Origin of the sequence: Pseudomonas sp. ADAK7, assembly GCF_012935675.1 — a bacterium.
Classification (GTDB): Bacteria; Pseudomonadota; Gammaproteobacteria; order Pseudomonadales; family Pseudomonadaceae; genus Aquipseudomonas.
This window is the reverse complement of sequence record NZ_CP052861.1, coordinates 56,900-168,593: the sequence shown is the minus strand read 5'-3', so window position 1 is coordinate 168,593 and position 111,694 is coordinate 56,900. Positions and strand designations below refer to the sequence as shown.

111 protein-coding genes, 1 tRNA gene and 6 pseudogenes (2 of these 118 cut by a window edge) are annotated in these 111,694 nt (G+C 58.6%); 50 read left to right on the top strand and 68 right to left on the bottom strand.

Translation table 11 applies throughout. The annotated features are described in order from the left end of the window. Positions 1-4,176, bottom strand: the beginning of a protein-coding gene (locus HKK53_RS00915) for a peroxidase family protein (RefSeq protein ID WP_169368888.1). The gene continues 6,867 nt to the left of window position 1, outside the view; 4,176 of the gene's 11,043 nt are visible here — the first part of the coding sequence; the start codon lies at positions 4,174-4,176; the stop codon falls past the left edge of the window. A 692-nt stretch (positions 4,177-4,868) separates the two neighbouring features. Between HKK53_RS00915 and HKK53_RS00910 the strand changes: the two genes are divergently transcribed. From HKK53_RS00910 to aqpZ, 4 genes are all read left to right on the top strand, one after another. Next, positions 4,869-6,605 carry a type I secretion system permease/ATPase gene (locus HKK53_RS00910; protein WP_169368887.1) on the top strand — a complete coding sequence of 579 codons (1,737 nt, stop codon included), beginning with the start codon at positions 4,869-4,871 and terminating at the stop codon, positions 6,603-6,605. Between the two features lie 6 nt (positions 6,606-6,611). Further along, positions 6,612-7,952, top strand: coding sequence for an HlyD family type I secretion periplasmic adaptor subunit (locus HKK53_RS00905; RefSeq protein ID WP_169368886.1), 1,341 nt, complete (start codon positions 6,612-6,614; stop codon positions 7,950-7,952). Position 7,953: 1 nt separating this feature from the next. Beyond that, positions 7,954-9,282 (top strand): TolC family outer membrane protein, encoded by a 1,329-nt coding sequence (locus HKK53_RS00900; RefSeq protein WP_169368885.1) that lies wholly within the window; start codon positions 7,954-7,956, stop codon positions 9,280-9,282. A gap of 416 nt (positions 9,283-9,698) precedes the next feature. Further along, the gene (gene aqpZ, locus HKK53_RS00895) at positions 9,699-10,397 is read left to right on the top strand and encodes an aquaporin Z (RefSeq protein ID WP_169368884.1); all 699 of its coding nucleotides are present in this window, start codon (positions 9,699-9,701) and stop codon (positions 10,395-10,397) included. A gap of 122 nt (positions 10,398-10,519) precedes the next feature. Here aqpZ and HKK53_RS00890 read toward each other — a convergent pair whose 3' ends face one another. Then, positions 10,520-11,524 (bottom strand): hypothetical protein, encoded by a 1,005-nt coding sequence (locus HKK53_RS00890; RefSeq protein ID WP_169368883.1) that lies wholly within the window; start codon positions 11,522-11,524, stop codon positions 10,520-10,522. Positions 11,525-11,656: 132 nt separating this feature from the next. Continuing rightward, positions 11,657-12,583, bottom strand: coding sequence for a Gfo/Idh/MocA family protein (locus tag HKK53_RS00885; RefSeq protein WP_169368882.1), 927 nt, complete (start codon positions 12,581-12,583; stop codon positions 11,657-11,659). 148 nt (positions 12,584-12,731) lie between these two features. Here HKK53_RS00885 and HKK53_RS00880 point away from each other — a divergent pair, with 148 nt between their 5' ends. Together HKK53_RS00880 and proP are read left to right on the top strand one after the other, a co-directional pair. Continuing rightward, positions 12,732-13,643 (top strand): bestrophin family protein, encoded by a 912-nt coding sequence (locus HKK53_RS00880; protein WP_169368881.1) that lies wholly within the window; start codon positions 12,732-12,734, stop codon positions 13,641-13,643. Between the two features lie 108 nt (positions 13,644-13,751). Next, a complete protein-coding gene (proP, locus tag HKK53_RS00875; protein WP_169368880.1) occupies positions 13,752-15,254 on the top strand; it encodes a glycine betaine/L-proline transporter ProP in 1,503 nt (500 codons plus the stop codon). Between the two features lie 15 nt (positions 15,255-15,269). On the opposite strand, the gene HKK53_RS00870 is transcribed toward proP, so the two are convergent. Beyond that, the gene (locus HKK53_RS00870) at positions 15,270-18,173 is read right to left on the bottom strand and encodes a sensor domain-containing phosphodiesterase (RefSeq protein WP_169368879.1); all 2,904 of its coding nucleotides are present in this window, start codon (positions 18,171-18,173) and stop codon (positions 15,270-15,272) included. Positions 18,174-18,419: 246 nt separating this feature from the next. Here HKK53_RS00870 and HKK53_RS00865 point away from each other — a divergent pair, with 246 nt between their 5' ends. Next, complete coding sequence (locus HKK53_RS00865; protein WP_169368878.1) at positions 18,420-19,118, top strand: tRNA (adenine(22)-N(1))-methyltransferase; 699 nt, start codon at positions 18,420-18,422, stop codon at positions 19,116-19,118. Positions 19,119-19,130: 12 nt separating this feature from the next. Here the strand turns inward: HKK53_RS00865 and HKK53_RS00860 are convergent, their stop codons facing one another. Beyond that, positions 19,131-20,003 carry a DNA/RNA non-specific endonuclease gene (locus HKK53_RS00860; RefSeq protein ID WP_169368877.1) on the bottom strand — a complete coding sequence of 291 codons (873 nt, stop codon included), beginning with the start codon at positions 20,001-20,003 and terminating at the stop codon, positions 19,131-19,133. A 274-nt stretch (positions 20,004-20,277) separates the two neighbouring features. On the opposite strand from HKK53_RS00860, the gene HKK53_RS00855 reads away from it, so the two are divergent. The 3 genes and pseudogenes from HKK53_RS00855 (at position 20,278) to HKK53_RS00850 (ending at position 24,454) form a co-directional block, all read left to right on the top strand. Further along, positions 20,278-22,776 (top strand): hypothetical protein, encoded by a 2,499-nt coding sequence (locus HKK53_RS00855; RefSeq protein ID WP_169368876.1) that lies wholly within the window; start codon positions 20,278-20,280, stop codon positions 22,774-22,776. Positions 22,777-22,888: 112 nt separating this feature from the next. Then, positions 22,889-23,161, top strand: a pseudogene (locus HKK53_RS32910) (PAS domain-containing protein); the annotation flags it as partial. Positions 23,162-23,362: 201 nt separating this feature from the next. Beyond that, entirely contained in the window at positions 23,363-24,454 is a 1,092-nt protein-coding gene (locus HKK53_RS00850) for a methyl-accepting chemotaxis protein (RefSeq protein WP_442962301.1), read from the top strand. A 51-nt stretch (positions 24,455-24,505) separates the two neighbouring features. Here HKK53_RS00850 and HKK53_RS00845 read toward each other — a convergent pair whose 3' ends face one another. Beyond that, positions 24,506-24,901 (bottom strand): RidA family protein, encoded by a 396-nt coding sequence (locus HKK53_RS00845; RefSeq protein WP_169368874.1) that lies wholly within the window; start codon positions 24,899-24,901, stop codon positions 24,506-24,508. 18 nt (positions 24,902-24,919) lie between these two features. Further along, the gene (locus tag HKK53_RS00840) at positions 24,920-25,933 is read right to left on the bottom strand and encodes a GlxA family transcriptional regulator (RefSeq protein ID WP_178117474.1); all 1,014 of its coding nucleotides are present in this window, start codon (positions 25,931-25,933) and stop codon (positions 24,920-24,922) included. 131 nt (positions 25,934-26,064) lie between these two features. On the opposite strand from HKK53_RS00840, the gene HKK53_RS00835 reads away from it, so the two are divergent. Then, complete coding sequence (locus HKK53_RS00835) at positions 26,065-26,385, top strand: isochorismate lyase (RefSeq protein WP_169368872.1); 321 nt, start codon at positions 26,065-26,067, stop codon at positions 26,383-26,385. A 120-nt stretch (positions 26,386-26,505) separates the two neighbouring features. Here HKK53_RS00835 and HKK53_RS00830 read toward each other — a convergent pair whose 3' ends face one another. After that, positions 26,506-27,909 (bottom strand): MFS transporter, encoded by a 1,404-nt coding sequence (locus HKK53_RS00830; protein ID WP_169368871.1) that lies wholly within the window; start codon positions 27,907-27,909, stop codon positions 26,506-26,508. Positions 27,910-28,604: 695 nt separating this feature from the next. Here HKK53_RS00830 and HKK53_RS00825 point away from each other — a divergent pair. Then, entirely contained in the window at positions 28,605-28,856 is a 252-nt protein-coding gene (locus HKK53_RS00825) for a DUF6555 family protein (protein WP_169368870.1), read from the top strand. Between the two features lie 18 nt (positions 28,857-28,874). Here the strand turns inward: HKK53_RS00825 and HKK53_RS00820 are convergent, their stop codons facing one another. The 3 genes from HKK53_RS00820 to HKK53_RS00810 all read right to left on the bottom strand — a co-directional run bounded on the left by HKK53_RS00820 (position 28,875) and on the right by HKK53_RS00810 (position 30,923). Beyond that, positions 28,875-29,804: a ZIP family metal transporter gene (locus HKK53_RS00820; RefSeq protein ID WP_169368869.1), complete on the bottom strand. Its 930-nt coding sequence runs from the start codon at positions 29,802-29,804 to the stop codon at positions 28,875-28,877. An 8-nt stretch (positions 29,805-29,812) separates the two neighbouring features. Continuing rightward, the gene (locus HKK53_RS00815) at positions 29,813-29,974 is read right to left on the bottom strand and encodes a hypothetical protein (RefSeq protein ID WP_169368868.1); all 162 of its coding nucleotides are present in this window, start codon (positions 29,972-29,974) and stop codon (positions 29,813-29,815) included. Between the two features lie 64 nt (positions 29,975-30,038). Beyond that, positions 30,039-30,923, bottom strand: coding sequence for a manganese catalase family protein (locus tag HKK53_RS00810; protein ID WP_169368867.1), 885 nt, complete (start codon positions 30,921-30,923; stop codon positions 30,039-30,041). A 384-nt stretch (positions 30,924-31,307) separates the two neighbouring features. Here HKK53_RS00810 and HKK53_RS00805 point away from each other — a divergent pair, with 384 nt between their 5' ends. Beyond that, positions 31,308-31,556, top strand: a complete 249-nt coding sequence (locus tag HKK53_RS00805) for a hypothetical protein (protein WP_169374150.1) — start codon at positions 31,308-31,310, stop codon at positions 31,554-31,556. Between the two features lie 153 nt (positions 31,557-31,709). Here the strand turns inward: HKK53_RS00805 and HKK53_RS00800 are convergent, their stop codons facing one another. Then, positions 31,710-31,967, bottom strand: coding sequence for a hypothetical protein (locus HKK53_RS00800; protein WP_169368866.1), 258 nt, complete (start codon positions 31,965-31,967; stop codon positions 31,710-31,712). A gap of 128 nt (positions 31,968-32,095) precedes the next feature. Next, entirely contained in the window at positions 32,096-32,590 is a 495-nt protein-coding gene (locus tag HKK53_RS00795; protein WP_169368865.1) for a hypothetical protein, read from the bottom strand. Positions 32,591-32,711: 121 nt separating this feature from the next. On the opposite strand from HKK53_RS00795, the gene HKK53_RS00790 reads away from it, so the two are divergent. Further along, a complete protein-coding gene (locus HKK53_RS00790; protein WP_169368864.1) occupies positions 32,712-33,614 on the top strand; it encodes an AraC family transcriptional regulator in 903 nt (300 codons plus the stop codon). Between the two features lie 42 nt (positions 33,615-33,656). On the opposite strand, the gene HKK53_RS00785 is transcribed toward HKK53_RS00790, so the two are convergent. The 8 genes from HKK53_RS00785 to HKK53_RS00750 form a co-directional block, all read right to left on the bottom strand. After that, entirely contained in the window at positions 33,657-35,057 is a 1,401-nt protein-coding gene (locus HKK53_RS00785; RefSeq protein ID WP_169368863.1) for an XAC2610-related protein, read from the bottom strand. Between the two features lie 88 nt (positions 35,058-35,145). Continuing rightward, entirely contained in the window at positions 35,146-35,736 is a 591-nt protein-coding gene (locus HKK53_RS00780) for a hypothetical protein (protein ID WP_169368862.1), read from the bottom strand. 134 nt (positions 35,737-35,870) lie between these two features. Continuing rightward, positions 35,871-36,170: a hypothetical protein gene (locus HKK53_RS00775; RefSeq protein WP_169368861.1), complete on the bottom strand. Its 300-nt coding sequence runs from the start codon at positions 36,168-36,170 to the stop codon at positions 35,871-35,873. A gap of 121 nt (positions 36,171-36,291) precedes the next feature. Beyond that, entirely contained in the window at positions 36,292-37,290 is a 999-nt protein-coding gene (locus HKK53_RS00770) for a bile acid:sodium symporter family protein (RefSeq protein ID WP_169368860.1), read from the bottom strand. A 105-nt stretch (positions 37,291-37,395) separates the two neighbouring features. Continuing rightward, positions 37,396-37,671, bottom strand: coding sequence for a hypothetical protein (locus HKK53_RS00765; protein ID WP_169368859.1), 276 nt, complete (start codon positions 37,669-37,671; stop codon positions 37,396-37,398). 22 nt (positions 37,672-37,693) lie between these two features. Next, positions 37,694-38,629 carry a methyltransferase gene (locus tag HKK53_RS00760; protein WP_169368858.1) on the bottom strand — a complete coding sequence of 312 codons (936 nt, stop codon included), beginning with the start codon at positions 38,627-38,629 and terminating at the stop codon, positions 37,694-37,696. Further along, complete coding sequence (locus HKK53_RS00755; protein ID WP_169368857.1) at positions 38,626-40,041, bottom strand: iron-containing redox enzyme family protein; 1,416 nt, start codon at positions 40,039-40,041, stop codon at positions 38,626-38,628. Before HKK53_RS00755 ends, HKK53_RS00760 begins: the two co-directional genes overlap by 4 nt. 133 nt (positions 40,042-40,174) lie before the next feature. Next, positions 40,175-40,576 carry a DUF1801 domain-containing protein gene (locus HKK53_RS00750; protein ID WP_169368856.1) on the bottom strand — a complete coding sequence of 134 codons (402 nt, stop codon included), beginning with the start codon at positions 40,574-40,576 and terminating at the stop codon, positions 40,175-40,177. Positions 40,577-40,734: 158 nt separating this feature from the next. Between HKK53_RS00750 and HKK53_RS00745 the strand changes: the two genes are divergently transcribed. Further along, positions 40,735-41,397: a glutathione S-transferase family protein gene (locus tag HKK53_RS00745; RefSeq protein WP_169368855.1), complete on the top strand. Its 663-nt coding sequence runs from the start codon at positions 40,735-40,737 to the stop codon at positions 41,395-41,397. Positions 41,398-41,597: 200 nt separating this feature from the next. Here the strand turns inward: HKK53_RS00745 and HKK53_RS00740 are convergent, their stop codons facing one another. Then, positions 41,598-41,987 (bottom strand): c-type cytochrome, encoded by a 390-nt coding sequence (locus HKK53_RS00740; RefSeq protein WP_169368854.1) that lies wholly within the window; start codon positions 41,985-41,987, stop codon positions 41,598-41,600. A gap of 60 nt (positions 41,988-42,047) precedes the next feature. Next, a complete protein-coding gene (locus tag HKK53_RS00735; RefSeq protein ID WP_442962300.1) occupies positions 42,048-42,374 on the bottom strand; it encodes a hypothetical protein in 327 nt (108 codons plus the stop codon). 157 nt (positions 42,375-42,531) lie between these two features. Between HKK53_RS00735 and HKK53_RS00730 the strand changes: the two genes are divergently transcribed. Further along, positions 42,532-43,467 carry a SphA family protein gene (locus HKK53_RS00730; protein WP_169368852.1) on the top strand — a complete coding sequence of 312 codons (936 nt, stop codon included), beginning with the start codon at positions 42,532-42,534 and terminating at the stop codon, positions 43,465-43,467. Here HKK53_RS00730 and HKK53_RS00725 read toward each other — a convergent pair whose 3' ends face one another. Both HKK53_RS00725 and HKK53_RS00720 read right to left on the bottom strand, forming a co-directional pair. Beyond that, the gene (locus HKK53_RS00725) at positions 43,468-44,556 is read right to left on the bottom strand and encodes a polyamine ABC transporter substrate-binding protein (protein ID WP_169368851.1); all 1,089 of its coding nucleotides are present in this window, start codon (positions 44,554-44,556) and stop codon (positions 43,468-43,470) included. 50 nt (positions 44,557-44,606) lie between these two features. Then, positions 44,607-45,908 carry an NAD(P)/FAD-dependent oxidoreductase gene (locus HKK53_RS00720; RefSeq protein WP_169368850.1) on the bottom strand — a complete coding sequence of 434 codons (1,302 nt, stop codon included), beginning with the start codon at positions 45,906-45,908 and terminating at the stop codon, positions 44,607-44,609. A gap of 156 nt (positions 45,909-46,064) precedes the next feature. Here HKK53_RS00720 and HKK53_RS00715 point away from each other — a divergent pair, with 156 nt between their 5' ends. After that, a complete protein-coding gene (locus tag HKK53_RS00715; protein ID WP_169368849.1) occupies positions 46,065-46,949 on the top strand; it encodes a LysR substrate-binding domain-containing protein in 885 nt (294 codons plus the stop codon). 79 nt (positions 46,950-47,028) lie between these two features. Here HKK53_RS00715 and HKK53_RS00710 read toward each other — a convergent pair whose 3' ends face one another. From HKK53_RS00710 to HKK53_RS00690, 5 genes are all read right to left on the bottom strand, one after another. Further along, on the bottom strand, positions 47,029-47,535 hold the full coding sequence (locus HKK53_RS00710; RefSeq protein WP_178117435.1) for a GNAT family N-acetyltransferase: 507 nt from the start codon (positions 47,533-47,535) through the stop codon (positions 47,029-47,031). Positions 47,536-47,691: 156 nt separating this feature from the next. Continuing rightward, positions 47,692-48,825: an aminotransferase class V-fold PLP-dependent enzyme gene (locus HKK53_RS00705; protein ID WP_169368848.1), complete on the bottom strand. Its 1,134-nt coding sequence runs from the start codon at positions 48,823-48,825 to the stop codon at positions 47,692-47,694. Positions 48,826-49,218: 393 nt separating this feature from the next. Continuing rightward, a complete protein-coding gene (locus tag HKK53_RS00700) occupies positions 49,219-49,704 on the bottom strand; it encodes a DUF6130 family protein (protein ID WP_169374148.1) in 486 nt (161 codons plus the stop codon). A 224-nt stretch (positions 49,705-49,928) separates the two neighbouring features. Next, the gene (locus tag HKK53_RS00695; RefSeq protein ID WP_169368847.1) at positions 49,929-50,549 is read right to left on the bottom strand and encodes an NADPH-dependent F420 reductase; all 621 of its coding nucleotides are present in this window, start codon (positions 50,547-50,549) and stop codon (positions 49,929-49,931) included. Between the two features lie 76 nt (positions 50,550-50,625). Next, the gene (locus HKK53_RS00690; protein ID WP_169368846.1) at positions 50,626-51,564 is read right to left on the bottom strand and encodes an SDR family oxidoreductase; all 939 of its coding nucleotides are present in this window, start codon (positions 51,562-51,564) and stop codon (positions 50,626-50,628) included. A gap of 272 nt (positions 51,565-51,836) precedes the next feature. Here HKK53_RS00690 and HKK53_RS00685 point away from each other — a divergent pair, with 272 nt between their 5' ends. Then, entirely contained in the window at positions 51,837-52,289 is a 453-nt protein-coding gene (locus HKK53_RS00685) for a winged helix-turn-helix transcriptional regulator (protein ID WP_169368845.1), read from the top strand. 59 nt (positions 52,290-52,348) lie between these two features. On the opposite strand, the gene HKK53_RS00680 is transcribed toward HKK53_RS00685, so the two are convergent. The 3 genes from HKK53_RS00680 to HKK53_RS00670 form a co-directional block, all read right to left on the bottom strand. Next, complete coding sequence (locus tag HKK53_RS00680) at positions 52,349-52,762, bottom strand: nuclear transport factor 2 family protein (RefSeq protein WP_169368844.1); 414 nt, start codon at positions 52,760-52,762, stop codon at positions 52,349-52,351. 72 nt (positions 52,763-52,834) lie between these two features. After that, on the bottom strand, positions 52,835-53,434 hold the full coding sequence (locus HKK53_RS00675) for an NADPH-dependent F420 reductase (protein WP_169368843.1): 600 nt from the start codon (positions 53,432-53,434) through the stop codon (positions 52,835-52,837). A 70-nt stretch (positions 53,435-53,504) separates the two neighbouring features. Further along, entirely contained in the window at positions 53,505-54,239 is a 735-nt protein-coding gene (locus HKK53_RS00670) for an SDR family NAD(P)-dependent oxidoreductase (protein WP_169368842.1), read from the bottom strand. 111 nt (positions 54,240-54,350) lie between these two features. Here HKK53_RS00670 and HKK53_RS00665 point away from each other — a divergent pair, with 111 nt between their 5' ends. Both HKK53_RS00665 and HKK53_RS00660 read left to right on the top strand, forming a co-directional pair. Beyond that, the gene (locus HKK53_RS00665) at positions 54,351-54,713 is read left to right on the top strand and encodes a winged helix-turn-helix transcriptional regulator (RefSeq protein WP_169368841.1); all 363 of its coding nucleotides are present in this window, start codon (positions 54,351-54,353) and stop codon (positions 54,711-54,713) included. Between the two features lie 85 nt (positions 54,714-54,798). Then, positions 54,799-55,947: a M50 family metallopeptidase gene (locus HKK53_RS00660; protein WP_237150653.1), complete on the top strand. Its 1,149-nt coding sequence runs from the start codon at positions 54,799-54,801 to the stop codon at positions 55,945-55,947. A 95-nt stretch (positions 55,948-56,042) separates the two neighbouring features. Here the strand turns inward: HKK53_RS00660 and HKK53_RS00655 are convergent, their stop codons facing one another. Beyond that, the gene (locus HKK53_RS00655) at positions 56,043-56,366 is read right to left on the bottom strand and encodes a hypothetical protein (RefSeq protein ID WP_169368840.1); all 324 of its coding nucleotides are present in this window, start codon (positions 56,364-56,366) and stop codon (positions 56,043-56,045) included. A gap of 492 nt (positions 56,367-56,858) precedes the next feature. Here HKK53_RS00655 and HKK53_RS00650 point away from each other — a divergent pair, with 492 nt between their 5' ends. Together HKK53_RS00650 and HKK53_RS00645 are read left to right on the top strand one after the other, a co-directional pair. Then, positions 56,859-57,497, top strand: a complete 639-nt coding sequence (locus HKK53_RS00650; RefSeq protein WP_169368839.1) for a shikimate kinase — start codon at positions 56,859-56,861, stop codon at positions 57,495-57,497. Between the two features lie 331 nt (positions 57,498-57,828). Beyond that, positions 57,829-58,542 carry a hypothetical protein gene (locus tag HKK53_RS00645; protein ID WP_169368838.1) on the top strand — a complete coding sequence of 238 codons (714 nt, stop codon included), beginning with the start codon at positions 57,829-57,831 and terminating at the stop codon, positions 58,540-58,542. A gap of 145 nt (positions 58,543-58,687) precedes the next feature. Here HKK53_RS00645 and HKK53_RS32455 read toward each other — a convergent pair whose 3' ends face one another. After that, positions 58,688-59,065 (bottom strand): hypothetical protein, encoded by a 378-nt coding sequence (locus HKK53_RS32455; RefSeq protein WP_149662273.1) that lies wholly within the window; start codon positions 59,063-59,065, stop codon positions 58,688-58,690. A 259-nt stretch (positions 59,066-59,324) separates the two neighbouring features. Continuing rightward, positions 59,325-60,101 (bottom strand): hypothetical protein, encoded by a 777-nt coding sequence (locus HKK53_RS00635; RefSeq protein ID WP_169368837.1) that lies wholly within the window; start codon positions 60,099-60,101, stop codon positions 59,325-59,327. Between the two features lie 268 nt (positions 60,102-60,369). On the opposite strand from HKK53_RS00635, the gene HKK53_RS00630 reads away from it, so the two are divergent. Next, positions 60,370-60,867, top strand: coding sequence for an HIT family protein (locus HKK53_RS00630; RefSeq protein ID WP_169368836.1), 498 nt, complete (start codon positions 60,370-60,372; stop codon positions 60,865-60,867). A gap of 320 nt (positions 60,868-61,187) precedes the next feature. Continuing rightward, positions 61,188-61,584: pseudogene (locus HKK53_RS00625) on the top strand (IS21 family transposase); the annotation flags it as partial. On the opposite strand, the gene HKK53_RS00620 reads toward HKK53_RS00625, so the two are convergent. Further along, positions 61,544-62,689 (bottom strand): asparaginase, encoded by a 1,146-nt coding sequence (locus HKK53_RS00620; protein ID WP_237150651.1) that lies wholly within the window; start codon positions 62,687-62,689, stop codon positions 61,544-61,546. The pseudogene HKK53_RS00625 and the gene HKK53_RS00620 sit on opposite strands and share 41 nt — an antisense overlap. A gap of 499 nt (positions 62,690-63,188) precedes the next feature. On the opposite strand from HKK53_RS00620, the pseudogene HKK53_RS00615 reads away from it, so the two are divergent. The 5 genes and pseudogenes from HKK53_RS00615 to HKK53_RS00595 form a co-directional block, all read left to right on the top strand. Next, positions 63,189-63,314, top strand: a pseudogene (locus tag HKK53_RS00615) (helix-turn-helix domain-containing protein); the annotation flags it as partial. A 52-nt stretch (positions 63,315-63,366) separates the two neighbouring features. Further along, on the top strand, positions 63,367-63,972 hold the full coding sequence (locus HKK53_RS00610; RefSeq protein WP_237150822.1) for a DUF1963 domain-containing protein: 606 nt from the start codon (positions 63,367-63,369) through the stop codon (positions 63,970-63,972). Positions 63,973-64,018: 46 nt separating this feature from the next. Beyond that, the gene (locus HKK53_RS00605; protein ID WP_169368834.1) at positions 64,019-64,387 is read left to right on the top strand and encodes a hypothetical protein; all 369 of its coding nucleotides are present in this window, start codon (positions 64,019-64,021) and stop codon (positions 64,385-64,387) included. 239 nt (positions 64,388-64,626) lie between these two features. After that, positions 64,627-65,196, top strand: coding sequence for a DJ-1/PfpI family protein (locus tag HKK53_RS00600; protein ID WP_169374144.1), 570 nt, complete (start codon positions 64,627-64,629; stop codon positions 65,194-65,196). A gap of 134 nt (positions 65,197-65,330) precedes the next feature. Beyond that, positions 65,331-65,570 carry a hypothetical protein gene (locus HKK53_RS00595; protein ID WP_237267155.1) on the top strand — a complete coding sequence of 80 codons (240 nt, stop codon included), beginning with the start codon at positions 65,331-65,333 and terminating at the stop codon, positions 65,568-65,570. Between the two features lie 120 nt (positions 65,571-65,690). Here the strand turns inward: HKK53_RS00595 and HKK53_RS00590 are convergent, their stop codons facing one another. From HKK53_RS00590 to HKK53_RS00565, 6 genes are all read right to left on the bottom strand, one after another. After that, positions 65,691-67,013: a purine-cytosine permease family protein gene (locus HKK53_RS00590; RefSeq protein WP_169368832.1), complete on the bottom strand. Its 1,323-nt coding sequence runs from the start codon at positions 67,011-67,013 to the stop codon at positions 65,691-65,693. A 111-nt stretch (positions 67,014-67,124) separates the two neighbouring features. Then, on the bottom strand, positions 67,125-68,099 hold the full coding sequence (locus HKK53_RS00585) for a biotin-dependent carboxyltransferase family protein (protein ID WP_169368831.1): 975 nt from the start codon (positions 68,097-68,099) through the stop codon (positions 67,125-67,127). Next, positions 68,096-68,968 (bottom strand): 5-oxoprolinase subunit B family protein, encoded by an 873-nt coding sequence (locus tag HKK53_RS00580; protein ID WP_169368830.1) that lies wholly within the window; start codon positions 68,966-68,968, stop codon positions 68,096-68,098. The genes HKK53_RS00585 and HKK53_RS00580 overlap by 4 nt, the downstream gene beginning before the upstream one ends. Continuing rightward, a complete protein-coding gene (locus HKK53_RS00575) occupies positions 68,965-70,338 on the bottom strand; it encodes an acetyl-CoA carboxylase biotin carboxylase subunit (protein ID WP_169368829.1) in 1,374 nt (457 codons plus the stop codon). The genes HKK53_RS00580 and HKK53_RS00575 overlap by 4 nt, the downstream gene beginning before the upstream one ends. Positions 70,339-70,348: 10 nt before the next feature. After that, positions 70,349-70,594, bottom strand: a complete 246-nt coding sequence (locus HKK53_RS00570; RefSeq protein ID WP_095079351.1) for an acetyl-CoA carboxylase — start codon at positions 70,592-70,594, stop codon at positions 70,349-70,351. Between the two features lie 92 nt (positions 70,595-70,686). Next, on the bottom strand, positions 70,687-71,445 hold the full coding sequence (locus HKK53_RS00565) for a 5-oxoprolinase subunit PxpA (protein ID WP_169368828.1): 759 nt from the start codon (positions 71,443-71,445) through the stop codon (positions 70,687-70,689). Between the two features lie 125 nt (positions 71,446-71,570). Between HKK53_RS00565 and HKK53_RS00560 the strand changes: the two genes are divergently transcribed. After that, on the top strand, positions 71,571-72,488 hold the full coding sequence (locus HKK53_RS00560; protein ID WP_149659802.1) for a LysR family transcriptional regulator: 918 nt from the start codon (positions 71,571-71,573) through the stop codon (positions 72,486-72,488). A 38-nt stretch (positions 72,489-72,526) separates the two neighbouring features. Here the strand turns inward: HKK53_RS00560 and HKK53_RS00555 are convergent, their stop codons facing one another. Together HKK53_RS00555 and HKK53_RS00550 are read right to left on the bottom strand one after the other, a co-directional pair. Next, entirely contained in the window at positions 72,527-73,498 is a 972-nt protein-coding gene (locus tag HKK53_RS00555; RefSeq protein WP_169368827.1) for a saccharopine dehydrogenase family protein, read from the bottom strand. A gap of 123 nt (positions 73,499-73,621) precedes the next feature. Then, positions 73,622-74,371 (bottom strand): glucose 1-dehydrogenase, encoded by a 750-nt coding sequence (locus HKK53_RS00550; RefSeq protein ID WP_169368826.1) that lies wholly within the window; start codon positions 74,369-74,371, stop codon positions 73,622-73,624. A gap of 155 nt (positions 74,372-74,526) precedes the next feature. On the opposite strand from HKK53_RS00550, the gene HKK53_RS00545 reads away from it, so the two are divergent. Continuing rightward, a complete protein-coding gene (locus HKK53_RS00545; protein ID WP_169374143.1) occupies positions 74,527-75,378 on the top strand; it encodes an AraC family transcriptional regulator in 852 nt (283 codons plus the stop codon). A gap of 263 nt (positions 75,379-75,641) precedes the next feature. On the opposite strand, the gene HKK53_RS00540 is transcribed toward HKK53_RS00545, so the two are convergent. The 5 genes from HKK53_RS00540 to HKK53_RS00520 form a co-directional block, all read right to left on the bottom strand. Next, positions 75,642-75,716 (bottom strand) — tRNA-Gln (locus tag HKK53_RS00540). 87 nt (positions 75,717-75,803) lie between these two features. Then, entirely contained in the window at positions 75,804-76,916 is a 1,113-nt protein-coding gene (locus HKK53_RS00535) for an agmatine deiminase family protein (RefSeq protein WP_169368825.1), read from the bottom strand. A gap of 14 nt (positions 76,917-76,930) precedes the next feature. After that, positions 76,931-78,028 carry an extracellular solute-binding protein gene (locus HKK53_RS00530; RefSeq protein ID WP_169368824.1) on the bottom strand — a complete coding sequence of 366 codons (1,098 nt, stop codon included), beginning with the start codon at positions 78,026-78,028 and terminating at the stop codon, positions 76,931-76,933. A 2-nt stretch (positions 78,029-78,030) separates the two neighbouring features. Further along, positions 78,031-78,939 carry an N-carbamoylputrescine amidase gene (gene aguB, locus HKK53_RS00525; RefSeq protein ID WP_169368823.1) on the bottom strand — a complete coding sequence of 303 codons (909 nt, stop codon included), beginning with the start codon at positions 78,937-78,939 and terminating at the stop codon, positions 78,031-78,033. 4 nt (positions 78,940-78,943) lie between these two features. Continuing rightward, complete coding sequence (locus tag HKK53_RS00520; protein ID WP_169368822.1) at positions 78,944-79,987, bottom strand: agmatine deiminase family protein; 1,044 nt, start codon at positions 79,985-79,987, stop codon at positions 78,944-78,946. Positions 79,988-80,121: 134 nt separating this feature from the next. Here HKK53_RS00520 and HKK53_RS00515 point away from each other — a divergent pair, with 134 nt between their 5' ends. Next, the gene (locus HKK53_RS00515; protein WP_169368821.1) at positions 80,122-80,976 is read left to right on the top strand and encodes a LysR substrate-binding domain-containing protein; all 855 of its coding nucleotides are present in this window, start codon (positions 80,122-80,124) and stop codon (positions 80,974-80,976) included. A 146-nt stretch (positions 80,977-81,122) separates the two neighbouring features. After that, positions 81,123-81,395 (top strand): DUF2790 domain-containing protein, encoded by a 273-nt coding sequence (locus HKK53_RS00510; RefSeq protein WP_169368820.1) that lies wholly within the window; start codon positions 81,123-81,125, stop codon positions 81,393-81,395. Between the two features lie 48 nt (positions 81,396-81,443). Here HKK53_RS00510 and HKK53_RS00505 read toward each other — a convergent pair whose 3' ends face one another. The 5 genes from HKK53_RS00505 to HKK53_RS00485 all read right to left on the bottom strand — a co-directional run bounded on the left by HKK53_RS00505 (position 81,444) and on the right by HKK53_RS00485 (position 87,557). Beyond that, positions 81,444-82,376: a LysR family transcriptional regulator gene (locus HKK53_RS00505; protein WP_169368819.1), complete on the bottom strand. Its 933-nt coding sequence runs from the start codon at positions 82,374-82,376 to the stop codon at positions 81,444-81,446. Between the two features lie 141 nt (positions 82,377-82,517). Then, positions 82,518-83,468 (bottom strand): aldo/keto reductase, encoded by a 951-nt coding sequence (locus HKK53_RS00500; protein ID WP_169368818.1) that lies wholly within the window; start codon positions 83,466-83,468, stop codon positions 82,518-82,520. 31 nt (positions 83,469-83,499) lie between these two features. Continuing rightward, a complete protein-coding gene (locus HKK53_RS00495) occupies positions 83,500-84,954 on the bottom strand; it encodes an efflux transporter outer membrane subunit (protein WP_169368817.1) in 1,455 nt (484 codons plus the stop codon). Between the two features lie 20 nt (positions 84,955-84,974). Then, entirely contained in the window at positions 84,975-86,429 is a 1,455-nt protein-coding gene (locus HKK53_RS00490; RefSeq protein ID WP_169368816.1) for a DHA2 family efflux MFS transporter permease subunit, read from the bottom strand. A gap of 6 nt (positions 86,430-86,435) precedes the next feature. Continuing rightward, entirely contained in the window at positions 86,436-87,557 is a 1,122-nt protein-coding gene (locus tag HKK53_RS00485; RefSeq protein ID WP_169368815.1) for an HlyD family secretion protein, read from the bottom strand. Positions 87,558-87,782: 225 nt separating this feature from the next. Here HKK53_RS00485 and HKK53_RS00480 point away from each other — a divergent pair, with 225 nt between their 5' ends. Genes HKK53_RS00480 through HKK53_RS00470 form a run of 3 tightly spaced genes read left to right on the top strand, consistent with a single transcriptional unit; the run spans position 87,783 to position 89,447 of the window. After that, complete coding sequence (locus HKK53_RS00480; protein WP_169368814.1) at positions 87,783-88,406, top strand: TetR/AcrR family transcriptional regulator; 624 nt, start codon at positions 87,783-87,785, stop codon at positions 88,404-88,406. Between the two features lie 6 nt (positions 88,407-88,412). Beyond that, positions 88,413-88,937, top strand: coding sequence for a G/U mismatch-specific DNA glycosylase (gene mug, locus HKK53_RS00475; RefSeq protein WP_169374142.1), 525 nt, complete (start codon positions 88,413-88,415; stop codon positions 88,935-88,937). Between the two features lie 39 nt (positions 88,938-88,976). After that, the gene (locus HKK53_RS00470; protein WP_169368813.1) at positions 88,977-89,447 is read left to right on the top strand and encodes a hypothetical protein; all 471 of its coding nucleotides are present in this window, start codon (positions 88,977-88,979) and stop codon (positions 89,445-89,447) included. Here HKK53_RS00470 and HKK53_RS00465 read toward each other — a convergent pair whose 3' ends face one another. After that, positions 89,448-90,383, bottom strand: coding sequence for a Ppx/GppA family phosphatase (locus HKK53_RS00465; RefSeq protein WP_169368812.1), 936 nt, complete (start codon positions 90,381-90,383; stop codon positions 89,448-89,450). It lies immediately after the preceding gene. Between the two features lie 214 nt (positions 90,384-90,597). Between HKK53_RS00465 and ppk2 the strand changes: the two genes are divergently transcribed. Beyond that, a complete protein-coding gene (gene ppk2 / locus HKK53_RS00460) occupies positions 90,598-91,491 on the top strand; it encodes a polyphosphate kinase 2 (protein WP_429515947.1) in 894 nt (297 codons plus the stop codon). A gap of 99 nt (positions 91,492-91,590) precedes the next feature. Here ppk2 and map read toward each other — a convergent pair whose 3' ends face one another. Continuing rightward, positions 91,591-92,391, bottom strand: a complete 801-nt coding sequence (map, locus tag HKK53_RS00455; RefSeq protein ID WP_429527740.1) for a type I methionyl aminopeptidase — start codon at positions 92,389-92,391, stop codon at positions 91,591-91,593. After that, positions 92,388-92,639: a ParD-like family protein gene (locus tag HKK53_RS00450; protein WP_169368810.1), complete on the bottom strand. Its 252-nt coding sequence runs from the start codon at positions 92,637-92,639 to the stop codon at positions 92,388-92,390. The genes map and HKK53_RS00450 overlap by 4 nt, the downstream gene beginning before the upstream one ends. Positions 92,640-93,233: 594 nt before the next feature. Between HKK53_RS00450 and HKK53_RS00445 the strand changes: the two genes are divergently transcribed. The 3 genes and pseudogenes from HKK53_RS00445 to HKK53_RS00435 all read left to right on the top strand — a co-directional run bounded on the left by HKK53_RS00445 (position 93,234) and on the right by HKK53_RS00435 (position 95,431). Further along, a complete protein-coding gene (locus tag HKK53_RS00445; RefSeq protein ID WP_169374140.1) occupies positions 93,234-93,785 on the top strand; it encodes a phage head morphogenesis protein in 552 nt (183 codons plus the stop codon). A 250-nt stretch (positions 93,786-94,035) separates the two neighbouring features. Continuing rightward, a pseudogene (locus HKK53_RS00440) lies at positions 94,036-94,512 on the top strand (phage virion morphogenesis protein). 166 nt (positions 94,513-94,678) lie between these two features. Next, positions 94,679-95,431, top strand: a complete 753-nt coding sequence (locus HKK53_RS00435; RefSeq protein ID WP_169368809.1) for a hypothetical protein — start codon at positions 94,679-94,681, stop codon at positions 95,429-95,431. Between the two features lie 69 nt (positions 95,432-95,500). Here the strand turns inward: HKK53_RS00435 and HKK53_RS00430 are convergent, their stop codons facing one another. Beyond that, a complete protein-coding gene (locus HKK53_RS00430; protein WP_169368808.1) occupies positions 95,501-96,265 on the bottom strand; it encodes a HEPN domain-containing protein in 765 nt (254 codons plus the stop codon). Between the two features lie 19 nt (positions 96,266-96,284). Here HKK53_RS00430 and HKK53_RS00425 point away from each other — a divergent pair. Then, positions 96,285-96,394: pseudogene (locus HKK53_RS00425) on the top strand. Between the two features lie 289 nt (positions 96,395-96,683). Here the strand turns inward: HKK53_RS00425 and HKK53_RS00420 are convergent. Next, a complete protein-coding gene (locus HKK53_RS00420) occupies positions 96,684-97,991 on the bottom strand; it encodes an RES family NAD+ phosphorylase (protein WP_237150648.1) in 1,308 nt (435 codons plus the stop codon). Positions 97,992-98,201: 210 nt separating this feature from the next. Between HKK53_RS00420 and HKK53_RS00415 the strand changes: the two genes are divergently transcribed. From HKK53_RS00415 to HKK53_RS00405, 3 genes are all read left to right on the top strand, one after another. Further along, on the top strand, positions 98,202-99,398 hold the full coding sequence (locus tag HKK53_RS00415) for an S-type pyocin domain-containing protein (protein WP_169368807.1): 1,197 nt from the start codon (positions 98,202-98,204) through the stop codon (positions 99,396-99,398). A gap of 10 nt (positions 99,399-99,408) precedes the next feature. Then, the gene (locus tag HKK53_RS00410) at positions 99,409-99,765 is read left to right on the top strand and encodes a DUF6572 domain-containing protein (protein WP_169368806.1); all 357 of its coding nucleotides are present in this window, start codon (positions 99,409-99,411) and stop codon (positions 99,763-99,765) included. 410 nt (positions 99,766-100,175) lie between these two features. Then, positions 100,176-100,544 (top strand): DUF6124 family protein, encoded by a 369-nt coding sequence (locus HKK53_RS00405; RefSeq protein ID WP_169368805.1) that lies wholly within the window; start codon positions 100,176-100,178, stop codon positions 100,542-100,544. Between the two features lie 175 nt (positions 100,545-100,719). Here the strand turns inward: HKK53_RS00405 and HKK53_RS00400 are convergent, their stop codons facing one another. The 5 genes and pseudogenes from HKK53_RS00400 to ptrR all read right to left on the bottom strand — a co-directional run bounded on the left by HKK53_RS00400 (position 100,720) and on the right by ptrR (position 104,383). Further along, positions 100,720-101,553, bottom strand: coding sequence for a hypothetical protein (locus HKK53_RS00400; protein WP_169368804.1), 834 nt, complete (start codon positions 101,551-101,553; stop codon positions 100,720-100,722). A gap of 14 nt (positions 101,554-101,567) precedes the next feature. Then, the gene (locus HKK53_RS00395) at positions 101,568-102,227 is read right to left on the bottom strand and encodes a hypothetical protein (RefSeq protein WP_169368803.1); all 660 of its coding nucleotides are present in this window, start codon (positions 102,225-102,227) and stop codon (positions 101,568-101,570) included. 370 nt (positions 102,228-102,597) lie between these two features. After that, positions 102,598-102,930 (bottom strand): annotated as a pseudogene (locus tag HKK53_RS00390) (LysR family transcriptional regulator); the annotation flags it as partial. 140 nt (positions 102,931-103,070) lie between these two features. Next, on the bottom strand, positions 103,071-103,406 hold the full coding sequence (locus HKK53_RS00385; protein WP_133839841.1) for a hypothetical protein: 336 nt from the start codon (positions 103,404-103,406) through the stop codon (positions 103,071-103,073). Between the two features lie 98 nt (positions 103,407-103,504). After that, a complete protein-coding gene (ptrR, locus tag HKK53_RS00380) occupies positions 103,505-104,383 on the bottom strand; it encodes a putrescine utilization regulator PtrR (RefSeq protein ID WP_169368802.1) in 879 nt (292 codons plus the stop codon). Positions 104,384-104,483: 100 nt separating this feature from the next. On the opposite strand from ptrR, the gene HKK53_RS00375 reads away from it, so the two are divergent. Then, complete coding sequence (locus HKK53_RS00375) at positions 104,484-105,875, top strand: aldehyde dehydrogenase family protein (RefSeq protein ID WP_169368801.1); 1,392 nt, start codon at positions 104,484-104,486, stop codon at positions 105,873-105,875. 152 nt (positions 105,876-106,027) lie between these two features. Continuing rightward, a complete protein-coding gene (locus HKK53_RS00370) occupies positions 106,028-106,573 on the top strand; it encodes a hypothetical protein (RefSeq protein ID WP_169368800.1) in 546 nt (181 codons plus the stop codon). A gap of 37 nt (positions 106,574-106,610) precedes the next feature. Here the strand turns inward: HKK53_RS00370 and HKK53_RS00365 are convergent, their stop codons facing one another. Both HKK53_RS00365 and HKK53_RS00360 read right to left on the bottom strand, forming a co-directional pair. Continuing rightward, on the bottom strand, positions 106,611-107,246 hold the full coding sequence (locus HKK53_RS00365) for a hypothetical protein (protein WP_169368799.1): 636 nt from the start codon (positions 107,244-107,246) through the stop codon (positions 106,611-106,613). A gap of 159 nt (positions 107,247-107,405) precedes the next feature. Continuing rightward, positions 107,406-108,314, bottom strand: coding sequence for a bifunctional helix-turn-helix transcriptional regulator/GNAT family N-acetyltransferase (locus HKK53_RS00360; protein WP_169374138.1), 909 nt, complete (start codon positions 108,312-108,314; stop codon positions 107,406-107,408). A 238-nt stretch (positions 108,315-108,552) separates the two neighbouring features. On the opposite strand from HKK53_RS00360, the gene HKK53_RS00355 reads away from it, so the two are divergent. Next, complete coding sequence (locus HKK53_RS00355; RefSeq protein ID WP_169368798.1) at positions 108,553-108,858, top strand: panthothenate synthetase; 306 nt, start codon at positions 108,553-108,555, stop codon at positions 108,856-108,858. Here HKK53_RS00355 and HKK53_RS00350 read toward each other — a convergent pair whose 3' ends face one another. Then, the gene (locus HKK53_RS00350) at positions 108,859-110,271 is read right to left on the bottom strand and encodes an MFS transporter (protein WP_169368797.1); all 1,413 of its coding nucleotides are present in this window, start codon (positions 110,269-110,271) and stop codon (positions 108,859-108,861) included. It lies immediately after the preceding gene. A gap of 118 nt (positions 110,272-110,389) precedes the next feature. Here HKK53_RS00350 and HKK53_RS00345 point away from each other — a divergent pair, with 118 nt between their 5' ends. The 3 genes from HKK53_RS00345 to kdpA all read left to right on the top strand — a co-directional run. Beyond that, a complete protein-coding gene (locus HKK53_RS00345; RefSeq protein ID WP_169368796.1) occupies positions 110,390-111,295 on the top strand; it encodes a LysR family transcriptional regulator in 906 nt (301 codons plus the stop codon). 200 nt (positions 111,296-111,495) lie between these two features. Then, positions 111,496-111,588: a K(+)-transporting ATPase subunit F gene (gene kdpF / locus HKK53_RS00340; protein WP_103316005.1), complete on the top strand. Its 93-nt coding sequence runs from the start codon at positions 111,496-111,498 to the stop codon at positions 111,586-111,588. Next, positions 111,585-111,694, top strand: the beginning of a protein-coding gene (gene kdpA / locus HKK53_RS00335) for a potassium-transporting ATPase subunit KdpA (protein WP_169368795.1). The gene runs 1,663 nt beyond the window's last position; only the first 110 of its 1,773 coding nucleotides appear in the window; it begins with the start codon at positions 111,585-111,587; its stop codon lies off the right edge, out of view. Before kdpF ends, kdpA begins: the two co-directional genes overlap by 4 nt.

Sequence of the window (111,694 nt, the reverse complement as noted above, 5' to 3'; positions counted from 1 at the left end):
CTGCGGGTTACCCGCTGCGATGTTGTTGGAGTCGCGCACTCCGGCCATGCTCACCGTCAATGTGTCGCCCACGGTGATCGCGCCGCCGTTTCCATCCGCGATGGTCGGTCTGCCCAACGGTTGTGCGTTCAGATCCGGCACCAGTACTTGCTGGGTATCGGCGAATTGCAGGCGTTCGATATGCAGCAAGGTATCGGTGCCGTCGCGCCCCACTTCGGTATCGGTCACTGTCCAGACATCGTCCGCCACATTGGCCGTGCCGCGGGTGTCACGCGTCACTACATACTCAGACTGAAGGCCGGAGAAAATGGCAGTGTCGAAAGCCGCCCCGCCTGTCGAAGTGCCGGGCAGGATTTCCCGCACCGCCTTGAGCTGACCTGGGTTATAGGTGCCGTCCATCATGAACGGGATCATGTCGACCATGCTGTCGAAGGTGGCGATTTCAGGGCCGGTATGGTTGACGTCGTTGGGGCCATACACCGCAATTCTGACGTTGATCCATTTGTCGCCATCGATCAGATCATCGCCACCGCGACCCTCGATCAAGTCACTGCCATTGCCACCGAGGATGATGTTGCCCGTGGCAAAGCCAGTGGTCGGCAAGCCCGCATCGGCCAGAAACTGCTCCAGTCCGCGGATCAACGCCACATTGGTCAGTGCACTGCCCGTGGTGCCGCCGTGGTTGATGATAGTGTCCGCATCAACATTATCGCCCATGAGCACATCGGCGAATTTCGAACCGGACAAGCCTTCGACCTCGGCGAAACGGTCGAGAATCGAGGCCGGCGAGGCGCCGACCGGATTGAACACCCCGGTGTTCTGGTTTGGCGCGTTGCCGTGTGGCTGCGCCAGCTCGGCCATGGTCAGGTCAACGGTCACGCCGACCCTGTCATTTTTGTAGGTCACCCAGTCGAAACCGGACATGCCGTCCATATTGTCCTGGGCATCGCTGCCGACAAAGATGTCATCACCCCCCTCGCCGATCATTTCGTCGAAGCCACCACCGCCGACAAAGATATCGTTGCCGATCGTATCGTCATTGAGCAACGGCGCAGCGTTATCGCCAGGCGCACCGTCCTGAGTGCCCTTCTCGATCCAGTCATCACCTTCGTTGCCGGTAGCTGGCAGGTTGGTCTTGGCACCGAGGATGAAATCGTCACCCTGACCGCCGAAGGTGGTGCTGATGTCTTCGGTGGTGATGATGAAGTCCTGGCCATCGCCCCCCAGGATCAGGTTGCCTCCAACCAGCATGCTACCGGCGATGATCACATCGTTACCGGCATTACCTTCCAGACGGTTGTCGCCAAACGAGTCGGTGATGATGTCATCGCCCGCGCCGCCCAGTACCGCATCGTTGCCGGCGCCGCCTTCGAGGCGATCATTGCCGCCGTCGCCGTACAGGGTGTCATCGCCATCACCGGAAACGAGAATGTCATTACCAGCGGTACCGCCCAGGACGACATGGTCTTCACCGGTGTATTGCAGATAATTACTGTCCCCACCCACGGTGTTGGGGTTGTCGCGGATCACCAGCGGCACGATTTCCACGCCGTTGATCGTGAGGCCGCCCGTTGGATCGGCGCTGCCGTCCGCGCCAAGGTTAGTGAACTGATTGGCCTGATTCACTTCGAGGGTGAACGTCGGCGTCAGGAACACGGTGTTCGACAGGTGGGTGACATCGGTGTTGAGCATCATCAGCTTGGCAAAGGAGTTGTTCTCCAACTCGGTGCCGAAGTTCAGGCCCGCGGTACGCGACAGGTAGTAGAAACGGTCGCCGTCCTGCAACGCCTCCATCTGGGTTTCAAACACGAAGTTGAACGTCGAGCCGAGCATGCCGCCGAATGGCATTTTCTGCTCGGCGAGGCCACCGACCCAGAAGTCGATGTCGTCGAGACCCGTGATCGTCACACCCGTCACGTCGTCGGCAGTCCCCAGCAGCCCATCCTTACCGGCCAGCGTTACGTTGGCATAGGCACCGGTGCTGTTGAGGAAGTCCAGGCGATCAGCCGGTGAACCCGCACCGCCGAATACCAGCGCCAAGGCTGCAGCGCGTTTGTCTGCCAGGGTGGTCGCCGCCGTAATCGTGTCATGCGTGCCATAGGCCGCGATGAAGTTGACCAACGACTCGGGGTGCTTGAGGTGGTCCGCAAAGTCAGCCCAACTGATGTACGGCGTGAGTTGGCTGTCGCCGGTTGATGCGTACATCTCACGGCGCGCTTCATTCAACGTGGGGATGCCAGTGTCGCGACCACGCGCCAGGTTCAGGGCCGGCAAATCGAGCGGCAAACCGAGCAGATTGCTGCGCAACGCTTCGGTGACAAACTCGTCGATCTCGTTGCCGAGTTGGCGGGTCACACCGCGAATGATCGCCCCTGCCGCTTCGTCCGCCGTCGCCCCGCTGCCGACAAACGCCAGCGGGTTGAGGAAGGCCGCGATCAGACCCAGTTGCGAGTCCGGGTTGTTCGGGTCAGTGAGGAGCGGATTGAATTCGGGGTCGAAGCGATCGACGGTCTCGGTCAACATCGAGTGACCGAAGCGGTACACCACGTGGGCGAACTCGGCGAGGATGGCCGGGTTGATCGAGGTGTCATACCCGTTAGGGGCAAGGAATGCGTCGACCTGCGGCTGAATGGTCCGCGCAAACTCCTCGAACACCAGGTGCTGGTATTGCATCTCGGTGCCGAACTTGGCGGCCTGGAACAGGCGTTCGCCGTCCCACACCAACGCCGCGATCCCGGCGGGTGTAGTCGGTATCGCGGCCACGTCGTCCACCAGCCACTCGTTGAGGAAGGCCAGATCGCCGGCGGCAAGGAGGGTGTCCTTGGTTTGCTGGACCAGGCGGTTGTGTTCAGAGTGGAACACATGGTGCACGGTGGTCAGGCCGATGTTCTCGTTCACCCGGCCGTCGCCGGCAATGAAGTGAGCGTCGAGCAGTTCGTTGTCGTAGGTCAGGTTGTTGCCGCCTGCGCCAACCGGCTGAGCATTGCCGATATCGGCGTCAGCATCCGCCTGCAGAACCCCGCCGACGACTACCGGCGCGGCATTGTGGGCGATGTCGTCGAGGAAGCCATGCCCGGCGCTCATGGCGTTGGCCAGGCTGATCGGAGCATCCCGGTTGCCTTCGACCAGTTGCGTGACGTCATCCGCTGTCCCGGCGATCCCGTCAGCACCGTTACTGACGCGCATCACCACCTGTGGCATGCCGCTCGCCCCCCGGATGAAGTTGCCATACGCATCGGTTGCCAGCAGCGGCACGCTGTGCACATCGGCGTCGGTCAGGTTGATACCGAGAATGTCACGGGCCTGGGCCTTGACCACTGCCCAGGTCGCCATGCCGCCATTTGTGCCGTCACCATCATCGGCCGTGCCGAACTTGCCATCGCCGCCGAGATCGCGGTTGGTAATCAAGCGCCCCGTTGCAACAGGGTCACCGGCCGCGTTGAGGACATACTCGCGCAGGAACACCTGATGCGAGGGGTGCGAGCTGTAAGTCTGGCTTTGGTCCACGAACGGCGAGGTGGTGTTGGGCTGGCCATCATCGGCAGTGCCGAGTATTCCGTCCGCGCCGGGGGTATGCACAGCACGTGACAGCACCATGAAGTTGGTCGGGCTGCCCGGCACGAACAACGGATCATCCGGCTGCAGCGGAACAAACACAAAGTCGGTACTGCTCTTGGTGACCAGGTCGAGGCCGTGGTCGAAGAACTGGCCGAAGAAGGTCATCCACGAGTTGAAGCCGGCGGTCAGACCGGCATCCGCCGACACGTTGGGGATGAAGAACACTTCCTTGTCGTCGGCCGTGCCGAACACGCCATCCAGACCGGGGCTGATCACCGGGTCTGCACCGCCGTTCGCCGCGACTGCGGCCGGGTTGTTGGCGGTCTGGTCGACAATCAGGTTACTGATAATCCGTGGCTGCGGGTCGACCACCGTCCCTGACGCGGCATAGGCCGCTCGATACTGGGCATCAAGCAGGCGCAGGAAGGAATTGTCCGCGGCGCCAAACTCGCTTTGCCCGGCGACCAGGTTGTTGTCGCTGCCATCGACGGTGCGCAGGCCGAAGGGCACCTGACTGTTGGGGAGCAAATCACTGAGGCTGGCGCCGTCGGCATGCGCTTCTGCGATGAAGATTTGCTTGAGGATGAATTCCAGGTCCGACTTGTTGAAATTGGCCATTGCGGTGTCCTCGATCTAATTGGGAGAAAGGCACGGGACGATGAAACCCTCCCACGCCCAGTCAGGTGCTGGCTTGCGCAGTTCGTTGGTTCGGTTGTTTGGCGAGAGCAGGCGTGGGTGAGGCAAAGCCGTCCCCTGCGCCCGGAAATGCGCGCCTGGAATTCGCGAAATGAAAGGTCGCTAAGCGATTAGGCAGAGCGATTCCGGGCCGCTGGTGGGCCATGGAATCGGGAAGTCGTAGCGAACCTCCTGAACAGCTCCGTCACGGTGCTACAGAACGAAATAATCGACATGCCATGCTCCTTCAGGACCACCGTGCCTTGCACTTTCGAAGCGATGGCAGGCTTCAGACGGGCGCCCTTGCACATGACTAAAGTTGCATAGCCAAGCGCTGTCAATATTACGACGTAAAAAAGATTATTGTCATTTGAGATGCCAACTTACTGTTCTTTAAGGAGATATATAAATTCAGCTGAACTACTAGAGCGAAATGTTATTTCAAGCTGTATCGCTAGAGAGACAAACGCCACCTACGCTGCTGCATGTGAACATAAAAACTTATGGAACTTTTCCAAGAACGCTATTACTTGTGTCCACGATAAGCATTCGCAACTACATCTATGGTTTGCCATAACATTTGCTGCTGCTTTTTTGCCGCAGCACAACCGGCTTTTTCGGTGAGGGACTATCAAATGCACAAGCTCTCGAGCACCCGATCCGAACTGGCTGACGCGATTTTTCGCCTGCGCCGCAGTTTTTATTCGCTGGCAGGGTTCAGTGGCGTCATCAACGTCATGATGTTGACGCCAGCCGTCTATATGCTGCAGGTCTATGATCGGGCGTTGGTCAGTCGCAACGTCACAACGTTGACGATGTTGACCATTCTGGTGATAGGCCTGTTCTTGCTGATGGCCACGCTGGAAATGTTCCGCACCCGCGTGATGATCCGGGTCGGCAACTGCCTCGACATGGACCTCAATCGCCGCATTTTCACCGCAGCGTTCGAGCGCAATCTGAGCCGCGCCGGTGGTAATCCGGCCCAGGCCCTGCAGGATCTCGCGCAGGTGCGACAGTTCCTCACCGGCAATGGCCTGTTCGCTTTCTTTGATGCGCCATGGACGCCGATCTACCTGCTGGTCGCCTATCTGATCCATCCGCTGCTCGGACTGATCACGCTGATCGGCTCGCTGATTCTGGTGGGCCTGGCTTATCTCACCGAGAAGGCCACACAAAAGCCGCTGGCCGAAGCCAATCAGGCCGCCCTCTCCTCCGCCAGCTACGCCAACAACAACCTGCGCAATGCCGAGGTCATCGAGGCCATGGGCATGCTGCCGTCGATCGGCAAGCGCTGGTACCAAAGCCATTTGCGCATACTGGAAATGCAGACCCTGGCCTCTGACCGTGCCGCCCTGATCAGCAGTACCGGGCGCTTCGTGCGTATCACGTTGCAATCGCTGATCCTCGGCGCCGGCGCGCTGCTGGCGATCGAAGGCAAGATCACCCCCGGGATGATGATTGCTTGCTCGATCCTCACTGGCCGTGCGCTGGGCCCGGTGGAACAAGTCATCGCATCGTGGAAGCAACTGCTGGGCTGCCGTTCGGCCTGGGGCCGGTTGAACGAGATGCTGAACGACTATCCGCGCCGGCCACCGAGCATGTCGCTGCAGCGGCCGCTGGGCATGTTGGCGGTGGAGAATGTGTATGCCGGTGCCCCCGGTACCGGCAACACGATTCTGCGCGGGGTGAGCTTCAACCTTTCCCCCGGAGAAAGCCTTGGCATCATCGGTCCATCCGCCTCGGGCAAATCCACCCTCGCCCGCCTGTTGGTTGGCGTCTGGCCGGCACAGGCCGGCAAGGTACGCCTGGACGGCGCGGACATATTCACCTGGAACAAGGGCGAACTGGGCCCCTGGCTCGGTTACCTGCCGCAGGATGTGGAACTGTTCGAGGGCACCATCGCCGACAACATTGCGCGCTTTGGCGAAGTGGACAGCGACGCGGTCATCCGCGCCGCCAGGACTACAGGCGTGCACGAGATGATCCTGCGTTTGGCACAGGGTTATGAGACCCGTCTGGGCACCGATGGCAGCCCGCTTTCCGGAGGCCAGAAGCAACGCATCGCCTTGGCCCGCGCGCTGTATGGAGAACCCAACCTGATTGTGCTGGATGAGCCGAACGCCAACCTCGACGACGTCGGTGAAAAGGCCTTGGTCGATGCGCTCGCCCAACTCAAAAATCGCGGCGCCACCGTCATTCTGATTTCCCACCGTCCCAATGTGCTGTGCGCCGTCGATAAGGTGCTGATGCTGCGCGACGGCGGTGTGCAGATGCTCGGCACTCGCGACGAAGTATTCGCAGCGCTGCGCAAGGCCAGTGTGATGCCGGCAGGCGCGTCAACTCCGCTGGCCTCCGTCAAAGCACGGGAGTAAACGATCATGCAAATGAGCCAACACACCGACATGATTCTCACCGATACCAGGAACGTAGTGGATCTGGACGTCGGCAAACCCGTGCGCTGGGGCATGTTGCTGATGCTCGCCGGCTTCGGTGGTTTCCTCCTGTGGTCCTGGCTGGCGCCGCTGGATGCCGGCGTGGTAGCGACAGGCACGGTAAAAGTCACCAGCAATCGCAAAGCCGTGCAGCATTTGAGCGGCGGCACCGTGGAGGCCATTCTTGTTCGCGAAGGCGATGCAGTGAAAAAAGGCCAGGAGGTGGTCCGCCTCGACTCGTTGCGTGCCGCTGCCGAACAGGGCGCGGTCAGCGCCCAGTACATCGTCAGCAAGACGGTGGAAAACCGCCTGGAAGCGGAACGTGATGGCCGCGATGTAGTGAACTACGATCCCGAATTGCTCAAGCGCTTCGGGAATGACTACCGCCTCGTGGCCGCCATGGATCTGCAACAACGCCTGCTGGACACCCGGCGTGCAGGCCTCGCTGGCGAAATCAGCATCTTGCAGGAAAACCTCGCGGCGTCGGCGGTGCAGTTCAAGGGACTGCAGCAGGTGTATGGCGCCCGCGCCTCGCAGATCAACTTCCTCGACCAGGAACTGAAAGGCACCCGCATGCTGGCGGCCGAAGGTTATGTCCCCCGCAACCGTCTGCTTGAACTGGAACGCAGCAATGCCGACCTCTCCGCCGGCCAGGCCGAGAACCTCAACAACATCGCTCGCGTGCGTAGCCAGACCACCGAAATCAAGCTGCGCATCCTGCAGCGCCAGCACGATTACTTGAAGGAAGTCGAATCGCAGCTCACCGACACCGCCAAGGAAAACACCACTTTGGCCGACCGCTTGCGCGCGCTGGACTATGAAGTGGCCCACACGGTGATTCGATCGCCCATCGATGGCATGGTCCAGTCCCTGAGCATCGCCACCATCGGCGGGATCATTCAACCCGGCTTCAAGATCATGGAAATCGTTCCGGACAACGAACCGCTGCAGGTCGACGCAATGATTCCCGTGCAGGCCATCGACAAGATGGTCCCGGGCCTGGCCGTGGACATCGCCTTCCCGGCCTTCAACCATGCCCGGACGCCCAATATTCCTGGCCGCGTGAAGACCGTCTCCGCCGACCGCCTGCTCGATGAGGAAAGCAAACAACCGTTCTATCTGGCGCAGGTAGAAGTCACGCCCGATGGCATGAGCCTGCTTGGCAGCAATCACATTCGTCCGGGTATGCCCGCCAGCGTCACCATCAAGACGGGTGAGCGCAACATGCTGAGCTATCTTCTCAAACCAATGCTTGAGCGTGTCGACAGCTCCTTCAAGGAACAATGAAATGGACCGTCATTGCCTGTGCTTCTGCCTGCTGGCGCTGTCCGTCCCGGCCAGTGCCATGGACCTCAAACAAGCCTGGGATCTGTTGCAGTACCAAGGCCCTGTCTATCGCGCCGCGGTGCATGAAAAGGAGGCCGGCGTGGAAAACCGCGCCATCGGCATGGCCGGCCTGCTACCGCAAATCAATGCCTCGGCCTACGACAACAAGGTCAATGGCACCCAGCGCCAGAGTGGCGTCGAAAGGGATCTCGACTACACCTCCAAGGGCGCTAACGTGCGCCTGCGCCAGCCGCTGTTCAACAAACAGAAGATGTCCGAGTACCGCCAAGGCAAGCAGCGTGCCGACTACAGCGTCGCGGTGTTCGATGCCAAGAGTCAGGACGCCGCGGTGCGCCTGGCTGAAAGCTATTTCGACGTGCTCCTGGCCAGCGAAACCATCGTCCTCGCCAAATCCAAACTGAGCGCCTTCGACGAGCAGCTCGCTTCGGCGAAACGGCGCATGGAGTTGGGAGCCGGCACCGTCACTGACATCGACGAGTCGGCCGCTCGCTACGACCTCGCCGCAGTTGAGCTGATCGAAGCGCAGGACAACCTGGTCAATGCGCGCCGCAAGCTTGAGGAATACATCGGCGAAACCCCCGAATCGCTGACCACCTTGCGTCCAGGCTTCGATACGCCACCGCTGCTACCGAGCAACCTGCAGGACTGGTTGGTCAAAGCCCAGAGCGACAGCCCGCTGATCCATGCGCGCCGTCATAGCAGCGACCTCGCCGAAGAAGAAGTGAAGCGCGCCAAGGCCGGCCACTGGCCAACACTGGATTTCGTCGCCGGTTATACCGCGGGCGAGAGCCAATCAATCTCCGAGCTGAATCAACGCAACCGCTACGGCTCAATCGGGCTGGAAGTAAACTTTCCGCTGTACAACGGTGGCGGCACCAGCGCGTTGACACGCCAGGCGAGCGCCAATAGCTATAAGGCCTTGGATGAGCTCGACGCCACGCGCCAGGAAGTCATCTCCGGCACCACCCGTGAGTATCGGGGCGTAGAGAGCGGCGCCACACGTATTCACGCGCTGGAAAGGGCAGTGGAGTCCAACGAACGCTCACTGACTTCGACACGCAAAGGCTTCAAAGAAGGCGGCACCAGCACCAACTCGGACGTGCTCAATGCCGAAGAGCTGCTCTTCGTAGCACGCCACGATCTGGTCGAGGCCAAGTTGCGCTACTTGATGTCGCGTCTGCGCCTGGCCTCTTCAGTGGGCAGTCTGGGCGACGACGATATCGACCACATCAACAACTACCTCGGCCCGGAACTGTTGGTCACCAACTGACGCTCGCCTGCACGGCACTTTTACAAGGTGGTCGGCAAAACCCGGGCACACCACGGCGCTCCCTTCGCCTGCCTCTGAGGAAATGCGCTCAGCCAAAAGGATGGGGCGTATCGACAAGGAGCCCGGCCAAGTGCCGGGTTTTTTCGTTCCATCGACATGCTTTTCACAAAACGCTCACAGAACGGAGCGCAGATTGAACGGACAAAAGGATTTGACCCCATACAAAGAGTCCGCCATGCGCGGACTTTTTGTTGTCAGATAAGGGGACGCGAAGAAAATAGACCGGTCCCCTTTTCCTCATCTTCAGCGAAACCAGAGCCTGAGAAATTTCAGAGTGATGCTTGAGAAATGTCCTACATCAGTAACGGACATGTCTCGTTAGTGTTTTCTCTCCAATCTCAATAAGGCACTGTCTTATGTCTCTGTTCAAACGTTCGGCTACTGAGTTGTTAGGTACGTTCTGGCTAGTATTTGGTGGCTGCGGCAGTGCGGTTTTGGCCGCGACGTTTCCTGATGCAGGAATTGGTTTTCTGGGCGTTTCCCTCGCGTTTGGCTTGACGGTACTGACCATGGCTTTCGCCATCGGCCACATTTCCGGCTGTCATCTCAACCCCGCGGTTTCGGTCGGACTGGTAGTGGGTGGACGATTTCCGGCCAAAGAATTACCTGCTTATATCCTCGCCCAAGTGTTGGGCGGGATTATTGCAGCAGGCCTGCTGTACTTCATCGCCAGTGGCAAACCCGGTTTCGAACTGGCCAGTGGCCTCGCGTCCAATGGCTACGGCGAACACTCGCCAGGCGGCTACTCGATGGCGGCGGGGTTTGTCACCGAGTTGGTGCTGACCGCGATGTTCATCCTGATCATCCTCGGCGCCACCGACAAACGCGCCCCTGCCGCTCTGGCACCGATTGCCATCGGCCTGGGGCTGACCTTGATCCACCTGATCTCTATCCCCGTCACTAACACCTCGGTCAATCCGGCACGCAGTACAGGCCCGGCGCTGATTGTGGGTGGTTGGGCGATTCAGCAACTGTGGCTATTTTGGTTGGCGCCGATCTTGGGCGCAGTCATCGGTGGCGTGACCTATCGCTGGCTGGGTAAAGATTCCCGCTAACCTGCGTGCCCTGCGCGATGATCATCCTTGTCGATAGGGCGAGGTGATCTTCTCGTCTTCCGCATGGGCAATAAGGGACGGATGTATTTTGAAGAAAATAGATCTGTCCCCTTTTCCCGCCCTTATCCCGCTTCGTTCAGGACGGCTTCAAGCGCACTTTCCAAATCCGATAACGCGACTGTTTTTCCGCTGCCCCAACGAGCAACGCGCCCATCACAGTCGACAACGACGCGCACGCCCTGCCCCATCCGGTCTCCCGGGAATTTACGTAGTGTGAGTTCTACCGTCGTCGGGTTGAGCCAAGTGGATTGATCCGCTGACCAACAAGCGTCCGAGAATCGCAAAATACAGATCCCCTGCCGGGTATCGATAATGCGTGGCGGGTATACCCAAAGGGAGTGACGTGCCTCCCAAGGCGTCACCTCAACACAATAGTGATCGTCAGGTGAGCGTGATTGAATTTCGCTTTCGTTCATTGGCTGTCTGGGACTACGCGAGGTTACGTACAGGTCGAATGCCCCGACTTGGGCCGTCATCAGCGCGGCGTCCCTGTAGTAGTGAACGTGATTTCGATAAGCCACGAACGCATCCGACTGCGGACCGTCAGCAAATAACGAAGCCAGCGCCGCGCTTTGCATCAGCCAGTAAATATCCGGCGAGAGTTCTTGGGCTTTGGAGTAGCTGAGGTCAATCGCTTTTGCAAGCAGGTCCCTGGCCAAACGCTGCCCGGCCTCGCGCAACGCTTCGTTGGCCACTGGCGTATCGAGCGGCTCTACTTGCGCAATGTAGGCCCGATAGCGACTGGCCAACTGGCCGGTGGACGGCCCTAATGGAGGACAGGCGGGAGGTGGAAGATCAAGGGGCTTGAGCGCTTCAAATGTCGGCATCCACGCCAGGTTTTGTTCCACGCGAGAAGGTACTTGATGGTCATCTTGCGCCATTGAAGTGTCGGCCTCCCGAAGCGAATCCCACCCAAAGTACGCCTTGATGCGTTGCACAAACTTCATCACCCAATCATCCCTGAAAATAGCCTGATCGCCGCTCGGGGCGACTGACTGTTCATATAAAAAGCCGTAACGCGACCTGTAGCAGCTGGCGAAGCCTGCGTTCGGCTGCGAAGCAGTCATTAAATCAGGCTACGCGGTGTATCAGGATGACCGCGGATTCAGGTTTTACGACTGCTTCGCAGCCGAACGCAGGCTTCGCCAGCTGCTACTAAGTGGGGTTTTCGCCTGAGCCCTGTTAACTGACCAGCATCCTTAATCGTAGAACGCCTCAACCAACGCCCGACTCCCCACAAAGAAACTATCCGCCACCAGCCGTAACGGCTGAAGGTCCAGATCACTGGCCTTATCGCTAATCAACTGCTGAAAATGCCGATAAACCGCCGCGTACTCACCTTCCTCCGATACCGCCTGGCGCACGCCGTCGATGCTCAACAGCGCGCCACCGTTGTCCAGGCGCAGGACGCCTTCGGTGCAGCGAATTTCGATGCTCCAGAGTTCGTCATGCCCGTGGTCGAAATCGAACTCGGCGCGGACGTCGAGGTGGCGTGCGTCGGACATTTTGATCGACGCGGCAATCGGCGACTGGCAGTTGCTGGGGACGCGCAGTTCGGCGGATTCGACAAACAGCGGAAACGGCAGCAAATGGGTGGCAATCGACAAGGCATTGATGCCGGGATCGAACACGCCGAGGCCGCCGGGTTGCCAGATCCAGGCCTGGCCGGGGTGCCATTTGCGCACGTCTTCCTTCCAGTCGATCTGCACGCTTTGCAGGGTGCGGCTGGTCAGCCAGTCACGGGCCGCCTCGATGCCGGGGGCGTAGCGTGAATGCCAGGCGAACAAGCCGCTGACGCCTTGCGCCGCGACCTGATCCACCAGCGCCATCGCCTCGCCCAAGGTGGCGCACGGCGGTTTTTCGACCAACACGTGTTTGCCAGCGGCCAGTGCTTGTTGCACCAGGGCGAAGCGTCCTTGGGGCGGCGTGCAAAACGCAATCGCATCGACGGGCGGGCCGTTTTCCAGCAACTCACCCAGGGACTTGAAGTTCTCAACCCCGGCGCAGGGCTGCCCTTGGGTGGCGACAGACACCAACTGGAACGCAGGGTTGGCGTGGATAGCGGGAACGTGTTGATCCTGGGCAATCTTGCCGTAGCCCACCAGACCGAGACGGATCGGTTGCATCAATGACTCCTGGTTATTTTTCTTATCTTGGGAAGCGCGCAGGTTACACCGCTCGGATCATTGATCGCAGCCCCCCAGCGAACCTTTACCCGACAATCACCGTCCGAGTTAGAGCATTAATGCCCACCACTCGCCGCGAGGTCGCCGCTTGAAAGCCGCCATCATCAAAAAATACCGCCTGATCATCAAGACCATGGGCTATGTCGGCTGGGCCCTGTTCTGGTTGTTGCTCTGGGACATCGCCGTCACCGTGGACTTCATGCTGATTCTCAACAGCAAAATCACTTTGCCGCTGATGCCGCTGACGTTGCTCGGCTCGGCGTTGGTGGTGTTGATCAGCTTTCGCAACAGCAGTGCCTACAATCGCTGGTGGGAAGCGCGCACCTTGTGGGGAGCGATGGTCAATAACTCCCGCAGCTTTGCGCGGCAAGTCCTGACATTGCTGGATGACCCGGGTAATGAGGTCAATCCGATGAAATCAACCCTGCTGCGTCGCCACGTGGCGTATGTGAATTGCCTGGCGGCGCATCTTCGGGGCCAGCCGTGCCCGCCCGAGGTGCAGGCGTTTATTCCCGCCGGGGAGTTCGCGCGCAGCGGCTCTACCAATAACTTTGCCAACGATATCCTCAACGGTTCCGCGGCGCTGCTGGCTCAGGAATACAAGGCCGGGCACCTGGACAGCATTCGCCTTTCGCGGCTGGAGACGACCCTGGTCGATCTGTCCAACAGCCAGGGCGGCATGGAGCGGATTGCCAATACGCCGCTGCCCTACCCTTACGTGTATTTCCCACGACTGTTTATTTCGCTGTTCTGCCTGATTGTGCCGGTGGGGCTGGTCGAGTCCCTGGGCTGGTTCACTCCGCTGGCCTCGACGGTGGTGGGCTTCATGCTGCTGGCCATCGAACGCATCGGCACCGATCTGCAAAGCCCGTTCCGCGACAGCGAGCACCAGATCCAGATGGAAGCCTTGTGCGAAACCATCGAGAAAAACCTGCACTCCATGCAACGGGATTCGCTGGGTGGCGATCGCCTCGACTACCCCAGCACAGTGGTGATTTAACAAAAAAGCGGCAAGTGGTGAATTATTCCGTGTCTTCATGTATCTGAACCAAGAGCACGTGCCATTAAGACAATGGCATCGACAGCCATCAGGGACAGAGTAATTCGCATGAAATCAAGCAAGAAAACCGTCAATCCCATCGGATTGGACGACATCATCATTGTCGACGACGCCAAGATGCGTAAGGCGATCACCGCCGCCGCACTGGGCAATGCCATGGAATGGTTCGACTTCGGCGTTTACGGCTTCGTCGCCTATGTGCTGGGCAAGGTGTTCTTCCCCGGCGCCTCGCCCAGCGTACAGATGATCGCCGCACTGGCGACCTTCTCGGTACCGTTCCTGATCCGTCCTCTGGGTGGCCTGTTCTTCGGCGCCTTGGGCGACAAATATGGCCGACAGAAAGTCCTGGCGGCCACCATCGTCATCATGTCCCTGAGCACCTTCGCCATCGGGCTGATTCCGTCCTATGACACGATCGGCATCTGGGCGCCGATCCTGCTGTTGCTGGCGAAGATGGCCCAAGGCTTCTCGGTGGGCGGCGAATACACCGGCGCCTCGATCTTCGTCGCCGAGTATGCCCCGGACCGCAAGCGCGGCTTCCTCGGCAGTTGGCTGGACTTCGGCTCCATCGCCGGGTTTGTCCTCGGCGCCGGCCTGGTGGTGTTGATTTCCGCGGTGATCGGCGAAGAGCAGTTCGAAGCGTGGGGCTGGCGCCTGCCGTTCTTCCTCGCCCTGCCCCTGGGCATGATCGGCCTGTACTTGCGTAACGCACTCGAAGAGACCCCGGCCTTCCAGCAACATGTCGAGAAACTCGAACAGGGCGACCGCGAAGGCCTGGCGCGCGGCCCGAAAGTGTCGTTCAGAGAAGTCGCGACCAAGCACTGGCGCAGCCTGATGACCTGCATCGGCGTGGTGGCGGTGACCAACGTCACCTACTACATGCTGCTCACCTATATGCCGAGCTACCTCGCGCACAACCTGCACTACAGCGAAAACCATGGGGTGCTGATCATCATCGCGATCATGGTCGGCATGTTGTTCGTGCAGCCCCTGATCGGCTTTTTGAGCGACAAAATTGGCCGCCGGCCCTTCATCCTGTTCGGCAGTATCGCGCTGTTCTGCCTGGCCATTCCGGCCTTTATGCTGATCAACAGCGGCAAGCTCGGGCTGATTTTCTCCGGGCTGCTGATCATTGCCGTGGTGCTCAACTTCTTCATCGGCGTGATGGCCTCGACCCTGCCGGCGATGTTCCCCACGCACATCCGCTACAGCGCGTTGGCCAGTGCCTTCAACGTCTCGGTGCTGATCGCGGGCCTGACCCCGACCCTGGTGGCCTGGCTGGTGGAAAGCACCAACAACCTGTACATGCCGGCGTACTACCTGATGGTGATCGCCATCGTCGGCCTGGTGACGGGCATCACCATGAAAGAAACCGCCAACATGCCCTTGCGCGGCGCGGCCCCGGCAGCCTCCGACCTTGAGGAAGCGAAAGAACTGCTGCAAGAGCATGAAGACAATATCGAACAGAAAATCGAAGACATCGACGCGCAAATCGCCGAATTGGAAGCCAAGCGCAAAAACCTGGTGCAACAGCACCCACGCATCGACTGACGGGGCGATCGCTCGTCAGCCCTGACAACCGATCAGCTCACTCGCCAACAACGCCTTCAACCCCATCGGTTTGGCAAAGTAATAACCCTGGGCCTGCCCCGCGCCCATTTCGCGCAGCAGGTCCAGGGTCGCTTCATCCTCGACACCTTCCGCTACCACACTCAGGTCCAGTGATTCGGCCATGCGCACAATCGCCCGGACGATTGCGCGGCTGCGCGGGCTGCTGGTCAGTTCGAGGATGAACGACTTGTCGATTTTCAAGCCGCTGAAACGGTATTGATGCACGTAGCTCAGGGACGAAAAACCGGCACCGAAGTCATCGAGCACCACCGACATGCCGTTGTCGGCCAACTGCTGCATGGTCAGCCGGGCAATCGCCGGTTCGGCCACCAGCGCGCCTTCGGTCAATTCCAGGCAGATCCGCGACGGCGCGACGCCGTGCCGCGCCAACAGCGCCAGCACATCACTGGCGAAGTCCGGGCGGGTCATGCTGTAGCTGGAGCAATTGACGTGTACCGGCGGCCAATTCGCGTGCTCGGGTTGGGCGAGGATCAGGGCGACGCTGGTGAGCATGTACAGGTCCAGGCGACCGATTAGGCGCAAGCCCTCGACATCCGGCAGAAACTCGCCCGGCGCGATCACCCGGCCGCCCGGCTGGTGCCAGCGGATCAGCGCTTCCAGGGCCAACAGCTCGCCGGTTTCGACGCTGACAATCGGCTGGAAATACGGCAGCAGTTCGTCGGTACGCTTGAGCGCGTTGCGCAACGCCCCTTCGCGCTCGACCTGGTCCGAGACTTCCCGGCGCACTTCCTGGTTGAACACCGCGTAGCTGTCGCGCCCAGCACTCTTGACCCGGTACATCGCCGCATCGGCGTCGCGCAGCAAATCGGCCGGCTCGTGATGGAACTGGCTGTCGGCGCTGACAATGCCGATGCTGCAGGACGAAAAAACCTGGTGGCCATTGATCACAAACGGCAGGTCGAACGCCACGAGGATTCGTTCGGCGATGTCGATCACCACCTCCAGCGGCGCTTCGGGCGCGAGTACGGAAAACTCATCGCCGCCCAGGCGCGCGAGCATGTCGGTGTCGCGCAGGCAACCGCGCAGACGCTGGGCGGCCTGCATCAGCAGCAGGTCGCCGAAATGGTGGCCGAGGCTGTCGTTGACCATTTTGAAACGGTCGAGGTCGATGAACATCACCGCCAAATGCCCGCCGTCGCTGCCGAACTGCGACCAGGCCAGGTTGAGGCGTTGTTGCAGGTAGGTGCGGTTCGGCAGCCCGGTCAGTGCATCGTGGGAGTTTTCGTGTTGCAGCTTGGCATTGGCGTGATCGAGTTCGCGGGTGCGGTTCTGCACCCGGGCTTCGAGCTTGAGGTTGGCGGCGTGGATCGCTTCGGCGGCGGTGCGGCGCGACAACGCGGTGTCGATGTGCCGCGACACGAACGTCAGCAGTTCCTGATCCCGCAGGGTGTAGCGCACGTTCGAGGTGTAGCTTTGCACCGCCAGCACGCCGCGCACCACATCGCCATCGAACAGCGGAATGCCGAGCCAGGAATAGGCTTGGTAATACACATCGGCGACTTCGATTTCACCTTCCGCGGTCAATCGTTCGGCTTCATCGACGTCAATCAGACATGCCCGGCGCTGACGGATGACGTACTCGGTCAGGCCCCGGCTCCCCCGCCGTGCCACCGGGCGAACCGTCTGCCGCTCATCGACGTAATACGGAAAGGTCACTTCATTGATCCCATCGTCGAACAGCGCGATGTAGAAGTTCTGCGCGAACAGCAAATCACCGACGATGCCATGCAAGGTTTGAAACAGCTCAGCCATGTCGCCGGGCTGGCTCGACAGTTCGGCAATCTGGAACAGCGCGCTCTGCAGATGTTCGGCGCGCTCGCGGTCGGCCACTTCCTGACGCAAGGCGTCGTTGAGCTCCGACAGCTCCAGGGTACGCCGCATTACCGTTTCTTCCAGATCGGCGCGGTGCAGGATCCGGTCCAAGGCCATGGCCACGTGGCGGGCCACTACCAGGAACAGCGCGCGGTCTTCAGCGCTGTAGATCCGGGACACGTCGTAGACTTGCATCGCCAGCATGCCAAACACGTCATCCGAGGCGTTTTTCAACGGCGCGCCCATCCAGAACTCCGGACAGTCGCCCACGCAGTAGAAACGGCCCTCGGCCTCCGCCGCGTGAATGCCGGCGGCGTCGATCAGCAACGGCTGGCCCGTGGTCAAGACCTGGGCGGTCAACGACAAGTGCGCAGGGTCGAGGTATTCGTAGTTTTCGGATTCCAGGGCTTCGACATCGATGATGTCGACGTAATACGGGTACTCCATCTTGCCGGTGTGCGGGTCATACAACGCGAGGTAGAAGTTCTCGGCGTCGATCAGGCTGGCCAGCAATTGGTGAACCCCGACCAGAAACACGGCGCGGTCGCGGGTCGAACTGGCCAGGTAAGTGATTTCATACAGTACGCGCTGCGTAATCTGCGCACGGGCCAGGGTATCGGTTTGGACTTGAATGCCCAGGCGCTGGGCGAACTCGGCGAGCGCCGGTTCAGCGGCATCAAAGACTGGCGCGAGCAGCCAACCGAGCACACTTTCGCCTCGACCGGTCGGCCAGCGGTGCAGCTGGCGACTCAGGCAAAAGGCTTCAAACTCGTCATTGGCCACGCTGGACGGCCACTGCGCCTGCGGATCGCCCTGCCCGACCAGATGCATTTGTTCGCCGGCGCGATACACCACCCACGCGGTGGTATGAGCCCAGCCGCGCGCCGAGTCCAGCAAGTGTTCTATGGTGTCCCCGTTGCCAGCGTAGGCCATGCCGACGGTTTCCAGGCTTCCTTTCAATTGGGATGCGATAACGCCGCAATCGTTCGATTGCGTTGTGGCGTCGGTCAATGGGCGAAAACTCATCAGCGCTTCCTGAGCCAGAAACTGGCAATACTTATTTATTATTCTGCTAGCACTGCGCCAGTGACCTTCCCGTTTAAAGCTTATAGCGGTTTTTTTCAATCGCTTTTTCGCTTTAGTGCCAACCACGGCACGGACTTGAGCCAGGGTTCTGCTCGCGGGAATTTGACATGCACGGCATTGCTCGCCAGAGTCGCGCCCCCGATCCGGCCAAAGGTGCCGGGGGTTCGTGGTGAAAAGGGGTTGCAGTTGAACGAACAGACATTGTCCATGCGCCTGGAGCGCGTGGCGGTACATGTGCCCACCGGCGCGCGCCTGGCCGACATCGGCTCGGATCACGGCTACCTGCCGGTGGCGTTGATGCGCCGTGGCGCCATCGTGGCGGCGGTGGCTGGCGAGGTGGCGTTGACGCCGTTCCGCTCCGCTGAACGCACCGTGCGCGAGAATGGCCTGGAGCAGCACATCACCGTGCGCCTGGCCAGTGGCCTGGCAGCGATCGAGCCCGGCGACGGGATCACCGCGATCAGCATCTGCGGCATGGGCGGCGAGACCATCCGCGACATCCTCGACCACGGCAAGGCGCACCTGAGCGGCCAGGAACGCCTGATCCTGCAACCCAACGGCGGCGAGCAGCCACTGCGCCAATGGCTGATGGACAATGGCTACCGCATCCTCTGCGAGGAATTGCTGCGGGAGAACCGCTTTTACTACGAAATCATCGTTGCCGAGCGCGCCGGGCCTGTGGCCTACAGCGCTGAGGAACTGTACTTCGGCCCACTGCAGATGCAGGCACGCAGCCCGGAATTCCTGGCCAAGTGGCAGCGCATACTGCGAGAGAAGCAAAAAACGCTAAACAACTTCGCTCGGGCGCGGCAGGCCGTGCCCGAAGAGAAGCTGCAAGAGATCGCCCGGCAAGCCCGGTGGATCACCGAGCTGCTCGGGGCGTAGTTCATCAGGCTATCAAGAGCGCCCGACGGAACCGCTCACCGGTAGATTCCCCAGCAATTTGAGCCCGGTGCTTTTCACAAACGTGTCGTAGTCCATCGGTTTCTGGATGCGGGTTTCAGCGTTGGGCAAAACGTAGGCCCAGGCACGCTGGGACGAGGTGTCGTAAACCAGCTTGAACAGGCGGGTCGGCACCCAGACCTTGTTGGCGCCGATGGTACCGTGGCCGGCGTCAAACAGCGGGCCGGTGAAGACAAACACATTGCCATTGGCGCGCTTGGCAAACTTCCTCACATCAGCCTCGACCTTGCTCCAGATCTTGCGGTTGTTGTTGGGGTCTTGCGGCACCATGTTCGACAGCGCAAAGGACTGGGCCATGGCATTCGGACTCGGTGCATCGGCCGCCGGCGATTGATGGCCACGGTCCACGGCCGGATGTTGGCTGCGGTAATCGCTCAACTCTGCGCGCCCACTCTTGGGGATGCGTGGGTCCGGGTAAAACTGATTGGTGCGTTCCTCGCCTTTGGCGTCCTTCAGTTGCGCGGCATTCAGGCGCTCGACCACTAACAGCGGCGTGCGGCTGGTTTGCGAGTACAGCACCGCGAAGTTGTCGGAACACAGGGCCATCGGTTTCATGTTGGCAGGCACGGTGGCGGTGCTGATCGGTTTCGCGGCCGGGAACAGTTCTGCGCAGCCGTCAAACGAGGGCTGTTTCTGTTTGTTTGAATAGAGGTCCAGGGCCGCGTTCTGGTTGATCGAGCCCGAGTGGGATGTTTGTGCGTGATGCTGGGTTTGCGGCTTGAGAAGATCCAGCAGACTGCGCGCTTCGGTGCCGGTGGAGAGCAAAACAAGGGCCGACAGCCCAACTGCAATTTTGCGTAGGTGCATGCTTTAATTCTTCGAATGGGATTGAGGGACAAACACAAGGCGAGTTCCGTTGACGGAACCAGGTGGAGGCGGTTGCAGATTATAGTGCGGCGAGCATGCGTTCACTTTCCTTGATCAAAATACCGATGCGCAGTACGACCGCTGACGGTCGCGGGGGATTTTATGGACCGTGATAACTCACTTTAGTGCTGGGCGTTTTACATTCTATCTGCGCGCTCCATCGTCTTAACGACACCAAGCAGCCCTTTGAAATCGCCCATCTGTTATCGAGGTAATGGTGCCCCACTCTTCCGATCAATCTGCTGACGAAAAAAGCCTGCCGCGATTATTGCTCGATCTGCTTTGGCAAATCGCCGCGCTGCTGATCCCGATTTTCCTGGTGACGGTCATCCCGTTGCTGTGGGCGCTCGGTGTCGTGCTGGCGTGTGCTGGCTTGATGTGGCTGGCGTCGTGGGCGGGTTGGCTACGCACCGGTCGAGGGCTTGCCCGGTTCATGACCTCTGCCGCCATCGGCCTGGGATTTAACCTGGGTCGGGCATTGCCGGCGTACTGGGACATTGCGGGGGCCGCGGTGACGATGTTTGCCGGGCTGGCTTGCGTCAGTCATCTGGAGCGACGACTTGGCCTGGTCGATCCAACGAAGGCGAAGGCCAAGTCGTCACCGCTAGCGTCGGGCCAGTCTTCCGGCGGCGCCAGTGCCTGGGGTGGCGACGAACCCCGACAAACACCCGAGGGCGAGCCTATCCGCGTGTTCAACTACAGTGAAATCGCCATGGGCGGGCCCGTCCTGTGCGATTACCTGTTCCCCGATGGCGTGCTGCTCCAGGGCCTTGGGTCGTCGGCGCGTTTCTCCAATGACGGGCGTTATTTCGCCGCACCTTTGCCCTCGCGCCAAGCCTGGGGGCTGGTGATTCTGGATCGGCAGCTGCGTCAGCTCTACCAATGTTCGTGCGATGAATTCTGGGAACTGGATGCCTTTAACGACGGCACCCTGACTGGGCGTTACAGCCCTTTGGTCGACAACGGCGCGCGGCAGATCAGCCTGGAGCAACTGCTGGCGACGGCTGAGCAGATCAGCCTGGTGCCCGTTGCCGACCTGTGGCTTGAACCGGGCGTCTGGCAACAAAACCTTGCGCGTAAATCGCTGCAGCATACGTCCCCCGATGGCCGGCAACGTCTGGACGGACGTGTGGCGCTGCCCGCCAGCCTGCGCGAATTGCCGCAGCCTTGCGATCCGCTGAGAAACCCGGAATACCGTGTGAGCATCAACGGTGAGTCCACGTCGCTGTTGATCATGGCCGACACCGCCATCATCTGGCATCCCGATAGCCGCTCGTTCGCCTGCCGGGCACGGATGACGGATGAACAGTCCCTCGACTACTGGCTCTGGCACGTGGACCGAGGCTGGCAAGCACTGCCTTGCCCGTGGATACCCGCTGACAGCGAGCCTTCCCTCGGTTGGAGCGAGCCGCTGGAATTGGATGACCACTGCCTGCGGTTATCGTCCTACTTCGACTACCCGCAGCCTGATCACGGTCGTTATGGCTACGGCTTGTACAGCATTCACAGCGACTGTGAGACTCAGGTGGGCCATGCGCCGAATGGTCGGATGCAGGTCGCTGAGCGGCAACTGACTCGCGTGCAATTGGCCGTGCCGCTGGCGGGTGATGGACAGCGTGGCGCGACGAAGGTCGAGTCCGCGCCCTTGCACGGTAAAACCCGGGCCCAATTCAGCTGGCAGCAAGACAACAGCCTGGGCCTCGGCGGTTATACCTGTCGGATTGGTGACTGGGATTTGCCGGGGATTTGGCAACTCGATCATCGGGTTTCAGACATTGGGCGCTACATCGCCTTGATCCCGTTCACCCTGCCGCCCGCCACCGCCGGTCATGTGGTGGTGGCCGACGCCCAGGAACGCCAGTTGCTGAACAGCCCGGCGCTGATGGTCGCCCGGATGCTGGACTTCCGTGGACCGACACTCAGCGTGGCGGTGATTCGCGGTCGCCTCGATCAGGATCGGCAAAGCACGCCATTGCAGCGCTTTGACCAATCGCCACCCGCAGCGGACGATGCCGCAGTCTTTTGCCAACATCGACCGGACTCGCGACTTTACTATGAGTGGTGCGAGCTGAATGTCACCCCGCAAGGCCTGACCGCCCTCCCCGACTGGCGCCTGGTGAACCAGCCACAGTCTGCCACCGCCGATGGCAACTTCATCCAGCCCGCCCCGATGGACAAAGATGCCGCTTGGCTGTTTGGCAGTGAAACCGAATACGCCGACAGTTGGCTGCGCGCCCAGAGCCCACGCCTGGGCGGGCATTTGCTGACGGCGTCCGGTTGCGCCATCAGCCATCTCGCGCCCTCGATGATCTGGTCCGAATACGCCCGTTATCTGGCCCTGACTCGCCTGCACACCGACGCCGACGACGACCACGGCGGCCGCTTGGAATGGCAGATTTTGCTGCTGGATGTCCAGCAGCGAACCTTGAGGCAATCATCGCAGCGGCTGCACAATCGACCACAGTTTGAAAGTTTTAAAGCGGATGTCTTGAAGGTGCGGCTGTTCCAGCGTGACTGGGAAGCCGTGGATGACCGCGACCGCGGCTCGATCAACGTAATGAAGTTGAGCGAACTGCTGGCACTCCCCGCCGAGGTCTTGTGCCCGTACGAGGGACTGTGGCTGACGGAAGATCAACTGGCGGAGGCTGACGCGTGGCATGCCTTGGACGCGTCGGCGTTGAGTGATTGGCGCCAGGCAGGTTCCAGCCAATGAAATGGCAAGCGTCATGTTATTTCCGACGCGCAGCAGGTCCTTTGCGCAATACCCGTTAACCTTTCACTGATTGCAGCCGATGCCTCTACCTTAGGGCATAGGAGCAATACAGATGAGAAACAACCAACCGGTTACGCAGCGCGAGGTTGCCCTTGGACCTCAACAAAAACTCATCTCAACAACGGATGCACGCGGCGTCATCACGTACTGCAATGACGCCTTCGTCGAGATCAGCGGTTTCAACAAAACGGACCTGATCGGTGCGCCACAAAACATCGTTCGTCACCCCGACGTTCCTTCCGCGATATTTGCCCATATGTGGGCCGCGCTGAAGCAAGGCAAGCCGTGGATGGGCATCGTCAAGAACCGCACGAAGAATGGCGACCACTACTGGGTCAACGCCTACGTCACGCCCGTGTTCGAAGGTAGCCAGGTCATTGGCTTCGAATCGGTCAGGGTCAAGCCGACGGCCGAGCAGATCCGCCGCGCCGAAGTGCTCTACAAACGGATCAACCTCGGCAAGTCAGCCGTCCCTGCCAGTGATCAATGGCAACCCGCCCTGCTCGCCTGGCTACCGGTGTTGACCATGGGCCTGGTGGGCGCGCTGGGTGGAGTGTACCTCGGCATGACGGAGGCGATCACGCTGGCGGTCGGGGTTTCGGTGCCGCTCGGGCTATGGGTGTCGAGTCGACAAAACCGTGGGGCGTTGCATCTGCTGGCGATGGCTGAAGCCTCCACCTCCGATGCGGTGCTGGCGAAAATGTACAGCGATGAACGCGGCCCCCAGGCACGTCTCGAAACGGCGTTTGTCAGCCAGGCGTCGCGGCTCAAGACCTGCCTCACCCGGCTGCAAGATACCGCTGAGCAACTGACCAGCCTGGCCGGCAGATCCGACGGCTTGGCCGCTGACAGCGCTCGCGGGCTTGACCGTCAACGGGTCGAGACCGAGCAGGTGTCGACAGCGGTCAATCAGATGGCTGCCACCACGCAAGAAGTCGCCAGTCATGTGCAACGCACCGCCGACGCGACCCAAGAGGCGAATGTGCTGACCGGACGTGGCCGTGACGTGGCCCGGGACACCCGCGAAGCCATTCAGCGTCTTTCCGTGGTAGTCGGTGAAACAGGCGTGACGGTCGCGCAACTGGCCAAGGACAGCAATGAAATCGGCACGGTGGTCGACGTGATCAAAGGCATCGCCGATCAGACCAACCTGCTGGCGCTGAACGCCGCCATTGAAGCCGCGCGTGCGGGTGACATGGGTCGAGGCTTCGCCGTCGTCGCCGATGAAGTGCGTCAGTTGGCACAGCGCACGACGGAGTCCACGGCGCAGATTCACAGCCTGATTTCCAAGCTGCAGGTCTCGTCCAACAATGCGGTAAAGACCATGGAGAACGGTCATCGACAGGCCGAAGAAGGCGTGGCGTGGGTGCTTGAGGCCGACAAGGCATTGGTCGGTATCAGTGAAGCCGTGGCGAACATCACGGACATGACCACCCAGATCGCCGCCGCGACTGAAGAGCAAACGGCAGTGGCCGAGGAAATCAGCCGCAACATCACCACCATCGCGACGCTGGCGGATCAAACCTCTGAGCAAGCCAGGCATTCGGCCGAGTTGAGCAAGGAACTGACCCAGACGGCTAAAACCCAGTATTCACTGGTTGAGCGGTTTAACCGATAACGCGCAGAACCTGTGAGAGTGAGCCTGCTCGCTCCCACAGCGGTATGTGGGCTATCGGCGCTGGACTGCCGTGCACTTTATCTCCACCAACAACCCCGGGTGAGCCAACTCGCTGACACCGATGCACGTCCAGGCGCATAGCCCCTTGGGGAACAGGCGGTTTTTCACTTCCCGAAACACTGCCATGTGCTTGGACATATCAACGTGATAGGTGGTCATGTCGACCACGTCTTCGAAAGTGCAGCCCCCCGCCTCCAGCACCTGCCGGAGGTTTCCCCACGCACTGATGAACTGCTGCTCCGGATCCTCGATGACTTGCATTTCAGGCGACCGGCCCACCTGACCGGCACAGTAAAGTGTGTCGCCGACCTTCACCGCGGGGGCATAACCGGCGCGTTCGACGATGGGCCGCATGGCGTCAGGAATAATGATTTCACGATCCGGCATCACTGGTTCTCCGAGGGTTTATTTGACCAGCCGCTTTTCCTTGGAGGGCCGGTAGCCGAAATACGAGCTGTAGCATTTGCTGAAATGACTCGGCGACACAAAGCCGCAGGCCACCAGCACGTCGACTTGGGACAGTTCGGTGTGTTGCAGCAAGCGCCGCGCTTCGGTGATGCGCAATTCCATGTAATAGCGTTGCGGCGTGGTGCCCAGTTGTTCCTTGAACAGCCGCTCGAGCTGGCGTCGTGAACGGCCGGCGTACACCGCCAGTTGCTCCAGCTCCAGCGGTTCTTCCAGGTTGGCATCCATCAGCTTCACCACCTCGCGCAACGGCGCGCTGACGCAGATGTTTTCCGTCGGTTTGATCCGTCGGTAGCGCGACTCCTCGAACGCCAGGATGTCCTCGATGCCTTCGACCAGGGCTTTGTCGTGCAAGCCTTTGATCCAGTCCAGCGCCATGTGGAAGGCGCCGGAAGGACTGGACGCGGTGAGCCGGTCGCGATCAATCACAAAAGGCTCGCTGGTGACCTGGGCGGCTTTGGCGATTTCCGCGAGTGCCGGGCGATGTTCCGGGTGAATGGCGCAACGGTAGCCGTCAAGCAAACCCGCAGCGCCGAGGAACCATGCGCCATTCCACAGCCCGGCCAGGCTGACGCCATGGTCTGCCGCGGTTTTCAGCAAGTGGATCAGCTCATCGTTGGCTTTGAGTTCTGTGCGGTAGCCGCCGCAGATGACCAGCAGGTCCAGGTCCTGAATCGCAGCAACGTCGAACCGGGCATCCGGCCGAATGACCAGGCCCAGATCGCTGACAACCTCGCCCTCGCTCAAGCCGAATGTGCGGGACGCGAACAACTTCGGTCGCAGCAGGTTCGCGGTGATGATCGTATCCAGCGCCTGGGTAAACGCCGGCAGCGAGAAATGCTCAAGCAGCAAAAAACCGGCGCGAACCGATTGGCTGGTCTCGCTGGGTTGCTCATTCAGATAGCGAAGGTTTTTCCCCTTCATGCCTCCGCTGAATTGGCGTCGTTCGATCAAAGTCTGGGCCACTCGATGTTGTTAGCGAACAGGTGCGTTGATGAAGCACCATGCTAACCTCCAGCCGCAGAAAAAGCCCTTCCCTCTTCGTCATTATGCGACTGATCAGTTCAGTAAAAGGAGTTGGCGACATGGACGTTATCAATCAGATGCAACCCGCCGAGTGTGCAGACATGGTGGACATCCGGCGCGAAATCGATGCCCTCGATCAGGCCGTTATCAAGTTGTTGGGCAGGCGTTTCAACTATGTGTTGGCAGCGTCGAAGTTCAAGACATCCGCGACTTCAGTGCGTGCCCCGGAGCGATTCAAAGCCATGCTGGAAACACGTCGGGAATGGGCCGCTGCCGAAGGCCTGAGCCCGGATGCCATTGAAAAGATGTACAGCGATTTGGTGAACCACTTCATTGCCGAAGAAATGAAGCATTGGGCGGTGCATCAATCGGGGACGTGATTCTGCCGCCAAAAGCACCTGTAGGAGCAAGGCTTGCCCGCGATGAACGAAGACGCGATGTGCCAGGTCTGACGCCATCGCGAGCAAGCTTTGCTCCTACAGGGGGTGGCGGGTTTGCGTTTACAGATCAGTGATTTCCTTGTGGCGTGGCACCAGCATTTTCATCACGCTCCACGCCACCAGATAGGCCAGCGCACAGATGGCGAACATGATCATGTAGCCGGTGTGAATATCGTTGATCGATTTGTAGTAGTCGAACACCCAACCGCCGATCTTGGTCATCACAACGCCCCCCAAACCACCGGCCATGCCGCCAATGCCGACCACCGACGCCACGGTCTTTTTCGGGAACATGTCGGACACGGTCGTGAAGATATTGCACGACCACGCCTGGTGCGCCGACGCGCCAATACCAATCAAAATGACCGGCACCCAGAAGCTGATGTAGCCCAATGGCTGCGCCAGCAGCACCAACAGCGGGAACAACGCGATCACCAGCATGGCTTTCATGCGACCGTCATACGGCTTGTCGCCGCGGGCCATGAAGTAGCTCGGGAACCAGCCGCCGCCGATGCTGCCGACCATGGTCATGCTGTACAGCACGGCCAGCGGCAACACGATGGCCTGGCCTTTCATGCCGTATTGCGCGGACAGGTAAGTCGGCAGCCAGAACAGGAAGAACCACCACACACCGTCGGTCATGAACTTGCCGAAGGCAAACGCCCAGGTCTGGCGGTAGGTCAGCAACTTGAACCACGAGACCTTTTTAGCGACCTCGCCTGCCACCGGCGTGGCGATGACTTCAACGGTTTCATCGCTGCGGATGTAGGCCAGTTCCTCAGGCGACAGACGTTTTTGCTTCTCCGGTTTTTCGTACAAGGCAATCCATACCGCCACCCAAACGAAGCCCAACATACCGATCACGATGAACGCCGCTTCCCAGCCCCAGAGGCCGGCAATCAGCGGTACGCAGATGGGTGCCAGGATCGCACCGACGTTGGCGCCGGAGTTGAAAATGCCGGTGGCGAAGGAGCGCTCTTTCTTCGGAAAGTATTCAGCGGTGGCCTTGATCGCGATCGGGAAGTTACCCGCTTCACCGACCGCCAGCACCGCGCGGGACAGCATGAAGCCGGCGATCGAAACCGGGATCACGGCCAAGCCGAACGCGGTACTAACTGCCGCGATCCCCTCGCCCATCGGCACCGAAAACGCGTGCATGATTGCGCCGGTCGACCAGATGCCAATCGCCACCACATAGGCGGTCTTGGTGCCGATCTTGTCGACGAAGCGACCGGCAAACAACATGGAAATCGCATACACGAACTGGAAGACCGAGGCGATGTTGGCGTAGTCGGTGTTGCTCCAGCCAAATTGAGTCGACAAGTCCGGCGCCAACAGGCTGAGCACCTGGCGGTCGAGGTAATTGACGGTGGTAGCGAAAAACAACAGCGCGCAGATCGTCCAGCGGTATTTGCCTACGGCTTGGCCAACACGTTGCGCATTGATGGGCTCGTTCAGATTCATAGCATCACTTTATTATTGGATTAGGGTGATGAGCTCTCGCCGCCATGACGAGAGTGGACGTTCTCCATGCCCGGCGGCAGGAGTTGGACCGGTAGCGAGGCGCTATGAGGCGTTTAAAAGGGCCGACTGGGCATGAAAGCAGGCAGCCGAGATCGAGCCACTGGAAGTGGCGTTCGGAGACGCGAGTACGCAGGTTGGATTCATGATGGGGCCGACACTCATTTTTTATTTTTAGGGTTCAACAGCCGAGCTATCGTCTGTCGTCGTACAACTGTGCCTTTTATATCGAGCCCGATACCCGGCTGTCAATCTGAAAGATGGCCGTTCGTCATGACACGGTCCGTTCATTCCGATCCGGATTTGTATTGAATACGAAGGCTACAGGCGAGATCAGCGGGGTTGTTTCATGGGCGAGAGGCCGAAGGAAGGTGAAATATCGTTGTACGACAACGTGAGCAGAACCCACTGCCTGCGATAGTCCTCGGTGGATCGTGGATTGGCGCGAGGCTTCAGATGGATGAAGGGTCTATCCACCGGTCATTGTCATTGAACTCTCGCGCTATGGACACCGTCCAGCGCGCCCTGAAACCCGCAATCTTCCCTTCAGAAATCAATAAGTAACAACGACCAAAAATGCTTTGAATTTTTTTCTGACGCCACCACTCCTTTATCTATGAGCATATGGAGGGGGCCTCATGAAGACCGGACTTTACATCATCGAATACAAGCTTCACGGACAGACGAAGTCATTCATCATCCGCGCGCAGACCATGAGTAATGCCCAGGCCTGGCATTGGGCGAGTTGTGATGCGGGGATCGCGCAGATACCGAAACCCGGACGGCCGCCGCTCAAGGTCGTGTCCAAGCCCCTGGCAGAAAAATACGGGCTGACCGAGGTCAAGTGGCGGGAATCGGCGACGTTGAACTGGACGGAGGTGTCGACGTGACGCCGGCGTTGGTGCTGTCTACCCCAGCGCCGTGTCGAGGAACATCATCACGCCGAAACCCAGCATCAACCCCAAGGTCGCGGGCGTCTCGTGGCCGTTGCGATGGGTCTCCGGGATGACTTCATGGGAGACCACAAAGATCATCGCGCCGGCTGCCAGCCCCAACGCCACGGGGTAACCCAAGGCGAAACTGGTGGAGATGCCCAGGCCGATGATCGCGCCCAAGGGTTCCATCAGACCCGAACCGACCGCGATCAACGCGGCGCGCACTGTCGAGATACCGGTCACTCGCAGCGCCAATGCCACGGCCAGTCCCTCGGGGATGTCCTGGATGGCAATGGCGGAGGTCAGGGGCAAGCCCACCTTCATGTCGCCGTTGGCGAAGCTCACACCAATGGCCATGCCTTCGGGCAAGTTGTGCAGCGTAATCGCCAGCACGAACAGCCAGACGCGATTGATCCGCTGCGCCTGCGGACCTTTGCGTCCACTCTTCTGGTGTTCATGGGGCACAAAGCGATCCAGCCCTATCATCAGTGCCACGCCCAACATCAACCCCAGGACCACCACGCAAGCCGCGAGCAGCTTGTTGCCGCAAATCTCCTGCGCCGCCGCAATGCCGGGAAGGATCAGCGAGAAGGAGCTGGCGGCGAGCATCATGCCGGCGGCGAAGCCGAGCATGATGTCTTGCGTGCGCGCGGCGATGTCACGCAACAGCACCGCCACCACCGCACCCAGTGCAGTTGCGGCGAAGCCCGAGAGACCGCCGATGAAGGCGTAATGCAGGTTGATACGGTTGGCCCCGGTGAATGCGCTGTAGCCACTGATCAGCAACAGAACGGCAACCCCCACCAGGGTGGCCCAGAACAGAATACTCAGCCAGCCACCGCGCCGGCCAGCGTCAAACCAGGCCTGCCAAGACCCCCGGACCGGCGAAGAATGATGCGACATAAGAACCCCTACTTGCCATTGCGATGCTTGTTCATTGCTCTCGGTGCGGCGGCGTAAATCTGTCTCGAAAATCGCGAAGCTTCCCGTTCGAACGCCAGTGCGGTGGCACTGAACAGACGGGAAAATCCTTCGGCGGAATCGACAGAAGAAATGCTTGTTTCACGGTTCATTGGGTTCACCTCAACACTTGGTCCACATAAAAAACCGCACGCCCGGAAGGCGTGCAGTGATCTGTCAGGCATCGGCTCGCGCCTGCATCCCCGCGCCCAAATCAGCGCCGGTCACCGGGTCGCTGTCGGGGTCGGACATCGTGCGTACCTTCATGTCCAGCAGCAGCTCTTCTTCCTCAGCGCTCAACTGGACACTGGCGCTGCCATCCCCTCCATCCACCGCGGGCATCGGCTCTTCCACGTACTCCCACTCCTCGCCCTGGTTCCACGGCCCCCGCGTACTGCCTTCGCCCTGGGACAGGTTGAAGTAAACGTTGGTGAACTCCGGCATCCCTGGCAGCTTGCCCTGGGGGAAATTCGGCTGGATCGCGTGCAAGGCTTTTTCGAACGAGAGTTGATGAGCGATTTCCCGGGTCATGAGAAACCCCAGCGCCTCTTTCACACCCGGATCGTCGGTGACGTTCATCAGGCGTTCGTAGACGATTTTTGCCCGGGCTTCGGCGGCGATGTTGGAGCGAAAATCCGCCGTCGGCTCGCCGATGGTATCGACGTAAGCCGCCGACCACGGTACTCCGGCAGAATTGGTCAACGGCGCGCCGGCACCGTAGAGCAGGCTGGTGATGTGCGAGTCATTACCCGCGCCATTGATCGCGCGATACAGTTCGCCCTCTTCTTCCACACCTTCAGCCATACGGCCCTTGGCGCCTTTGTTGAGCATCACGATGATGGAACCGACGATCTCCAGGTGACTGAGTTCTTCGGTGGCGATGTCCATCAGCAGATCCTTTCTTCCCGGATCATCCTCGGCCAGCGCTTGGGTGAAGTACCTGGACGCCGCGGCCAGTTCGCCCTGAGCGCCGCCGAATTGTTCCAGTAGAAGGTTGGCCAGCCCAGGGTTGGGTTGGGCTACGCGCACGGTGTATTGAAGTCGCTTGTTGTGTAGGAACATGACGAATCTCCTCAGGCCTATAAAGCGCCGATACTCATCCGGTGAATGACCGAATGCGGCGCCCACAGTCATCTGAAGGCGATGCGTTGGCGAAAATTTTAAAAAAGATCCGAGCCCCGCGACAGGCGGTTTTTGGCCGTGCAAATTACCCGTTTTTTCGCCAGTCGTCGGCGGCTGTGCAAACGCTTCAAACTTTTATCGGGTGGGTGAATTCAACCGCTGTCACGGCCATTTCCTGGCGCTCGGGGCGAGGGATCAGTGACCGCGATGCTATCGCTGCACCTCCCAAAGCCCATCTCGGCGCAGCAAAAAAATTTGAACCGCTTTTGGGCACGCTCGCCTAATGAACAGCGTGTGGAGAATCCCACAGGCATATTCCTAGAGGTGGTCAACGTGGCTAAAGACGAAAAGAAAAGCAAAGGCGAGTCTTCCAAAGCCAGTAAGGATTTGAAAGACAAAAAGGCATCACCGGCCAAGAAATCAGCGGCGGCATCGGCGCTTTCGAAATCTCCCGACAAGAAAGACAAAAAGAAAGAGGTTGAACCCAAGAAATCTGCCAAAAAAGCTGACAGCAAGCCTGAAAAGGCCAAGAAATCAGAGAAGGCAGATAAGCCGGCGAAAAAGAAAAAGTGACAGCGGCTATTGGCTAGGGCTTTACGCCCTAGCTTCCTTACGCCTTCGACGCTCTCCTCCTCGGCAAAGAGCTTCCTCTGCAAGCTTCCCTACAGCAAAAAGCCCGGCTGATAAGGCCGGGCTGTTGTCGAGTACTGCGGTAAAACCCTGCATTCAAACGGCACGGCGTTCGAGCAGACGGTCTGCACCACTTTCAGCAACCTGGTTGCCTTTCAGATGATCCGAACCATCAGCAGCAACGGCGTCACTGAACAATGGGTCGGTTTCGTTGGCGGCAACAGCGTCGCTAAACAGCGGGTCGGTTTCAGTCGCGGCAACAGCATCGCTGAACAGCGGGTCGGTTTCAGTGGCGGCGAAAGCATTCAGTGCGAAGATCGAGAACGCGATGCCGAGGAAGGTTTGGCGTTTCATGAGGGTGTGCTCCGGGGTGCAGTGGGTGGGAATGGAGCCGATCTTACGCCGCGGTTTTGATAAGAGAACTTCATTGAGTCAATGGTTGCTATTGATAGAGTTAATGATGTCGCCAAACCAGGTCATCCCTATGCCTGTCGAGCCAGGCGCGCGCCGTCTTTTCGCAGCGCGAACACCTGAGCCGCCACGCCAACAACGAGCGCAAGGGCGATAAAACCCAGCGCACCTTTGAGCAATGGTGAATTCGGATCAGTGACGATGGGGTGGCCATCGGGGACTCGACGCAACGTCTCCGAGACGGTCGGGACCATCAGCAAGAACGCCGTCAAGCTCAGCAGGATGGTTTCCAGGTACACCCCTGCCCGGCCCAGCCAGGCAACGAAGCCTACCCCGTAACCAGCGAGCAACAGCACGATCGTGAGCGCACCGATCACCGGGCTGATCGGTTGATGGGCCACCAGAAACACCGTCAAGCCGCCGATCAGCATCGAAACGAAATAAGCCAGGCCGGCCCGCGACCGTGGCACGATGCGCCCGTGCTTGATGAACATATAGGCGGCCAGGGGAATGGCAGGCAAGCTTCCAAGGGTGTGTACCCAGCCAAGGGCAGAGATACCGAACATTCGACTATTCCTTTGTGATTGGATGATGCACATCACGCGGCAAACCCAGTGCGTTGCCGATCAACCGCGTGGAAGCGTTATGATTCGGGGTTCAGACTATTGAAGACGTGGCCGGACTGACATGACGGATCGACTCGAAGACTTGACCATTCGTCCAGAGCTGCAGCTGGAGGGGCTGGCCACAGGGGATCTGCTCTCGCAGGTATTGGCGCAGATTCGTCTGACCGGGGATCGCGTCTACTCCACCACTCAGGCCGTGGGTCAACGTCTGGAACTGGATGAAAAAAGCTCGCACATCTGCGTCCTGCAAACGGGGCAGCTGCACATCGAAGGCGCTGACGGACAGGTCCAGACGATCGAACAGGGCGACATCCTGCTGCTGCCCCACGATCCGTCATCGTTGACCATCACCGCTTCCCAGGGACCTGCGTCGCTGGTCATCTGTCGATTCTGGTTCGATGCCAGCAGCTTCCAGGCCATGCTGTTCGCATTGCCGTGGCTGATCCATATCAAGCAAGCCGAAGCCGCAGAATGGGCAGAAGGCATCCTGCATTTCATGCTCCTGGAGGCCAATGACACGCAGCCTGGCGGCGCGTTGATGATTTCGCGCCTCATTGACCTCACCGTCATTCGCATCTTGCGAACCTGGGTTCAGCACGGCATGGCCTCAGGCTGGCTAGGGGGCTTGTCTGACGAGCGTATCGCTCGAACCCTCAGGGCCATCCATGAAAAGCCCGGGCAACAATGGCGCATCGATGCACTCGCGACGATCGCCGGCATGTCACGGTCAAGCTTCTGTGATCGGTTCAGCGCGCTGGTGGGACGCTCACCGTTGCGTTACCAGAATGAATGGCGACTGACCCTGGCAAAAACGATGCTGGCCAAGCACAACAGCCGCATCAGCGAGGTGGGGTTTGCGATTGGCTACGAGTCCGAGGCATCTTTCAGTCGCGCCTACAAGGCGTATTTCGGCCGCTCGCCACGGGACGACAACAGCCAGGGCGGTGCGCAAGAGCACGTTTGAATGCAGGCAGCGGTCCTTTTATTGATCTGCCAAAGCTTTCGCTCAAGGTTGCTTGCGATACATCCCCGTCAACATGTCCTGGGAATCCGGCGCGGCGTTGTAGTTGATGACCGCGAAGTTTTTCAGCAGTTGTATGTGATACGGGCCGTGTAATTTGGACGCTTGCGGCTCACGGACAATGATCAGGTTTTCGGCTTCCATCGGCACGATGTGATGCTCGGTCGCAATGTCTTTCAAGGTCTCGGCGTCTTTCAGTGTCACGGTGAATTCCGCCACTTCTCTGCCCTGGGCATCGCGGTCGGGCAGGATTTTCAAGTCCAGGTCGCCATCGCGCCCCAGAAAGTCCCGGCGCATCTGGTAGTGGCCGTTGCGCTGGTTACGCTCGACTTCGCTGAGTTTGGCGTATTCCGGCTCGCGCTGTTCATAGTGAAGCTGGATCGCCAGTTCGCGGTCGTCGCCCTTGGCGCCGCTGACCCAGGTGCCGGTGTAGTTGAAGGGTTTGACCCTTTCCTGAGTGAGGCGCCAGATGCCTGTCTGACGACCATCGTCGGCGTATTCGTGAAGGCCGAAGTTGTCGTCGCTGGAGTCTTCCCGAGCCCCCACCAGTTTGATCGGCGCACCGTTGCCGCCCTTGGTGTAGCGCACTTCGCCAATGATCACTGCGCCCTGCTCCTGGTACCAGAGTTCGACCGGAATCTTGCCGTTGAGGGTCCCGGCGAGCATCTGTGGATCGTCGTTGATCGGGCCTTCCACGCTGGGTTGTTCGTGCCACTGGCCGTCTACCCAGTCGCCGGTGGTGCGCAGCATGTAGCCGCGAGGCATGCTGGAGTTTTCACCAAACTCGGTCGCCGGCACGTCTTCCTGGGTGTATGTAGAAAGCTGCGCCAGCTCGCCGTCGCGCATTTTCCATTTAGTAAAGCGCATCCAGCAGCAGCCGCGGTCGGTTTGCGTATGCAGAATGCCATCCTGCGGAGTGACCGAGAACATCCCGCCGCTGACGCCCTTCGCCATGTCGGTCAACGCACGGTTAAGGACCCACTGGTTTTGCTGCGGGCCTTGCAGGTAGATGTCGAACTGCGCCTGGTAGTCCATTTCGGGATGGGTGCCGTTGCGAATCGCCAGATCCTGATGACCATCGAAGTCGAAGTCAGCGAAGTACAACAAGCCCCCATTGCCGAGCAGCTCGGGATCGGCTTTGCCGTCGCGTTCCCTGGGCACGTTGCCGGCCTGGGTCTGCAATTGCTGCAGGGTTTGGAGGGTGTTTTTGTCGCGCACCGTGATGAGCGCTGGCATCAGTTGACGCGGTTCTGCCGGCGGCTCGGGGAACAGCACGTCGACCAGGTATTTCCCAGTCGGATCGTTGACCGCAAACGACAGCGGTTCGGCCACGGCCGGGGCCACCAGGGCCATGGAGAAGAGCACACCACTGACGAGCGAACGCATACAACGCTTCCTTGCGGTAAATTCGGGGCCGCCGTGCAGCGGCAAACGGGGGGGTTATCGAGAAAGTGGCCAGCCTTGAACGGGCAGTTCACTCATCAGCATTACAGTCGACATCGCCTGTACCCATATGATCGAAGCCGGTCAACATCAGCGAAGTCAGCCCGTTGGACGGGTCACCCTGGACACGGGCGTCCATGATGTTTTCCGGCAAGGCCCCCTGCTCCGCTTCGGATAACAAGTAGGCTTCGGTGCGCGGCAACTTGAATGCGTTGCGCACCGCGACCTCGTCGAGGGTGCCCTTGAGCACGATCGTGACCTGTTGCAACTCCCCATGCTCCCAGCTCAATTGCACTTGCGTCGCGAGCGGATGAACCCTGGCAGCCAGGTGGGCGGGAAAGTCGGGGCCTTCTTCGTAGGCGGCGGCGTTGGTGCACGGATCGCCCTGGTTTTCGTAGCCCTTCAAGGCGCAGTTGAAGCGCTTGTCCCGATGGCCCAGCGTCTTCTCCATGTAGCAACCAAACGCGCTTGACGACATGCGTGGCCATGCCAATACGTCGACGCTGGCTGGCGGCAGGTCCGCAGCCAAGGCTTGATGTGCACAGGTGAACAAAACGATGAAGGCGCACAGCGGACGTAATGGCCACTGGAATACGGAGGAATTGAGCGAAGGAATAACCACGTTATTGCACCCTGCCTTTTTTGAAGTAAGGGCCGTGATAAAGAAGTAAACGCGGCTACTTCGGACTTTCTTTAAGTAACCGGGCGGCGCCTACTGGGGAAGTAGAGGCCGCGCATCAGGTCTACGCTGTGCGCTTAGTGCACATTCAGCAACGCGAAGATAGCAATCAATGCCCACAACACCGACACATATTGCATAGGCACAAAAAACAAAGTGTTCTTCTTGCGAAAGACGACTTCGCCACCGGTGGCTGGATCAATGTAGGTTTTGCCCGGCTGGTTGTTCAGCTTGTGGCCGACGAAGGCATTGACGGCCGCGCCTACCAGTAGGCCGATCCCCAGCCCGAACCCGCCGAAGATCCCTGCAAAAGGAATCATGCAAATCAACGGGATAATGATCGAAAGAACGCCCCATCCTTGCCAAATAATAAACATCACTCGTCCCTGATTAATTTTTGAGGCGCGCAATCTAACAACAAACAGGGAGCGCAGCAACAAATTGAAACAGGTTGTCGGCAACTTGATGAATCATCTTTGAGCAATACAGGCCGAACCCTCAAGGGTCCACCTGCCCCATCATTTCAGCGACCGTTTCCTGGCGATTGGCATAGCGCTGCGCCAACACTGCACACACCATCAACTGAATCTGGTGAAACAGCATCAGCGGCAAAATCAACACGCCCAAGGTGCTACCGGCGAACAACACCTGGGCCATCGGCACGCCGGTCGCCAGGCTTTTCTTCGAACCGCAGAAGAGAATGGTGATGCGGTCTTCCTGATTGAAACCGAAGACTTTCCCAAGCACGGTGGCTGCGACCAGTACCAACCCCAGGACGACGCAGCAAGCCACCACCAGCCCGGCCAGTTCCCACAGCGGAATCTGGTGCCAGATGCCTTCATTCACGGCCTCGCTGAACGCACCGTAGACCACCAGCAGGATCGAGCCCTGATCCACGAATTTCAGCCAACTCTTGTTGCGCGCCACCCAGTTGCCGACCCAGCGCCGAGCGATCTGCCCGGCCACGAACGGCAGCAACAGTTGCACGCTGATTTTCAGGATCGCATCGAGGGTCGAGCCGCCATCGCCGTGCACATTGAGCAGCAACGTCACCAGCAACGGCGTGAGGAAGATCCCGAACAGGCTCGACGCCGCCGCACTGCAAATCGCCGCCGGCACGTTGCCCCGCGCCAGCGAGGTGAAGGCAATCGCCGACTGGACGGTGGCGGGCAGCGCGCAGAGGTAGAGCATGCCCATGTACAGGTCTTTGCCGATCAGCGGCGACAGCACCGGTTTGAGCGCCAGCCCAATCAAGGGGAACAGGACAAAGGTCAGGCTGAAGATCAGCAAATGCAGGCGCCAGTGGCCGGCGCCGGCGATGATCGATTCACGGGAGAGTTTGGCGCCATGCAGGAAAAACAGCAGGCCGATGGCGAGGTTGGTCAACCAGCCAAAGCCGACCGCGACCTGGCCGCTGGCGGGCAGGAAACTGGCGAGAATGACCACGCTGACCAGGGTCAGGGTGAAGTTGTCGGGCAAGAAACGGGGACGGGTCATCTTCAGGTATCCGGGCGCCAGGAACAGTGTCGCCACTCTAACGCGCTGACTAATGACCGGCTAACGCCAACAAGCCAGGAGATGTCGGCAAAAGGACATAAAAGCTTACATTAATCGCACAGGGCTCAGCCTTGGGTGGTAATCCCCTCCGGCCACTGCCCGCAGATAGGCCTCATCCGCCTCGACCCGCAAGTCGCGCCACTCTTCCCAATTCACAATGCCTTGGCGATCCATTTCATCCGCCTGGCGCAGCAGTTCTTCGTGATAGGCATCCGGACATTCCATGCGCAGCGAGCAGTCGTCGAGTGCACGGTGCCAGGCGTCCAGGGCACAGAGCCGTTGTTCTTGCGCCGGGGTCAGCAGGTTTTTGCATGAGTTCATGACGGTATCCCCCAAAAAGGAACTACACCGGTAAGCGTCGCGTGACGATCAGTTCTACGGCTGCGATTCGTTCAACATGTTCGTAACCCGTTTCCAGCAACTCTTCGCCGAAGACGTCCGGATCAAGTTCCCGGTAATGCCAGTCCAGCGCGGCACTATCCAGCGTCTCTTTCACAGCGGCGAGAAACGGGTCCTGGCCATCCACGATGGCGACGCCGGTATACAGCACCAGCGACCCGCCCATGGACAAACGCTCAATCGATTCGCGGACGATCCGCACGGACAGGTCGGCGCCCAGCGCATCACCGCCATGTCGATAGGCACGTTGCCGGGAATCCTTCATGTACGGTGGGTTGGCGACGATCAGGTCGAAGCGCCCTTCTACATCGTTAAGCACATTGCTGGCGTGGCAAGCCACGTTATTCAAGCCTGCCAACTCGGCGTTGATCCGGGTGAAGTCGAGCGCTTTGGGATTGATATCAACCGCCAGGACTTCAGCCTGGGGATGCGCTCGAGCGATGAGCATCGCGCCGGCGCCGGTGCCACAGCCGATGTCGACGGCGCGCTGGATGGCGCAACTGGTCGAGCGCAAATGCCGTTCGATCGTTAGCGCAAAACGATAGGTATCGGGGCCGAAGAACACCGAATCTTCCTGGGTGGTCGGAAAGGCGGAATGCACCAGCAACAGGTTATCCAGGGTCGACCATCTGACCGTGCTTTTGAGGCGCTCACCGTCGCGTTGCACCAGGCCACACTCGATCAATGGATGCTCATCAATCGGCAGCAGGCCACGCTCGAATGACCGGTTCCAGCCAAACGCATCACGCAGTGTTTTGCCGATACCGTTACCCGCCCGCTCGTTGACCCGTTGATGAGTGACAGGCGTTGGCGTCACGAACGTGTAGCCGCTTTCGCGCAGCCGATGGCCCAGTTGCAGCAGTTCGGACTGTCGTTTCATGCCTGCTGCCCCTTGATGTTTTCGCTCATCGTTTTGACGAACTCCCGGGTGGCATAGAGCCCGGCCGGCGTCGCGTGCATGGCCGGACACATGAAATCCTTGAGCAACGCCATCTTTTCACTGGGCGCACAGTGCTTGAGATCGCGGATCAACCCTTGCAGGTCCGGGTCGGTTTGCACGACTGGAGACTGCCTATCCAGTGTCCCGGCGGCCTTGCTCCTGAACTGGAATCGGAAGGCGTTGGTCGCGCGTTCTTCGACGACCCGGTCACCGGCAATCCAGTCCCACAGCAGCTGTTTTTCGTAGCCCGAAAACACCCCGAACATCGGCGCGCCAGCGCCATCGATCAAGGTCCAGAAGCGACTGTTGACCGGGTCTTCATCGCGCTTGATCCAGCCTTTTTTCAGCAAAGCGTCGAGAAACGCCGGGATCTGATCCGGCGTGCCCAGCCACTCATTGATGGTCCGGCCTTCGAGGCGGCAATAGTCGGAATGCATGTGCTGGCCGAACGATCTTTTGCGTTCGAGCATGGCGATGACTTCCTGCTCCAGGTCGAAAGACTGGATGACTGCCGTCGAGCCAATCCCCAGTTCATTCAGCTTGTAGCCTTGCACGACACGCCGATAAAACTCATCACGTTCCGCCCCCATCGGCATCAGCGACAGCACGCTCTGGGCCGCCTTGCGCGCATGACCGGTGCTGGCGTTATCGATGGTCACGTGCAAGGTGAAATAGTGCGGATCAATGCCCAGCTCATTCAACTCGAACGAGGTGATCAGTAAGTGCAACGGCAGCTGTTCGTAGCCCAGGTTGTAGCCGATCACTTCAGGCAGAAACGCCGCGCCATGCTGCCCCAGCGCCAACTGGATCGCGCCCTGCACGTAGTAATCATCCGCCAGCGAATAGCCGGGGTCGCAGTCCACATCGGCGATCAGTTTTTTATACAGCGCTACATGATTGAGCGCAGGTTCGCCGTCGCCTAACTCTTCCAGGTATGTGCGAATCAACCCATGAAACCGATAATCCGCCCAATGCGGTAGCAAGCCGTAGAGCCAGGCGCCATCCACCAGTTTGGTCGGCGCGACATGCTGCAGGAAATACAGCGCATGGCTGCGGCTGCTGAAAAATCGCCGGGGGCCACCGGCATGTCGCTCTTGCAGGTACGTCGAATACTGCTCGGCCACCTTCGCCACACCCTGCTCGATCCAGCCTTCAAGTTGCTCCGGTGTGGCCGGCACCTCACAGTGTGCGTGGTCGGCGCGGGCCAGTTCTCGCTGCAGAAAATCGGTAACGTCGACCTGGCGTAATTTCTCGCTCGGTTGCATCAAGGCGTCATAGACGGTTTTAGCCTGACCGTCGGCTGCCGCCGGATGACCTATTGGCGTTCCTGTAAGGGTCTGAAGGGCTGTCATAGGTCCACCTGGCAGTGTCAAAACATAAGGAATCCCGGCATTTCGCCGCTCTAATTCTTACGATTCACCTCGCTTCGGAACATTCATTTAATTTCACGGCTGTCCGGTGGACGGCCATATTTCCCTTTTTTGCTCACTTCACCGGTTTCGAGGTATTGAGCTTCACCGCCTCGCGTATCAGCGCTTTCAACGCGGTTTCGTTGATCTTTTCGCCCTCGTGAATATCGATGGCCCGCCGGGTGTTGCCTTCAAGGCTGGCGTTGAACAGGCCTGAAGGATCGTCCAGCGAAGCGCCCTTGGCGAAGGTCATTTTCACCACGGACTTGTAGGTCTCGCCGGTGCAGATAATGCCGGCGTGGGACCACACCGGAACGCCCCGCCACTTCACTTCCTCGACCACGTCGGGGTCGGCCTTGTGGATGAGCGCGCGGACCTGCGCCAGGGTCTTGCCCCGCCAATCGCCCAGTTCCTGGATTTTCGCGTCGATCTGCGAAGAGGCCGCGCCGCCCTCCTCTGCGTCCGTTTCCTGTTTCATGGTGATCGTCTCTCGTGGTGATTGCCGACGGATGAGTATTGCTGACGAACGATTTTTTCCAGGCATCACGACCGCTGGGCCTGTCGCCTCGCGCATCCCCGAACCTCAACCGATAATTGCAACGTCGTGCGCTGCACACGTTCATCGAGGACTGAAAGATGCCGCTGACTCTTTACTACCACCCTCTCTCGTCGTACTGCCACAAAGTACTGACGGCGCTGTACGAAAATGGCGTCGAGTTCGAGAAGAGGATCGTTGACCTGACAAACGAGGCCGACCGGGCGGAGCTTCAGGCGCTGTGGCCGATCGGAAAATTTCCAGTCATCCATGATCACGCTCACGAGCAGGATGTGCCGGAATCCACGATCATCATCGAGTACGTGGACCGGTTCTATCCCGGCACGTATCGCCTGGTACCTGACGATTGGGAGACCGCGCTGGAGGTGCGTTTGTGGGACCGGTTTTTCGATAACTATGTGCAGGGGCCGATGCAGCGGATCGTGGCTGATCGCCTGTTCTCGGCGCACGGCGATTTGACCCAGGAGCGCGCCCTGCTGACGACGGCGTATCAGATGCTGGAGCGGCGGATGGCTTCGCGGATCTGGGTCGCCAGCGAAGCGTTCAGCCTGGCCGATTGCGCGGCGGTCCCGGCGCTGTTCTATGCCAGTACACTGGTGCCGTTTCCCAATGACTTCGGGCACTTGAGTGCCTATTTTGAACGGCTGATGCAAAGGCCATCGGTGCAGCGCGTCATTGATGAAGCCAAGCCGTATTTTCAGTTTTATCCGTTTGCGGAGGCGATTGCGTTGCGGTTTCGTTGATGCCGTACGCGATCTGTGGCCTGTGTTCGGCTCTGTAGCCGCTGGCGAAGCCTGCGTCCGGCTGCGAAGCAGTCGTAAAACCTGAGCACGCGGTCCTTCTGATGTACCGCATCGTCTGGATTTGCGACGGCTTCGCCGCCGAACGCTGCCTCGCACTGCTCGGCAGCTGCTACAAGGGATGTGTTTTGCCGCAGTCCGGATCACTGCGGCTGAAAGGTCTCGAGATAAGCCAGCAGGTTTTCGATCTTTTCCTGATCGCTGATACCCCAGAAGATCATACGAGTGCCGGCCACCACGCTTTTGGGGTCTTCGATGTACTTGGCCAGGGTTTCGCGAGTCCAGACCACGCCGGAGGATTTCATCGCCTCTGAATACTGATAGCCCTCGGTGCTGCCAGCGGTGCGGCCGATCACACCGTTGAGCACCGGGCCAAAACCCGGTCGTGCCGATTCGCCGACTTGATGGCAGCCGCCACAGGTGCGGACGAACAGTTTCCCGCCCGCCTCGGCATCGCCGGCCGCGTGAGCCGCGGTGCCGAACAATCCTGTGGTGAGCAATAAAGCGATAGTCAGTACGCCAGCGTGGTTCATGGAGCGGCTCTCGAAAAAACGAGCGGCTATTTCATCACGACCAGCGCCCGGACCGAAGCCTCATTTACGCGCCAATTTGTATCGCACGCAGTCCTCATAAAAGCTCTTGCGGATCGCTTCCGGCCTGAACCGCGACTTGCTGTCGTAGGTTTGCTCGGTAATACCCATGGCCATCATGTGCATCCACGGCTTGTTGAACTTGTAGACCTGGACTTTCTGGCGTGCGGCATACAGCGAAACGCCTTGCAGTTTCAGCTCCTGAGCCCTGGCCGCCGTCCCCGCGCCCCAGCTGCACATATACCGATCATTGGGCTTCAGCTCTTTGGCCTCGACCGAGACGGCAACGCTCGCCAGGGCCAGCGAGATCACTAGATTGCGCAATTGAATGTCACCTAACCATCTGAAAGTGCGGCGATTCTGGCGATTAGTCGAGGGTTTGGGGGCCAGCAAATTGCCTTATCTGCGAAAGCCATATCCGCACCCTCGCCTACACTTGCTTCCCGTGCATGGATTACTCCAATAGCGGTCGACAAACGAGGCCCCGATGACAAAAACAAAAACACTGACTGGGCTGATGGCCTTGTTGCCGGCGATCACCGTGCAAGCGGATGACGGCGGCATCAGTTTCTGGCTGCCCGGCCAATTCGGGGCGCTGGCGGCGGCGCCGACCGAGCCGGGTTGGAGCATGCCGCTGATTTACTACCATGTCAGCGCCAGCGAGGGCGGGAGCAAGCCATTTCCACGGGGCGGCCGGACCACCGTGGGGCTGGATGCGAAAGCCGATCTGCTGTTCGCCAGCCCCACTTACACGTTTGCCGAACCGTTGCTGGGCGCTCAAGCGGCGGTGTCGATAGTCGCCGCGGTGGGACGGTCCGAGGCCAGTGTCGACACCACGTTGACCGGCCCACGTGGCCGGACCTTTTCCGGGGGCACGGACGACAGCCTCAAGGGTGGCAGCGATGTCTATCTGTTGGGCACGTTGAAGTGGAACCACGGGGTGCACAATTTCATGGCGTACAGCATGGGCAACCTGCCCGTCGGTGCCTATGACCCGGATCGACTGGTCAACACCGGGCTGGGCCATGCCTCGATGGATGCGGGCGGCGGCTACACCTATTTCGATAAGACCAACGAGTTTTCCGCCGTGGCGGGCATGACCTACAACTGGGAAAACACCGATATCGACTATAAAAACGGCATCGACGCCCACCTGGACTTGAGCGCTTCGCACTTCATCAACAGCCAGACGCACCTGGGCGTGGTCGGCTACGTTTACCACCAGGTCACGGGGGACAGCGGCAGCGGTGCGACCCAGGGCGATTTCAAATCCAAAGTCAGCGCGGTTGGGCCGCAGGCCGGGCATTTCTTCAAAGTCGGCAAAGAACTGTGGTACGCCAACCTCAAGGGTTACTACGAGTTTGATGCCGAAAATCGCGCCGAGGGCTGGAACACCTGGGTGACGCTGGTCGTGCCCTTGTAATCAGGTGTTGGTCTTCAGTTTGTTCCACAGACGCGTGGTCAACCGGGCAATGGCCGGCGGCAGGTCCTCAACGGTGAACAGTTTTTCCAGGACCGTTTTCGGCGGGTAGATCGCCGGGTCCTGCTTCACGTCCGGGCTGACAAATTCGTCCGCCGCCAGGTTGGCGTTGGCGTAATGCACGCTGCTGCTGATGTTGGCAATCACCTTGGGCTCAAGCAGGTAGTTCATGTAGTTGTAGCCATTCTTCTCGTGGGGCGCGCTCTTGGGCATGACCACCATGTCCATCCACAGGGTCGAGCCTTCGTCCGGGATCGAATAGGCGATGTCGATGCCATTCTTGGCTTCCTTGGCACTGGCGGCGGCTTGTACGATGTCGCCGTTGAAACCAATCACCGCGCAGATGTTGCCGTTGGCCAGGTCGCTGACGTATTTGGAGGTGTGGAAGTACTGCACGTACGGCCGGATCTTCAGCAGCGCCTGCTCGGCCTTGGCGTAATCCGCCGGCTCGTGGCTGTGGTGCGGCAGGCCCAGGTAGTTGAGGGTGATCGGCAAAATCTGCGTCGGGTTATCGATGATTGCCACGCCGCACTGGCTCAGCTTTTTGATGTTGTTCTCATCAAAAAACAGGCGCCAGGAATGGGTGACGTCGGTGGTGCCGAAAATCGCCTTGATCTTCTCGACGTTGTAGCCGATACCCGCCGTGCCCCACATGTAGGGATAGCCGTACTGGTTGCCCGGGTCGTTGACCTCGAGTTTTTTCATCAGTGCCGGGTCGAGGTTTTTCCAGTTCGGCAGTTGGCTCTTGTCCAGTTTCTGGATCGCCCCGGCCTTGATCAACCGCGACATGAAATGGTTCGACGGACTGACCACGTCGTAACCGGTGTTGCCGGTCATCAACTTCGATTCCAGCACTTCATTGCTGTCGTGGATGTCGTAAGTCGCCTTGATCCCGGTGACCTTGGTGAAACTGGGCAAGGTGTCCTCGGCGATGTAGCCGCTCCAGTTGGAAATGTTGACCTGTTCGTCGGCGTACGTGACGGCCGAAAACGTTGTGAGCAAGACCGTCAGGGAAACAGGGTTAAAGCGCATGTTCGATCACCTGAGTTGAAGAATTTTTGTTGTTTGGGATGCCCGGTTTTCTAGATTTCTGTTCTGGCCCTGACCGCCTCCACACGCATGCGAAGCATGGCACCGATATCGAGAAAGGGTTTGGGCGGCAGCCAGCCGGGCTGGGCCCGTTGCATCACCGAGGCCAACATCGGCGAGTCGCTGCCCGAGGCCAGTTCGGCGAGCAACCGGCCCCAAAGCGTGCCGCGCGCCACGCCGGAACCGTTGCAACCGGCCACGGCAAATACGCCCTCCTCAACCTTGGCGAAAAACGGTTGCCCGGAGCGCGAGGCGCTCAAATGACCGGTCCAGGTGAAGCGAATGTCCTGCTCGGTCAGCCACGGAAAGCGCCGTTGCAAACCCAGCACATGGTGTTTTCTGCGCAGCAGCAGATCGCTGTTGGATAAATCCTTGGCGCGGTATTCGGCGGTGTTGCGGATCATCACGCGACGGTCCGGGGTCAACCGCACCGTGGCGCCGAGGGGTCGGGTGGACAGCACGCCCCAGGGCTCGACGTTGCCCATCGCCTGAAACTCTTGCTCGGTCAACGGCCGCGTCAGGCTGGCGCTGAGTTCCATGGAAAACGTGCCGCTGTCGGCGATTCCCGAGCGTGGGATGAAGGCATTCAGGCACACCAGCACCTGCTGCGCCTCAACGCTGCCCTCGGCTCCCTGGGCGCGAACCTGTCCTTTGGCCAGACGTTCGAGGCCGGTGATGTCGGTGTTTTCGTAGAGCGTCACATTCGGCGGCAGCGCTTCCAGCAAGCCCTTCACGTATTTGGCCGGTTGCAGCAAGGCGTTGCCGTTGCCACACCAGATCGCGGCCTGGTAATGACCGATTCCGAGTTTTTGCTTCAGCTGTTCGCCTTCCAGAAACTGCGCCGAGGCACCCACCGCATGCAGCGTTTGCAGCTTGGCCTCGACGTGGGTCAGCTTGGCGGGATCGCTGACGGCGAAGAAATAGCCGGCATCGCGCAAATCGCACTCGATGCCATGCAGGGCAATGCGCTGGCGGACTTCCGCACTGGCGGCGCGGGAGATCGCGGTATCCACCTCATAACCAGCGAATCCCGAATGCCCCGCCAGCTCATCGGTGCTCGGGTGTTCATGGGCCACGACGAATCCGGAATTGCGCGCCGAAGCACCCTGCGCCGCCCGCTGCCGATCGACAATCACAATGCGCGCCTGAGGGTGCATTTCGGCGAGTGAATGAGCGGCGCACAGCCCGGTGATGCCGGCACCGATAATCAGCCAATCGGCTTTTTGCCTTCCGCTCAGGCGATCACGCACCGGGGCGTTACCCGCTTGCGCAATCCAGCCACAACTATTTTCCATGCCTCACCTCATTGACGGTCGTTCGGCGCGCCGTACTCAACGCTTCATGCAGCAAGCGCATGAGGTGTTTGAGATAACGGCAGCCAGAGCTAGAATCTATAAGGTCTGTAGCGACACAACCAACGTTATAAAATCATCTGAGTATTCTTAAAACGCATGGATAAAATCCGCCACGTTCCTTCTCTTCAGGGCCTGCAGGCCCTGGTCGAGGTCGCTGATTCGGGCAGCTTTACGCAAGCGGCGCACACGCTGTGCCTGACCCAAAGTGCGGTGAGTCGAAAAATCCAGCAGTTGGAATCTCACTTCGGCGTATCGCTGTTCATCAGGAGCAGCCGTAGCCTGCAACTGACCGTCGAGGGCGAACAGGTGCTGGCCAGTGCGCGCAACATTCTCGAGCAGCTGAAAACCCTTGAGGATCGGCTTTCCCCACAAAAGCGCCCCTTCCGCATCCGCATGCATGTGTCGCTGGCGGTGCGCTGGTTGCTGCCGAAACTGAGCGACTTCTACTTGCGTCACCCGGACGTTTCCCTGTCGATCGAAACCGTGGCCACGGAAATCGTCGAACCGGCCGCCGACAGCGACGCCTACATCCTCTATCTGCCCGAGCCGTCAAACGATCCCGCCAGCCTGACCCTGTTCGAGGAATCGCTGGTGCCGGTGTGCGCGCCGGGGTTCGGCCCACTGGACTCGATGGATGATCTTGTGCGCTTTGCGCTGCTGCACCGTTCGGCGGACAAGCAAGCCTGGATCGACTGGCTGGCAGCCAATGGCGGCAAGTCGCTGGAGGATTACCGGCACATCCCCTTCAACCTCGATGAGCTGGCGCTCGATGCAGCGGCGCGAGGCTTGGGCGTGGCGATGACGGACCTGACCCTGGCCCAGGAATCGCTTGATCGCGGGGTGCTGGTGGTGCCGTTTGGTCAGCCATTGAAGACCCAGGGAATTTACTCACTGTGCCCACAGCCGTCGGCGGCGAGCCATCCGGCGTGCGGGGTGATCATGCAGTGGTTTGCGGAGCAGGCGCAGCGGGAGACGGAGTGAATTAGTCCCGTATTTTGGTGACTATCGCCCGCCCCTTTTCTCCTCATGCTTTGATAGGGCACACCAACCGCCAGCCCGATCAATGCACACTTGATATAGGTATTCGGACGTGTGGTGTCCAGAACATGGTCTGCACGCTGATATGCGGATGACTTTCCAACGGTTCCCATTCATCCATGAACGCGAACCCTTGCTTCAGGTAGAAGTTCGCGGCCCTGGCATTGTCCGGCGAGACGTCGAGGTAGACGCGCTCATGACCTTTTTCCATCGCCAGGCTTTTCACCGCCTCGACCAACCGAGCGGCTACGCCAGAACCGCGTGCGGCGGGTTCAACCCACATGCCGATCAGGTTGAAGCGATTCGCTTGACTGACCCCGGCGCCAATCATGCCCACCGGTTGATCGTTCTGGATGGCCAGCCAGAATTGCGTGCCGGCAGACGAGGCGCGTTCTTTCCATTGCTCGTCGGTGTAGTTGGCCGCCGTTTGGTAACTCACGCCGAACGCTGTCGGCGCGTCCAACAGCGCGGCGAGGCGGATGTGCTTCAAGAGCGGCCAGTCTTTTGTTTCCGTTAGACGAATGTTCATGACGGCTTTACGCTCTAGCTTCCTCACGCGGTGTTGCCTTCAATGTCGACACCGGCAGCAATTAATGGGTAACGCAGCACCATAGGCCGGCAGTGCCCAGGGCAGGATGCCCCTGAAATTCACAAATTCGGTATGTGCTGCGGGCAAGATGAGCGTTTAGTTAACCATCACCTCGTCCAGTGCCTGCTCGAGGGTGCTGACCGTGCGCTCGATATTGTGCAGCTTTTCGAGTCCGAACAGACCAATGCGGAAGGTCTGGAAGTCGGCCGGCTCGTCGCACTGCAACGGCACTCCGGCGGCGATCTGTAGGCCGTGTTCGGCAAATTTCTTGCCGCTCTTGATGTCGGCATCATCGGTGTAGCTCACCACTACGCCAGGTGCCTGAAAACCGGCTGCGGCCACGCTTTTGATGCCTTTGCCGCTCAACATTGCGCGCACCCGATCGCCCAGAGCCTGTTGTTCGCCGCAGACCTTGTCGAAACCGTAGGCTTGCGTCTCTTTCATCACTTCGTTGAATCGCGCGAGGGAGTCGCTGGGCATGGTTGCATGGTAGGCATGTCCGCCCTGTTCGTAGGCCTGCATGACCTGCAGCCACTTTTTCAGGTCGCAGGCGAAGCTGCTGCTTTGCGTCTGTTCGATGCGTTCGAGGGCCAAAGAACTGAGCATCACCAGGGCGCAGCAAGGGGAGGCGCTCCAGCCTTTCTGCGGTGCGCTGATCAGCAGGTCGACTGCGCATTTGTGCATATCAACCCATAGCGTGCCTGAGGCGATGCAGTCCAGCACGAACAGGCCTCCCACCGCATGCACGGCGTCGCCGACAGCCCGCAGGTACTCGTCGGGCAGGATAATCCCTGATGAGGTTTCAACGTGGGGGGCGAAGACAATCTGCGGCTTCTGCGCCGCAATGGCTGCCAGCACTTCGTCCAGAGGGGGTGGGGCGTAGGCAGCCTGGTGACCAGTCTCGACCGGTCGGGCTTTCAGCACCGTAGTGGCCGCCGGGATGTTGCCCATCTCAAGGATCTGGCTCCAGCGATAACTGAACCAGCCGTTGCGTATCACCAGGCATTGCTGGTTGGTGGCAAACTGTCGCGCCACCGCTTCCATGCCGAACGTGCCACTGCCCGGGACCACCGCAACCGCCTGGGCGTTGTAGACCTGCTTCAGGGTCCTGGAAATGTTCTTCATCACGCCTTGAAATGACTGCGACATGTGGTTGAGCGAGCGGTCGGTGTAGACCACTGAGTATTCGACCAGCCCCTCGGGATCGATATTGGGATATAGCTTTGACATGGCGTGACTCCTTTGGCAGAGATCTCAGTGGTATCGACCCTGCCCTAAGCCTTGGCAAATGACAAGATTGCTCAGGATGAATTGCGACTTCTGTTGAGCGGCTGGCATCATCAAGGTCGATGGGACTGCTCCCAGTTCAGACTGTTGCGACACTTGTGGCACTGCGTGAATGACATCCACAACCATTTTTTCAGCGCTGCTCACCCCATGAATTCTTTCAGCCAAACCCGTCCGAGTCGCACTTTTTCCTGGATGGTAAATGACCACCTCTGGCCGATGGCCGTCATTGACTAAGCCGAAGTACTTTAGGTACGGGACCGAGCGACGTGTGTTGCAGTGATTCGCCCCTTTTTTTCAGACATTCCGGGACAGTTAGTTATGGAGACTCCACGGTCATGGTTTTACCGCGTGCCCCTCTTCCATGTGAGGGACGTTCGGTGATTTCTTCTCAGGCACGATAAAACTCACTGTCGTGCTGGTGAGGATCTTGTGAGTCGGGTCCGCCACTTCCAGAAGAACCTTGTGCGTACCGGGCGTCAGCCCAACCAGGATAATCGGGTCTTCACTGGTATGCGCCCACGTTCCTTTCCAGTCATCGACGGTCACGTGGAGATGGCCGAGACGCGGAGACACGTCACCCGCCGTTTTGCCAAATACCGGCATGATCCTGGCGTGCTCTGTCCGATATTGAATGATGACAACCCCGCGGGCGAGTGGCTCGGCAAGCGGTGGATAGGCAATGAGTTTTGGCGGCGTCTCAGATTCCAAGGGGAGTATTGCCGGTGGCTGATCGGGATCTGCTTCTCCTTGACCGACTGCAGCGATGCAAAAAAAGCCTCCCAAGGCAAAGACAAACAGATTTCTGAGAACGAGGGACATGGCGTTTTTCTCCCGCGTGATGTTATTCAAGGCTAGATCAACTGGCTCTTCTTCACCGCAATCCACCAGCAAAATCACGGTAAGACTCATAGGCGCGCCCGTCGTCATCGGCAACAGCCATGACCTTTGGGTCAGCGATAGCATGAAAGAGACTCGCAGCTGATCGCATCCGTTCTAATCAGATACCTTGTAGACCTGCCGATGAGGGGCGCGGTGTCGGCAATTCAGCCGATATCGACGTTCAAGGCAATGTCCCAAGTGCCGGCGCCGTTTTTTGCCAGGCCGATCATCATCAGGCCGAGCGCCTCAAGCGTCTGGGCCATGTGCAGGCCGCCGACATCCAACGGACGCAACCCGAGACTCTCGATGAACGTCGAGACGCGCGCCTTGGCCTCCGGATCATCGGCGGCGATGAACGCGTCGAGGCGCCCACCCTTGGCAAGGACGTGGCCGAACAGGGTGTTGAACGCCTTCACGACATGCGCGCTGGCGGGGGCGATCTTGGCGATCTCTTGCGCACCCGAACTGACGGCGGGAGAGACGAGGCCCGTGAGGTCCGGAGAGGCCGTGTTGGTGATGTCGATGATCACCTTGCCGTCGAGCGCGTCTCCGTACTCGGCCACCACCGACGCCGCACCGGTGTACGGCACGGCGAGGATGACGATGTCGCCGGCTGGCGCCGCCCCGTACGTCCCTGTGGTCGCTCCGGCCGCGAGCTGGTCGGCCAGCGCCTGCGCCTTGGCGGGGTCGCGGCTCATCACCTCGACGGTATGCCCTGCTCTAGCGATACGACCGGCAATCGCCGCGGCCATGCCTCCTGAACCGATGATGCTGATAGTGCTCATGTGCAGTCTCCTCGTGAATTAGGGTGTTGCTCGTTGCCGTCCGCCGGGCCAGTTGCGACCCGGTTGCTTGCTCAACTCAGTCGGCAGGGAAGTAATGGCCGTTGTCGAGGTCCTCGAACAAGCCGGGCTGAACAGGCTTCCAGCCGAGGGTCTGGCGGGTGATGAGGTTGGATGCCGGGAGGTCCAGCGTGACCAGATTCGCGAGGAATCCAAAGTATCCCGGCAGCATCAGTACATCCGCGGGAATGCTCACGGCCGGCACGCCCAGACGGCTGCCAATGGCCTCGGCGATCTCGCGGAACCGGAAGCCCTCACTCTCGACCCCGTGCCAATATTTGCCAGCCTCACTCTTCTCCAGTGCCAGGCGGAACAAGACGGCGAGGTCACGGGCGTGCACGGCCGGCCACAGGTTCGCGCCTTCTCCCGGGTAACCGATGACGCCCTTTTCCTTCGCCAGCCCGATCAACAATGGAAGGAAGGCGACGTCGGTCGTGCTGTGCGCAATCGTAGGAATCCGTACGATCGACGACCGCACGCCCCGCTCTGCGAGGCCGATCACGGTGGTTTCGACGACGTTGCGAACCCGCAAGGTCCCCTTGTACGCATCGCCGCCGGGAAGTGACGGGTCTTCCTCGGTGGCCGGACGACCCAGGTGTTCCCACCCGGGCGCGCCGATGCTTCCCGACACAACCAGCGGCTTGCCGCTTCCAGCCAGCGCCTCGCCGTACGCGAGCATGATCTGGAGTTCCGCAGCGGCCACGGCGTCGATCCCGCCAGTGGGTAGCAGGTCTTGCCGGTGCGCGACGTGGATAACGCCGTCGGCGTCCGCCGCTGCCGCCTTGAGCCCGTCGAGGTCGGAAATATCCCCGCGACGCACCTTGGCGCCGAGCGCGGTCAGCGCTGCCGCGGACTTGTCGGACCGGGCCAGGCCGGTGACCTCGTGGCCGGCGGCGATGAGTTCGGGGACGATGTACGAACCGATATGGCCGGTTCCGCCAGTGACTAAAACGTGCATGTCAGGGCTCCATCTGCGTGGTGTGATGCGAGAAATGGTGATACGGGAACGCTCAGCCGAAATGGCTGACGCCGATTGAGAAGTGCGTGTGCTTGACGGAGTGGGCGATAAGGCCGCCGATCGTTACTGCCATGTCACCTGAGCCGATAAGGCTGCTGGTGCAATCCAATGAACTCCGTCAACGTACGATCCATGCTGGTCGCTTTACTTGCAAATAGCAAGTGACATGAAGGGTTTTACTTGCGACACGCAAGCAATGCTAAGATCCAGCCATGAAGACAACTCTTAAAGAAGACTTTCGATCCCACTGCGCGGTGAACTACGGCGTGGAGATTTTCGGCGACCGGTGGTCGCTCTTGATCATTCGCGACATCGTTTTTGTAGGGAAGAAGACGTATGGCGATTTCCTGAAATCGGAAGAGGGAATCGCAACCAATGTTCTTGCTTCCCGACTGGCCTTTCTAGAGAAGCAAGGCGTTCTCGCGAAGGCGCCCAGCCCCGACGACAGGCGCAAGGACTTCTACACCTTGACCGAGAAGGGTCTGGACCTCATTCCAATTGTGATCAACATTGTGCTCTGGAGCGCAAAGCACGATTCGGAGTCGTACGTGCGGCGCCACGAGGATTTGGTTGCTCGATTCAGTCAAAACCCCTTGCAGGCGAGTGAAGAAGTGAAGGCGCTGGTCCGCAATGGCGGGTGCCTCTTTCCTGAGAGTGGGAGATGAACAAGGCGGCGAACGCGCCTTTCACGGCGCGCAAATGTGTGGGTATCGGTCCTGATGACTCAGGGCCTTGGGCTCGCGCCCCTTTCTGAGGCCCGCGCCAATGCCTGGGTGTCGACATACTCGCGGATGTTCGTCAGCTGGCCATTGCGAACAGTGATGGCGAAGACAAAATGGTCCTCAAACGTCCGGTTCGTGGCTTTGACTTTCCCCGTCGCAAAGCCGACGACCAGCACCCGTTCGCCCTGCGCTACAAACTCGGGAGGCTCCATGGATGTTTCCAGTTCTGCGGAAGCCTGCTGAAGCACGTCCGCCAATCCCGCGTGCCCGCGGTGCGTGCCAGCCAGCGGCCAATCCTCCCCCGGAATGATCCACTCGAAATCTTCGGCACACAATGCCAGCAGACGTTGCCTATCGCCGCCGCCCATTGCTGCAAAAAAGTCCTTCACAACCTGGATATTCTCTTGAATGCTCATAAAGACGTCTCCATTGCGCTTGCATCGGATTGCGTACGGTGGTTGCTCTTTTCCACGCGGGATCACAACTCATCAGTCGAACTTGACCAAGTCCTTGAAGATCAGTTGGCCCCAGGTATTTCCGCGCGCCTGCACCAGCAGTCCACCCTCCGAAAGCCCGCCCAGCTTGATCGGCGAGAAACCGAGTTTTTCTGCCAGCGCACCAATTTCCGCAGCGGCGCCGTCATCGTCGCTCGCAAGGAACACGACTCTCCTGCCACCCTTCACGGCCGGATCCTGGCCAAGAACAGCGGCGCCCAAATGGTTGAAGCCCTTGACCAGTCGTCCGCCAGTAAAGGCCTGCGCGACGACACTGGAAGAAGGCTCTCCTCCCAGTTCCTCAGGGGACACGCCGTAGGCATTGGTCGCATCGATGATGGTCTTCCCCTTCCAGGTCGGCAACGCCTTAGCGACGTCCGGGTACGACTCGAAACGGACAGCCAGAAAAACGATGTCCGCCTTGACCGCGTCCGCCAGTTTTTGGGGAATGATCTGGGGGCCGATGGCGGCCGCAGCGGATGCAAAGCTTTCCGGGTCGCGCGTGGTTGCCACGGCTACTTCGATGCCATTGCGGACAAACGCCTTGGCCAGGGCCTGGCCGATATTGCCGAAGCCGATAATTGCGTAGCTCATACATTCTCCTGAGGTTTACCGAGTTCTACGGCGCTCCGAATCATCGAATGAAGCGCCTGGGCGTAGGACGTCAGAGTTGCGCAAGACCGCCGTCAACGGCGACTTCGCTGGCGGTCATGAAGCTGCTGTCCGGCGACGCAAGAAAGGCGGCCACGGCCCCGATCTCCGCCGGATCGGCCATGCGCTGAAGCGGCGTCATCGCGGCGTAGATTTTCTGGCCCTCCTCGCCCAGCGCTTCCTTCGCGAGTTCGGTCGCCGTCGCCCCGGGCGACAGCACGTTTACCCGAATGCCAGTGCCCTTCAGGTCCTCGGCCCAAGTCCGCGCGAGGTTGCGCACTGCCGCCTTGCTTGCGCTGTAGGCGCTCATTCCCGGGGCGCCCGTGGTGCCGGCGCTCGAACCGGTGAGGATGATCGAACCGCCTTTGCCCATCAGCGGCAGCGCCTTCTGGACGGTGAAAATCGTCCCCTTCACGTTGGTGTCGAAGGTTTCGTCAATGTGCTCGGCGGTGATCTGGCCGAGCGCAAGCTGGCTTCCCGCCCCGGCATTGGCGAAGACGATGTCGAGGGTTCCGCGCTCGGCCTTCACCGCTGCGTAGAGTCGGTCGAGGTCGGCCAGATCGGACACCGAGCCCTTCACCGCGCGGGCATTGGGCCCGAGTTCGGCGACAGCAGCATCGAGCGCTTCCTGCCGGCGGCCGAAGATGAAGACGAAGGCGCCCTCCTCGATGAAGCGTTTTGCAGCGGCGCGGCCGATGCCGGTAGCGCCGCCGGTGATCACGGCGGTCTTTCCATTCAGTCTGGTCATGTCGTACATCCTTCGTTGGAGTTGTGCCAAGCAGGGAATTGCTTGCTTGAGACGAGGATGCAGCGCTGATAACCTAAGGACAAGTATGCACCTTTAGGTAAGTATCAAAAAATGACGACGACTTCTGAAATCTGTGGCACCGGTTGTGGGCTTAACGCCACGCTGCGCATCATCTCGGGCAAGTGGAAACCGCTGGTCTTGTTTTTCCTGCGCGATGGCCCGAAGCGTTACGGCGAGCTCAAGCGTTTGATCCCGGGCGTCAGTGACAAGGTGCTGATCCAGCAATTGAAGGATCTGGAGGCCGATCACGTGCTGGCGCGAACCGACTACAAGGAAGTGCCGCCACGCGTGGACTACACGCTGACCCCGCTCGGTCGCAGCCTGGCAGACGCGATCATGCCGCTGTGCACCTGGGGAACCGAGAATGCGGCGCAAATGGCAAGCATCTTCGCCAAGCGCGACGCTTTGCCCTAGCAGGATGCTGACCAACTACTGACTGTCGCGAGCGCCTGGAAAATCCGGGGCTATTGTGCCGGTTACAAGCTCAAGGAAGGCTGTAGTGAAAATAAGCAAGACGCTGGTCATTCTCAATAACCTATTGCGCCTTCTGCAGGTGCTCATGGGCTTGGCGGGCTGGATAGGCGCAGGGGTGACTCTGGGGCTGCACCTGCGCTTCGACTTACAACCGTTTTTGTCGATGATCCTGGCGTCGGGGTTAGGTGTCGTTGCCTTGGTCGTGCATGAAGGCGGTCATTACCTGGGCGCCAGGTTGCATCACATGCCGGTGTTGATGATGCGAGTCGCCGCCGTGGAGGTTCAGGTACGACGCCGGAATTGGCAGATTCGCTGGTCGCCACAGCTCAAGGGGCGTCGACTCGGCGGTTACGTAATGGCGGCGACAAACTGTCAGCTTCCGCTGCGCAAACAGATGCTGTGGTTTGTGCTGATGGGGCCCTTGGCCAACTTGCTCATGGGCCTGGTCTCAGCGGGATTGGGCTGGCTCACCGAGGGGCTAATGTCAGCATTCTTCCTGGCGTTTGCCATGCTTAACCTGAGCATGGCATTGGCCAATCTGGTGCCAACCTCCCGCATTCTGCACAGCGACGGTATGCTCCTTATCGCCTGGTGGCTGCACCGCGACGACCAGCGTGCCGAATTGGCCGAGGTGCGCTTGCTGGCGATGTCAGTGGCAGGAGTAGCCTGCGAGCAACTGCCGGATACCGACATTGCACAGCTGTCCCAAGGCGCCATGCCTCAACCCTTGATTGCCATCGGCTACCGCCTTGGCGCCTTGCTGGACCGAGGCGATTTCCGGGCGGCGACGCAGCTGGAGCAGAATCTGGAGGCGGTGTTGCAGGAACATGCGCAGTCACTCAACGGCATGGGCACGCTGATCACTCTGTTGCGCGTTGAGTTCGCTTTCGTCCGCGCTTATCTAGAACAGGACGCGAGGCACCTGTGGGACGACTGGGCGAACAGCGACCTTGACTGGTTTAACCCTTGGCTGCGTCCACGCTGTGCGGCGCTGCGGGCGTTTTTGCAGGGAGACCTGCAACGGGGTGAACAATATTTGCAGCAGGCGCTAGCAGCTGCGAACAACAGCGTGGTAACTACGATAAGACGCAGCGAGGCACTTCTGGCGGACAGCCTGCGGGCATTACCGGCAGCGGTGCAAAGCAAGGATCTGGAACCCGAGTGCGTGTCATGACCAGGCCCCCCCCATAGGTTCGCAAAGCAGGTAAATCAGTGCCTGCCCCCTGCGGCGAGGGACTTGCCCCCTCGCCACAAAAACAGCGCTAGACGCTATTCCGACGGCATTGCCCGCAACCGCCGGCCAAGCACATCCAGCACATCACACCCATCGCGCAATGGAATGGCGCACAGCAGGGCAAAGTCGCTGAGGATGAAGGATTCACATTCGATTGAGCCGCGCATGGACAGGTTTTCCAGCGCTTGGGTTACGGCGCGGATTCGGTAATTGGCGGCGTCATACAAAACATCGAGCGGCGCGTGGGTGTCGACGAACAGGGTGGGCATGTCGTCGCAGTTGCTGGTAAGCGCCATGAAGCGGCTTTCGGGGTGGGGAGTTGGTTTTTCGTAAGGTGGGTCAGGATGTAGTGTTGGCATTTTTAAGCTTCCGATGAGAAATGGAAGCTGCCATCAGCCTTCCTACAGGCTTGGGTGGCAGCTATACGCGGGGTAGGAATACCGAGCATCGGAAAACTCGACCACGCCGAAACGTGCCCGCGCATAGCCGCCGCGACGGATATTACGGGCGCACATGGCGGGCCGCAAATCTGACTTCGATTGCTAACGCATTACCGATGCTACTAAAGGGTTCCTACGCCCTGCCGCTGAATATTCAGCGACCACCAAAGCCTACCGATTGAATCCACCGCGCACCAGTTCACCAAAACCGCCACAACTTGAAGGAAATTTCCGAAGACCTTGCCCGGAAATTTCGCTCGAAAGGAAGCAATTTGGTGAAAGTATTCACTTAAGCTGGGCCTTGTTTGTTCAGCTGCTGGGGGACCGCTTTCGGCCAAAAGCAGACTGTCGTTACAGGCCATTGGGACGGAGATTTTGAGCTACTCTCTCCGACACTAGCTTTAGGTAAGCTTGAACACTGCCAGAGAAGGCATCTCCAGAAGTGGCGCATTTAATCAATTCTTTCACCGCGCCCTCTTCTTCCAAAGCAGTCCACTGGCAGCAACACATCATGTTAGCGGGCTCGATATGACGTACTGCATAAATTCACAGGAAGTGGTAAATGCGATCCGCACAATGAGCACAACGCGTATCGGCATTGATGGAATAGATGGCGCGGGCAAGTCAACGCTGGCCCGAGAAGTCTCCGAAGCCCTTGGACTTCCTTGTATAAGCCTCGACTCCTTCCTTGAGAAAGATATGAAAGGGTATGTTGAGCACATCGACTACCTGAAGCTTAAGGCTACGCTGGAGAAGCTTGAAGGCTATGTAGTGGAAGGTGTTTGCCTGCGCCAGGTGTTGCGGCGAATTCAACTGGCACCCGCAGTAAACATCTATATCAAGCGAGTGCAGCATGGAGTCTGGTCAGATGAGGCCAATCTAGATATCAGCGAACCAGTCGATGTCGTTCTGGCTAGAGAAAGAGATCTCGCCAGTCTGTTTTCGATTAGTCTGGTAAGTAATCTCGGGTTGGCAGAAGAGGTCATTCGGTATCACGCTGAATTTCGTCCGCATAATCACGCTGACGTAACCTATGCTGCCGCGCATTAGCAATTCACTGCTGGGACGACGCTTCGGAAAGGAAACAGAATTTTATACTCCTTGGTTTAAACGTCTGTTTTTTGACCTATTGCTGGCCGTAACGAGAGGCAGAAAGCGCCCCGTAGCTGCCGGCAACCGGCAAAAAACAGCCGTAGTGCCGTATGCTAGGAGGCAAATGGTGCAAGCGCTTTGACTTCAGCAGGACGTTGATGGGATATAGCCCTCCGGCGGGTAACCCCTCCCAATCTGTCTGCACGTCTCAGTTCGATCATCCCGGTGGCGTCGCTGATACACTGTTCCTACAGCAGCCCTTTGGGCAGCCAATGAGTTGGGCCGAGAAATGGATATCAAAGAGTTTTGCCTCGCTCATCGATTCGATATGAGCAAATGCGCAGTAGCATCAGGTGGTGGCAGCTTCGAGTTGACGGATCTGAAAACTTCGCCTGTCGAATTCTTGAGCTTGGCGGAAGACGATTTTGAACGTGGCGGTTTGTCAGCCCTTGTCAATGCAACGACTAATATTAAACGTGCGATTGTCTGTCAGCTTGACCAGTTATTGATCTCGTTTGGTTATCCGTCATTCAGATGGAATGTGCCGAAAAAAATAGAGAAGTTGAGAGCACTCGGCTTATTGGCGCCGAGTCTTTTGCGTAAAGCAGTTAGCATGCGGAATATTCTTGAACACGAATACGAAACTCCTGAGCTTAAAATAGTTGAGGAGGCGTTGGATATCGCGAGTCTATTTGTAATGTCTGCTTCTGCTATGTTCATTCCTTTTGAAGATGTGTTGGAGTTTTCGCTGCCAGACGGTCCTGCCGAGGGTAGCCCTGTAACGCATATCACGGCCGGATTAAACCGGGAGTCTCGAGGTGTTTTCTATACTGTCTATGCATACGAGCCCGGCGGATATGGTGGACTGTGCGTTGGTCAATGTGAAATTCAATCAGGTCACGTGCTTTTCGAGTCAATGGTCAAGCTTTCCGCATCTCTGATGCTTCGATACAAGGTCAATCAAGCTCTTAAGGATTTTGACACCGCCTACGCTAAGCTATGAATATTCGTTAACTTTTATTAGCGAAGGGATAAATTATTTGCCGTAAAACTAACGGCTGTAAGGGGCAGCAAACGGCCAATAGCATCCGGTCACAACCGACTGAGAACAGCCAAAAGCGCATACTTATGACCGTCCGCCATTCTCTCTAAGCAGACGCATAAGTGAACGGCTCCAGCAAAATTTGAGGTTCGACCCACAACCTTAAACCGTAGGGAATTACCGAATACCCGTCGTATCGCCCAGTGAAAGTATTCGAAGCTGCAAACTCCAAGAATTTACCGCGCTTGTCATCAACAACGCGGATACCGGGGCATCCAAGCATTGTGTATTTGATAATGGGGTTTGGTAGTGAAGCCTCACTCACCTGAATTTCCACATCAGAATCATATTGCCAAATTGTCAATTTCAGTCTGACAGTACCTTGCTCGATAACGTAACGGTGTGATGTTTCGAACTCATCCAGGGAGGGGAAGACGCCGAGTACGGCGATTAGATCAAAAGGATCCCACGTTAAAAGGGGCATAAAGCATCCTTTGCTGACATCACGGTGAATTTGATCCCATTCTAATCATCAGCCATCTGTAACGCAGTTTTTCTCCAAGACTTCTTGGCCATAGGCAGAGCGATTTTTCGCAATCCCTACCAAACGAACATTCACGATCTGGAGGACTCTACGGTTTTTCCCCTCCGTCAGCTTTGGGTCGATTTCAGCCCCTCGTGAGTGGCAGAAATCGGCCAGAAGCGGACACCGGCTCCGCGAATTCCCACACAGGCTCGTACAGTTAAATGCCCAGGCGATGTCGCTGCTCATCCGATAATGGATTTTTTAAGGCCTCCTGGTACGCAGCCTCGCATTTGCGCCAGAACTCATAATGAAATGCACGCAGCGCGACTCCGACCATTGGTTCAAATCGAACCCAAAATATATATCGGACCGCGCCCAGGCTTATTGAACTTCGAAAACTTGTGGGGTTTTGTGTTTTTGAATCGAAGGGAACAATAAGCCCTCCGTGCCCAGCGAATTTATGCTCCCCGAGTGTATCGCGATAAGCCTCATAGGTCGGATCTGCATCAATGTGTAGAAAGACAATGTTTCGCCTCGTAGTTCCTATGGCGAATTCGCAAGCTTCTAATAGGCGAGGGCCACAGGACTCAGCGATATGGCAACATAATAGTTTGGAAAAGTATCGAAATACATTGAGGTACTTCTCTGAGCCAGAGGCATATTGTGGCGAGCTGAATACTGACGAAGGATCTTGACCTTTCGTCAAACACGAGGAGACCAAAGCATGAAACCGGTCGAATTCACGGTCAGATGCCTGTGTACGGGTGCCATTGCATAAAGAGCACATCCGAGCTGAGAAGTGGAAGGCGCGGGACTTCGGGCCTTGCGCCGAACGAGGAATGCTTTCGCCATCGAAATTGCCGATGACCATGGCATCCTCTCCAAAAATTTTTCGCAAAACCGAAGCTTTGATTTTGTGCTCTCCGGTGAGCGATTCACCAGACCCGCACAGGCAGCAACTCTCTGCCTGGTACGGTTCGAAGAATATTCCCATCAATAGGCTCCAAAGATATTAGGAATTTCATGAGGCTATAGCTCCAATCGCAAGGCCACCTTTATACCCTTAGAAAATAATGCCGGAGCTGCTACGGTGTTCATGCCGAACCAGTGCATAGCCCCCGCCAGCACCGCTTTAGCAAAAGCCCCTACGAGTCCGCTTTGGGTCGAAGCAACACCTGGGGGATGGCAGCTTTCGGCCAATAGCCGACATTCCATCTTGCCTCAAGTGATACCCTCCACAGGACTTCACTCAAGGGCATCATATGGACATATCGCCTCGCTTCATCATCCACGAATCCCCCTATTGGGTGATCAACCACCGCATGGACTGTGCGCTGCCTGGCTACCTGATGCTCAGCGCGAAGGAGATGACAAGCTCCTTGGCGGCGCTACCGACCGAAGCGCTGGCGGAGTTGGGTGCATTGCAGGCGAGGATTCAGGCATCCATCGAAACGCATCTGCAACCAAAACGGCTTTACATCGGCCGTTTCGGTCATGACGCAGGGTACTCCATCCACTTCCATTTCATCCCGATTTACCAATGGGTAGAGGCAATGTTCTGGAGCGACGACAGGTACAGACTGCTGCAAATCTTTGGCTCACTCGACAGAATCGGACCCCAGACCGACGGCGCAGAACTGACGTTCTTTGTCTGGCGAGAGTTTTGTGAGCGTCCTGATCCTCCTATGATAGAAGGCCCATCTATTGATCACGTCATTGCGACTCTGCGTTGTGAGTTCGGTTTTCAGAACATGGGTTGAACTGTGAAAGTAACTTGTCGCGGCAGGCCGCTTTGGGTCGCTTTCTGCCTCTCGTGACTGGCAGAAATCGGCCAAAAGCAGACGGTCATCGCGGTTCTGGTTTCGCCCGATAGCGAATGCTCACAGCAGCAGATGCATGCCAACTCTAGCCATTCACCGCATGACCCAGCGGTAGTGATGTTCCTCTCTACTGAGCACTATCCCAATCTTATTTCTTGGCCTGTATGGAAAGTCGAGCAACTTTGGTCACAGCGAGTGGTACCTCATGTAGAGGTAGGTTTTCCTGGAGATGTTAGCCTGCAAGGAGCGGTCGAAATGATGCCGATGCCGCAATGATTGCCAACTACAAGCGCCTCTTTGATCGAGGTCAGGTCATTTTTGGCTGGCAGAATTACATCCCATTCATCGAAGGGGACCTAAGACGTCACAGCAACGGTGGGCGGATCATGATGCAGGTACTGGCGGCTGTGCCCATTGCCGGTTTCGACCCGGTGCTGGTAGCGGTAAAACGGGTGCTTGTCGGGAAGTCTGAACGCCGATCACATCTTAAATGTTCTCGCCCGACTCCCCGCTACTGCACCGCCGCCTCTCGTAGAAACCAGCCTGCAACTCAAGATGGCTCCCGTCGCGGCCCACGGAGAAGCTTCGACGGCACCCTCGAATCCACGCACTAGTACTAGCGATCAAATGCGGCTTGAAGTTCTGCCTGACTGCTGATACCGCTCTGCAGCAAGAGCATGAGAAGCAGGCGCGCCTTTTGAGGGCTCAGATCGCCGGCCATCACTGCACCTGCTTCGTAGCTGGTCTTGCCGCCGCCAACGAAACCATAGACCGGCATCGTGCGGCCGTTGGGCACTCGGGTCGCAACCACCACCGGTACGTTCTTCGAAAGGGCGTACTTGACCGCCTCGAACATAGAGACGTTCATGTTGCCCATGCCAACAGCTTGCACCACGATGCCTTTGGCACCCTGGTCGACGGCATAGCGCAGCAGCGACCCATCGGCCCCACCGAACATGGCTAGAATCTCTACGCGCGGCATCTCCGCGGTACCGATGTCGATATGCTGGCGGCGCAGCGGTGCGTTAGTGAAGATGACCTTGTCCTCCCAGACCTCGCCAAGAAAGCCGAAGTCACCAGACTTGAAGGTCTCGACATCTCCTGTGTGAGTCTTGGTGACGCTGCGCGCCGCATTGATCTGGTTGTTCATCGCCAACATCACGCCCTTGCCGCGGGCTTGAGCCGTGGTAGCAATGCGGATGGCATTGAGCAGGTTTCGCGGACCATCGAAATCGGGCGAGGATGCATTACGCTGCGCACCGATCAGGATCACCGGTTTGTCGGACTTGACGGTCAGGTCCAGCCAGTAAGCCGTTTCCTCCATCGTATCGGTGCCGTGCGCGATGACGACGCCGGCGACCTCGGGACGCGCGAGCGCATCATCAACGGCCTTAGTGAGACGTGTCCACCACTTCGCTTCGACATAGTTGGCCGACATGTTCGAGAAGTTGTTAACTTCGACGATCGCGTATTTGCCGGCATCCGGCACCGTCTGCATAAGGTCATCTCCCGAAATCGCGGGGACGACGCCTTTGGTCACCGGGTCGATCTTCATGGCTATCGTCCCGCCCGTGGCGATGAATTGCACCACAGGTTGTGCTTGGGCCGATGCATCCATCGCCGCGAGGCATATCGCCAAAGTTACGAGCGTTTTTCTCAATGTCCTCATGCATGAATAGTTGCGCCCGTTGGCAACCTGGGTGGTTTTATCGCCATATCGCGTAGCCGAAGCGCTGAGAAGGGTTCCGATCGAAACTTCCATTCATCCATCCAAATTTTTTGTTGTGTTGGGATTGGGTTTTCAAGCAGCAATGAGAATGTTGTTGCGACAAATCTTATGCGCTGCTGGTACCAGCGTCTATCTCACACGAGAAAAGCTCAACATTCATAAGGGGCATAGATGAAGACAATTGAAGAGTTGTGAACGGGACGACACTCTCCATAGAGTCCCATAGCAGAATGGGAACCACGAAAAGGATTGACCAGCGATAATCACATACATCAGCTAATTTCTATCAGAGGTCGAGTTAGTCGCTTGATGAGGTTTTCTTGTGCAGGAAGGCAGACGGCGTGTGGCAGCCAGTCGAGCGTGGCGCGAAGTGAACGACTTCACTCGGTCACTTTTTACCTGTCATGACTGACCGCTTTGGGCCAAAAGCGGTCAGTCATGGTTGGTATATATCCGTCTCCGCCCAAAAGGGACCGGACGATCAACCACACCGATGGCATAATCGCAAACTGTTTATAACAGGGGCGTAAAAATGACGGTCGAAAGCTATGACCAACTCGCGATGTTCTCGGCCGTGGCCCGAGAGCGCAGTTTCAGCCGCGCCACCGCCAGGCTCGGCATGTCTCAACCAGCCTTGAGTCGGGCGATGCATCAGTTGCGCTAAAGATAACCACTCGGCACACAGGGAAGTCATGGCGTCTGTATTGGAAATGCAGTTCTCGCAGGAGCATACGACAGCGACCAGCGGCATTACCCTGGGAGGGCAAGTCGCGCGAACTGAACAGTGGCCGATCAACCCCGACGGTGACCCGCTGACACTGGTCGCCACCATCGACTGCCGTCAGGCATTCGACTGCACCGCTGCTCAGTGCCTGCCCTCGGACGGCATGTTGTACGTGTTCTCCACCTACAGCGCTTCGTTGTACTTCCTGGACAACATCACCTACGACGGCGCCATGTCGAAATCAGGCTCGCAGGTAAGTGGCTATACCGCAGTGGTCTCAGGTTTCGACCATGAGCTGCATCACAGTCCTGTTCCAGATATTCCCCAAGTCGCGGTCACGCTCAGAGAAAAAGTACTGTCTGAGCACGATATCCCGCTTTGTTCTCTGGTCGCCATAGTGCCACCGAAGTGGGCTGAACTCCCTCCGCAACTTGCCGTCGACTACGAGTTTTTCTGTCAGTTTTACTCAAACGATTTCCTGGCACCCTTTGCTGATCTGTTTTATCTGACCGATGCCGTTGCGTATCTTTACCTTCGTAAAAAAGACAGTAAGGCCAAAGCGCCGGGTATTTTTTTCGTTGGCACGGCGTGATGCCCTGCCCCGGTAGTTGTAGAAATTCTTCATCTGGTGCATCCGAATGAACGTGCATTACACAGAAAAAAATCCGCCTGCCGGGGTCGAAAAAATCACCCGGGCAGTGCAACAGCTATCCATCAAACCGGGTTCATGGATTACCAGATTCTGGTGGTCCTGCGACGGCGCAATGATCGAAGACCTTGTGAAAATTTATTCGACGGATGAAATAGCCGAGCGTCAACAGACATGCGAAATAGCCGAGTACTTTCCCGGGTATCTGTTGATCGGTGATGACTCAGGCGGCCGGCTGATACTGGTGGACAGTTCTGCGATAGAACGTTTTTATCTGCTGGACTCGGGGTGCCCATCCATCACCGACGGGCTGGCCTTTGCATCCATGGATGCCTTGATCAAAGAAGTTGTGGGCTAATCCCGCCCATCACCGGCGCTGGACGACATCATTAGCAGCCCTTCATGAGGACACTATGAAGACTTACAGCATCCGCGAAGTTCTACAGCAGATCGAGCACATGCCCAATGCCTGGTTCTACTTGCCCTGGTAAAAGGGACAGATTTATTTCTTTTTTTAATGGCCTGTCGCGAAGGACTGCAACCCAAAGCAGCCCTTGATGTATGTTTGTTTTTGGCATTCATGGAGGATTTTGGCTGATGGCACGCGTGGGATTGATACTGACACCCGGTTTTGCGGACTGGGAATATGCTTTCATTGCCGGAACTGCGTCCCCGTTTTACGGGATCGACGTCAGGTTTTTCGCTCCTGCCACGGGGCAGTTCCGCTCGCAGGGTGGATTAGCTGTAACGGTCGATAGCAGTTTGCATCAATGTCTGGACTGGAAACCGGACGTTGTTGTCGTCATTGGAGGAATGGTCTGGGAATCTGCAGAAGCACCGGATATTCGAGACTTTCTTCATGCCAGTCGTTCAAGTGGAGCGACAATTGCCGGAATCTGTGGGGGAACGCTGGCACTGGCGAGGGCCGGGATTCTCGACACGGTTGCTCATACCTCGAACAGCGCTGACTTCTTACAACAGAAGGCCGTAGGTTATGAAGGGCGCTCGCTTTATCGAAACAGCCCAGCAGCTGTGGTTGCGGACCGCATCATCACGGCTCCAGGCGCCGCGCCCGTTAGCTTCACCTGCGCAGTGTTCGAAAGTGCCGGGCTATCTTCAGAGATCATTTCTCAGTTCAGGTCAATGTTGGCAGCGGAACATGGTTGACCGCGCCGTCCCTGCATTTCGGGCACATTCTCAGGAGATAACTTATGAGCGCAGGCGACGTACCTGTGGGGCAAGTTGTACGAGGCTACGTAACCTTTGTTGGAAGTGAGGGATCGTGGATCGGAGCACCGTTCATGAGCTTCAGCTATAGCGCCAATGGGAAGCGGTTTCACAAGTCTCTCAACGAAACCATTGACGCTTGGTCAACCGCAACGCTCCGTAACGCCTCATACGGGCTGAAGGTGGGCGACACGGTGTCGGTTTGGTGCTCTCTCAGCGACCCGGAAGTGTGCTGCGTCGGCGAAAAACCAGCCGAAAAACCCGCAATGTTGCGTTTGATTGAGGCTCTGGGAGCGATAGGGTATTTAAATTGATCCGCGCGGCCCAAGCCGACGTCCGACTTTGTGCCTGAATCTCGGCGCGCAATGGCGGCCTCTGGCCGCTTCCCGCCCATCACGACCGGCTGAAAACGACCAAAAGCAATGCCTGCCGCCCTACTCCGCCAGCGGCAACCGCAACCGGCTCCGATGAGACAACCCCACCTGCAACGCAAACGCCGCGATCACCGTAGATGGCGCAGAAAAACTACCCATCCCTTCACCCGAAAACATCAATACAAGCCCCAATGCCGTGGCCCCAAACCAGGCCGTCAAACCCACCGGGTTGAACGCGGCCACCCGTTCCAACGCCGCGATGTCGCTGCGTCCATAGAGAATCTGCGCCAGCGCCACGCCCACCCAGGCCACGACAAAAATCCCCTGATAAGCCAACGCCTTGAGGATGTACGCAAACACATCGGCAAGCATCAGGCCGTACACAATCACCCCGACCACCAACGCCCACATCAGGTAAGAACCACGAATGCCAAACCGTGCAAAAAACGCCTGCATGTTCATTGTCGCCAGGTAGTAATTGGCCGTGTTGATCCGGGTTTGCGTGGCCCAGACGAACAACAATCCCCACAGGCCCATCAACTGCAAAATCGCCATCACCACCGAGACTTCGTTCAGCGCGCCGTCGTGGGGGATGCTGCTGACCAGGTAAATTCCCCCCGCGCCGTTGAGCAGGAAGGTCACGGCGTAGAACGGCATGCCGAAGTTCCAGCGACCGTGGTACTCGGCGTCTTCAGGTTTGCCGAAACGTGCGTAGTCGAAGGTGAACAGCATCAGCACCCAGACGCCCATGTAGGCGACGAAGCAGTCCCACCAGCCGAAGGCGCTGGGGGTGGCCGGGCCGAAATCCAGCCATTGCGGCTGGTAGCCATAACGACTGATCGACAGCCCCACCGCCACCAGCAGGCCGCCCAGGTATACCGGCAGCAGCACGCCGTTGAGCTTGTCCAGCCAGTGCTGCACGCTGCCCAGGATCATCGGCACGCTGTAGAGCACCACCGCCAACGCAGCCAGCGGATAGACCAGTTCCGGGTACAGGTGATTGAGCGCGACGGCGATCACCGAACCTTCGAATACCGCGTAATAGATCGCCGTTGAAAAGAAGATCAGCGTTGCCAGGCACGCTCCGGTACTGCCGAATAGCAGCCGTGAAAACAACGCCACCGACAAACCGCTGCGAATGGCGAAGCGACTGAGCACGCTGTTGACCAAGCCGTAGCTGATCACCGACAGGAGCATGCCGATCAGCGCATTGCGCGCGCCATAGGACAACGCCAGTGATGCGCCGACTACGATGTAGAACATCGCGCTGCACACCGCCCACCAGGCCATGGTCAAGGACAGTCGGCCCATGCGCGCTTCGGTTGGAACGGGTTGATTGGCCGGGTCTTGCCCGGTTTGACTCGATTGCGATAAAGCAGCCATATGCGTGAACTCCAGAACCAGTCAAAGGTTGAAGCGCGGGCAGCCGCCACCGCACCGAAGTGCGGCGTTGGCTTACCGTTTGGCATGGCCCGCGCTGTGCGGCGGGCAGTATCAGGAAGGGAACAGCTTGCTCAGGCAGCTGAGTTTTTTCTTATAGGAACGTCGCGCTTCCAGCGCCTCTTCGAGGGTTACCGCGACAAAGCGGGCCTTCTGGTTGGGTTGCATCTGGCCGATCAAATCGAGGTCGGCGCTGATCACCGTGCCGATCATCGCGTAGCCACCGCCGGACACGGCGTCGCGGTGCAGCACGATCGGTTCGAGCCCGGCCGGGACCTGGATCGAGCCGATCGGGTAGCAACTGTCGACGATGTTCGACGGATCGGAACCGGCGCCGAACGGTTGCTCGCGGGGCTGAAAGCTCAGCGCGCTGCCGCCCTTGAAGCGATAGCCGATGCGGTCCGCTTCCGAGCCGACCGTCCAGGGTTCGGCGAAGAAACTGCGCGCGGCGGACTCGGTCAAGCGGTGGTAATACAGACCCGGCACCACCCGCAGAGTGATTTCGCCACCCAAGGATTGCCGCAACGCCATCGGCAAACTGGCGCCGATGCGGCTCTTGCCGCTGGCGACGCCCACCGGCAATTCGTCGCCCGCGATCAAGCGTCGTCCCTGGAAACCGCCGAGTGCGCCGAGGGCATAGGTGGAACGACTGCCGAGCACCACCGGCACATCGATGCCGCCGGCCACGGCCAGATAGGCACGGGCGCCAGCCTTGGGAAAGTCAAAGCGCAGCACTTGCCCGGCCTTCACCGCGAATGCCGTGTCGTGGTGCATTTCCACGCCATCGACCCGTGGCGTCATGTGCGCACCGGATACCGCCACCAACGCGTCTTGCTGAAACTCCAGCTCCGGCCCCAGCAACGTGCACTCCAACGCCGCCGCACCCGCCGAATTGCCGACCAGTTGATTGGCCGCGCTCAAGGCGTACTGATCCAGCGCGCCGGAGGGCGGAATGCCCAAGTGGTAATACCCTTCGCGGCCCAAGTCTTGTACCGAGGTGGCGAGGCCGGGTTTGAGGACCTTGATCATGCCAACACCTCCTGCAGCGACTTGGGATAACCGACGGGATCGGCGAGAAACGCATCCAGCGAAAATTCCACCGGGCGAATCCGCAGATCGAAGCGCCCTGCTTCGACTTCGGCCACCGCGTGGTCGTAGGCCTCACGGTCCATCGGTTTGAACTGCACGATGTCGCCCGGACGGAAAAACACCATGTGCTCTTTCAGGTACGCCAGGTTTTGTTGCGGGTCGTAGATCGGCGCCGGCGTGACGCCGAACATCTGGTAACCACCGGCACCGCGCACCGAGTAGATGCAGCCGAAACAACCACCGTGACCCAGGGTCAGTTTCGGTGTGTCGGTGCGCGGGCGCAGGTACTTGGGCACCTGCAACTGCCGCTCGCGCTCGACCATCTGGAACATGAATGGCAGCCCGGCGACGAAGCCGACCATCGAGACAAACCACGGCGCACCACTGTGAGCGGCGATGAACGCCTCGACGTCCTTAAGGCCATTAATCCGCGCAGCGTATTCCAGGTCCGTCGCGCTCGGGTCCTGATGCCGGTCGCGAAAACGCATCAGGGTTTCGTGGGTCCAGGGGTCGTTGTAGAGCACCGGAATTTCGATGATCCGCGTCTGCAACGTACGCTCGGCAACGGCCCCGGCCTCGGCGATTTTGACCGCTTCGAGCAAGGTGTGAGGGGCGATGCGATCCGGGTCGAAACGAATCTGGAACGACGCATTGGCCAGGCAGATATCGAGTACGCCATCCAGCGCCAGCCGTTCCACCGCGCGGGTGACGGCCAGGCCTTTGAAGAACGCTTCAAGGGACATGCTGTCGCTGACTTCGGCAAACAAATGCTCATCGGCGCCAAAGCTGTAGCGGATGGGAGTGCTCATGCTTCACCTCCGCTGCGGCGCTCGGCCAGCCAGGTTTCCAGGGTGCCGGTGTGGAAGTCGGCGCTGTGCAGCCACGGTTGTTCCAGCAGTTCGCCGTGCAACGCCAAAGTGCTGGCCATGCCGGTGAGCGTGGTCCGCCTGACCGCCACCCGCGCACGGGCCAGGGCTTCGGCGCGATCGGCACCGTGCACGATCAGTTTGGCCAACAGCGAGTCATAGTAAGGCGGCACGCGGTAGCCTTGATACAGGTGCGTATCGACGCGAATGCCCTCGCCTTGCGGCCAGATCAGTTCCTCGACCAGCCCCGGGCTGGGGAAGAAATCCCGCGCCGGGTCTTCAGCGTTCAGGCGCATTTGCAGGGCGGCGCCGTTGAGTCGGATGTCACTTTGCTTGAGGCCCAGCGGTTCACCACCGGCAATCCGCAACATGGCCTGGACCAGATCGATGCCGGTGATCAATTCGCTGACCGGGTGTTCCACCTGAATCCGCGTGTTCATCTCGATAAAAAAGAACTCGCCGGTGGCGTCGTCATACAGATACTCCAGCGTCCCGGCGCCCTTGTAGCCGAGGGATTCGGTCAGGCGCACGGCGCTGGCGCAGAGCGTCTCGCGTTGTAGCTGGCTAAGTACCGGCGACGGCGCCTCTTCAAAGATCTTCTGGCGTCGACGTTGCAGCGAACATTCGCGTTCGAACAGGTGCACGGCGTGCTGACCGTCGCCCAAGACCTGCACTTCGATGTGCCGGGCCTTGCTGATAAACCGCTCCAGATACACCGCACCATTGCCGAACGCCGCCTGGGCTTCGCGCTGGGAACGGGGAAATTCTTCTGCCAGTTGTTGGGCGTTTTCCGCCAGCCGAATGCCGCGTCCGCCGCCACCGGCCGAGGCTTTGATCAACAGTGGAAAGCCAACGGACTCAGCTGCTGTGAGCGCCGATTCGACATCGAACAACTCACCGGGGGAGCCCGGCACCACGGGCACACCGGCCTCTTGCGCGGTGCGGCGGGCCTCGGCTTTATCGCCCATGCGCCGGATCGTCTCCGGGCTCGGGCCGACGAAAATCGCCCCGGCAGCGAGGACCGCTTCGGCGAAATCGGCGTTCTCCGAAAGAAAGCCATATCCGGGGTGTACGGCATTGGCGCCGGTGGCTTTCAGGGCACCAAGCAACGCTTCGACGTTCAGGTAACTTTTATCGGCGCGGGCCGGACCGAGAACGTGGATTTCATCAGCCATGCGCGCGGCCTGGGAATCGACGTCTGCCTCGCTGCACGCCGCAACGGTGGGAATTCCTAACGCTTTGGCGGCGCGGATAATCCGCACGGCGATTTCGCCACGGTTGGCGATCATTAATTTATGAATGGCTTGCGTCATGATCGCGCCCTCACTCGTCGTCGAGTGTTGCGACGACCTGACCCGGTTCCACCGGATCGCCGTCTTCTACCAGGAATGCGCTGAGGCGACCGGCCGTCCCGGCGGTCAGTTCGGAAAACTGCTTCATGACCTCGATCAGGCCAATCACCGTGTCGGCACTGACCTGCGCGCCCACCTCGACGAAGTTCGCCGATTCGGGAGTGGCTTTGCGGTAGAAGGTCCCGGGCAACGGGGTGATTACAGTGTGTTCGGCCATGTCTGTTCCTCTTGGAATAGTTGTAGAAAGGCAGGCAAAAATGAATCGGTGTGCAAACCCTGGCGTCTGTGTGCCAGGTGTTTCGTCCTGATTTAGCGCGGCGTGCGAACCTCGATCCCGGCGCTGTCGAGGGCACGGCGGGTGGCTTCGACCAACGCCAGGGCACCCGGGGTATCGCTGTGTAAACAGATGGAATCGAATTCAATCGCCAGGTCTTCACCCTCGACCGTGCGCACCACGCCTTCCTGGCAAGCGCGCAACACTCGCGCGGCCACTTGGGCCGGGTCGTAAGCGCGCACGTTGCGGGTAAAGACGATGGAGCCGCTGAGGTCGTATTCGCGGTCGGCGTAGAACTCGCGGATCACCGGTTGGCCGAGTTCTGTGGCGACCCGCCAGATCACCGAATCGGGCATGCAATACAGCAGCAACTCAGGTTCCAGCCGCTGGAGGTTTTCCACCAGCAAACGCGCGGCTTCCTCGTCTCGCGCCAGGTGCATGTAGAGCGCGCCATGAGGCTTGATGTGTTGCAGGGCCACGCCTTGAACCCGGGCGAGTTCACGCAAGGCGCCCAACTGGTAGAGCATGTCGTCGACCAGTTCCTGGGCCGGTGCATTGATGTGTCGACGGCCGAAACCGACCAGGTCGCGAAACCCCGGATGCGCGCCGATGGCCACGCCCAGGCGTTTGGCCTGCTCGATGGTGCGGCGCATGGTGCTGGGGTCGCCGGCATGAAAACCAGTGGCGATATTGGCGGAACTGATGAAGCCCATCAGCTCATTGTCGACTCCGTCGCCGATGGTCCATGGGCCGAAGCCTTCGCCCATGTCCGAGTTGAAATCTACTGCTTGCATGACGCTTGCTCCTGACGCTTGTGACTTCATGCAGCCCACGTTAGATTCCTCCATACCCCTTGGGAAGATCTATTAACAGATAGGGTATCTTCTGAAAAACAGATACCCCATCGTCGGGAGAACTCATGTCACTGACCCTGCGCCAGGTCCGCTATTTCGTCGCCACCGCCGAGATCGGGCAAATTTCCCAGGCCGCGATTCATCTGAATATTTCCCAGTCGGCGGTAACCACGGCGATCAAGGAACTGGAGGGAATGCTGGGCGCGCTGTTGTTTCAGCGCTCAGCCCAGGGCATGAGCCTGACCGATGCCGGGCGGCACTTCTTGAATCGGGCGTATGTGATTTTGCGCAGCGTCGATGACGCGATGAACAGCCCGTTGCCGGACATTCGCGCCAGTGGCCTGCTGCGTCTGGCGGCGAGTTACACGGTGATCGGCTACTTCCTGCCGCACCATTTGCAACGGCTGGAACACTGGCATCCGGACGTGGCCATCGAAGTCCACGAACAGGAACGGACGGCCATCGAAGAAGGTTTGCTGGAAGGTCGCTTCGACATGGCCGTGGTGCTCACCGCGAACCTCACGCACCCGGACATCGTCTCGGAAATCCTCTTCAATTCCGAACGCCGGTTATGGCTGCCCAGCCACCATCCGCTGTGCGAACGTTCGGCGGTCAGCCTCGCCGATGTGGCGAAGGAACCCTACATCCTGCTGACCGTCGACGAAGCCGAACAAAGTGCGATGCGTTACTGGGAGCACGCACGCCAGCAGCCCAACGTGCGGGTGCGCACCAGTTCAGTGGAAGCGGTGCGCAGCATGGTCGCCAATGGCAGCGGCGTGGCGATCCTCTCGGACCTGGTGCACCGCCCCTGGTCGCTGGAAGGCAAACGCATCGAAACCCTGACGATCACCGACAAGGTGACGCCGATGAGCGTCGGTCTGGCGTGGCATCGCGAGCGGGAATTCAGCCCGGCGATGCAGGCGTTTCGTAACTACTTCCACGATGCGTTTCTGGCGCCGCAACAGCTGTCTGCGCGACGCTGAAAGCCGCACGCACGATTTTCCAGCATCCAAATAACACCCTAAAAATCGGTGATGGTCGTCCCGGCAATCGTTTCGGCAAAGCCCATTCCGAACACTCGCCCAGGCGTTTCAAAACCGCCTCGCCGCTCACCTCCCAACACCCGACGGGCCGCTTCCACGGCCACCAACGGCGTGTAGCTGTAGCCGTTGACGGTTTCGATCACGGAACGGGCAACGCGGCCGTCCGCCCCGGTGACTTGCGCCACGGCGCGGGCGCGATGGGCTTCACGCTGCTGAACGCTGGGACCGTCGGGCAGTTGCGACAGATCGCCTTCGGGAAAGGCATCGCCGCTGATGTGCACGAACATCGCGATGTTGGGAATGCCGGTTGAGTGCCAGCCAGTGACCAGGTCACCAAACGACAACGGCGCGCACAGCGCCGGGCCATCGCCAAAATCGAAGTCTTGTGGCTGCGCCTCAGGTGTGGCGACGAGCTGACCGTCAACCCGCGCCAACAGGCCCGCGCCGATGATCTCGCCAACACTCATGGCCGATCCCCGTGACATGGAACCTGCCACTTGCAACGCCACTTTCAGCGATTGCGGATTCTGCACCCGGCGCGCGACATGCAGCGCCAGGCAGTCAGTCGGCACCACGTCCCAACCGACCCCGGGCAGCAGCATGACACCCGCCTCGGCAGCCTGCGCGCCCAGCCGTTCCGCCAGCCGATAGACATTGATCTCGGCCGTGATGTCCAGATAATCGACCCCCGCGGTGATACAGGCCTTCATCAAGGGCTCCGCCGTTTGCGCGAACGGTCCGGCGAAGTTGAGCAACACACCAATGTCGGTCAGGTCTACCGGGCCATCCGCGCTGAATACTCGGTAAGGAACGTCCAGTTGCGTCGCCAGCGCCAGCAATTTTTCGGCATTGCGTCCGGCGATGACGAGGTCCAGCCCCAGCGCCCAGGCCTGCTCGGCCGCCATGCGCCCGGTGTAGCCCGTCGCCCCGTAGATCATCAACTTTTTCATGTGCCCGCCGCCTGTTCGAGTGAGCCACCACGGTAACCCTTGCCTGCGCAGCGAGCCGCCGTGGTTCCTACTCGAATCCTGCCTGTTTGTGCTTTTGTCGCGGCCGCAGTTACTCGGCGGTGATCAGTAGCCAACCCCGCGCACGCCACCGGATGCCCGGATGGATTCTCCGGTTATCCAATGCGAGTCCCCGGAGGCCAGAAACATCGCCAGCGGCGCAATATCTTCCGGCTCGCCAAAACGGCCCAGCGGCGTGCCCGCAATCAGTTTTTCGCCAAACTCACCGGCGAAGTTACCGTCAGTCGCGGGGGTGTTGGTGTGGCCGGGCATGATCGCGTTGACCCGGATACCGCGCGGCCCAAGCTCCCGGGCCAGGGCGAAGGTCAAGGTGTCGACCGCGCCCTTGGTGGCCGAATACACACTGGAGGCCAAGTAGGGATCGGTACTGAGAATCGAGCTGATGTTGATGATGCTGCCCGCTGGGCCAAACAGTTTGACGGCCTCTCGCGCCGCCAACAGATAGCCGAGCACATTGACGTTGAATTGCTGATGAAACGCTTCCTCGGTGAAGTCTTCGAGCATTTGGAACACCGCGACTCCCGCGTTATTCACCAGAATATCCAGCGTTCCGTAGTCGCTCCTGACAGTGTCGAACAAGCGAATCACGTCGGCAGACTGGCTCATGTCCGCCTGAATGCCGACGGCATTGCCGCCCTGCGCCTGGATCTGTGCAACCACCGCATCGGCGTCGTGTTTGCTGGACGCATAGTTCACCACCACCGTGGCACCCGCCGCAGCGAGCGCCTTGGCGATCCCCGCGCCGATGCCTTTCGATGCGCCGGTGACAACTGCAATTTTGCCTTCGAGTTTCATGCAATGACCTTTTAAACAAGAGTGATGTGTCGCACCAGTATTCGCGCAACCACAGGTCAAACGGTTGCCGGTTCTTCCCCTATGCTTGCCCATTCTTCTCGCGTGCCTTGCTTTGCATGCGGGTCTGCGCCATGTTCGACTCCATGAACGAAGCAATGGATGAGCTGCGCAGCATCGTGATGCGCGCGCAAGACAAGTGGACCGACACCGGCCTGGCGCGCGTATCAATGGTCCGGGCCGAGGCGTGTGCGAATCAGGTTTATCAGCCGATGCTGCACCTGGTGCTGCAAGGTTCGAAGACGTTGTCGATTGGCGATCAGGTGTTGCAGTACCCGCCGACCAGCTATTTCCTGGTGCCCGTGGACGTACCCGCCACCGGCGAGATTTACCCCAGCGCCCCGGACGAACCCTACCTTGCGATCAGCCTGACCCTGGACCCCAACGTCATCGCCACAGTGCTGGTCGATGAGGTCAAAAGCGGCGAGCAAGGCGCCAGCAATGGCTTCTCTGCGGTGACAGCGCCGACTGCATTGATTGACGCATGGTTGCGCATGATGCGGCTGATGGATCACCCACACGAGGCGGCGGTGCTGGCGCCGATGATCGAGCGAGAGATTCTGTTTCGAATCCTGCAAGGGCCGTTCGGTGGGATGCTGCGGGAAATCGCGCGACCGGATGGGCGCCTGGCGCAGATCCGGCGTTCCACTCTATGGATCCGCGAGCACTACAGCGAACCCTTTCGTGTGGAACCCCTCGCGGCGATGGCCGAGATGAGCGTTTCGGCGTTCTATCGTCACTTCAAAGCCATCACCGGTATGGCACCCATTCAGTACCAGAAACGACTGCGCCTGCTCAGGGCGCGCTGGTTGCTACTGTTCGATCCTCGCGACGCCGCGTCTATCGCATTCACCGTGGGCTATGAAAGCGCCTCACAGTTCAGCCGTGAATATGCGCGTCTGTTCGGGATGCCACCGGGACGAGATGCGGCGCGATTCAGACCGCAATAGGCAAAAAAAAACCCCGCGACCTAATGAGGCGCGGGGTAAAAAATTGGTTGGTTGCGGCCAACCAAAGGAGCTTCGTTGAAAACCGGTGACATTCCTGAACAGCGTTTTCGATGGAGGCGATTTTCAACGTTTATCCGGCGAAGCAGAACTTGTCATTAGTGATTGTCACTATTACTCGAACCGATGGTCGCGCGACGGGCATAAAAAAAAGGGGACAGACCTATTTTCCACAGAAAATAGATCTGTCCCCTTTTTAGGGAATATGGCAGGGGCGGCTGGATTTGAACCAACGCATGGCAGGATCAAAACCTGCTGCCTTACCGCTTGGCGACGCCCCTGCAAGAGCGGGCGGCAATTTATCAACTTTCGCGGTGCCTGGGAAGCCCCCCTTCATAAATAATTTGTTTTAAAACAGCCAGTTGCCATTAAACCGATGGTTGGTGACTGGTCACGCAGTGAATACCGCCTCCCCCGGCGCTGATCGCGTCGATATTAAGCTGCACCACTTCACGCTCCGGGTAGAGCTGCGACAACAGCTCAAACGCCTTGGCATCGGCTGCCTTGTCACCAAATTCGGGGGCGATGATCGCCCCATTGATCACGAAGTAGTTGATGTAGCCCGCGGCAAAATCCGGGTTGTTGCGGCTGAAACTGCTTTTGCGCGGCTTGAGCGGCGGCGACACGGTATGCACCTGTAGCTTGCGACCCTCGGCGTCCGTGGCGTTTTTGAGAATCTCCAGATGCGCACGGGTGACCTTGTAATCGAATGACGCTGGGTCGTTGTCGAGGTTGGCGATCACCACGCCGGGTTGGGTAAAACGCGCATAGAAATCGACGTGAGCATCGGTGATGTCCTTGCCCTTGATGCCCGGCAGCCAGATGATTTTGCGCAGGCCTAATTGGGCTTTCAGTTCCTCTTCGACCTCGGTCTTGCTCCAGTCGGGGTTGCGGTTGCTATTGATCCAGCTACTTTCGGTCATGATCCCGGTGCCATGGCCATCCACTTCGATCGCACCGCCCTCGCCCACCAGTTCGCTGCGTACATAATCGGCCTGCGCGGTGCTCGCCACCCGAGCGGCCAATTGCGCATCCTTGCCATGCTGTTGTTTGTTGCCCCAGCCGTTGAAGTTGAAATCCACGGCGCCCAGTCCGCCCTTGCCGTCGGTGACAAAGTTGGCGCCGATGTCGCGCATCCAGATGTCGTCGAGTTCGGTGGTGACGTAGGTGACATTGCTCGTGCCGCACTGTTTCTCGGCCAACGCCCGCTCACGCTGACGACAGAACACGGTCACTGGTTCATAGCGGGCGATGGTGCGCGCGATCAAACCCAGGGCGGCTTGCACGTCAGGGGTGAAATCAGCCCAGATCGCCTCCTGCGCGCCGAATGCGATGAAGGCCCGTTGATGTTTGTCGCCCTCGTCCGGCATGTACCAACCCTGAGCGACAGCCGCTTGCACGCGCGTCAGCCCCAAGGAAGCGGCGATGCCTACACCGGCGACAACCGATACCTGTTTGATGAAATCCCGACGTGTCGGCATATATCCCTCCCTGATCATTTCGCAGTGGCCGTCTTGAATTTGGTCCACGTCCGCATCCGCGCGCGCATGTCTGACTGGAGAATGTCCTTGCCCGGAATCAGCCGCGCATAGGTCGCCTCGTCGAGGTAAATATCCGGGTTATTGCGCATGGTCGCGTCAACCTCTGGACGGGCCTTGGCATTGGAAGTGGGATAGCCGGTGAAGTTACTGATGGCCGCCATGTTCTGCGGGCGCATGACGAAATTAATGAACGCGTAGGCGTACTCCGGGTGTTGCGCGTCGACCGGGATCGCCATGGTGTCCATCCACACCGTGGTGCCTTCGCGGGGGATGCGGTACTGGAACGAGGTGTTCTTGCCGGCGCTGTCCGAGGTACGTTGCGCCTGGGTCATGTCGCCGCTATAGCCGAGGGACAGGCACAGGTTGCCGTTGACCAGGTCGGTCACCGGTTGCGACTGGAACTTGCGAATGTACGGCCGCAGTTTCATCAGCAGCTCACTCGCTGCAGCGAGGTCCTCAGGCTTGGCACTGCGCGGCTCGCGGCCGAGGTAGTTGAGCACCACCGCCAGCACTTCGTCCGGCGAGTCGATCATCGAAATACCGCAATCGGCGAATTTGGCCGCCAGTTCCGGCTTGAACAACATGTCCAGGCTGTTGACCGGCGCATCCGGCGCCCGTTGTTTGATCTGCTCGGTATTGTAGGTCAGGCCGATGGTGCCCCAGGTGTAAGGCACGGTGGCGTTTCTGGAAAACCCGTAATGGGAGCGCAGTTTCTGTAAACCGGGCTCGATGTCGCCCACTGCGGTGAGTTTGGCTTGGTCCAGCGGCAACAGACTGTGGGCGCGCATCAAGCGTTCGGCCACGGTGTCGCCGGGGAAAATCAGGTCGTAACCACTGCCGCCGGCGAGCATTTTCGCTTCAAGGGTTTCGCTGCCGTCCATGACGTCGTAGATCACCTTGATCCCGGTTTCGGCGGTGAATTTGGCCAAGGTGTCTTCGGCAAAATAATCGGCCCAGTTATACAGCCGCAGGGTTTTCTCTTCGGCGTGCAGCGATGGCGCAGCACATGACAGCGTCAGGACAGCGAGCAACAACCGGTTGGCAATACGCATGATCAAACCCCTTGGGTAGCCCAGCGAGAATGGAGGTGTCGGCCGTCCTGGCTCAGCAACGCGCCGTACATGTCTGGACGACGGTCGCGGTAAATGCCCCAGCTCAGGCGTTCTTCGCGCATGGCGGCCAGGTCGAGGCTATGGACCAGCACACCGGTGCTGTCACGGTCGGCTTCGGCGAGCAATTTGCCCTTGTGGTTGCAGATAAATGAGGAGCCGTAGAAGCTCATCTGCAACGCAGGATCGGTGGTCGCCACTTCCCGGCCGACGCGATTGGCCGCCACCACCGGCAGGATGTTCGCCGCCGCGTGACCGCGCATGGTCATCTGCCAGTGGTCCCGGGAATCCAGGGCTGCACAACCCGGTTCAGAGCCAATGGCCGTGGGAAACAGCAGGACTTCGGCACCCATCAACGCCAGGCAGCGCGCGGTCTCGGGGAACCACTGATCCCAGCAGATCCCCACGCCGAGACGCCCGAACGCCGTGTCCCAGACCCGGAATCCGGTATCGCCGGGGCTGAAGTATTCCTTCTCCTGATAACCGATGGCGTTGGGGATATGGGTCTTGCGATACACCCCCAACAAACGTCCATCGGCATCGGCCACGCTCAAGGAATTGAAGTAGGCATTGCCAGCCTTCTCGAACCAGCTCAATGGCAGTACCACCCCCAATTCCCTGGCCAGTGCGGCAAAGCGCTTGAGCACATGGCTGTCGCGATATTCTTCGGCGAGCGCCAGGTGTTTATGGCTTTGCTCGATGCAGAAATACGGCGTGGCAAACAGCTCTTGCAGCAGGATAACTTGCGCGCCTTTGGCCGCCGCTTCGCGGACCAACTGCTCAGCCAGATCAAGGTTGTTTGGCAAGTCCCAGGTGCACGGCATCTGGGTGGTGGCGATCGTCAACAGGGTCATGGCTTCAACCCTCCACTGGCCAGGCCGGCTGTTGCTGGGTGATGCAATGCACCCCGCCGCCGCCATGGGCCAGGTGATTGATCCGCACCGGCACCACTTCGCGTCCTGGGAACGCCTGAGCCAACACCTCGGCCGCCGCGTGGTCGGCGTCGATGCCATAGGCCGGCATGATGATCGCGCCGTTGGCGATGTAGAAGTTGGTGTACGAGGCGCAGAACACTTCGGCTTCGGTGTCCACGGCGTCGGTGGCTTCGAACAACTCGATCAACTCGAATCGGCGACCCTGGGCATCGGTGGCCAACTCCAAAGCGCGGCGGTTCTCGCGGGCCACTTCGGCGTACACCGACTGTTTGTCGTGGGTCGCATCCACCAGCAACACCCCAGGGCGGGCAAAGGCGCAGACGCCATCGACGTGGCCATCGGTCATGTCGCCGGTCACGTAATCCGGATCGCCCGGTAGCCAGATGGTTTTCTTCACGCCCAGCAGACGGCTGAAGATGTCTTCCATCTCAGCCTTGCTGGTGTCCGGGTTGCGATTGGCGTTGAGCAACACCGATTCGGTGGTGATCAGCGTGCCTTCGCCGTCGACATGAATCGCCCCGCCCTCGTTGCTCAGCGGTGTGCCGAAACACGCCAGGCCGAGGTGATTGAGTGCGCGGCGCGCCAGGCTTTCATCGAGGTCGTGGGCCGACTTGCCGCCCCACGCATTGAAGCGCCAGCTCACACCGGCCAGGCCCTGTTGCGGGTGGCAGACGAAGCTCGGGCCGGAGTCGCGAAACCAGCTGTCGTTCACGGCCAGCGGGATCAATTCGATGTTGCGGCCGCACAGCGCTTTGGCACTGGTCATTGCCGACGGATCAACGACCATTTTCACCGGTTCGAAACGGGCGATGGCGTTGGCTACCCCGGCGAAATCCTCTTGCACCTGCGCCAAGGTGACGCGCCAACCGGATTCCCAAAGTGCCTGGTTATGTGGCCACACCATCCAAGTCGCGGCGTGCTTGACCCACTCTGCGGGCATCATCCAACCATTGTTGTTCTGTTGCATCACCAGTACCTTTTAGTTAAGACATTGTGTTCAATGAAAACTGTCTCGAAAGTCTTGGCATGCATGCTACGGCCGTAAAAACAGGCGAACAAACGATGGATTTAGTGGAAAACTGATTAGAGGAACTTATCAATATGCTCAAGCACTGGCCCCCGCTCAGTACCCTTCGCGGCTTCGAAGCCGCTGCCCGACTGGGCAGTTTCCACAAAGCTGCCGCCGAGCTGAACCTGACCCAATCGGCGATCAGTCAGCAGATCCGCAGCCTTGAGGCTTACCTTGAGCAGCCGTTGTTTTTCCGCAGTGGCCGCAGCGTCAGCCTGACCGATGCCGGCCATGATTTGCTCAGCACCACCCAGGCGCTGCTGCAGCAATTGGCCGTGGGCATTCGTCGCCTCGGGCAATACCAGAAACCCAACCAACTGGTGCTCAACACCACGCCAGCGTTCGCCCGTCACTGGCTGCTGCCACGCCTGGGGGATTTTCGCCGTCAGCATCCGGAGGTTGATCTGTGGATCTACAGCACCGATGAAGTCCCGGACATGACCACCCAGACCATCGACGTCGCCGTGCGCGACGACATCAGCTCCCAAGCCGAATGCAGCTTCAAAGTGCTGCACACCGACCGCCTCTACCCGGCGTGTCATCCGAGCCTGTTGGCGCTGCCTACCGAACGGCGCACCACCCTGCACGGCGAGCGAGAAATGGATTGGAGTCATTGGGCGGTCGAGGCTGGCATCGATGTCGGCCAGCACGATCAAGGACTGAACTTCTCCGATCCCGGCCTGCTGCTGGACGCCGCGTGCGCCGGACTGGGCATCGCCCTGGTCAGCGAACTATTGAGTCGTCAGGCACGGGCCAACGGTTCGTTGCAACCTTTGGTGGAGCAAACCATCCGCGGCCCGAACTGGGCGCTGCTGACCCACCGCGACAGTGAAAGCAACGCGCAAAGTTTCAGCGAGTGGTTGCTGAGTCAGCTGGAGGCGGCCTAACGGCGCTATTCATGCGAAATCCGGCAACAGTGTTTGTCCCGTGGCCGGCTATTTGAGGGAAAGGCAAACCCCTAGCATCGTCTCTACCCGCTGAGCAAACAGCTCGCGAGGTCAAACAACCCACCTTGAACGAGACGGTGAACATCATGAAACTCTCAAACATTGCGCTGTTTTTTGCGCTTGTCGGTGTCGGCGCACACGCCTTTGCAGACGACGCTGATTCAACTGAGGCGACCCGCCAGCCACCGGCTGAAAGTTATGCTTACGGCATGAACCTGGACATCCAGAAAGTCATTGCGATTACCGATACCGGGGATCAATGCGGTCCGGTTCCAGCGCAAATGACCTACGAGGATTCCCACGGCCAACGACACATTCTGCAGTATCAAGTCATGGGCACTGGCTGTTCAAACGGTTGAGTGCCGTGCAGACGATGGAGGGTCGACACTCCATACCTGCGGCCATCGCTACTTCGCTGAACCGACTATTTTTTCATCAGCAGCCAACAAGCCTGGAATGTACGTCTTGAGAAATTCCACCCAGGTCTTTATTTTTGCGTCCACGAACTTGCGTGACGGGTAGATGGCAAACAGATTGAATTCCTCGAAGTGATACTCCGGCAACACGCGCACTAGCGTCCCCGCTTTCAGGCCATTCACCGCAGAAGCAATCGGTTGAATGCCGATCCCCATTCCATTGGTGATCGCGACGGTCATGCCATCGGCGGTATTGATGTGGAAAGGAGACACGGGAATAGTGATCGTCTCCACGCCTTCCGGCCCCTCAAATGCCCAGTGTTCAACCGGCATGACCGTGTTAACAATTCTCAAACAATCATGTGCAGCAAGGGCACCCGGCGAATCGGGAATGCCGCGTTTCTTCAGGTATGCAGGCGAAGCGCAAAGGATGCTGTAGGTGATACCAAGCCGCTGGGCGACAAAGCCCGAATCTGGCAGATCCCGCGCCAGCACAATCGACATGTCATAGCCCTCCTCCAGCAAATCAGGCAGCCGATTGGTCAGGGTCAGATCAAACATGACCGAGGGTTGCGTCTCCCTGTACCTGGCGATGGCATCGATCACGTAGTGATTGCCGATGGCGGCCATCGCGTGAATCTTCAGCCTGCCCGCAGGCATGACTTGAGCCGTGCCCGCCTCCTCATCCGCCTCGCGCACCTCATCCAGGATTTTCTCGCAGCGCTGCAAATAGCGCGTACCGGCTTCGGTCAGCGCCAGGCGTCGGGTGGTGCGGTTGATCAGGCGGGTTTGTAGCCTCGCTTCGAGACTGGAGACGGCTTTGGAAACGTTGGTGGTGGTGGTGTCCAGAATCTCGGCAGCTGCAGTGAAGCTGCCGCTTTGAGCGACCGTCATGAAAAAACGCATGGTCTGGAAAACGTCCATCAATGGCACCTCAGAGACAACGGATAAAAAGCGTGGCACCGACTCATTTGTGTAGGAGCAAGACTTGCCCGCGATGAACGATAACGCGGTGGATCAGGGTTGACGCCATCGCGAGCAAGCTTTGCTCCTACAGTTTCTGCATTATTTCTTGCGCGCGATAAACCCAGGCACGCCGGTCTCCACCACCGAGTTGAACCGCACCCGCGTCGTAATCTCTTCCTTGATCTCACGCATGGCCCGCTGCGGCAAGGTAGCAATATCCATGTTCTCCTGGATATGGCTCGGTGTTGCCGAGGTCGTCAAAAACGCCACACCCCGCTGCACCGACCAGGCCAACGCCACTTGCGCCGGGGTCTTCTGCAAGCGCCGGGCGATCCCGGTAATCACCGAATCTTCCAGGACTTTCGGCTCCATGCCATGCCCCAGCGGCGCAAAGGCCAGGACGATGATGCCGTGCTGCTGACAAAACTCCAGCAGTTCCCATTCCGGCAGATAAGGATGGGATTCAACCTGCACCACGGCGGGTTTGATCCGCGCCACGGCCACGATCTCTTTCAACGCCGGCAAGGTGATATCCGACAAGCCGATGGACGTGCACCGGCCTTCATCCACCAGGCGTTCAAGTGCGCGCCAGGTCTCGATCAAGGTCACGCCGGAATCGTAGATGACATGCCCAAAAGCATCCCTTGGATCCTGGTTATCACCGGGTTGAAAGGCGAACGGCGTGTGAATCAAATAGCAGTCGATATAGTCGACCTGAAGCCGTTGGCAACTGGCCTCAAAAGCGGGTTTAACGCGCTCGGGCCGATGGTTGGTGTTCCACAGTTTGGTGGTGATGAACAGGTCCTCGCGCCGAATCTTGCCGGCCTCGAACACGTCTTTCAAAGCAACGCCGACCATGTCTTCGTTGCGATAGCGTTCTGCACAGTCGAAATGGCGAAACCCGGCGTCCAGTGCATCATTGACTGCTTGCGTCGTAACGCTGAGATCGCGAAACAGCGTGCCAAATCCCACGGCCGGTATCTGGCCGGAACCGTGATTCAGCGGGAATCGGGTATCGCGAAGTCCATCGTGAAAGGCTTCATATGACATGTCTTTACTCCACTAACTGGGGCCGCAGCCGTTATTGATACGAACGTTTCGATGCTTCGCCAGAGGCCACTTTCTGCTCGAACACACCGACGGAGTTGCCGCCGAGCGCCACATACAGGCGCACGGTGTCGAGGTATTGCGCGGTCTTCACTCTGATCTGCCCCAGCAAGGCCTGCTCGTAGGCGCGCTCCGCTTCAAGCACTTGCAGGATGCTGTTCTCGCCTTGGGCGTAGGCTTGCTGGTTCAAGCGAAAACTGCTGTCGGCGGCGCGTAATGCATCTTCCTGCGCGAGGTTTTCCTCGGCGTGATGGTTGATCGCTTGCAGCGTGTCCGCGACTTGGCCAAACGATCTGATGACGGTTTGCTGGTAACCCGCGAGAGACGCCTGGTAGCCATCGACGGCAGCCTGGCGTTCAGCCTTGAGCGTGCCGCCATTGAAGATCGGCGCGGTCAGCCCCGCGGCGAACCCCCAGAGTGCGGCGCCGCCATTGCCGGAAGCGGCCTGGGCCAGCGACGCGGAAAGTTGTATGCGGGGATAGAGATTGGCGGTCGCGACGCCCACCGCCGCGCTGGCCATGTGCAACTCGGCTTCGGCTTGCAGAACATCCGGTCGGTCGTGAGCCATCTCCGAAGGCAAACTGACCGGCACGTTGGACGGCAAGGCAAACTCGGCCAGTTCGAACTCCGGCGCGATCCAGTCACCGGGGCCTTTGCCGGTCAGGATCGACAGCGCGTGACGCGCTGAATCACGCTGCTGCGCGAGGGGCGGCAACAGCGTACGGTCCTGGGCGAGCCGGGTTTCGGCCAGCGACACATCGATCTGCGTGGTGGCGCCACTGGCGTGTGCCCGGCGCACGAGATCGAGGTTCTTCGCGTCATTGGCCAGCAGTTTTTCGACGGCTTGCATCTGTGCGTTGGCAGAGGCCAGCAGCAACGCCTGGCTCGCGACATCGCCGGTCAGGGTCAGGTACGCCGCCTCAAAGCGATGTTTTTGCAGCTCGGTAAACGCTTGCTGCTGTTCGACCAACCGCTTGTTACCGCCAAAAGCGTCCAGGTCGAAACCGACCCGCGGCCCGATCGCGTAGAAGTTGGAAACCGAGGCTTCTGGCGCGTTGTGGGTGCGCTGGCGACCGGCCTGCGCGCCAAAATCAACTTGTGGATACAGGGCACCCTCCGCCGCCGCGACCGAGGACGCCGCTTGCCGGATCGTTGCATCCGCCGCCACCAGTTCAAGGTTGCCGTCGATAGCACGGCGCACCAGCGCATCGAGTTTCGGCGAACGGAACGCCGTCCACCAATCACCGTTGACCTTTTGGCCAAGGACAATCTGCCGGGCAAGTCGCTGCTCGGCCTGTTGATCATAGTGCTGCGACTCGCTCGGCGCCGGGGTTTGAAAGTCCGGGCCGACGGTGCAGGCGGACAGGAACACCAGGAACGACATCGCCGCGACCCTGTGTCCATTGCTGAAAAGCGCATGAGATTTCATTGGGCAGACTCCACGGCAAATTAGAAGGTCGGAACCGGTTTGCGAAGAAACAGAACCAGCGGGCTCACCACCAGCATGGCCACCATCAAAATCTTGAATTGGTCGATAACGGCGATAAAAGCCGCCTGACCGGTGATCATTTCGTTGAGCCCGCCCAGTGCTTGCAGCGACATCGAATGCGCTTGGCCGCGGTAAGGCGTGACGTGGCTGACCAGCGCCACGTGCATCGCCTGCGTGTTGTTGAAGAAGAACGTTTGCACCACCGCCACGCCAATCGTGCTGCCGTAGACACGGGCCAGATTGAAAAACCCGCTGCCTTCCGGGCGCAGCTTGGGGTCTAGCGTGTTGAACGCCACCTTGCTGATCGCCGGCATCAGCACACCGAGGCCGACACCCTGGACGGCACCGGCCACCGCCACTGGCGGCCAGTCCATCAACGGCGAATAACCGAGCATCAGCCAGTTGCCATACACCACCAGCGCGATGCCCGCCGCCACGAAAAATCGTTGGTCGAGATGAGCGGGAACACGGCCCATCAGCAGGAAAGCGCCGACCAGTCCCACGCCTCGCGGGATCGTCAGGCAGCCGGTCAGCACTGGCGGGTAGCCGAGAATCTCGTCGAGCATCGGCGAGGTCAGCGCCATGGTCGACAGCAGCACGAAGCCGAGGGCGAAAAAGATGATTGTCGAGAACACAAAATTGCGGTCCCGGAACAATTCCTTATTGAGGAAATGCACCTTCGCGGTCAGCACATGCACCACGAACAGGTACAGCCCGAGCGATGCCGCTATCGCTTCCAGCCAGATCTCGGGCGAGGCAAACCAGTCCAGGCGTTCACCGCGATCGAGGAACATTTGCAGGCTGATCATGCCCAGGGTGAAGGTGCTGACACCGAAAAAATCCAACGCTGGACGTTGCTCGGCTTTCTTCTCGGCCAGCAGCAGCGTCACCACGAGGAAGATCCACGCCGATAACGGGACGCTGACATAGAACATCGAGCGCCAGCCGTGATATTCGCTGAGCCAACCGCCGATGCTCGGGCCGCTGGCGATGCCGAGCAGCACAATGGCGGTGAACACCGAGGCAAATTTCGCCCGCCGCGCCGCTGGCAAAGTCTCCAGGGCAATCGCCATCGACAGCGGCGCCAGCACGCCACTTGCCACGCCTTGAACAATCCGCGCGCCGACGAATTCCAGCGAGGTGGTTGCCGACGTAGCGAGCAGCAAGCCGAGGACGAAGATCGCCAGTGCCGCCTGGTACACACGCTTCAAGCCAAAGCGCCCGGCGAGCCACTGCGCAATCGGCAAGGTGATGGCGCTGGCGGCGAGGTACGCGGTGAATATCCAGCCGGCCTGGTCGTCGGTCATCGACAGGCTGCCCTGGATAAACCGCAACGCCGAGTTCGGCAGCGGCAAATTCGCCGACTGCATGTAGATCGCCAACAGCGCGGCGGATCTTAACGTTCCGGTGTTCATCAGAAATCACCCCGCAGTCAGCAACGATTTGAGCGGATGCCACCAAGGCCTGCGAAACCCGGTATCGACCCTGACTGTGGCGCTGGTACCCGAGAACAGCGGCAGCGCCGGATCCACCTCATCGAGTTCCAGCCGTACCGGAACCCGCTGAACGACCTTGACCCAATTGCCGGTCGCGTTTTCCGGCGGCAGCAAGGCGAAGTCCGCGCCGGCGCCGGGGCTCATGCTGGTGACGTGGGCTTTGAAAACGTGATCCGGGTAGGTATCGATACGGATCGTCGCTTCCTGGCCGGCGCGCATGTGCGTCACTTCCGTTTCGCGGAAGTTGGCCTCGACCCAGACCTGGCGGTCGGACAGCAGCGCAAAGGCTGGCGCGCCGTTGTTCACGTAGTTGCCGACCTGCAAATCGTCGACCTTGGCGACGATACCGTCGTCCGGCGCGTATACCGTCGCGTAGGAAAGGTAGAGCTGCGCCTCGTCCAGTTGCGCCTTGGCTTCATGCACCGTCGGGTGGTGATCGGCGTCGATGTTGGGATCGCCGTTCAGCGCGACGACGGTGCTGGCGATCTGTTGTTCGATCGACGCGATGCGTTGCCGGGACACTTTCAGATCGGTGTCAGCGCGTTCGTAAATGGCCCGGGAGACGAACTCGGTCGCGACCAGCGCCTTCTTGCGCGCAAATTCCTTTTGGTCGAAATCCGCCGACTCTTTCGCCGATTGCAGTTCAGCCTGTTGCTGGCGGTAACTGGCCTTCAGTCCATCGATGCGCAGCCGCGCCATGCTCAGCTGTGCCTGGGCACGGTCAACCGCGATCTGCAGTGGTTTCGGATCGATCCGAAACAACACCTGGCCCTTGCGAACCGGTTGGTTGTCCTCGACCGCGATGTCCACCACTTGCCCGGAAATCCGCGCGTTGATCGAAGCCTTGGCCACTCGGGCATAAGCGTTGTCGGTCGAAACAAAGGGCTCGCCCGCTACGTAGTGGGCATAGCCGACGGCGGCAAAAATGGCCGGCACACCGATCATCAGCAAAGGTCGCAGTTTCTCTTTGAGCGGCTTGCTGATGGGCGCGTCCGGCCCTGGATGCTCGACGGCGGGTGTCGCTGAGAGGTCGAACTGTTTAGTCATGATCGAATGCACCTATAACCGGGAAATGGGGGACAGCACCCACAAAAACAGCCATACCGTGCGCGGTCGGGAGGATCGCTCCACCGCGCCTGTTTCTTCGCCGCAAGACCCCGTTCGAGCTCGGCTACATCAACGCTTCAAGCCAAGGAATTTTTGATTCCTTATTTTTGTGCGATGATGTAAGAATATCGGCGAGCCCATCTTTCATCAAGAGTTTTATACGACATGGCACAAAAAAAGATTACAGAAGGAAAAGGTCGCGGCCGCCCTCGCGCGTATGACCCGCAGACGGCGCTGCAACAGGCGCTCGGAGTGTTCTGGAATACCGGTTATTCCGGCGCGTCCCTGGACAGCATCGCCACGGCGGCCGGCATGAATCGCCCCAGCCTCTATGCCGCGTTCGGTGACAAACACGCGCTGTACATCAAGGCGCTTGAGCAATATTGGGAGTTCGCGGCGGCGGCCATGCACGAGGCGCTGACCGACAGCAGCCTCACCTTGCGCGAGGCGCTGATGCGTTTTTACGAGGGGCAGTTGTCGATTTACTTTTCCGGCGAAGGCCAACCGCGTGGCTGTTTTGCGATTGGCACGGCGACCACTGAAGCGGTCGAGGATCAGGAAATTCGCGACGTGCTGTCCGACCGGCTCAGCCGGCTCGACGCCGATCTCGAAACGCGTCTGCAAACGGCCGTCAGTGTCGGCGAACTGAAAACCGATGCCGACCCGGCGGCTCTCGCGGTCCTCGCGTCATCACTGCTGCACAGCATTTCGATCCGCGCGCGCGCCGGCAAATCCCGGGCTGAATTGACGGAACTGGCGCGCAATGCGGTCAGCGTCATCTGCGGCTGAGGGGCTATAAAAGTGGGACTCGAAGATATTCTGGCCGAGCAACTCGCGGTGATTTTTTGCGGGATCAATCCGGGGATGATGGCGGCAGCCCAGGGTCATCATTTTGCCGGCCGGGGCAATCGCTTCTGGCGCACGCTGCATCTGGCCGGGTTTACCCCGGAGCAAGTGCATCCGGAAAATGATCGGTCAATTTTGCAATACCACTGCGGATTAACCGCCGTGGTTGACCGCCCAACGGCGCGCGCAGATCAACTGTCGTTAAAGGAATTCACTGCCGCCGCCAAGGACTTCGAACAGAAGATCGCACGCTATGCCCCGCGCTTCGTGGCGTTTCTCGGCAAAGCCGCGTATGGCGCGTTAACCGGTCAACGGGACATTGCGTGGGGGTTGCAGCCGAAGACATTTGGCGGCGCGGCGGTGTGGATTCTGCCTAATCCGAGTGGACGAAACCTGGCGTTCACCCTGGATCAATTGGTAGACGCTTACCATCAGCTCTATTTAGCCGCGATAAACGAAGCAAGACTCCGGTAGCATTACCCCAAAGGATCAATCCCGCTCAAGGAAGCTTCAATGCTGTTCACCCAACGCTCGACCCACACCCCGTTTCTGCTGTGCCTGGCGATCTTCATCACGTTCTGGCTGGTGCAGCTCAACGCGTTCAACATCATCGTCTGGAGCTACAACTTCTGCCATTTCCTGTACGGCTTGTGCGCCGCGTTGCTGTTGGGCTACGTGACGATTCCGACGAGGTTTTTCAAGCAGTCCCTGCGAGACAATTTTCACGCTCTGAAAACCGGCATCCCTTGGAGTCCATGGGGTGGCTTGATCATCGTGCTGTTCCTCTCGGCGTATAACGAGATGTACGTTGACCCGCGAGAAAACGGCATCCCGTTCAGTGCCGCCTACCAGAACTTTGTCGCCGACATGCTGGGCCTCGCGCTGTGCCTGACCCTCAGTCACTTCACCTTCCGCGACCGCTTGGGCAACACGCGAACGGACTATGCAACTAGCTCTGAAGTGGGCTCGATTCCCTCGGCCTGATCAATGCTGACTCATCAACCCATGCATCACCCCAAACCGTAACCCCGGCTCGGACGGCGTCATGTGCGAGATGCCAAACACCTTGAACGCCGCCAGCATGACCACCAGGCCGCCGGGCAGAATGCTCAACCGATGGGGTTGCAGCCCGGCCAACTTGAGCTGTTTGACGTGCCCGACTTCGAGCAGGCGCAGTGACAGGCGCAACAATCCGCCGTAGGTGATGCCGCTCTGGTCATCGTCGTTCAGGCCGTTGGCCTTGAGCACTTTGGCCAGCATCCGCGCGGTGCCGGACGAACCGATGGTCTGCTGCCAGCCCAGCGCGCGATAACGCCGGGCGACTTTCTCAAACTCCAGCGAGGCCACGCGCTCAGCCTCCAGCAGCGCCTGCGCGGTGATACGCCCACCCTGAAAATAGCGCGAACCGAAGGTGCCGCTGCCGATGGCAATGCTCTCGGTGACCAGCGGCTGAGTGCCCCGCCCCAGAATCAATTCGGTGGAGCCGCCGCCGATGTCCACCACCAGCCGCTGACTCTCGGCACCCGGCAGCGTATGGGCCACACCGGCGTACACCAGTTGCGCCTCTTCCTGCCCGGTAATCACGTCGATGCGAAACCCCAGATGCCGCTCGGCGCTGGCCAGGAACAGCTGCGCATTGTCAGCTTCGCGCACCGCGCTGGTGGCCACGGCCCGCACCCGGCACGACTCAAAGCCACGCAGCTTCTTGCCAAAGCGCGCCAACGCCTGCCAGCCGCGATCCAGTGCCAATTCGTCCAGCGCCCCACCCTGAAATCCTTCGGCCAGCCGCACCGGCTCACGCAGGGTTTTCACTTCCTGGATGACGAACTGTTGGTTCCGCCGGACCGACTGGCCGATCATCATGCGAAACGCATTCGACCCCAGGTCAATGGCCGCAAACAGAGAGGCGTCACCTTTCATGGTAGGGATTCCTGGCAGATTCATGAGCCCGCAGACGGAGCCTTGAAGACGGTTTGTGAAGAGCTTGCCACGGCATAGGTGACACGAAGATGACAGCGACTGCGCCAGGTCCTACAGCCGTTTCGTCACTACTTCGTCATATCTCCCGGAATACCATCGTCCGCGCCACCTTCCACGGGAGCCTCCGACCATGCTTGCCAATAACGACACCCTGATGCAGCGGATCCATCGCGAGCTGCTCGATCACAACGACGAAGAGCTGGAACTCGAATTACTGGAGGATGGACACAACCTTGATGAGCTGTTCGACGGGCACGTCGATGACGGCAGCGAGAAAGAAGAGAGACGGCGCTATTTCAGTGAACTGTTCCGCCTGCAAGGCGAACTGGTAAAGCTGCAAAGCTGGGTGGTCAAGACCGGGGCCAAAGTGGTGATTCTGTTCGAAGGACGCGATGCCGCCGGCAAGGGTGGCGTGATCAAGCGCATTACCCAGCGCCTCAATCCGCGGGTCTGCCGTGTTGCCGCCCTGCCCGCCCCGAATGACCGCGAACAAACCCAGTGGTACTTCCAGCGCTACGTCTCCCACCTGCCGGCAGCCGGCGAAATCGTGCTGTTCGACCGCAGCTGGTACAACCGCGCCGGGGTCGAAAAAGTCATGGGGTTTTGCAATGACGATCAGTACGAAGAATTTTTCCGCACGGTGCCGGAGTTCGAGCGAATGCTCGCCCGTTCCGGCATTCAGTTGATCAAATACTGGTTCTCGATTTCCGATCAGGAACAGAATCTGCGCTTTCTCAGCCGCATCCACGACCCGCTCAAGCAATGGAAACTCAGCCCCATGGACCTGGAGTCCCGCCGGCGCTGGGAAGCCTATACCAAGGCCAAGGAAATCATGCTCGAACGCACCCACATCAGCGAAGCGCCGTGGTGGGTGGTGCAAGCCGACGACAAGAAAAAGGCCCGGCTCAACTGCATCAACCACCTGCTCGGGCAAATGCCCTATGAAGAGGTCGAACAGCCGACGATCCAGCTGCCGCAACGGGTGCGCCAGGAAGATTACTCCCGCAACCCGACGCCACCGGAACTGATCGTGCCGCAAGTCTATTGAACGTCATCAATCTGTAACCTGACGACGTCAATACTCAGGGCATACAACGCGTGCTTTTTTTATGGCTGCCTTAACCGGCGGCTTTTTTTTGCCTGCCGTTCAGGGTGCCGGATAGCCTTCAACCTGATCCGGCCAAGCGGTCAACACTTCGTAGCCGTCATCCGTCACCGCCACCATGTGTTCCCACTGCGCCGAAAGCGACAAATCCTTGGTCACCACGGTCCAGGCGTCCGCCAAGGTTTTCACATGGCGTTTGCCGGCGTTGAGCATCGGTTCGATGGTGAAGATCATTCCGGTCTTCAGCTTCAGTCCTTGGCCCGGATAGCCGTAATGCAGGACCTGCGGTTCATCGTGATAGACCTTGCCGATGCCATGCCCGCAGTACTCGCGTACCACGCTGTAACCGTCGCGCTCGGCGACGCTCTGGATCGCGTGGCCTATGTCGCCCAGGGTCGCACCGGGGCGCACGATGCGGATACCGGCGCACATCGCTTCATAGGTGGTTTGCACCAGGCGCCGCGCCTCCGGGCTCGGTTCGCCGACGAAGTACATGCGGCTGGTGTCGCCGTACCAGCCATCCTTGACCACGGCAATGTCGATATTGACGATGTCGCCATCCTTCAGCACCTGGGGCGAAGGGATGCCATGGCAAACCACTTCGTTGACCGAGGCGCACACGGTTTTCGGAAAGCCGTGATAGCCGACATTACCGGGAATGGCTTTCTGCACGTTGACGATGTAGTCGTGACAGAGCCGATCGATGTCGTCGGTGGTGACCCCGGCCTTGATGTGCGGCGTGATCATCGCCAGCACTTCGGCCGCGAGTTTGCCGGCCACGCCGGACTGGGCGATTTGTGCCGGGGAATTGATCGGGACGCCTGCTTTCACTGCACGGTTCATTGCGCGGCTCCTGCGACGGCTGGCGATGCTTCGGCGAGTGCACAGACCTGTTGCAAGTCGAGGCCGCCGGCCTGTTCGGCACGGATCAGCAAACGGCAGATCGCGTTGTGATCCAGGTCGGGATGCAGCTCGGCGAGCATGCCGATGCGCATCCAGTGTTCGGCCTGAGCGTTGATCGAGCGGCTCAGCGCATTGCTGGCGACGCGCAGATTCTCGTGCATGTCTTCTGAAATTTTGACGATTCCCACAAATCCATCCGATATGAAATGCATACGAAACGTATACTACTTCAACTAAACGCGAGGTCGCAAACCCCGATAGCGTTTTTCCGTCCTGCGGCGCTTTCGCTTGGGCACAATCGATCTAAAAAGACTGGCCCGGGCCTGGGTCTTTTTGGCTATTCTGAAGTGGTAGGTGAAGACGCAGACTGATGCGCAAGAGGATAGCGAGAACGCGTGGGGCGCGCTCCGAAGGGTACACGGTTAGAAAGATCTCCGCGCTGAGATCCAGCCCTTATGCCGTGTGAGGCAGTAACGCACAAAACGTTGCTGTGAGAGGCCTGATAAATCTCGTAAGCCGGAGACCAGCACCGGCCACCTACTCAAATTCCAAAGCCCGCCTTGTGTGGGCTTTTTTGTGCCTGATGGCAGACCTGTGGCGAGGGAGCTTGCTCCCGCTGGGCTGCGAAGCGGCCCCGACGGCGGTTGCTGTTCAGGGTTGAGATAAATACCACCACCACCCAAGCGAGATAAATCCGGTCCATTCCGGGGCAGGCTGGCATTGATTGGGACAGCTTACGCAAAACCCTTGCACCCACCGCAAAATAAGCATCCCCGTCAGTCATCAACCGACGGGGCAAACAAATCATCGTCGACACCGACGGCAACGCCCAATCCGCCCAACTCGGCAGCTCACGCCGCCTCAAAACCATCTACCAAACCAACCTGCAAAGCGCCTACATGGTCGGCCGTAAAGCCAGCATGGAACAAAGCACCGACACCCACCCGTACTGGCGGGTCATCGCCATCCTCGACCACAGCGCACTCCACGGCCAAATCTTCCGCCACGACGACCCCATCTGGGCCACCATCTACCCACCCAACGGCTTCAACTGCCGCTGCCGCGTCATCGCCCTAAGCGAAGCCGCCGTCAAACGCCGAGGCCTGACCGTCATCACCAGCGAGGGAAGAACATCCACCGAAACAGTAGAGACCGGCACCCACAAACACACCGGCGAAATCCGAACCGCCACCGTCACCGCCGTCCGCCTCACCAACCCCCAAGGCCACACCGTCACCTTTCGCACCGACCCCGGCTTCAACCACGCCCCCGGTGCAGGTCTAGTCGCCGCCCTAAAACAAAAAGAGGCAGCGGCCAAACACCCATCCCCATAAACACTGCCGCCCCCGGTGGGAGCGAGCCTGCTCGCGAAAGCGGACAACCAGCCGCCCCAATCACCCAGGCAAAAACCCAATCCCTGTAGGCGCTGGCAAAGCCTGCGATCTTTTGATCCTGGCGCCCCCAAACCCCCAAAATACCCCCCCTGTGGCGAGGGAGCTTGCTCCCTCTGGGCTGCGCAGCAGCCCCAATCCAACCCAACCACCCACCGATCCCTGACAAACCACCACCCAAACCAAGCCCCCCATGCTCACCATCGAACTCAAATCCCAACACCTACAACACACCCTGCACCAAATTGAACAAGCCACCGGCAACCTCAAACCCCTCATGCAGGCCATCGCCGCCGAACTCGCTACCCAAACCGAAGAGAACTTCGAACACGAAGGCCGCCCCCAATGGCCCGAGCTATCCGATGTCACCACCGAACACCGCGCCAAAAACGGCCACTGACCCGGCCAAATCCTGCGGGTCAGCGCAGCCGGGCTCGCGGCTTCCATCACCACTCACACGACCGACAGTTCGGCTATGGTGGGCAGCAACAAACCGTATGCGGCGATGATGCAGTTCGGTGGAGAGCAGGCGGATTTTCCCCAACTGTGGGGTGACATACCGGGTCGGCCATATTTGCCGATGAAAGCCGAAAAAGATTTGCAACCTGAAACCGAGGAAGCCATTCTAATATTGTCGTTTGACTATTTATCGCGCGCGACGTGTATTTGACGACTGCTGTAGTGCATAGTAAAAAAATCCGCAAACCAAGGTATATCAGGTGAGTGTCTGGAGGGCATTACCAGCGCAGTCCGGCAAGAATGAGAACAGAGCCAAGGGCAATTCGAGCATGCGTTAATTTTTAGTCGTACAGAACATTAATTGGACCATAATCAACATGACAACAAAAAATGAATTTAACATTCCAATAGTTACACTCATCCCCCCGCTGACTTTAGACTGGGAAACGGATAAAGCCACCATCAAAAAAGCAGCTATGCAGCCTACCCCGGCAGACAAGTTCTACATTCTTGCAGCCGCAATTCAGAATTTTTTCAATATATTGACACATGGAAGTAAATCAGCGCCAAAGCACCCTCAAAGGTCAGGGCTTCTTCGCAAGGTTTATGACGAACTTTTTCCAATCGCCCATTTTGCAAAGCTGTATTTCGCTGAGTCAAATAATGTCTTGATCCAATGGTTTGACGGCAACCAAAATTTTGACGCAACTGTCAAGTATCAAAATGAATGTCTGGGCCGATCAGACATACGTTACTTGGAGGTTACCACTCTTCAGGATCGGGAAGATGCAAGGCAGCTCGAGGAGTTGTCCGAAGAAAAAACCATCACGACTGTCGTTGAATCAGAGCAGCAGAATCACCTTCGAAAGATCGATTTATTCGAGAAAGCCTTGAAGAAAAAGGGAGGTATAACCTACCCAGCCGATACAGCTCTGCTGGTGTATACCGACGAAGATAGATTTCGTAAGTGCTATTTTGGACTGCAACCGCCCGAAATTGATAAGAAAAAAGATTACGAAGCTGTACTTAATAAGTTGTCACATCTGCTAAAAGACTTTTCCCACGTCTTTGTTTACAGCAAGCATGAAATATACTGCACATGGTCGCCAAAATCGAATCAAGAAGAGTAACGTGCCGACCGATCGCAGGCCCTCACAAGGCCTGCGATCGCTAGAACCTCATCAGTCAAGCGCACTCTGTCAGATTTCTATTACCAAAAAGTGCCTAACAACATGTTTGTCTATCTTTAATGCCAGCGCGCGCAAAAATTTATTCGCTGCGTTTGCCTCGTTAAATTCTACCGTCAGTGTTTTCCCGTGCACCACGTTGTTTCTCAAGTCTCGATAAGAAGAAAAACTTGTTATGTCCGCAGCTGTAAGTTCCACACCAAAGCAATACTGTGCGACATGCGGTATTTGCGAGGCCTTCAAATCACTATAACTATTCCCAAGCTCCATGATTCCAAAAGCTGCGAATAATTCGGAAGGAAACCGAAAGTCCGTATGTTCGATTTCGTTCGTATATTTGACATACTTTAGGCTGTGACTTGGCTTTGCGTGCTCTCTAAGTTTATTAGCCGCATTTTTGGTTTTTTGATCTTCAGCAAAAACAAGATGCTGGTGCTGCCTTTCTCTCGCGCGCTCAACAAATGCCTCCTGCCCGCCATGAAACTTAAGAACTTCTGAAATTAAAGATTTGAAATATGCTTCGAAATAGCTGAAGGAGTTGATAAACATCAACTTTCCGAGATTCCTTCTGTACTCTGGTATGTATCCTCTTAACTGTTCAAAATTTGGATCACCCTTGAAGTGATCCGCGTCCGGGAGCTTAGGTGCACCACCTTTCTCGACAGCTTTTATGTAAGCATTTAAAGCGGGCACTGCGTGACAACACAAGACAGAAAAATCAATTGCAGATTGAATTTGCTGCTTTAAGATGAAGAAAGCGTTTGAATTGGTAATCATTCCCTGTTATCGTCCTGATGCAAGCATTGGTGTAATTGGTAACACACCCCGAGAAATTCCTAATAACCTTTGCTGCAGAGGTTATTTGGAAGGAGGAGTTCCTGGTTCGAGTCCAGGGTGTTTGTTCCATTCTTCAATATTTTGAGCTGCGAATAGCGCCAGATTGTTGATAACTAGCAAGCTCTACCTCCCGACTAGACTTTCTAAAGTCCGATATCTTAAAACATCGCACCATAAAACTGCTACGAATTTTCCGGTTCTATTTTGAGTAGTCTCTATAGATGTTGATCTCTTTCGCCGACCCTAGAATCGCTCGCCCCCATTGTCAAGTGATTTTCTCTGCGCACAAATTTGGCTTTGAGCTTTACACCTATAAAACTTGTTTAAGAGTTTTATTGGCGCCAGAGAGCTTATGGGTTTAGTGCAATCCTAGACGGTTTCTAGTCAAATCGGTCATAAATAGGTCTTCGCTAAAGCGATACTCTAGAGCCTTGGTTTCAATAGCTGTAATTTTGTGATATCGCAATGAGTCTGGAATGCAATAGAGTTTGGCTCCACTTACAGACTGGGTGATAACTGAAGCCTCTGCTAACTCCTCATGCTCCGAGTTGATCTCTTTGGCAGCAACAATACTGGCCTCAGGAAACAAAGCAATGTTAGTTCCGAGCTCTCCCGTTTGAACGGAGGGAAAGATCAGGCCATCGACTTGGCTTCCAAAACGAAGCCTCAAATACTCGAATACCACTTGACTTGAGAGGTATCTCAGTTCGTCATTGTAACCCTTAGGTTTGGACATTTTCTTTACGAGTGAACTCATGAAAGTTTTTAAATGCATTAGCTCGAGATAACCCTTATCTAAGAGTGAGAGGGTTGGAAACTCGATCTGGTCAAGCCTGGTTAGATCTAGAAACTTAAGAGAGGTTACGGGGGTCATTGCTATGCTTACTACGTTGTCTCCTGTAATGGAGCGAATTTCGCTTAAGCAAGTCTCTCGTTCTAATGAGCAATACATGGCGGAAATGCCATTGGGAGTCATTCGCTGGCTGCCAGCCTTTCCTTTAGGTGTGGGGCCAAGCTCGCTTGAAGGTGATCCAATAATTTTCATGATTTGCTCTCGAGTCGAAGCGGAGCGCGCTCGATAAACAGGTTCCCCTCGAATAATGGCTCTTATGCATTCATCTTTCAGATTACCGTCGTCTCCACAGAGGATGTTGAAAACCGAATCAAGGAACCCCTTGGTATTGGGATTAAAAAAACGATGCGAATGCTGAATATCATCGATGAAGTTTATCCATTTTGCTTCAAAAAAGTTCCTCTCCAGTAAACCGTCATCTCCGAAATATTGGCGGTCCATATTTCTACTATTGACTTTCATTTCTTTAGGCGCGTACGCATTTAGATCATCAAAATAAGATTCGTCACCCAGATTTGCCCACTCGGAAAGAACAATATCTAAATAATCAATCGGTATATCATCGGCCCCGCCTTCGAAAAGCATGCCGTATTCATATTGAGAGAGATCATCTTCCGTGGCGGTATTTTCAGAAACTCTACTTAATATATAATCAAATAAAAATTCAACACCCACACCAACACCATCATTCCCGCAATATTCACAGCTGACATAATCTCCACTTTCAGAAATTAACTTCTTAAGCACTTCAGGGGTCACGCAATTTATGCAAATCATTTTGTCTCCAAGTCCACTGGACTTAAAATTATCCATTTTTTTGTAATTTCAACTATAGAAAGTTATCACCTTCCGCGGCCATCCATAGACTCAAAGTGCGGTGCTGAGCTGAAGGAAACCAAATTGATCGACCATCCACAGAATGAGCGCTTACCCCCATAGAGTCAAAGTGCCACCCATTGCCACCCCAAACCCCCACCTGTCACCCTGCGCCCCGTTCAAAGGACCAGGACAAGGAATCAAGGATTGAGTGGCTACGTACCCAACCCGCCCAAGGGTTATCGCAACAGCGGTGTCGAACCCGTCGATACCAGCGCTCAGCACTGGGCGCAATACAAAGACCTCCCGCCCACGCCAGACGCAGCGCCCGACCCACTGGGCTGTGTTTTCGCCAAGAGTTGCAACCTGCCCGACGGCGAAATCAACCACACCAACCCATCGGGGTTTGTGCCCGTTGAAATGCTCGCCGATTACGGACTATGGGCCGTGTTGGCCACTGGGGCCGCAATCACCGCCCAAGGCACCTCGCTCCAACTGATAGGCGGCTCCGCAACCGGTAGCGCCATTGCCAAACGGCTGGGCGGCTCACTGACACTCAAATTGATATCCGGGTCTGGCGTGATGGCGGCGGGGGTTGCCGTGGGCACCGTTGCACTGTTAATACCCAACACCAGCCTTGCACCCGACAGTGCCTTCTACAAAGACGAACAGTACGCAACGCTGGAGGCGGGCCGTACACGCGTGCGCGTCAACGTAAAGACCTTGCCCGATGGCTCAGTCAACGCGTACGGGTTCTACACCGGTGGCAAAAAGGACTGGGAACAGGTCCCTGTCATCAAGGCGGATAAAGACGGCGAGAACTACGTTGCTGACCTTGGCAACGGCATTGGCCTGACCTGGACGCCCGCAGCCAGCCCCGACGGCGTCCTGGGTATCCCGGCACTCGAAGGCGCGCCGCAATTACCCCCCGTGTGGGTGTACCCACCCACGCCGCAATCTGACACGCTGCTGGAAAACCCAGCGCATCCCCCTGAGTTCCAGGATGCAATCATCTGGTTCCCTGACTCGGGCATTCAGCCGATCTACATCGTGCTCAGCACGCAGTTTGAGAAGAACAAGAAAAAGGGCAAGGCTTTCGAAGAGGCGTCTTACGGGGAGTACAGCAACACCAAGCCCGAAGCCGCCCGCGAGGTGACGCTTAAAACCGACAGCGGTGTTCGTACACGTATTGATATGATAGGCCGAGACGCGGACGGCGATATTTCATGCGTTGAATGCAAGTCATCTGACACCGCACCTCTTACCAAAAATCAGAAGGCCGCCTTCCCTGAAATTGAGAAAACGGGGGCAACCGTTGTAGGCAAAGGTAAACCCGGCTTCCCCGGCGGCACCAAAATACCCCCCACCAGAGTCGAAATCCTTCGACCTGACCCGACCCTCTGAGGGAGCAGACATGTCCATCGTAGAAACCAAAGTCGTCGACATCATTGCAGTACCCGAGTGGGAGCCCGACCACGTGATCCTGGTCATTACCGACCACCTCGAATGGGGCGATAAAGCCCAACAGGGCGAGCACCTTCTATTGCTTCAAGAGAAGATCAACACGTACATCGCCTTCATCGAAAGCGGCCAACTACTCGAGGACTACCCACCGTCCAAGGGCAAGCTCCCCATCATCCGCATTAACGGTCTATACGAGCTGCCGGAGCAAGGCGAGGTCTTCATCGACCGCGTGACCGAGGTGCTAAAGGGCGTAGGGATTGGTATGGAATTCGTGCTGAAAGACGATGAAGCCATACGCAATATGTAATCGACGTGGCGGCAAAGACGCTGGGCGCGATGTTGTTCGGTTTTTGCCGTGGTTAAACAGTTTTTTTGCGAGCGTTTAAAGACACTCGGTGTTACGTCATAAAAGGCTACAAGACCTTGCGTCGTTGCCTACGCGCACGCCAGAATTCGCTGGCTTGTGCGCTTTAACCTCGGCCTCTATCGTTTACCTGCCACTGCTCATCAGTGGTCGGGTTTAGTAGCCCATTGGTTTAGTAAGGTGCATGAGCGTCATTCAGTCAGGTAGCTCTATTCCTGTGCTTAATGGTGGCTGTGCGCAGGGCGCTCTCGGGCGCGCCGGTTTTACTAATCCTCCGGTCTACTAACCTGCACACAGCCGCCACCCTTCTTTTAGTAGAGAACGGTGCGACTCCAATACAGGATTAGGTAAACATGTTCAAAGTAACGCCCAACCCCCCACACACGGGTCCAGTACCCTACGACGCCTCTCTTGATCTTGACCCCAATAAAATGAAAGAGGCGGCCGACCGCGCGCTCAACTTCTACCTCAGCCCCGGGGCACAGAAAGAGCCGATACCGTCCCGCAGCCCCAGCAGCACTTTCCTCATCAATCCGGTGGCGACTGACGAAACGTTGTTGGTTCAGGCCTACGATTCGTTGTCATCAGCCAGCGTCATGGCCAGCGATTTCGCCGAACTGATGGAAGGCCCGCAGCGCAAGAGGATGCTGCTGTTGCAGCAGCTGATCACGATGGGTGAGATGGCGGTCAATCACGTACTGGACAACCACAAGCCTGGGTAGCAGCTAGGCACGCTAGTGAGGGGGCTTGCTCCCTCACTTCACTAATTGCTGATGGAACCCTCTGTGGCGAGCGGGCTTTTCCCCCGTTCGGCTGCGAATTAGCCGTAAAACCATTCAACTCAGTGCATCTGAAACATCGCGTTGCCTATGGCGTAGGCGTCAAAGGCTACATCTGCTATTTCGTGTTGAACCAAAACAGACTGATGAAAACGGCCAAAGCTAACCCGATAATGATGGTGATGGTGCGTTCTGGGCTTTGGATACGGTGCCTTCTAAAGGCCCAGCGCAATGGTCGAGCCTCCGCTCTTTTTTGCTCGTCCCTCAAATTCATATAGCCGTTGTGAAGGGCTGCGACCTTCGACTGTGCGGATTCTACTGCGTCCAAACGCTCCGCCAGGTAGTCGAACATCTTGTGTTCGACGATATTGCTCTTCCATGTCTCGACGATGGATAACTCCCGAACCTGCATCGGCAGTGAGACACCTTCACGCTTGCCCGAATCATGGTAATCAAATCTCAAACCGAACTGCTCGTAAAACCAGTTACGTCGCGCCTTATTGTCACCGCGTGCCTGTCCAATTAGCAGCTTGATAGGGTTAACTGAGGCGTCAGGCCACTGCTTTACCCACTCAACGATCTCGTTCATCAAATACGTGCCGACCCGTTGCCCGTATAACTCTGGCAGATCGAGACATACCGCACCGCTGGCCATCGAAGAAGAGGTGAGAGACACGGCATTGAAAAAACGCCAATAGCTGCCGTTAAATTCGCCGTGGCCACTCTCGTAGGACGATGGCCTGGCCGTGATTCTTCGATAGGACAGGCGGATCGTCGCCTCGCAAATTTGACCGTCGAGAGGGTCGCGTACGTACACCTCTTCTCGTTCGACGACGATCCAGCCAAGCGGCGGCTCTTCAACGCGCTCTTTATCTCTAATCTCCAGTACCAAAATGCGTGGCTTAACGCTCTGTCGTTCACGCCAAGACCTATCAAAAGAAGGCATTGCCATTAACTAGTCCGTTTCTACTGGTCTGAAATTGGAAAAAACAACGCATCTACTGTCGTCGTTATGCGCCGCACAATAGGATCCAGCTCCTGCCCAAGCGATCTAATCCCATCAGCCGTATCGCCCATCCCCAAGTGGGCAGCCATAAACGCTACACCGCCATGAAAAATCTGATCTCGCAAGTTATCTGGCATCTCTCCGTTCTGCTCACGTGCACGTTCCAAATGACTGAGTAATAAAGAACGCGCGTGTTGAAGAGCCTGCTCGTAATCACGATTGTTCATTTCGATCATGGCAATTAATCCCTTCGCACGCATGTAGAAGTGCACAACATCCTTTGCCAGCTCGGAAGGTAAGAGATTGAGTGCCTGAGGTGCCGAATCAAAAATGGGAAATGGTGATGCACCGATCGGGAAAACCGTTAGGTAGGGTGTCTCAGGCGCCTGTTGCGATAGTTCATCGGCGTATTCATATTTGAACAACGCCCATGCCGTCGCTATCTCAGTCCGCAAGAGCATCAACGTCGTAATCATTTTTTCTTTATCGGCAGCTTGCTCCTTTTTCAAAGCCAGCTCGTGGGCTTTGGTCGCCCCCTTCAGTGTGAAGGCGCCACCAATCAAGGCGCCTACGAGGCCGCTGACCAGACTGAGATAAGCATCAGGGCTCCCAAAACTCATAGCTTTCTAGCTCCATTATTTGATGTGGATAGGGTCGATTGCAGAAGCTCGGCCTCGGCCGCGTTCAATCGTTGACCACACGTCGAGTCGCGCTGAAACAAGGAGTCCGGCGTAAACGCTTTATAAAACAGGACAGCAACATTGTGCATCAATAGATCACCTCACTACGTCAGGCATACCGCTCTCGCCTAAGAATTCGGTGACCTCTCTAATCTCGATTAAAAGCTCAATCCCGTTTACCGCCCAAAACTGCGCTCACCATCTCCACCAATAGCGCACCCTTCATGCAACCACTCCACATCTTCAAACCCGGCGGCATGTACGCCATGTCCTTGGTCCAGCCGATCAGGTTGTAGTGTTTCAACACGGAATCCGCCAGCCCCGGAATGATCAGGTGCGTGCCCATCAGCTCCGGGCAATCGATACACCCCTTCCCCGCCATCCGCTCGCCTGGCTGCGACATTTGCCTTTCGATGAGCTTGAAGCGTTCCTCGGTCTCCAGCGCCAGCGGCAGCAAAGCCCTGCCGGCTTCGGTGAGGAAATGACCATGGGTGGTCTTCGAGAACACACGGTACTGAGCGAGGCCTCCAGCGCAGCGATCTTGCGCGACACCGTCGATGCCGAGACTTTCAGTGAATCCCGCCTCGGTCACGTTGTTCGATTTGGCGACGAAGATAAAAACCTTAAAATCATCCCAGTTCACGTTCTGACATCCCTGAAAATGGAAAATCGATCCTGACCCATGATGGCATGCCCCGACAAACGCCACAGACTAAAAAGCCCGGCTATTAACCGGGCTTTTTCACGTTTCAAGCACCCCCGCCAAGCGGCGAGGCAGTGTGCTTACTGAACGTTGTTCAGCTTGATCACATCACCCGAAACCTTGGTGGTGTAACCGGTCAGGACGTAGGCCCAGAACCAGTTTTCCTGCACTTGGGTGTTGATCATGGCATCGCCGCCCTTGGCCTTGATCGCCGCTTCTTGAGCGCGGACAAAACGGTTGTTCTGCTTGATCGGGATGCAGCCAAGCACCAGCATGCCAGTGGCGGTCGCTTCGCTGTGACCCAGGACAGTGTATTGGCTGCTGTCATAGTGCTGGGTCTTCATCGCGGTGCCGGTGCAACCTGCCAAAACCAGACCGAACAATACGACGGCGACCACTTTACTGAGGTAATTCACGGTGTAACTCCATTAGAAAAAGCCGGGATCCGTCTCCCGAGCGGCGCACACTCTAACGGACGTAGTGGCAAATTGGTATCGCCAATACACTATCTCTTTCAGGTGACGGCCTGGACCACACCCCGCTCCTCCAGCAAACGCACAAACATGGTCAGGCTTTGCGACACCGTACCGCGACGCCACACCAGCCAGGTGCGCAAATAACGGAAGTTTTCCGACAGCGGCCAGATGCTCACCGTGGTGCAGCCGGGCATGCTGTCGAGCATGCTGCGCGGCATCAGCGCCAGCCCTGCCCCGGCGCTGACGCAAGCGAGCATGCCGTGATAGGACTCCATCTCGAAAATCTTGCCGGGCACCGCGGCGTCCTTGGTGAACCAGCTTTCAAAGTGGTGACGGTAGGAACAATTGGAACGGAACGCATAGATGTTTTCACCGTTGACGTCGCGCGCGCGGTGGATTGGCGCATGGTTGAGCGGTGCGATCACTACCATCTCTTCCTCGAACGCCGGCACGCCTTCCAGCGCCGGGTGCAGCACCGGGCCATCGACGAATGCGGCGGCCAATCGACCCGAGAGCACGCCGTCGATCATGGTCCCGGAAGGTCCGGTGGACAGGTCCAGTTCGACCTTGGCGTGCTTCTGGTTGTAGGCGGCCAGCAACTCGGGAATTCGCACCGCCGCCGTACTTTCCAGCGAACCCAAGGGGAACGACCCTTGCGGTTCTTCACCGGCCACCGTGGCCCGGGCTTCCTGGACCAGGTCGAGGATGCGCCGCGCATAGTCGAGAAAACTCCACCCGGCGGGCGATAGGCGCAGGCGGCTTTTCTCGCGGATAAACAGGTCGACGCCCAGATCCAGTTCCAGTTGCTTGATCCGCGTGGTCAGGTTCGACGGCACCCGGTGGATGTGCTGGGCGGCCGCGCTAATGCTGCCGTGCTCGGCGACAGCTTTGAAAATTTCGAGCTGGACCAGATCCAAGTCATTCTCCAAACGTGAACGATACGCTCAGTATTATTCAGTTTCCAGAAAACTACCACCGCCGTAACCTGAGCGCATTCCCACCCAGCAGGACGGTGCCATGACCCAGATTTCCAGTACCACCCATGCGATTTCGATCAACCCCGCCACGGGCGAGCAGATCGGTCACTACCCTTTCGAATCCACCGAGGCACTGGACGCCGCCCTCACCCGTGCCGCCGCCGGGTTTGCAGTCTGGCGTCGCACGCCGGTCGAACAACGTGCGCAATCGCTGATCGCCCTGGCTCAAGCCTTACGCGACGATGCGCAAAACCTGGCGCACATGATCACCCTGGAAATGGGCAAGCCCATCACCCAGGCCCGTGGCGAAATCGAGAAGTGTGCGCAACTCTGCGAGTGGTACGCCGAACACGGCCCGGCCATGCTCAGCGCCGAGCCGACGCTGGTAGAAGGTGGCAAGGCGCGCATTGAATACCGTCCGCTGGGGCCGATTCTTGCCGTGATGCCGTGGAACTTCCCGATCTGGCAAGTACTGCGTGGCGCCGTTCCAGCGCTGATCGCCGGCAACACCTACGTGCTGAAACACGCGCCCAACGTAATGGGCAGCGCTTACCTGCTGCGCAACGCTTTCCAACGCGCCGGTTTTACCGACGGCGTGTTTGAAGTGATCAACGTCACGCCAGACGGGGTTTCCACGGCAATCAAAGATCCACGCATCGCCGCCGTCACCCTCACCGGCAGCGTGCGCGCCGGCATGGCCATCGGCGCCCAGGCCGGTGCCGCCCTGAAGAAATGCGTGCTGGAACTAGGCGGTTCCGATCCATTCATTGTGCTCAACGATGCCGACCTCGACGACGCCGTCAAAGCCGCCGTGATTGGCCGTTACCAGAACACCGGGCAAGTCTGCGCGGCGGCCAAGCGCCTGATCGTCGAACAAGGGGTTGTCGAAGAATTCACCCGCAAGTTTGTCGAAGCGACGCGCCAACTGGTGGTCGGCGATCCGCAGTCCAGCGCCACTTACATCGGTCCCATGGCCCGCTTTGATCTGCGCGATGAACTGGACCAGCAAGTCCGCGACACCCTGGAAGAAGGCGCGACTTTGCTGCTGGGCGGCCAGAAGGCTGAAGGCCCCGGCAACTTCTATCAGCCGACCGTATTCAGTAACGTCACCGACCAGATGACCTCGTTCAAACAGGAACTGTTTGGCCCGGTCGCCTCGATCATTACCGCCCGGGATGCCGCCCATGCCTTGGCGCTGGCCAATGACAGTGAGTTCGGCCTGGCGTCGACGATCTACACGCGCAATCTCGAACTGGCCAAGCAAATGGCCGACGAACTGGAAACCGGCGGTGTGTTCATCAACGGCTACTGCGCCAGCGACCCCCGCGTTACCTTTGGTGGTGTGAAGAAAAGCGGCTTTGGCCGTGAGCTGTCGCACTTCGGCGTGCGGGAGTTTTGCAACGCGCAGACGGTGTGGCTGGATCGTCGCTGAGTCCACTGCATCAACAAGCCCGGGAGTGTTTGCTCCCGGGCTTTTTTCGTTCTACTGCGCAGAAAAAAATCGGCATTGTTCTCAATATCTGATTGATGGCCAGCGGCCATCAATCGATAATCTCGCCCCCGAAACTCACGCAAGGAAATGCCGTGAAAAAATCCCTACTGCTCGTCCCGTTGTTCGCCCTGTTGTTGCAAGGTTGTGGCGTCACCATGACCCGCTATGAACCGAACTATGAGAACGCCCAGCAGCTCAAGCAAACGCCACCGCTGCACTCGATCAGCAATGCCGAGGTCAAGGCAGATGCGGGTCAAGGCTCGCTGACTGTTCGAGCCAATCCGATCAGCTCGCCGAGTGGCAGCATCCCTTTGCATATCCAGGACGCCATCAACGAAGAGTTGCGCCGGGCGGGTTTGCTGGATCCGCAAGCACAGCGGCACCTGAATGTATTGCTGGTGAAGAATGAGCTGACCGCGGGCATGGGCACCGGTACCGGTCAGCTCGCCGCGCGCTTTACCCTGCTCAAGGGCAATGACGTGGTGTACGACGCCACCAAGGACGTGAGCAGCCAGTGGGACAGCAGTTTTTTCGGCGCCATTGCGATTCCCCGGGCCGCCTATGCCTACAATCCGATGGTGCGTGATTTGCTGAAGACGTTGTACAGCGATCCGCAATTCATCCAGGCCCTGAAGTAAGGGCAAAAAAAGAGCCGCGATTGCGGCTCTTTTTACATCAGGCCCGAGGCACGCCGGCATCCAGCGCCGAGTACTTCAAGCTTTTGCTGTCGACCATTTGCTTGAGCAACGCATTGACCTGGCGGCTGAAGGTATCGGTCACCGCCTCTTTCGGCGTATTGCTCATCAAAGGCACAAACCAGATGCCCAACCAAGTGTTGACCGAGTCATGGTTGGTCCCGCTGGTGACGGCCTGCCCCTGAGGGTCAAGCGTCTCGAGGCTCATGGAATACTGATCAGTCGCCAGCGCCGGGATGATGGTCATGGTCAACCCGCTGATAAAGGCCATGGCCATCTGGCCACCACCCGGTGGATGGTTGTAAACCTTGAGGCGCAGGCTGTAATCACCTGGCTGCTTCTGGAACTCATCAAGGGTCACCCGGCCAAACAGCCCGGAATCACTCAGGACTTTTTGCAGCTGCGGCTTGAGCATGTCGCGAGCCTGGGGAATTTCAACCGCTGTAGGGCTTTTCAGTGTGCCCTGGTAGAAGTCGAAATCGACGTAGACATTTGGCTTGTTCGAATAACTGGACATGGACGGCAGGTTCACCGGGGCCACTTCGTCCTGGGTAAAGCTTGCGCAACCGCTCAGCCCGAGCGCCAGGGCCAGCCCCAGAATTTTTCCGATTTGCATGACAACTTCCTTTATTGATGGCATAGCGCCTCCATCGCGGAGAACTGCGGCGGATTCTAGAGAGTGGCAAGTGATCGTAAAAGGCCATTACCGAAAAAATCTGTTCGAAAACACAAATCCGACTACTGACAGACCCCGCCAAGCTGATTGGCCATCGGATTAAGCTGACGAGTCACCGAGTCCAGGTCGAACAAACCATTGCCCGGTAATCCGCCCGCCCCAGTGTTCGCCGTCTTGCTCCTGCTGCAAGGTAAACCCCACGTCTTCATACAGTTTGCGCGCCGCATCCAGGCCCTTGAACGTCCACAGCCGTGTTGCCGCAAACCCCCATTCGTCACAGAACTTGATGGCTTCGGCCAGCAAGCGCTTGCCGGCGCCTTTGCCGCGCGCGCTGTCGTCCAGGATGAAACAACGCAGCACCGCGCCCCCCTCTTCGCCTTCGCCATCGATGGCAATCGAACCGACGATGCGCTCGCCGTCCAGCGCCACCCACACCTCATTGCGCGGGTTGTGCAGGCGCCCCATCAGTTCGGCCATGTCGGAGGCGACCAGGCTTTCGAATGGCTGACCGAAGTTCGCGACTCTGGCGTAGTAGCAGGCATGCATTTCGACGATGCGGCCGATGATGCCGGGACGGTAGCCCCGAGCGATCTGCAACGACGCTTTGGGCGGTTCGGTGCCCAGGCGTTGAGATTGCAGGGCCACCGCGTAGTGGCCCAGGCCTTCACTCACCGCCTGTTGTTGCGCCGGGCTCAAGTGCGTCATGGCGGCGCCGACCCGTTGGTTGGCAAAGACATCCACCGCGCGCAAGGTCTGCCGGCCCTGTTCCGTGAGTTGCAGTTTTTTCGAGCGTGCGTCCTGCTCGTTCGGCACTTCTTCGATTTCGCCGGCCTCGATGAGCTTGCGCACCATGCGGCTGACGCTGGATTTTTCCAGGCCGAGCAACGCCACCAGTTCCACCGCCGTCAGCGATTCGCGGTTGCCCAGTTCCACGATGGTGTGCACGGAGGACGGCGGATAATCGGTCGCCGCCAGCGTTGCCTGCATAAAACCCAACTCTCGCACCATCAGGCGCGACGCCGAGCGAACGTGGTGGATCAGGTTGGAATCAGTCACGGCGCGCACCTCCTGGGAAACGGTGATTTAGTTGTATCGCACAACAAAATAACCGTCAATCGAGGCGAACTGTGTGATGACCGTCCGTAACCCTGCCCGAGGCCGCACTCCGGCTTAACTATCCTTAACCACACGTAATCCGGAGCCGGGATCTTGATAGGGAGCAGCCACTTCAACCGAGAATCCAATCATGAAAATGCTAATGACGGTCGAGTTCCCACACGAACCCTTCAACACGCTGGTGCGTGCCGGCAAAGTCGGTGAAATCATCGGGCGCGTGCTGGAAAGCCTGAAACCCGAGACGGTCTACTTCACTGAGCAGGACGGCATGCGCGGCGGGATTTTGCTGATCGATGTGCAGAACGCGTCCGAGATCCCGCGTTTTTCCGAACCGTTTTTTCTCAACTTCCAGGCCAACTGCAAATTCCGCATCGCCATGAGCCCTCAGGATCTGCAAAACGCCGGGCTGGATGCGCTCGGCAAAACCTGGGGCTGATCAGGCCCGGCGCCCACGACTCGCCAACGCGATGACGAGCGCAGCGCCGATCAAAGCGGCGGCTACCGAAAATGTAATGCACATACCGCTAGCGACGGCTTCGGGGGCGGCCGTCGTCAGGTCGGTCGCCGCCGACGCGAAGGCAAACACGGCGCCGATCACCGAGGCACCGGTGATCAGCCCGAGATTGCGCGACAGGCTGAGCAAACCGGACATCACGCCACGCTGCTCCGCCGGTACGTCCTGCATCACCACTGTGTTGTTGGCAGCCTGGAACAGTTGATAACCGGGCGTCAGGATGACGATGGCCGCCACATAACCCGCCAGGCCAAATAACGCGGGGAGCACGGACAGCGCAATCGAACCCGTCGCCATTGCGATCAGCCCGATGATGACCATGACCGGCGCGCCAAACCGGTCAACCACCCGCCCCGCCGGAATGCCGCTCAATGCGGAGATGATCGGGCCGATCGACATCACCACACCGACCACGGCCAGATTGAGTCCGAGCCCGCGTGAAAGGTAGAACGGCCCGACCACCAGCGTCGCCATCATCACCGTCGAGACGAATACGTTGGTGGCGAGGCTGCCGCTCAGCGATGCATCGCGGAACATCGCCACACGGATCAACGGCGAATCCACCGTCGACTCGACGAACACGAAGAGGCCGACGCCCACAAAAGCCACGAACAACAGCGCCACATTGAGCACACCAAAACTGCCCCGGCCAAGGGTCATAGCGAGAGCGTAGGCCGCGAGTGTCAGCGCGAGTACCAGCGTGCCCACAGGGTCGAAACCGCCACGCTTCTGCCCTCGACGATCGGCGGGCAGGTACAGCCAGGCGAGCGAAAACGTCAGAATCCCCAGCGGCACGTTGACCAGGAACATTGCCTGCCAGCCGAGTCCGGCAATCAACACACCGCCAAGGGATGGACCGAGCGCGGTGCCCATCGCCGACATCGTCCCCAGCAAACCCATGGCGCTACCGGTCCGGGCCTTCGGCACCACCTCACCGATAAACGCCATGGTCAGCGCCATCATGATCGCCGCGCCAAGGCCCTGTACGGCGCGGGCGCCGATCAACAACCAAAGCGAGGGCGCCAGGCCGCACAAGGCTGAGGCCAGGGTGAACAGCGCGATGCCCGTCAGCAGCAAGCGTCGCCGGCCAATGAGGTCGCCGAGCCGGCCGACACTGACGATCAAGGTGGTAATGGCGAGCAGGTAGGCGAGGACGATCCACTGCACCTGCTGAAACGATGCGCCGAACACCTGTGCCAACGCCGGCAAGCCAACATTGGCGATGCTGGTGCCCAGCGATGACAGCAACATCGACAACGACAGGCTGGCGAGCACCCAGCGCACCGAAGGTGTCCGTTGCTCGCTGACAGCGAGGGTCTGATCGGGGTGAGTCATGAAGGTGAGCTCCTTGGCTGGCTGTCCACAGCGTATGACTCTGGGTGACAAGGCGGAAGACGCACCGTTTGCACATTACTTGTGCACCAGACGCCATATCCCGTGCTAACGTCGCCGCATGTCGATGCCCGATCTCAACTTGCTTATCACCCTGGACGTTCTGCTCGCAGAAGGCAGCGTCACGCGCGCCGCCAAGCGACTGCGGCTGAGCCCCTCGGCGATGAGCCGGGCCCTGGCGCGGTTGCGTGAAACCACTGGCGATCCGCTGCTGGTCCGGGCCGGGCGCGGCCTCGTGCCGACGCCCCGCGCGCTCGAATTGCGCGAACGGGTCAGTCAACTGGTGCAGGACGCCGAAGCGGTGCTGCGTCCCGTCGAGCAGCTGAATCTGCAGCAACTGGTGCGCACCTTCACCGTGCGCACCAGTGACGGTTTTGTCGAAACCTTCGGCCCGGCCCTGCTCGCGCGCATCAGCGAAGAAGCGCCGGGCGTGCGGCTGCTGTTCGTGCAGAAACCGAACAAGGACAGCACGCCATTGCGCGATGGCACCGTGGACATGGAAACCGGCGTGGTCGGAACGTCGATGGCGCCGGAGCTGCGAGCGCAGGCGTTGTTCCGCGACCGTTTCATCGGCGTGGTGCGCCTGGAGCATCCGTTGAGCCACGGCGACATCACCCCTGCCCGTTATGCCGCAGGCCGTCACATCGGCGTGTCGCGACGAGGCCCGGAGAAAGGCCCGACGGCGATTGATGATGCCTTGGGTGTGCTCGGGTTGGAGCGGGAGATCGTCACCGTCGTTGGCGGTTTCTCCACCGCCCTGGCGCTGGTTCGGTCGTGCGACCTGATCGCCAGTGTGCCGGAACGCCATACCGCCAGTTTGCGTACCGGCCTGCACAGTTTTGCCCTTCCCGTGTCCATCGCGCCGATCACCGTATCCCTGCTCTGGCACCCACGGCTCGACGCCGACCCGGCGCATCGCTGGTTGCGCGGGTGTATTCGGGATGTGTGTGCCGAGCCACTTTTCTAAAGCGACACCTACCCCGTCTTTACAAGATCTTTATCCCCCCGCCCCCAATCCTGATAACAACTTACCAGCCATCCCTCTAGGCTTTTCCTCAATGCAGGAGGAAACGCCATGGACTTCATTTTTGTGGTACTCGGTGCGCTGCTTTTCGTCAGCCTGATCGGCCTGGCCCGTGGCTGTGCGGCACTTAACAGGAGGCGGTCATGACCGGTTTCTATCTGTTCGGCGGCATCATCGCGGCCGGGTTGCTGGTGTACCTGGTCGCCGCGCTGCTGTTTCCGGAGGACTTCCTATGACCACCCAAGCCTGGCTCCTGCTCGGGGCCTTTTTGCTGGCGCTGGGGCTGTTGGCCTGGCCCCTCGGACGCTGGCTGACCACGGTGATGGAGGGCCGATTTGCTTT

What these genes read in the sequence shown, in the direction of transcription:
- HKK53_RS00910 (WP_169368887.1), top strand. Translation starts at nt 4,869, where the DNA reads ATGCACAAGCTCTCGAGCACCCGATCCGAACTGGCTGACGCGATTTTT.
- HKK53_RS00905 (WP_169368886.1), top strand. Translation starts at nt 6,612, where the DNA reads ATGCAAATGAGCCAACACACCGACATGATTCTCACCGATACCAGGAAC.
- HKK53_RS00900 (WP_169368885.1), top strand. Translation starts at nt 7,954, where the DNA reads ATGGACCGTCATTGCCTGTGCTTCTGCCTGCTGGCGCTGTCCGTCCCG.
- aqpZ (WP_169368884.1), top strand. Translation starts at nt 9,699, where the DNA reads ATGTCTCTGTTCAAACGTTCGGCTACTGAGTTGTTAGGTACGTTCTGG.
- HKK53_RS00890 (WP_169368883.1), bottom strand. Translation starts at nt 11,524, where the DNA reads ATGACTGCTTCGCAGCCGAACGCAGGCTTCGCCAGCTGCTACAGGTCG.
- HKK53_RS00885 (WP_169368882.1), bottom strand. Translation starts at nt 12,583, where the DNA reads ATGCAACCGATCCGTCTCGGTCTGGTGGGCTACGGCAAGATTGCCCAG.
- proP (WP_169368880.1), top strand. Translation starts at nt 13,752, where the DNA reads ATGAAATCAAGCAAGAAAACCGTCAATCCCATCGGATTGGACGACATC.
- HKK53_RS00870 (WP_169368879.1), bottom strand. Translation starts at nt 18,173, where the DNA reads ATGAGTTTTCGCCCATTGACCGACGCCACAACGCAATCGAACGATTGC.
- HKK53_RS00860 (WP_169368877.1), bottom strand. Translation starts at nt 20,003, where the DNA reads ATGCACCTACGCAAAATTGCAGTTGGGCTGTCGGCCCTTGTTTTGCTC.
- HKK53_RS00855 (WP_169368876.1), top strand. Translation starts at nt 20,278, where the DNA reads ATGGTGCCCCACTCTTCCGATCAATCTGCTGACGAAAAAAGCCTGCCG.
- HKK53_RS00850 (WP_442962301.1), top strand. Translation starts at nt 23,363, where the DNA reads ATGGGCCTGGTGGGCGCGCTGGGTGGAGTGTACCTCGGCATGACGGAG.
- HKK53_RS00845 (WP_169368874.1), bottom strand. Translation starts at nt 24,901, where the DNA reads ATGCCGGATCGTGAAATCATTATTCCTGACGCCATGCGGCCCATCGTC.
- HKK53_RS00835 (WP_169368872.1), top strand. Translation starts at nt 26,065, where the DNA reads ATGGACGTTATCAATCAGATGCAACCCGCCGAGTGTGCAGACATGGTG.
- HKK53_RS00830 (WP_169368871.1), bottom strand. Translation starts at nt 27,909, where the DNA reads ATGAATCTGAACGAGCCCATCAATGCGCAACGTGTTGGCCAAGCCGTA.
- HKK53_RS00825 (WP_169368870.1), top strand. Translation starts at nt 28,605, where the DNA reads ATGAAGACCGGACTTTACATCATCGAATACAAGCTTCACGGACAGACG.
- HKK53_RS00820 (WP_169368869.1), bottom strand. Translation starts at nt 29,804, where the DNA reads ATGTCGCATCATTCTTCGCCGGTCCGGGGGTCTTGGCAGGCCTGGTTT.
- HKK53_RS00815 (WP_169368868.1), bottom strand. Translation starts at nt 29,974, where the DNA reads ATGAACCGTGAAACAAGCATTTCTTCTGTCGATTCCGCCGAAGGATTT.
- HKK53_RS00810 (WP_169368867.1), bottom strand. Translation starts at nt 30,923, where the DNA reads ATGTTCCTACACAACAAGCGACTTCAATACACCGTGCGCGTAGCCCAA.
- HKK53_RS00800 (WP_169368866.1), bottom strand. Translation starts at nt 31,967, where the DNA reads ATGAAACGCCAAACCTTCCTCGGCATCGCGTTCTCGATCTTCGCACTG.
- HKK53_RS00795 (WP_169368865.1), bottom strand. Translation starts at nt 32,590, where the DNA reads ATGTTCGGTATCTCTGCCCTTGGCTGGGTACACACCCTTGGAAGCTTG.
- HKK53_RS00790 (WP_169368864.1), top strand. Translation starts at nt 32,712, where the DNA reads ATGACGGATCGACTCGAAGACTTGACCATTCGTCCAGAGCTGCAGCTG.
- HKK53_RS00785 (WP_169368863.1), bottom strand. Translation starts at nt 35,057, where the DNA reads ATGCGTTCGCTCGTCAGTGGTGTGCTCTTCTCCATGGCCCTGGTGGCC.
- HKK53_RS00775 (WP_169368861.1), bottom strand. Translation starts at nt 36,170, where the DNA reads ATGTTTATTATTTGGCAAGGATGGGGCGTTCTTTCGATCATTATCCCG.
- HKK53_RS00770 (WP_169368860.1), bottom strand. Translation starts at nt 37,290, where the DNA reads ATGACCCGTCCCCGTTTCTTGCCCGACAACTTCACCCTGACCCTGGTC.
- HKK53_RS00765 (WP_169368859.1), bottom strand. Translation starts at nt 37,671, where the DNA reads ATGAACTCATGCAAAAACCTGCTGACCCCGGCGCAAGAACAACGGCTC.
- HKK53_RS00760 (WP_169368858.1), bottom strand. Translation starts at nt 38,629, where the DNA reads ATGAAACGACAGTCCGAACTGCTGCAACTGGGCCATCGGCTGCGCGAA.
- HKK53_RS00755 (WP_169368857.1), bottom strand. Translation starts at nt 40,041, where the DNA reads ATGACAGCCCTTCAGACCCTTACAGGAACGCCAATAGGTCATCCGGCG.
- HKK53_RS00750 (WP_169368856.1), bottom strand. Translation starts at nt 40,576, where the DNA reads ATGAAACAGGAAACGGACGCAGAGGAGGGCGGCGCGGCCTCTTCGCAG.
- HKK53_RS00745 (WP_169368855.1), top strand. Translation starts at nt 40,735, where the DNA reads ATGCCGCTGACTCTTTACTACCACCCTCTCTCGTCGTACTGCCACAAA.
- HKK53_RS00740 (WP_169368854.1), bottom strand. Translation starts at nt 41,987, where the DNA reads ATGAACCACGCTGGCGTACTGACTATCGCTTTATTGCTCACCACAGGA.
- HKK53_RS00730 (WP_169368852.1), top strand. Translation starts at nt 42,532, where the DNA reads ATGACAAAAACAAAAACACTGACTGGGCTGATGGCCTTGTTGCCGGCG.
- HKK53_RS00725 (WP_169368851.1), bottom strand. Translation starts at nt 44,556, where the DNA reads ATGCGCTTTAACCCTGTTTCCCTGACGGTCTTGCTCACAACGTTTTCG.
- HKK53_RS00720 (WP_169368850.1), bottom strand. Translation starts at nt 45,908, where the DNA reads ATGGAAAATAGTTGTGGCTGGATTGCGCAAGCGGGTAACGCCCCGGTG.
- HKK53_RS00715 (WP_169368849.1), top strand. Translation starts at nt 46,065, where the DNA reads ATGGATAAAATCCGCCACGTTCCTTCTCTTCAGGGCCTGCAGGCCCTG.
- HKK53_RS00710 (WP_178117435.1), bottom strand. Translation starts at nt 47,535, where the DNA reads ATGAACATTCGTCTAACGGAAACAAAAGACTGGCCGCTCTTGAAGCAC.
- HKK53_RS00705 (WP_169368848.1), bottom strand. Translation starts at nt 48,825, where the DNA reads ATGTCAAAGCTATATCCCAATATCGATCCCGAGGGGCTGGTCGAATAC.
- HKK53_RS00700 (WP_169374148.1), bottom strand. Translation starts at nt 49,704, where the DNA reads ATGTCCCTCGTTCTCAGAAATCTGTTTGTCTTTGCCTTGGGAGGCTTT.
- HKK53_RS00695 (WP_169368847.1), bottom strand. Translation starts at nt 50,549, where the DNA reads ATGAGCACTATCAGCATCATCGGTTCAGGAGGCATGGCCGCGGCGATT.
- HKK53_RS00690 (WP_169368846.1), bottom strand. Translation starts at nt 51,564, where the DNA reads ATGCACGTTTTAGTCACTGGCGGAACCGGCCATATCGGTTCGTACATC.
- HKK53_RS00685 (WP_169368845.1), top strand. Translation starts at nt 51,837, where the DNA reads ATGAAGACAACTCTTAAAGAAGACTTTCGATCCCACTGCGCGGTGAAC.
- HKK53_RS00680 (WP_169368844.1), bottom strand. Translation starts at nt 52,762, where the DNA reads ATGAGCATTCAAGAGAATATCCAGGTTGTGAAGGACTTTTTTGCAGCA.
- HKK53_RS00675 (WP_169368843.1), bottom strand. Translation starts at nt 53,434, where the DNA reads ATGAGCTACGCAATTATCGGCTTCGGCAATATCGGCCAGGCCCTGGCC.
- HKK53_RS00670 (WP_169368842.1), bottom strand. Translation starts at nt 54,239, where the DNA reads ATGACCAGACTGAATGGAAAGACCGCCGTGATCACCGGCGGCGCTACC.
- HKK53_RS00665 (WP_169368841.1), top strand. Translation starts at nt 54,351, where the DNA reads ATGACGACGACTTCTGAAATCTGTGGCACCGGTTGTGGGCTTAACGCC.
- HKK53_RS00655 (WP_169368840.1), bottom strand. Translation starts at nt 56,366, where the DNA reads ATGCCAACACTACATCCTGACCCACCTTACGAAAAACCAACTCCCCAC.
- HKK53_RS00645 (WP_169368838.1), top strand. Translation starts at nt 57,829, where the DNA reads ATGGATATCAAAGAGTTTTGCCTCGCTCATCGATTCGATATGAGCAAA.
- HKK53_RS32455 (WP_149662273.1), bottom strand. Translation starts at nt 59,065, where the DNA reads ATGCCCCTTTTAACGTGGGATCCTTTTGATCTAATCGCCGTACTCGGC.
- HKK53_RS00635 (WP_169368837.1), bottom strand. Translation starts at nt 60,101, where the DNA reads ATGGGAATATTCTTCGAACCGTACCAGGCAGAGAGTTGCTGCCTGTGC.
- HKK53_RS00630 (WP_169368836.1), top strand. Translation starts at nt 60,370, where the DNA reads ATGGACATATCGCCTCGCTTCATCATCCACGAATCCCCCTATTGGGTG.
- HKK53_RS00620 (WP_237150651.1), bottom strand. Translation starts at nt 62,689, where the DNA reads ATGGAAGTTTCGATCGGAACCCTTCTCAGCGCTTCGGCTACGCGATAT.
- HKK53_RS00610 (WP_237150822.1), top strand. Translation starts at nt 63,367, where the DNA reads ATGCAGTTCTCGCAGGAGCATACGACAGCGACCAGCGGCATTACCCTG.
- HKK53_RS00605 (WP_169368834.1), top strand. Translation starts at nt 64,019, where the DNA reads ATGAACGTGCATTACACAGAAAAAAATCCGCCTGCCGGGGTCGAAAAA.
- HKK53_RS00600 (WP_169374144.1), top strand. Translation starts at nt 64,627, where the DNA reads ATGGCACGCGTGGGATTGATACTGACACCCGGTTTTGCGGACTGGGAA.
- HKK53_RS00595 (WP_237267155.1), top strand. Translation starts at nt 65,331, where the DNA reads ATGAGCTTCAGCTATAGCGCCAATGGGAAGCGGTTTCACAAGTCTCTC.
- HKK53_RS00590 (WP_169368832.1), bottom strand. Translation starts at nt 67,013, where the DNA reads ATGGCTGCTTTATCGCAATCGAGTCAAACCGGGCAAGACCCGGCCAAT.
- HKK53_RS00585 (WP_169368831.1), bottom strand. Translation starts at nt 68,099, where the DNA reads ATGATCAAGGTCCTCAAACCCGGCCTCGCCACCTCGGTACAAGACTTG.
- HKK53_RS00580 (WP_169368830.1), bottom strand. Translation starts at nt 68,968, where the DNA reads ATGAGCACTCCCATCCGCTACAGCTTTGGCGCCGATGAGCATTTGTTT.
- HKK53_RS00575 (WP_169368829.1), bottom strand. Translation starts at nt 70,338, where the DNA reads ATGACGCAAGCCATTCATAAATTAATGATCGCCAACCGTGGCGAAATC.
- HKK53_RS00570 (WP_095079351.1), bottom strand. Translation starts at nt 70,594, where the DNA reads ATGGCCGAACACACTGTAATCACCCCGTTGCCCGGGACCTTCTACCGC.
- HKK53_RS00565 (WP_169368828.1), bottom strand. Translation starts at nt 71,445, where the DNA reads ATGCAAGCAGTAGATTTCAACTCGGACATGGGCGAAGGCTTCGGCCCA.
- HKK53_RS00560 (WP_149659802.1), top strand. Translation starts at nt 71,571, where the DNA reads ATGTCACTGACCCTGCGCCAGGTCCGCTATTTCGTCGCCACCGCCGAG.
- HKK53_RS00555 (WP_169368827.1), bottom strand. Translation starts at nt 73,498, where the DNA reads ATGAAAAAGTTGATGATCTACGGGGCGACGGGCTACACCGGGCGCATG.
- HKK53_RS00550 (WP_169368826.1), bottom strand. Translation starts at nt 74,371, where the DNA reads ATGAAACTCGAAGGCAAAATTGCAGTTGTCACCGGCGCATCGAAAGGC.
- HKK53_RS00545 (WP_169374143.1), top strand. Translation starts at nt 74,527, where the DNA reads ATGGATGAGCTGCGCAGCATCGTGATGCGCGCGCAAGACAAGTGGACC.
- HKK53_RS00535 (WP_169368825.1), bottom strand. Translation starts at nt 76,916, where the DNA reads ATGCCGACACGTCGGGATTTCATCAAACAGGTATCGGTTGTCGCCGGT.
- HKK53_RS00530 (WP_169368824.1), bottom strand. Translation starts at nt 78,028, where the DNA reads ATGCGTATTGCCAACCGGTTGTTGCTCGCTGTCCTGACGCTGTCATGT.
- aguB (WP_169368823.1), bottom strand. Translation starts at nt 78,939, where the DNA reads ATGACCCTGTTGACGATCGCCACCACCCAGATGCCGTGCACCTGGGAC.
- HKK53_RS00520 (WP_169368822.1), bottom strand. Translation starts at nt 79,987, where the DNA reads ATGCAACAGAACAACAATGGTTGGATGATGCCCGCAGAGTGGGTCAAG.
- HKK53_RS00515 (WP_169368821.1), top strand. Translation starts at nt 80,122, where the DNA reads ATGCTCAAGCACTGGCCCCCGCTCAGTACCCTTCGCGGCTTCGAAGCC.
- HKK53_RS00510 (WP_169368820.1), top strand. Translation starts at nt 81,123, where the DNA reads ATGAAACTCTCAAACATTGCGCTGTTTTTTGCGCTTGTCGGTGTCGGC.
- HKK53_RS00505 (WP_169368819.1), bottom strand. Translation starts at nt 82,376, where the DNA reads ATGGACGTTTTCCAGACCATGCGTTTTTTCATGACGGTCGCTCAAAGC.
- HKK53_RS00500 (WP_169368818.1), bottom strand. Translation starts at nt 83,468, where the DNA reads ATGTCATATGAAGCCTTTCACGATGGACTTCGCGATACCCGATTCCCG.
- HKK53_RS00495 (WP_169368817.1), bottom strand. Translation starts at nt 84,954, where the DNA reads ATGAAATCTCATGCGCTTTTCAGCAATGGACACAGGGTCGCGGCGATG.
- HKK53_RS00490 (WP_169368816.1), bottom strand. Translation starts at nt 86,429, where the DNA reads ATGAACACCGGAACGTTAAGATCCGCCGCGCTGTTGGCGATCTACATG.
- HKK53_RS00485 (WP_169368815.1), bottom strand. Translation starts at nt 87,557, where the DNA reads ATGACTAAACAGTTCGACCTCTCAGCGACACCCGCCGTCGAGCATCCA.
- HKK53_RS00480 (WP_169368814.1), top strand. Translation starts at nt 87,783, where the DNA reads ATGGCACAAAAAAAGATTACAGAAGGAAAAGGTCGCGGCCGCCCTCGC.
- HKK53_RS00470 (WP_169368813.1), top strand. Translation starts at nt 88,977, where the DNA reads ATGCTGTTCACCCAACGCTCGACCCACACCCCGTTTCTGCTGTGCCTG.
- HKK53_RS00465 (WP_169368812.1), bottom strand. Translation starts at nt 90,383, where the DNA reads ATGAAAGGTGACGCCTCTCTGTTTGCGGCCATTGACCTGGGGTCGAAT.
- ppk2 (WP_429515947.1), top strand. Translation starts at nt 90,598, where the DNA reads ATGCAGCGGATCCATCGCGAGCTGCTCGATCACAACGACGAAGAGCTG.
- map (WP_429527740.1), bottom strand. Translation starts at nt 92,391, where the DNA reads ATGAACCGTGCAGTGAAAGCAGGCGTCCCGATCAATTCCCCGGCACAA.
- HKK53_RS00435 (WP_169368809.1), top strand. Translation starts at nt 94,679, where the DNA reads ATGACAACAAAAAATGAATTTAACATTCCAATAGTTACACTCATCCCC.
- HKK53_RS00430 (WP_169368808.1), bottom strand. Translation starts at nt 96,265, where the DNA reads ATGATTACCAATTCAAACGCTTTCTTCATCTTAAAGCAGCAAATTCAA.
- HKK53_RS00420 (WP_237150648.1), bottom strand. Translation starts at nt 97,991, where the DNA reads ATGGATAATTTTAAGTCCAGTGGACTTGGAGACAAAATGATTTGCATA.
- HKK53_RS00410 (WP_169368806.1), top strand. Translation starts at nt 99,409, where the DNA reads ATGTCCATCGTAGAAACCAAAGTCGTCGACATCATTGCAGTACCCGAG.
- HKK53_RS00405 (WP_169368805.1), top strand. Translation starts at nt 100,176, where the DNA reads ATGTTCAAAGTAACGCCCAACCCCCCACACACGGGTCCAGTACCCTAC.
- HKK53_RS00400 (WP_169368804.1), bottom strand. Translation starts at nt 101,553, where the DNA reads ATGGCAATGCCTTCTTTTGATAGGTCTTGGCGTGAACGACAGAGCGTT.
- HKK53_RS00395 (WP_169368803.1), bottom strand. Translation starts at nt 102,227, where the DNA reads ATGAGTTTTGGGAGCCCTGATGCTTATCTCAGTCTGGTCAGCGGCCTC.
- HKK53_RS00375 (WP_169368801.1), top strand. Translation starts at nt 104,484, where the DNA reads ATGACCCAGATTTCCAGTACCACCCATGCGATTTCGATCAACCCCGCC.
- HKK53_RS00365 (WP_169368799.1), bottom strand. Translation starts at nt 107,246, where the DNA reads ATGCAAATCGGAAAAATTCTGGGGCTGGCCCTGGCGCTCGGGCTGAGC.
- HKK53_RS00360 (WP_169374138.1), bottom strand. Translation starts at nt 108,314, where the DNA reads ATGGTGCGAGAGTTGGGTTTTATGCAGGCAACGCTGGCGGCGACCGAT.
- HKK53_RS00355 (WP_169368798.1), top strand. Translation starts at nt 108,553, where the DNA reads ATGAAAATGCTAATGACGGTCGAGTTCCCACACGAACCCTTCAACACG.
- HKK53_RS00350 (WP_169368797.1), bottom strand. Translation starts at nt 110,271, where the DNA reads ATGACTCACCCCGATCAGACCCTCGCTGTCAGCGAGCAACGGACACCT.
- HKK53_RS00345 (WP_169368796.1), top strand. Translation starts at nt 110,390, where the DNA reads ATGTCGATGCCCGATCTCAACTTGCTTATCACCCTGGACGTTCTGCTC.
- kdpF (WP_103316005.1), top strand. Translation starts at nt 111,496, where the DNA reads ATGACCGGTTTCTATCTGTTCGGCGGCATCATCGCGGCCGGGTTGCTG.